91 protein-coding genes and 1 riboswitch (2 of these 92 only partly in view) are annotated in these 115,343 nt (G+C 74.1%); of the genes, 51 read left to right on the forward strand and 40 right to left on the reverse strand.

Annotated features, from left to right (window positions below):
• Window positions 1-389, reverse strand: the beginning of a protein-coding gene (locus tag NQU55_RS00520) for a serine hydrolase domain-containing protein (protein ID WP_256789378.1). 874 nt of this gene lie to the left of the window's left edge; 389 of the gene's 1,263 nt are visible here — the first part of the coding sequence; the start codon lies at window positions 387-389; the stop codon falls past the left edge of the window.
• Between the two features lie 495 nt (window positions 390-884).
• On the opposite strand from NQU55_RS00520, the gene NQU55_RS00525 reads away from it, so the two are divergent.
• From NQU55_RS00525 to NQU55_RS00550, 6 genes are all read left to right on the forward strand, one after another.
• Window positions 885-1,688: a phosphatase PAP2 family protein gene (locus NQU55_RS00525; protein ID WP_168091686.1), complete on the forward strand. Its 804-nt coding sequence runs from the start codon at window positions 885-887 to the stop codon at window positions 1,686-1,688.
• A gap of 148 nt (window positions 1,689-1,836) precedes the next feature.
• Window positions 1,837-3,024 carry an acyl-CoA dehydrogenase family protein gene (locus NQU55_RS00530; RefSeq protein WP_168091685.1) on the forward strand — a complete coding sequence of 396 codons (1,188 nt, stop codon included), beginning with the start codon at window positions 1,837-1,839 and terminating at the stop codon, window positions 3,022-3,024.
• Window positions 3,025-3,048: 24 nt separating this feature from the next.
• A complete protein-coding gene (locus tag NQU55_RS00535) occupies window positions 3,049-3,975 on the forward strand; it encodes an oxygenase MpaB family protein (protein ID WP_168091684.1) in 927 nt (308 codons plus the stop codon).
• Window positions 3,957-6,317 (forward strand): serine/threonine-protein kinase, encoded by a 2,361-nt coding sequence (locus tag NQU55_RS00540; RefSeq protein ID WP_168091683.1) that lies wholly within the window; start codon window positions 3,957-3,959, stop codon window positions 6,315-6,317. Before NQU55_RS00535 ends, NQU55_RS00540 begins: the two co-directional genes overlap by 19 nt.
• A gap of 93 nt (window positions 6,318-6,410) precedes the next feature.
• Window positions 6,411-7,577, forward strand: a complete 1,167-nt coding sequence (locus NQU55_RS00545; protein ID WP_168091682.1) for an NAD(P)H-dependent flavin oxidoreductase — start codon at window positions 6,411-6,413, stop codon at window positions 7,575-7,577.
• A gap of 125 nt (window positions 7,578-7,702) precedes the next feature.
• A complete protein-coding gene (locus tag NQU55_RS00550; RefSeq protein ID WP_168091681.1) occupies window positions 7,703-9,256 on the forward strand; it encodes an acyl-CoA synthetase in 1,554 nt (517 codons plus the stop codon).
• 34 nt (window positions 9,257-9,290) lie between these two features.
• On the opposite strand, the gene NQU55_RS00555 is transcribed toward NQU55_RS00550, so the two are convergent.
• The gene (locus tag NQU55_RS00555; protein WP_240976183.1) at window positions 9,291-11,708 is read right to left on the reverse strand and encodes a penicillin acylase family protein; all 2,418 of its coding nucleotides are present in this window, start codon (window positions 11,706-11,708) and stop codon (window positions 9,291-9,293) included.
• A 206-nt stretch (window positions 11,709-11,914) separates the two neighbouring features.
• Here NQU55_RS00555 and NQU55_RS00560 point away from each other — a divergent pair, with 206 nt between their 5' ends.
• Entirely contained in the window at window positions 11,915-13,438 is a 1,524-nt protein-coding gene (locus NQU55_RS00560; protein WP_168091679.1) for a fatty acyl-CoA synthetase, read from the forward strand.
• Window positions 13,439-13,560: 122 nt separating this feature from the next.
• Here the strand turns inward: NQU55_RS00560 and paaK are convergent, their stop codons facing one another.
• Together paaK and NQU55_RS00570 are read right to left on the reverse strand one after the other, a co-directional pair.
• Window positions 13,561-14,871, reverse strand: a complete 1,311-nt coding sequence (paaK, locus tag NQU55_RS00565; protein ID WP_168091678.1) for a phenylacetate--CoA ligase PaaK — start codon at window positions 14,869-14,871, stop codon at window positions 13,561-13,563.
• A 193-nt stretch (window positions 14,872-15,064) separates the two neighbouring features.
• Window positions 15,065-16,717: an acyl-CoA synthetase gene (locus tag NQU55_RS00570; RefSeq protein ID WP_168091677.1), complete on the reverse strand. Its 1,653-nt coding sequence runs from the start codon at window positions 16,715-16,717 to the stop codon at window positions 15,065-15,067.
• Window positions 16,718-16,883: 166 nt separating this feature from the next.
• Here NQU55_RS00570 and NQU55_RS00575 point away from each other — a divergent pair, with 166 nt between their 5' ends.
• From NQU55_RS00575 to NQU55_RS00595, 5 genes are all read left to right on the forward strand, one after another.
• Window positions 16,884-17,687, forward strand: coding sequence for a crotonase/enoyl-CoA hydratase family protein (locus NQU55_RS00575; RefSeq protein WP_168091676.1), 804 nt, complete (start codon window positions 16,884-16,886; stop codon window positions 17,685-17,687).
• A gap of 13 nt (window positions 17,688-17,700) precedes the next feature.
• Window positions 17,701-18,663 carry a Zn-ribbon domain-containing OB-fold protein gene (locus NQU55_RS00580; RefSeq protein WP_168091675.1) on the forward strand — a complete coding sequence of 321 codons (963 nt, stop codon included), beginning with the start codon at window positions 17,701-17,703 and terminating at the stop codon, window positions 18,661-18,663.
• Window positions 18,660-19,709, forward strand: a complete 1,050-nt coding sequence (locus NQU55_RS00585) for a thiolase family protein (RefSeq protein WP_168091674.1) — start codon at window positions 18,660-18,662, stop codon at window positions 19,707-19,709. Before NQU55_RS00580 ends, NQU55_RS00585 begins: the two co-directional genes overlap by 4 nt.
• On the forward strand, window positions 19,706-20,872 hold the full coding sequence (locus NQU55_RS00590) for a thiolase family protein (protein WP_256789383.1): 1,167 nt from the start codon (window positions 19,706-19,708) through the stop codon (window positions 20,870-20,872). Before NQU55_RS00585 ends, NQU55_RS00590 begins: the two co-directional genes overlap by 4 nt.
• A gap of 98 nt (window positions 20,873-20,970) precedes the next feature.
• Window positions 20,971-21,207, forward strand: a complete 237-nt coding sequence (locus NQU55_RS00595; protein ID WP_168091673.1) for a DUF397 domain-containing protein — start codon at window positions 20,971-20,973, stop codon at window positions 21,205-21,207.
• Between the two features lie 7 nt (window positions 21,208-21,214).
• Here NQU55_RS00595 and NQU55_RS00600 read toward each other — a convergent pair whose 3' ends face one another.
• The 3 genes from NQU55_RS00600 to NQU55_RS00610 form a co-directional block, all read right to left on the reverse strand.
• Window positions 21,215-22,231, reverse strand: a complete 1,017-nt coding sequence (locus NQU55_RS00600; RefSeq protein WP_168091672.1) for an isopenicillin N synthase family dioxygenase — start codon at window positions 22,229-22,231, stop codon at window positions 21,215-21,217.
• A 434-nt stretch (window positions 22,232-22,665) separates the two neighbouring features.
• Window positions 22,666-23,118 carry a rodlin gene (locus NQU55_RS00605; RefSeq protein WP_256789384.1) on the reverse strand — a complete coding sequence of 151 codons (453 nt, stop codon included), beginning with the start codon at window positions 23,116-23,118 and terminating at the stop codon, window positions 22,666-22,668.
• 263 nt (window positions 23,119-23,381) lie between these two features.
• Entirely contained in the window at window positions 23,382-23,861 is a 480-nt protein-coding gene (locus tag NQU55_RS00610) for a CcdC protein domain-containing protein (RefSeq protein ID WP_168091671.1), read from the reverse strand.
• 88 nt (window positions 23,862-23,949) lie between these two features.
• Between NQU55_RS00610 and NQU55_RS00615 the strand changes: the two genes are divergently transcribed.
• Window positions 23,950-24,567: a TetR/AcrR family transcriptional regulator gene (locus tag NQU55_RS00615; RefSeq protein ID WP_168091670.1), complete on the forward strand. Its 618-nt coding sequence runs from the start codon at window positions 23,950-23,952 to the stop codon at window positions 24,565-24,567.
• Window positions 24,568-24,708: 141 nt separating this feature from the next.
• The gene (locus NQU55_RS00620; RefSeq protein WP_058041529.1) at window positions 24,709-25,206 is read left to right on the forward strand and encodes a hypothetical protein; all 498 of its coding nucleotides are present in this window, start codon (window positions 24,709-24,711) and stop codon (window positions 25,204-25,206) included.
• Window positions 25,207-25,319: 113 nt separating this feature from the next.
• Here the strand turns inward: NQU55_RS00620 and NQU55_RS00625 are convergent, their stop codons facing one another.
• Both NQU55_RS00625 and NQU55_RS00630 read right to left on the reverse strand, forming a co-directional pair.
• The gene (locus tag NQU55_RS00625; protein ID WP_372504597.1) at window positions 25,320-27,326 is read right to left on the reverse strand and encodes an N-acetylmuramoyl-L-alanine amidase; all 2,007 of its coding nucleotides are present in this window, start codon (window positions 27,324-27,326) and stop codon (window positions 25,320-25,322) included.
• A 241-nt stretch (window positions 27,327-27,567) separates the two neighbouring features.
• Window positions 27,568-28,674: an aminoglycoside phosphotransferase family protein gene (locus tag NQU55_RS00630; RefSeq protein WP_168091668.1), complete on the reverse strand. Its 1,107-nt coding sequence runs from the start codon at window positions 28,672-28,674 to the stop codon at window positions 27,568-27,570.
• 294 nt (window positions 28,675-28,968) lie between these two features.
• Here NQU55_RS00630 and NQU55_RS00635 point away from each other — a divergent pair, with 294 nt between their 5' ends.
• Window positions 28,969-30,483: a DNA-binding protein NsdB gene (locus tag NQU55_RS00635; RefSeq protein WP_168091667.1), complete on the forward strand. Its 1,515-nt coding sequence runs from the start codon at window positions 28,969-28,971 to the stop codon at window positions 30,481-30,483.
• A 146-nt stretch (window positions 30,484-30,629) separates the two neighbouring features.
• Here the strand turns inward: NQU55_RS00635 and NQU55_RS00640 are convergent, their stop codons facing one another.
• Window positions 30,630-32,099: a PP2C family protein-serine/threonine phosphatase gene (locus NQU55_RS00640; protein WP_256789386.1), complete on the reverse strand. Its 1,470-nt coding sequence runs from the start codon at window positions 32,097-32,099 to the stop codon at window positions 30,630-30,632.
• Between the two features lie 410 nt (window positions 32,100-32,509).
• Here NQU55_RS00640 and NQU55_RS00645 point away from each other — a divergent pair, with 410 nt between their 5' ends.
• A complete protein-coding gene (locus NQU55_RS00645) occupies window positions 32,510-33,934 on the forward strand; it encodes a HEAT repeat domain-containing protein (RefSeq protein WP_168095023.1) in 1,425 nt (474 codons plus the stop codon).
• Window positions 33,935-33,958: 24 nt separating this feature from the next.
• Complete coding sequence (locus tag NQU55_RS00650) at window positions 33,959-34,609, forward strand: hypothetical protein (protein ID WP_256789390.1); 651 nt, start codon at window positions 33,959-33,961, stop codon at window positions 34,607-34,609.
• Between the two features lie 49 nt (window positions 34,610-34,658).
• Here NQU55_RS00650 and NQU55_RS00655 read toward each other — a convergent pair whose 3' ends face one another.
• Together NQU55_RS00655 and NQU55_RS00660 are read right to left on the reverse strand one after the other, a co-directional pair.
• Window positions 34,659-35,126, reverse strand: coding sequence for a hypothetical protein (locus tag NQU55_RS00655; RefSeq protein WP_168095024.1), 468 nt, complete (start codon window positions 35,124-35,126; stop codon window positions 34,659-34,661).
• Window positions 35,127-35,471: 345 nt separating this feature from the next.
• Complete coding sequence (locus NQU55_RS00660) at window positions 35,472-35,918, reverse strand: hypothetical protein (protein ID WP_168095025.1); 447 nt, start codon at window positions 35,916-35,918, stop codon at window positions 35,472-35,474.
• 309 nt (window positions 35,919-36,227) lie between these two features.
• Here NQU55_RS00660 and NQU55_RS00665 point away from each other — a divergent pair, with 309 nt between their 5' ends.
• Window positions 36,228-36,902: a DUF4956 domain-containing protein gene (locus tag NQU55_RS00665; protein WP_168095026.1), complete on the forward strand. Its 675-nt coding sequence runs from the start codon at window positions 36,228-36,230 to the stop codon at window positions 36,900-36,902.
• Window positions 36,899-37,810 carry a polyphosphate polymerase domain-containing protein gene (locus NQU55_RS00670; protein WP_256789391.1) on the forward strand — a complete coding sequence of 304 codons (912 nt, stop codon included), beginning with the start codon at window positions 36,899-36,901 and terminating at the stop codon, window positions 37,808-37,810. The genes NQU55_RS00665 and NQU55_RS00670 overlap by 4 nt, the downstream gene beginning before the upstream one ends.
• 20 nt (window positions 37,811-37,830) lie before the next feature.
• Here the strand turns inward: NQU55_RS00670 and NQU55_RS00675 are convergent, their stop codons facing one another.
• Window positions 37,831-38,967: an alpha/beta hydrolase gene (locus NQU55_RS00675; RefSeq protein WP_256789392.1), complete on the reverse strand. Its 1,137-nt coding sequence runs from the start codon at window positions 38,965-38,967 to the stop codon at window positions 37,831-37,833.
• A gap of 130 nt (window positions 38,968-39,097) precedes the next feature.
• Window positions 39,098-40,096, reverse strand: a complete 999-nt coding sequence (locus NQU55_RS00680) for an NAD-dependent epimerase/dehydratase family protein (protein ID WP_168091759.1) — start codon at window positions 40,094-40,096, stop codon at window positions 39,098-39,100.
• An 829-nt stretch (window positions 40,097-40,925) separates the two neighbouring features.
• Here NQU55_RS00680 and NQU55_RS00685 point away from each other — a divergent pair.
• The 8 genes from NQU55_RS00685 to NQU55_RS00720 all read left to right on the forward strand — a co-directional run bounded on the left by NQU55_RS00685 (window position 40,926) and on the right by NQU55_RS00720 (window position 50,637).
• Window positions 40,926-43,103: a hypothetical protein gene (locus NQU55_RS00685; RefSeq protein WP_168091760.1), complete on the forward strand. Its 2,178-nt coding sequence runs from the start codon at window positions 40,926-40,928 to the stop codon at window positions 43,101-43,103.
• A 67-nt stretch (window positions 43,104-43,170) separates the two neighbouring features.
• Window positions 43,171-44,724: a GT4 family glycosyltransferase PelF gene (pelF, locus tag NQU55_RS00690; protein ID WP_168091761.1), complete on the forward strand. Its 1,554-nt coding sequence runs from the start codon at window positions 43,171-43,173 to the stop codon at window positions 44,722-44,724.
• A complete protein-coding gene (locus NQU55_RS00695; protein ID WP_168091762.1) occupies window positions 44,721-46,178 on the forward strand; it encodes a hypothetical protein in 1,458 nt (485 codons plus the stop codon). The genes pelF and NQU55_RS00695 overlap by 4 nt, the downstream gene beginning before the upstream one ends.
• Before the next feature lie 73 nt (window positions 46,179-46,251).
• Window positions 46,252-47,259, forward strand: a complete 1,008-nt coding sequence (locus NQU55_RS00700; RefSeq protein ID WP_168091763.1) for a GDP-mannose 4,6-dehydratase — start codon at window positions 46,252-46,254, stop codon at window positions 47,257-47,259.
• 50 nt (window positions 47,260-47,309) lie between these two features.
• Window positions 47,310-48,023: a nucleotidyltransferase family protein gene (locus NQU55_RS00705; protein ID WP_168091764.1), complete on the forward strand. Its 714-nt coding sequence runs from the start codon at window positions 47,310-47,312 to the stop codon at window positions 48,021-48,023.
• Between the two features lie 9 nt (window positions 48,024-48,032).
• Window positions 48,033-48,932 (forward strand): NAD-dependent epimerase/dehydratase family protein, encoded by a 900-nt coding sequence (locus tag NQU55_RS00710; protein ID WP_168091765.1) that lies wholly within the window; start codon window positions 48,033-48,035, stop codon window positions 48,930-48,932.
• On the forward strand, window positions 48,929-49,768 hold the full coding sequence (locus NQU55_RS00715; protein ID WP_308402187.1) for a spherulation-specific family 4 protein: 840 nt from the start codon (window positions 48,929-48,931) through the stop codon (window positions 49,766-49,768). The genes NQU55_RS00710 and NQU55_RS00715 overlap by 4 nt, the downstream gene beginning before the upstream one ends.
• Entirely contained in the window at window positions 49,765-50,637 is an 873-nt protein-coding gene (locus tag NQU55_RS00720; RefSeq protein WP_168091766.1) for an endo alpha-1,4 polygalactosaminidase, read from the forward strand. The genes NQU55_RS00715 and NQU55_RS00720 overlap by 4 nt, the downstream gene beginning before the upstream one ends.
• A gap of 36 nt (window positions 50,638-50,673) precedes the next feature.
• Here the strand turns inward: NQU55_RS00720 and NQU55_RS00725 are convergent, their stop codons facing one another.
• Window positions 50,674-51,093: a YchJ family protein gene (locus NQU55_RS00725; RefSeq protein ID WP_168091767.1), complete on the reverse strand. Its 420-nt coding sequence runs from the start codon at window positions 51,091-51,093 to the stop codon at window positions 50,674-50,676.
• Between the two features lie 42 nt (window positions 51,094-51,135).
• Window positions 51,136-52,176, reverse strand: coding sequence for a YncE family protein (locus NQU55_RS00730; protein WP_168091768.1), 1,041 nt, complete (start codon window positions 52,174-52,176; stop codon window positions 51,136-51,138).
• Between the two features lie 263 nt (window positions 52,177-52,439).
• Between NQU55_RS00730 and NQU55_RS00735 the strand changes: the two genes are divergently transcribed.
• Together NQU55_RS00735 and NQU55_RS36325 are read left to right on the forward strand one after the other, a co-directional pair.
• Window positions 52,440-53,201, forward strand: a complete 762-nt coding sequence (locus NQU55_RS00735; RefSeq protein ID WP_168091769.1) for a polysaccharide deacetylase family protein — start codon at window positions 52,440-52,442, stop codon at window positions 53,199-53,201.
• 146 nt (window positions 53,202-53,347) lie between these two features.
• On the forward strand, window positions 53,348-55,594 hold the full coding sequence (locus NQU55_RS36325) for an FUSC family protein (RefSeq protein ID WP_168091770.1): 2,247 nt from the start codon (window positions 53,348-53,350) through the stop codon (window positions 55,592-55,594).
• Here the strand turns inward: NQU55_RS36325 and NQU55_RS00745 are convergent.
• Complete coding sequence (locus NQU55_RS00745) at window positions 55,584-57,128, reverse strand: FAD/NAD(P)-binding protein (protein ID WP_168091771.1); 1,545 nt, start codon at window positions 57,126-57,128, stop codon at window positions 55,584-55,586. The genes NQU55_RS36325 and NQU55_RS00745 overlap by 11 nt on opposite strands.
• Window positions 57,129-57,363: 235 nt before the next feature.
• On the opposite strand from NQU55_RS00745, the gene NQU55_RS00750 reads away from it, so the two are divergent.
• Window positions 57,364-58,632, forward strand: a complete 1,269-nt coding sequence (locus NQU55_RS00750; RefSeq protein ID WP_168091772.1) for a sodium/calcium exchanger protein — start codon at window positions 57,364-57,366, stop codon at window positions 58,630-58,632.
• A 20-nt stretch (window positions 58,633-58,652) separates the two neighbouring features.
• Here NQU55_RS00750 and NQU55_RS00755 read toward each other — a convergent pair whose 3' ends face one another.
• Complete coding sequence (locus NQU55_RS00755) at window positions 58,653-59,735, reverse strand: carboxylate-amine ligase (protein ID WP_168091773.1); 1,083 nt, start codon at window positions 59,733-59,735, stop codon at window positions 58,653-58,655.
• Window positions 59,736-60,090: 355 nt separating this feature from the next.
• A riboswitch (cyclic di-AMP (ydaO/yuaA leader) is annotated at window positions 60,091-60,253 on the forward strand.
• 4 nt (window positions 60,254-60,257) lie between these two features.
• Between NQU55_RS00755 and NQU55_RS00760 the strand changes: the two genes are divergently transcribed.
• Window positions 60,258-60,731 (forward strand): C40 family peptidase, encoded by a 474-nt coding sequence (locus NQU55_RS00760; protein WP_168091774.1) that lies wholly within the window; start codon window positions 60,258-60,260, stop codon window positions 60,729-60,731.
• A gap of 162 nt (window positions 60,732-60,893) precedes the next feature.
• On the opposite strand, the gene NQU55_RS00765 is transcribed toward NQU55_RS00760, so the two are convergent.
• Together NQU55_RS00765 and NQU55_RS00770 are read right to left on the reverse strand one after the other, a co-directional pair.
• Window positions 60,894-61,964 (reverse strand): S1 family peptidase, encoded by a 1,071-nt coding sequence (locus tag NQU55_RS00765; RefSeq protein ID WP_168091775.1) that lies wholly within the window; start codon window positions 61,962-61,964, stop codon window positions 60,894-60,896.
• A gap of 508 nt (window positions 61,965-62,472) precedes the next feature.
• Window positions 62,473-62,658: a hypothetical protein gene (locus NQU55_RS00770; RefSeq protein WP_168091776.1), complete on the reverse strand. Its 186-nt coding sequence runs from the start codon at window positions 62,656-62,658 to the stop codon at window positions 62,473-62,475.
• Between the two features lie 182 nt (window positions 62,659-62,840).
• Here NQU55_RS00770 and NQU55_RS00775 point away from each other — a divergent pair, with 182 nt between their 5' ends.
• A complete protein-coding gene (locus tag NQU55_RS00775) occupies window positions 62,841-65,810 on the forward strand; it encodes an AfsR/SARP family transcriptional regulator (RefSeq protein ID WP_168091777.1) in 2,970 nt (989 codons plus the stop codon).
• 22 nt (window positions 65,811-65,832) lie between these two features.
• Here the strand turns inward: NQU55_RS00775 and NQU55_RS00780 are convergent, their stop codons facing one another.
• From NQU55_RS00780 to NQU55_RS00830, 11 genes are all read right to left on the reverse strand, one after another.
• On the reverse strand, window positions 65,833-66,357 hold the full coding sequence (locus tag NQU55_RS00780; protein ID WP_256789394.1) for a DUF4231 domain-containing protein: 525 nt from the start codon (window positions 66,355-66,357) through the stop codon (window positions 65,833-65,835).
• Between the two features lie 18 nt (window positions 66,358-66,375).
• Entirely contained in the window at window positions 66,376-67,173 is a 798-nt protein-coding gene (locus tag NQU55_RS00785; protein WP_168095744.1) for a glycerophosphodiester phosphodiesterase family protein, read from the reverse strand.
• The gene (locus tag NQU55_RS00790) at window positions 67,140-68,312 is read right to left on the reverse strand and encodes a patatin-like phospholipase family protein (RefSeq protein WP_168095745.1); all 1,173 of its coding nucleotides are present in this window, start codon (window positions 68,310-68,312) and stop codon (window positions 67,140-67,142) included. Before NQU55_RS00790 ends, NQU55_RS00785 begins: the two co-directional genes overlap by 34 nt.
• Complete coding sequence (locus NQU55_RS00795; protein WP_168095746.1) at window positions 68,305-69,345, reverse strand: diguanylate cyclase regulator RdcB family protein; 1,041 nt, start codon at window positions 69,343-69,345, stop codon at window positions 68,305-68,307. Before NQU55_RS00795 ends, NQU55_RS00790 begins: the two co-directional genes overlap by 8 nt.
• Window positions 69,342-70,244 (reverse strand): hypothetical protein, encoded by a 903-nt coding sequence (locus NQU55_RS00800; protein WP_168095747.1) that lies wholly within the window; start codon window positions 70,242-70,244, stop codon window positions 69,342-69,344. The genes NQU55_RS00795 and NQU55_RS00800 overlap by 4 nt, the downstream gene beginning before the upstream one ends.
• Before the next feature lie 8 nt (window positions 70,245-70,252).
• Window positions 70,253-72,079, reverse strand: a complete 1,827-nt coding sequence (locus tag NQU55_RS00805) for an Hsp70 family protein (protein ID WP_256789396.1) — start codon at window positions 72,077-72,079, stop codon at window positions 70,253-70,255.
• A 271-nt stretch (window positions 72,080-72,350) separates the two neighbouring features.
• Window positions 72,351-73,136, reverse strand: a complete 786-nt coding sequence (gene fabG, locus NQU55_RS00810; protein ID WP_168094870.1) for a 3-oxoacyl-ACP reductase FabG — start codon at window positions 73,134-73,136, stop codon at window positions 72,351-72,353.
• A complete protein-coding gene (locus tag NQU55_RS00815; RefSeq protein ID WP_168094871.1) occupies window positions 73,133-73,405 on the reverse strand; it encodes an acyl carrier protein in 273 nt (90 codons plus the stop codon). The genes fabG and NQU55_RS00815 overlap by 4 nt, the downstream gene beginning before the upstream one ends.
• Before the next feature lie 109 nt (window positions 73,406-73,514).
• Window positions 73,515-74,501: a beta-ketoacyl synthase N-terminal-like domain-containing protein gene (locus NQU55_RS00820; RefSeq protein WP_168094872.1), complete on the reverse strand. Its 987-nt coding sequence runs from the start codon at window positions 74,499-74,501 to the stop codon at window positions 73,515-73,517.
• On the reverse strand, window positions 74,498-75,655 hold the full coding sequence (locus NQU55_RS00825; protein ID WP_168094873.1) for a beta-ketoacyl-[acyl-carrier-protein] synthase family protein: 1,158 nt from the start codon (window positions 75,653-75,655) through the stop codon (window positions 74,498-74,500). Before NQU55_RS00825 ends, NQU55_RS00820 begins: the two co-directional genes overlap by 4 nt.
• On the reverse strand, window positions 75,652-77,427 hold the full coding sequence (locus tag NQU55_RS00830) for an AMP-binding protein (RefSeq protein ID WP_256789398.1): 1,776 nt from the start codon (window positions 77,425-77,427) through the stop codon (window positions 75,652-75,654). The genes NQU55_RS00825 and NQU55_RS00830 overlap by 4 nt, the downstream gene beginning before the upstream one ends.
• A 334-nt stretch (window positions 77,428-77,761) precedes the next feature.
• Here NQU55_RS00830 and NQU55_RS00835 point away from each other — a divergent pair, with 334 nt between their 5' ends.
• From NQU55_RS00835 to NQU55_RS00860, 6 genes are all read left to right on the forward strand, one after another.
• Entirely contained in the window at window positions 77,762-79,468 is a 1,707-nt protein-coding gene (locus tag NQU55_RS00835) for a class I adenylate-forming enzyme family protein (RefSeq protein ID WP_168094876.1), read from the forward strand.
• Entirely contained in the window at window positions 79,465-79,923 is a 459-nt protein-coding gene (locus tag NQU55_RS00840) for a hotdog fold thioesterase (protein WP_168094875.1), read from the forward strand. The genes NQU55_RS00835 and NQU55_RS00840 overlap by 4 nt, the downstream gene beginning before the upstream one ends.
• Window positions 79,924-80,057: 134 nt before the next feature.
• Window positions 80,058-81,539: an MFS transporter gene (locus NQU55_RS00845; RefSeq protein ID WP_256789400.1), complete on the forward strand. Its 1,482-nt coding sequence runs from the start codon at window positions 80,058-80,060 to the stop codon at window positions 81,537-81,539.
• A 107-nt stretch (window positions 81,540-81,646) separates the two neighbouring features.
• On the forward strand, window positions 81,647-83,500 hold the full coding sequence (gene asnB, locus NQU55_RS00850; protein WP_256789402.1) for an asparagine synthase (glutamine-hydrolyzing): 1,854 nt from the start codon (window positions 81,647-81,649) through the stop codon (window positions 83,498-83,500).
• Window positions 83,501-83,630: 130 nt separating this feature from the next.
• Window positions 83,631-84,293 (forward strand): hypothetical protein, encoded by a 663-nt coding sequence (locus NQU55_RS00855; RefSeq protein ID WP_168096725.1) that lies wholly within the window; start codon window positions 83,631-83,633, stop codon window positions 84,291-84,293.
• Window positions 84,294-84,366: 73 nt separating this feature from the next.
• Window positions 84,367-84,948, forward strand: coding sequence for a DUF4291 domain-containing protein (locus NQU55_RS00860; RefSeq protein WP_168096726.1), 582 nt, complete (start codon window positions 84,367-84,369; stop codon window positions 84,946-84,948).
• A gap of 69 nt (window positions 84,949-85,017) precedes the next feature.
• On the opposite strand, the gene NQU55_RS00865 is transcribed toward NQU55_RS00860, so the two are convergent.
• From NQU55_RS00865 to NQU55_RS00885, 4 genes are all read right to left on the reverse strand, one after another.
• Window positions 85,018-85,860: a hypothetical protein gene (locus NQU55_RS00865; RefSeq protein ID WP_256789403.1), complete on the reverse strand. Its 843-nt coding sequence runs from the start codon at window positions 85,858-85,860 to the stop codon at window positions 85,018-85,020.
• Window positions 85,861-86,027: 167 nt separating this feature from the next.
• On the reverse strand, window positions 86,028-89,021 hold the full coding sequence (locus NQU55_RS00870; RefSeq protein WP_256789404.1) for an AfsR/SARP family transcriptional regulator: 2,994 nt from the start codon (window positions 89,019-89,021) through the stop codon (window positions 86,028-86,030).
• Between the two features lie 172 nt (window positions 89,022-89,193).
• Window positions 89,194-91,557: a protein translocase subunit SecD gene (gene secD / locus NQU55_RS00875; RefSeq protein WP_168095364.1), complete on the reverse strand. Its 2,364-nt coding sequence runs from the start codon at window positions 91,555-91,557 to the stop codon at window positions 89,194-89,196.
• Between the two features lie 152 nt (window positions 91,558-91,709).
• Entirely contained in the window at window positions 91,710-92,141 is a 432-nt protein-coding gene (locus tag NQU55_RS00885; protein ID WP_168095365.1) for a hypothetical protein, read from the reverse strand.
• 264 nt (window positions 92,142-92,405) lie between these two features.
• On the opposite strand from NQU55_RS00885, the gene NQU55_RS00890 reads away from it, so the two are divergent.
• On the forward strand, window positions 92,406-93,053 hold the full coding sequence (locus NQU55_RS00890) for a DUF4352 domain-containing protein (RefSeq protein ID WP_168095366.1): 648 nt from the start codon (window positions 92,406-92,408) through the stop codon (window positions 93,051-93,053).
• A gap of 27 nt (window positions 93,054-93,080) precedes the next feature.
• Here the strand turns inward: NQU55_RS00890 and NQU55_RS00895 are convergent, their stop codons facing one another.
• The 5 genes from NQU55_RS00895 to NQU55_RS00915 all read right to left on the reverse strand — a co-directional run bounded on the left by NQU55_RS00895 (window position 93,081) and on the right by NQU55_RS00915 (window position 100,046).
• Window positions 93,081-93,995: a LysR family transcriptional regulator gene (locus tag NQU55_RS00895; protein WP_168095367.1), complete on the reverse strand. Its 915-nt coding sequence runs from the start codon at window positions 93,993-93,995 to the stop codon at window positions 93,081-93,083.
• Between the two features lie 73 nt (window positions 93,996-94,068).
• Entirely contained in the window at window positions 94,069-95,268 is a 1,200-nt protein-coding gene (locus tag NQU55_RS00900) for a glycine C-acetyltransferase (RefSeq protein WP_256789407.1), read from the reverse strand.
• A gap of 77 nt (window positions 95,269-95,345) precedes the next feature.
• Window positions 95,346-96,374, reverse strand: coding sequence for an L-threonine 3-dehydrogenase (gene tdh, locus NQU55_RS00905; RefSeq protein ID WP_168096279.1), 1,029 nt, complete (start codon window positions 96,372-96,374; stop codon window positions 95,346-95,348).
• A 224-nt stretch (window positions 96,375-96,598) separates the two neighbouring features.
• Entirely contained in the window at window positions 96,599-98,311 is a 1,713-nt protein-coding gene (locus NQU55_RS36710) for a D-alanyl-D-alanine carboxypeptidase family protein (RefSeq protein WP_168096280.1), read from the reverse strand.
• Between the two features lie 121 nt (window positions 98,312-98,432).
• Window positions 98,433-100,046 carry a glycoside hydrolase family 47 protein gene (locus NQU55_RS00915; RefSeq protein ID WP_256789408.1) on the reverse strand — a complete coding sequence of 538 codons (1,614 nt, stop codon included), beginning with the start codon at window positions 100,044-100,046 and terminating at the stop codon, window positions 98,433-98,435.
• A 171-nt stretch (window positions 100,047-100,217) separates the two neighbouring features.
• Here NQU55_RS00915 and NQU55_RS00920 point away from each other — a divergent pair, with 171 nt between their 5' ends.
• The 12 genes from NQU55_RS00920 to NQU55_RS00975 all read left to right on the forward strand — a co-directional run.
• A complete protein-coding gene (locus NQU55_RS00920) occupies window positions 100,218-101,297 on the forward strand; it encodes a methyltransferase (protein ID WP_168094178.1) in 1,080 nt (359 codons plus the stop codon).
• 172 nt (window positions 101,298-101,469) lie between these two features.
• Window positions 101,470-103,056, forward strand: coding sequence for an amino acid adenylation domain-containing protein (locus tag NQU55_RS00925; protein WP_256789413.1), 1,587 nt, complete (start codon window positions 101,470-101,472; stop codon window positions 103,054-103,056).
• Between the two features lie 58 nt (window positions 103,057-103,114).
• Window positions 103,115-104,554: a citrate/2-methylcitrate synthase gene (locus NQU55_RS00930; protein WP_168094176.1), complete on the forward strand. Its 1,440-nt coding sequence runs from the start codon at window positions 103,115-103,117 to the stop codon at window positions 104,552-104,554.
• On the forward strand, window positions 104,551-105,741 hold the full coding sequence (locus tag NQU55_RS00935) for an ATP-grasp domain-containing protein (RefSeq protein WP_168094175.1): 1,191 nt from the start codon (window positions 104,551-104,553) through the stop codon (window positions 105,739-105,741). Before NQU55_RS00930 ends, NQU55_RS00935 begins: the two co-directional genes overlap by 4 nt.
• Entirely contained in the window at window positions 105,729-107,003 is a 1,275-nt protein-coding gene (locus NQU55_RS00940; protein WP_168094174.1) for an MFS transporter, read from the forward strand. The genes NQU55_RS00935 and NQU55_RS00940 overlap by 13 nt, the downstream gene beginning before the upstream one ends.
• A complete protein-coding gene (acnA, locus tag NQU55_RS00945; protein WP_168094173.1) occupies window positions 107,000-109,579 on the forward strand; it encodes an aconitate hydratase AcnA in 2,580 nt (859 codons plus the stop codon). Before NQU55_RS00940 ends, acnA begins: the two co-directional genes overlap by 4 nt.
• On the forward strand, window positions 109,576-110,976 hold the full coding sequence (locus tag NQU55_RS00950) for a DUF6025 family protein (protein ID WP_256789415.1): 1,401 nt from the start codon (window positions 109,576-109,578) through the stop codon (window positions 110,974-110,976). Before acnA ends, NQU55_RS00950 begins: the two co-directional genes overlap by 4 nt.
• Window positions 110,973-112,073 (forward strand): mandelate racemase/muconate lactonizing enzyme family protein, encoded by a 1,101-nt coding sequence (locus NQU55_RS00955; protein WP_256789416.1) that lies wholly within the window; start codon window positions 110,973-110,975, stop codon window positions 112,071-112,073. The genes NQU55_RS00950 and NQU55_RS00955 overlap by 4 nt, the downstream gene beginning before the upstream one ends.
• Before the next feature lies 1 nt (window position 112,074).
• Window positions 112,075-113,034: a D-2-hydroxyacid dehydrogenase family protein gene (locus tag NQU55_RS00960; RefSeq protein ID WP_168092202.1), complete on the forward strand. Its 960-nt coding sequence runs from the start codon at window positions 112,075-112,077 to the stop codon at window positions 113,032-113,034.
• Window positions 113,035-113,132: 98 nt separating this feature from the next.
• A complete protein-coding gene (locus tag NQU55_RS00965; RefSeq protein ID WP_308402188.1) occupies window positions 113,133-114,488 on the forward strand; it encodes an LLM class flavin-dependent oxidoreductase in 1,356 nt (451 codons plus the stop codon).
• The gene (locus NQU55_RS00970; RefSeq protein ID WP_256789419.1) at window positions 114,485-114,982 is read left to right on the forward strand and encodes a flavin reductase family protein; all 498 of its coding nucleotides are present in this window, start codon (window positions 114,485-114,487) and stop codon (window positions 114,980-114,982) included. The genes NQU55_RS00965 and NQU55_RS00970 overlap by 4 nt, the downstream gene beginning before the upstream one ends.
• Before the next feature lie 3 nt (window positions 114,983-114,985).
• Window positions 114,986-115,343 carry the start of an ATP-grasp domain-containing protein gene (locus NQU55_RS00975; RefSeq protein WP_168092201.1) on the forward strand. Its footprint extends 884 nt past the window's final position, so only the first 358 of its 1,242 coding nucleotides appear in the window; its start codon is at window positions 114,986-114,988; its stop codon lies off the right edge, out of view.

Below are 115,343 nucleotides of genomic sequence, written 5' to 3' on the forward strand. Positions count from 1 at the left end.
CGGTCGTCCAGGCCGATCCGGCCCTCCGCCTCCAGCTGGAGCAGGACGACGGAGGTGAAGACCTTGCTGACGCTGGCGATGCGGAAGCGGTCCTGGGAGAGCCGGGGCCGCTGGGTGGTGCGGTCGGCGATGCCGGCGGAGCCCCGCCAGGTGCCGTGGTCGTCCCGGGCCTGCCCCAGGACGCCGGGTATGCCGGCGGCGACCTGGGCCTCCATGGCGCTGCGGGTGGCGGCGTGCCGGTCGTGGCCGGCGGCGGCCTCCCGGCCGCCTGCGGCCGTCGTGCCGGCGGCCTCGGCCGCGGCGGGGGCGGTGAGGGCCGCCGCGGCCATCGCGGCGGCGGCCAGTGCCCCCGCCAGGGCTCTATGGACGGTGCGGGTGCGTACGTTCATGGCAGGTAGCCCCTCTGCTCCGGCGTGTGTGCTGACGCCCGGGAGGACACCGTCAAGTCGCGTGAGGTTGAAGGTCCTTGCGGGCCGGGAGCGGGATCCGGCCAGCGGAATGCGGCGTTCGCGGCGTGAGACACCGCACAAAACCCCTCGTCCGGGAACCGCCGGACGCCCCGGGGCGTCAAGGGGCGCCGTCCCGGCCCCGGCCGCTCCGTCCACGATCGGCTGAATCGCCGCCCGCACCCCCGCCCCCGGGCCCGGCCGGGTGGTCACCGTCGGATATAAATCCCTCACGCAGGGTGCGCCGCCGGTGGTGGGCGGCCCGGGGCGCGCGGTCGCGGGCGGCGTCGGGGGCGGGCGTCCCCGAAGGGTGCGCGTGCGGCGCGTGTAGCTTTGCCGTACAGCCGTGCCGTTGTCACCCCTGCGGCAGGCATTCGTCACCTTCGCGTGTACTGCCGTGCCGGTACCGCCCTACCGATTACAAAGGACGCCCCACCCATGCCGTACGTGCGCCACTGGTTGCGCAACTCGGTCCTGCTGTTCGCCGTCGCGATCGCGCTGGGCCTGGTAGCCGTGCACACCGATCTCATCCAGCCGCACGACCTGAAGCTGGACCGCACGGTCCAGACCACCTTCCGCACCGAGTGGCTGAACGTGGTCATGGAGGGGGTCAGCGCCCTCGCGTCCCCGGTCGCCGGCCTGCTGATCCTGGCGGTCTGGTGCGGCTGGCTGCTGTTCGTGCGGCGCCGGCCGGTGACGGCGGTCGCCACCTTCCTCGTCGTCGCGGTCGGCTGGAACAGCACCCAGATCGCGAAGGCCATCGTCGCCCGGCCCCGGCCGCCGCGGGAGTTCATGCTGGACCCCGAGATCGGCTCCAACAGCTTCCCCAGCGGCCACACCGCCTTCACGGTCGCCGCGTTCATCGGCGCGTACTTCCTCTTCCGGGAGTCCCGCCACCGGCGGACCGTGGTCGTCGTCGGCGTCTTCGCCGTCCTGCTCATCGCCTTCTCCCGCTGGTACGTCGGCGCCCACTACCCGACCGACACCCTGGGATCGGTCCTGATCGCCTCGTCCGCGATCATCTTCATCACCGGCGTCTGGCACGCCTGGCTGCTGCCGCGGCTCTACCGCATCCCGCTGCTGGAGCGCTTCGGCCTGGACGAGGAGCTCGCCGAGCTGGAGGCCGCGGAGCAGCACGGCGGCCACCACGGCCACACCCGTCCCGTGCCGTCCAGCCGCCGCCGCGGTGGCGGAGGGGGCGCGCAGGCCGGCGGCCGCCACCGCCGGCACGCCGGCCGCTGACGGCCGCGGCGCCGCCGCCGCATCCCGCAGGGACCTCGCAGGGCCGACGCCCGCGAGGTCCCTGTTTTCGTCCGCCTTCCGAATTTCTGGAACAGGTTCTACGGTGTGCGCCGTCAGCGCGGCATACGGCGAGCACCCCGGAGGGACCGTGGACCTCGAATACACCCCGGAACAGCGGCGCTTCCGCGCCGAGCTGCGGGACTACTTCGCCGGGCTGGTCGCAGGCGACGCCCACGCCCGCCACGACGACCCGGCCGAGCAGAAGCGCTTCTACCGCGCCACGATCCGCCGCCTCGGCGCGGACGGCCGCCTCGGGACGGGCTGGCCCGTCGAGCACGGCGGCAGCGGCCGGACCCCGATGGAACAGTTCATCTTCTTCGACGAGGCCGCGCAGGCGGGCGTGCCGCTGCCCCTGATGGCGCTCAACACCGTCGGCCCCACCCTCATGCAGTTCGGCACGGACGAGCAGAAGGCGTACTTCCTGCCCCGGATCCTCTCCGGCGAGCTCGACTTCGCCATCGGCTACAGCGAGCCCGGCGCCGGCACCGACCTCGCCTCCCTCACGACGCGGGCCGTGCGCGACGGCGACTCCTACGTCGTCAACGGCCAGAAGATCTGGACCACCAACGGCGACACCGCCGACTGGATCTGGCTGGCCGTCCGCACCACCCCCATCACGGACGGCACACCGCCGCACAAGGGCATCACCCTCCTCCTCGTGCCGACCAGCGCCCCCGGCTACTCCTGCACCACCATCAACACCCTCGCCTCCCACAGCACCACCGCCGGCTACTACGACGACGTCCGCGTCCCCGTCCGCAACCGCGTCGGCGAGGAGAACGGGGGCTGGCGGCTGATCACCACCCAGCTCAACCACGAGCGCGTCACCCTCGCCGCCCACGGCACCACGGCCGCCGGCGCCCTGCGCGACGTACGGCGCTGGGCCGCCGCCACCAAGCTCGCCGACGGCCGCCGCGTCATCGACCTCGGCTGGGTCCGCGCCCGGCTCGCCCGCACCCACCTGCGCCTGGAGGCGATGAAGCTGCTCAACTGGCAGATGGTCGACGCCCTGCAGCGCTCGGCGCTCACCCCGCAGGACGCCTCCGCCGTCAAGGTCTACGGCTCCGAGACCCGCCGCGACGCGTACGCCTGGCTCATGGAGGTCCTCGCCGCGGCGGGCCCCCTCAAGGAAGGATCCGCCGGCGCCGCCCTCCACGGCGAACTCGAACGCGGCTACCGCGCCGCCGTCGTCTTCACCTTCGGCGGCGGCAACAACGAGATCCAGCGGGAGATCATCTCCTGGATCGGCCTGGGGATGCCGCGCGTGCGCCGCTAACCTGACGACGACAGGAGGTGCCCCATGCCGCACGCCGACCCCGGGCTCTTCGGACCCGCATCGGTCACCTGGCAGCTGCACGGCGACCCCATGATGTGGATCGCCGGGGTGCGCGCCCTGTGGCTCCAGGCGCTGCACCCGCGCGCGGTCCGCGGCGTCACGCAGAACTCCGACTTCCGCAAGGACGCCTGGGGCCGCCTGCTGCGCACCGCGAACTTCGTGGGCACCACCACGTACGGCACCACCGAGGCCGCCGAGCGCGCGGGAGCGGCCGTCCGCGGCATCCACCGCCGCCTGTCCGCCACCGACCCGGACACCGGCGAGCGCTATCCCGTGGACGACCCCGGCCTGCTCCTGTGGGTGCACTGCGCCGAGGTCGACTCCTACCTCCACGTCGTCCGCCGCTCCGGCATCGCGCTCAGCGACGCCCAGGCCGACGCCTACTACGCCGAACACCGGCAGTCCGCCCGGCTCGTCGGCCTCGACCCCGCCGAGGTGCCCGGCACGGCCGGGCGGATGGCCGCCTACTTCGAGAAGGTGCGGCCCGAGCTCGCCCTGACCCCGGAGGCCCGCGGGGTCGACGCCTTCCTGCGCCGCCCGCCCGTCCCCCTTCCGGTGGTTCCGGTGCGCGAGCTCCTCTGGGGGCGGGCGGCCTCCCTCGCGTACGCCGCGCTGCCCCCCTACGCCCACGAGCTGTACGGGCGGCAGGCCCCGCCCCCGCACGTCGTCACCCGCCGCCTGCGCGCCGCCGGTGCCGCCCTGCGCACGATCCCCGCGGGCCTCCGCTGGCAGCTGCCGCCCAAGCACATCCTCCGCGCCGTCGCCAGACTCGGGCCCGGTAGCCGTCCCTCCTCCTACAACCTGCACAGACGGGCCGCCATACTGGACGGGCCGGGGGAAGCGCGGGGCATCGACGGGGGCGGCGGCGCGGGATGGCGGAATCCAGGCTGATCCAAGGGCGGTACCGCCTGCTCGAACGCATCGGGCGGGGCGGGATGGGCGAAGTGTGGCGGGCGCTCGACGAGTCGCTCGGCCGGCAGGTCGCCGTCAAGTGCCTCAAACCCATGGGGCCCCGGCACGAGCCGTCGTACCTGCGGGTGCTGCGCGAGCGCTTCCGCCGCGAGGCGCGCGTCGCGGCCGCGCTGCAGCACCGCGGCATCACCGTCATCCACGACTTCGGCGAGTGCGAGGGCGTGCTGTACCTGGTCATGGAGCTCCTCGACGGCCGCAACCTCAGCGAGCTCCTGGAGGACACCGGCGGCCTGCCGCTCGTCCTCCCCGACATCCTGGAGATCGCGGAGCAGGTCGCCGCCTCCCTCGCCTACACCCACCGCCAGGGCGTCGTGCACCGGGACCTCAAACCGGCCAACATCATGCGGCTGGCCGACGGGACGGTGAAGATCTGCGACTTCGGCATCGCCCGGCTGGGCGATTCCCTCTCTTACTCGTCCTCCTTCTCCTCCCGCCTGACCGGCACCGGCATCGCCATGGGCACCCCGCACTACATGTCGCCCGAGCAGATCGGCGGCGGCCCGGTCGACCACCGCAGCGACCTGTACTCCCTGGGGTGCGTGCTGTACGAGATCGCCACCGGCGCCCCGCCGTTCGGCATGGACGACGCCTGGGCCGTGCTCGTCGGCCACCGGGACACCGCGCCCGTGCCGCCGCGCACCCACCGCCCCGACCTGCCGGAGGCCTTCGAGCGGATCGTCCTCGACCTGCTCGCCAAGGACCCCGACGACCGCCCTCCCGACGCCGCCGAACTCCACGGGCGCCTGCTCGTCCTGGAGCCGCCGGACCGCCTCGCCCGCCTGGCGACCGCGCACCGGACGGCGCCCGGGCGCCGCCCGCGCCCCGTCGTGCGGTCGGCCGTGCGGCTGCCCGAGCCGCGGCTGCCCGGCTGGGCCAGGAACATGACCACGGGCTCCAAGGCGACCGGCCCCGGCCCGCGGACGGCGCCGCCGCCGGACCCGGCGGCGGCGCTCACGGGCGCGTGGACGGCGGGTCCGGCGGAGCCCGTGGGGCCGGTGAGGCCTGCGGCGGGGCTGCCGGAGCCCGCCCGGCGCGCCGTGCCAGGGCCGGCCGTGCCCGCCGGAGGCGCGCCCGCCGTCGCGGAGGCGTTCGCCCCGCCCGCGCCGGAGGCCCTCGCCGCGCTCGTGGCCCGTCATCAGGAGGGGCTGCGGCTGGGCCGGCTGGGCCGCTGGGAGGAGGCCGGCCGCGCGCACGCGGCCGTCGCCGCCGACCGCGAGCGCCTCCAGGGCCCCGACCACCCCGACACCCTCACCAGCCGCTACGAGGCCGCCTTCGCCCTGAGCATGCAGGGGCGGCCCGCCGAGGCGCTGCGCGAGTACGCCCGCGCCGCGTCCGGGCGCGAGCGCGTCCTGGGGGCCGACCACCCCGCGACGCTCGCCGCGCGCCAGGAGACGGCGTACGTCCTCGGGCAGCTCGGCCGGCACTTCGAGGCCCACGACGTGTACGCCGCCGTGCTGGCCGCGCGCGAGCGGACCGTGGGCAGCGACCACCCCGACACCCTGCGCTGCCGCCACAACCTGGCCTTCAACCTGGGCCGCCTGGGCCGGCCGGAGGAGTCGTACCGCATGGCGTGCGAGGTCGCGGTCACCCGCTCGCGGGTCCTCGGCCCCGCCCACCCGGACACGCTCGTCAGCCGCTACGAGGTCGGCTACGCCCTCGGCCAGCTGGGCCGCTGGACCGAGGCGCTGCAGACGTACCGCGAAGTGGCCGTCGCCCGGCAGCGGGTGCTGGGGCCCGGCCACCCCGACACGCTCGCCGCCCGCTACGAGACCGGCATCTGCCTGGGCCGCCTCCAGCGCAGCGCGGAGGCCCTGGGGCTGTTCCGCGATCTGGTCGACGAGCGCACCCGGGCCCAGGGGGCCGAGGACCCCGACACCCTGCGCGCCCGGCACTGCCTGGGCGTCAACCTCGGCCGCCTCGGCCGCTGGGAGGAGGCCCTGGCCGAGGCCCGCGACGTCGGCGCGGTCCGCGAGCGCGTGCTGGGCGCCGACCACCCCGAGACGCTGGTGAGCCGGCGCGAGATCGCGGTCGGGCTCGGCTGGCTGGGCCGCTGGACCGAGGCCCTCGCCGTCTACCGCGAGGTCGCGCAGGCCCGGCAGCGGGTGCTGGGCGCCGACCACCCGGACGCCCTCACCAGCCGCAACGACGAGGCGCACTGCCTCGAACAGCTGGGCCGCTCCACCGAGGCGGTGGAGCTCTACCGCCAGGTCGCGGCGGTCCGGCGGGTCGGGCAGACGCGGGGCCGGCCGCTGCACCGGTAGCCGGCTCCCGCCTCGTACCCGGTGGCCCAGTCTGCTGACGACGCGTCAGAAAACCTCTTCCCTCGCCCGGCCTCCTGCGGCATCCTGCCGCCCATGCAGACCGAGCTGAGCCAGCGGCTGGGCATCGAGCACGCCGTCTTCGGCTTCACGCCCTTCCCCGCGGTCGCCGCGGCGATCTCCCGGGCCGGAGGGCTCGGCGTCCTCGGCGCCGTCCGCTACACCGACCCCGGAGCGCTCGCCCGGGACCTCGACTGGATGGACGCGCACACCGGCGGCAGGCCGTACGGGCTCGACGTCGTCATGCCCGCCGGACGGGCCGAAGGGGTCACCGAGGCCGACGTCGAAGCGATGATCCCGGACGGGCACCGCAGCTTCGTCCGGGACCTCCTCGCCCGGCACGGCGTCCCCGAACTCGCCGCCGGGGACCGGCGGGGCTGGCGCATCACCGGCTGGCTGGAGGACGTCGCCCGCGCCCAGCTCGACGCCGCCTTCGACCACCCGCTCGCCCTGCTCGCCAACGCCCTCGGACCGCCTCCCGCCGACGTCGTGCAGCGCGCCCACGCCCACGGCACCCTCGTCGCCGCGCTCGCCGGCAGCGCCCGGCACGCCACCCGGCACGCCGACGCCGGCATCGACGTCGTCGTCGCCCAGGGCTACGAGGCCGGCGGCCACACCGGCGAGATCGCCACCATGGTCCTCACCCCCGAGATCGTCCGCGCCGTCGGCCCGCTGCCCGTCCTGGCCGCCGGGGGCATCGGCTCCGGCGAGCAGATCGCCGCCGGGCTCGCCCTCGGCGCGCAGGGCGTGTGGATCGGCTCCCTCTGGCTCACCACCGAGGAGGCCGACCTGGGCTCGCAGGCCCTGACCGCCAAGCTCCTCGCCGCGGGCTCCGGCGACACCGTGCGCTCCCGCGCCCTGTCCGGCAAGCCCGCCCGCCAGCTGCGCACGGCCTGGACCGAGGCATGGGACGACCCGTCCGGCCCCGGCCCCCTCCCCATGCCCCTGCAGGGCCTCCTCGTCGCCGAGGCCCTGACCCGCATCCAGAAGTACGAGGCCGCCCCGCTGCTGGGCACGCCGGTCGGCCAGATCGTGGGCAGCATGAACAGCCGCCGCGGCGTACAGGCCGTCTTCGACGACCTGACGAGGGGCTTCGACCGGGCCGTCGCGCGGCTCGACCGCATCGCGGCGAGGACGGGTGCCCCTGCGGCGGCGGGTGCCCCCGTGGGGCGGGCAGGACCGGCCGCTGACTCACCGGACTGACCGCCCGGGTCACGTAGGCCGTTCCGGCCGTTCCGGCCGTCCACGCCGCGCGTCCGGCCCGGCCGCGTACGCCCCCCGCCGTGCACCCCGTCCGTGCCGTCCACCTCCGACCCGAAGGAGGCCCCATGCCACCCCAACCGCCCAACGGGTTCTGGGCCCAGGCCGCCGCCGACCCCGACCGCGTCGTCCTGGTCGACCCGGCCGACGGCACGTGGACCGCCGGACGCCTGCACGGCGCCGCCAACCGCCTCGTCCACGGGCTGCGCGCCGCGGGACTCCGCAGCGGCGACGCCTTCGCCGTCGTCCTGCCCAACGGCGCCGAGCTCCTCACCGCCCACCTCGCCGCCACCCAGGCCGGTCTCTACCTGGTGCCGGTCAACCACCACCTCGTCGGGCCGGAAATCGCCTGGATCGTCGCCGACAGTGAGGCCAAGGTCCTCATCGCCCACGAGCGGTTCGCCGCCACGGCCACGGCGGCCGCCGACGAGGCCGCGCTGCCCGCCGCACGGCGCTACGCCGTCGGGGACATCGCCGGCTTCCGCCCGTACTCCGCCCTCCTCGACCGCCGCCCGGACACCCCGCCCGCCGACCGCACCCTCGGCTGGGTCATGAACTACACCTCCGGCACGACCGGGCGGCCGCGCGGCATCCGCCGCCCGCTCACCGGCAAGCCGCCCGAGGAGGGCCACCTCGGCGGGTTCCTGGGCATCTTCGGCATCCGGCCGTTCGACGGCAACACCCACCTGGTGTGCTCGCCGCTCTACCACACGGCCGTCCTGCAGTTCGCCGCCGCGTCCCTGCACATCGGCCACCGCCTGGTGGTGATGGACAAGTGGACGCCCGAGGAGATGCTGCGCCTGATCGAGGCGCACCGGTGCACGCACACGCACATGGTCCCCACCCAGTTCCAGCGGCTGCTCGCGCTGCCGGAGGACGTCCGGGCCCGCTACGACGTCTCGTCCATGCGCCACGCCGTGCACGGCGCCGCGCCCTGCCCCGAGCACGTCAAGCGGGCGATGATCGACTGGTGGGGCGGCTGCATCGAGGAGTACTACGCGGCCAGTGAGGGCGGCGGCGCCTTCGCCACCGCCGAGGACTGGCTGAAGAAGCCCGGCACCGTCGGCAGGGCGTGGCCCATCAGCGAGCTCGCCGTCTTCGACGACGACGGCAACCGCCTCCCGGCCGGCCGGCTCGGCACCGTCTACATGAAGATGACCACCGGCGGCTTCGCGTACCACAAGGACGCCGGCAAGACCCGCGACAGCCGCATCGGCGACTTCTTCACCGTCGGCGACCTCGGCAGCCTCGACGAGGACGGCTACCTCTTCCTGCGCGACCGCAAGATCGACCTCATCATCTCCGGGGGCGTCAACATCTACCCCGCGGAGATCGAGTCCGTGCTGCTCGCCCACCCGGGCGTGGCCGACGCCGCCGTCTTCGGCGTGCCGCACGACGACTGGGGCGAGGAGGTGCGCGCGGTCGTCGAACCGGCCGAGGGGCACGCACCGGGCGCCCCGCTGGCGGCGGACATCCTCGCGCACTGCGCCGGGGCGCTGGCGGGCTACAAGCGCCCCAGGTCCGTCGAGTTCATCGCCGCCATGCCCCGCGACCCCAACGGCAAGCTCTACAAACGCCGCCTGCGGGAGCCCCACTGGAAGGGCCGGGGCCGCTCGGTGTGAGCGGCACCCGGCCCCGGTCAGCGGATGCGGGCCGTCAGCGTTCGCCCACGCGCACCACTCGCAGCTGCGGCGAGGACAGGATGTCCTTCTCGCAGAAGCGGGCCGTGACCATGCGACCGGCCGAGAACAGCCGCGTCTGGTCCGCGTAGTGCGGCGAGGTGGGGTCGGAGGACTGCCCGTACGTCAGGAGGGTGCGGGCCGCCGGGCAGGGGCCGCCGTCGAAGCCGACGGCCTGGATGTAGCTGGAGCCGTGCCGCACCTCGGTGTAGCCGCCGCGGGCGGAGTCCCACGGCGCCGACTCGATCATGTTCCAGATGCCCAGGGCGTCGGCGCCGCCCGCGATGGGGATGCGCTTGCCGTTGCGCTCGACGAACTGGTGCTCGCCCAGGGGCGCGTCCAGGGCGATGCCCGCCCCGCGCAGCTCGGCGACCGCGTCGGCGAGGGCCCGGCCGACCGCCGGGGACGCCGTGTTGAGGGTGTTCGGCGTGGTCACGGGGGAGGCGGGGGAGAAGGGCACGCGCCACAGCTCGGCCTGCGGAGCGGAGCGCACGAGCCTGCGCCAGAAGCGGTCGAAGAGGACCGCGCCCTTGCTGTCCGTACGCACCGTCCGGTCCCAGCGGGCCAGCACTCCGCAGGCCGCGGAGACGTCGACGGGCTTGCCGTCGCTGCCCGTCGCCCTGCCGTCCGGCAGCGCGGCGCAGGCCTTCGCCGCATCGGCCGCGGCCAGGGCCCCCGCGGGGGCACGGTTCGCGAACTGATGCCGCTCCAGGTCCGCCACGGTCAGCCCGCCGCGCTTTGCCATGGCGGACACGTCCTCGATCGCGCCGCGCGTGCGCAGCGAGCGGGCGGTGGAGACGTCGCCGAAGATCCTCGGGTAGCCGGTGAGCGGGCGGTCCGCATTCGGCAGCCAGGGGCTGTCGTTGGAATTTTCGGCGTACGGGGCGTCGACCAGCGCCGGCATCGCGGAGGGGCCGAAGATGCCCGGCTGGACGGCGTCGGCGTCGCGCCCGAGCGCGCAGTCGCCGCGGGAGCCGTCCAGGACGGCCAGACCCGCGGCCGGGAACGTCTGCCGGCCGAGGGCGGTCGAGCAGCGCCCGGCGAGCTCGTCGGTGACCCGGGGCAGGACCTGCGCCTGGGTGTAGAGGCTGTGGCCCCCGGAGTCCGCGGCGATCGTGTTCACCCAGGGCAGGCCCTGCGTGCGGCGCAGGGCGTCCTGGACGCCGCGCACGCTGCGGGACTTGGCCAGGGCGAGCGAGGCGTCGGTGAAGCGCAGGCTCTCGGCGTTGGGGTCGGTCAGGGCGTAGGCCTTGCCGTCGGCCCAGGGCAGGGGGAGGTCGTCGATCGAGGTGACCACCGGCCCGTAGCGCGTCCACCACTGGCTGCGGGTGACCCGTGAGGTGCTGCCGTCCTTGCCGCGGACCGGCACGGTGACCGTGCGCTCGGTCATCCGCTCGGGCTTGCCGTCCACGAGGTAGGCGTGGGCGTCACCGGGGACGGTCCTCAGCTCGTACAGGTTGGTCGGCACGCCGGTGGCCACCGTGTGGCTCCAGGCGATGCGTTCGTTGAAGCCGATCTCCACGACGGGCATGCCGAGCAGCGAGCCGCCGGAGACGTTGAGCTCGCCGGGGATGGTCTGCTGCGACTGCCAGAAGCGGCGGCCGCCCTGCCAGGGGTAGTGGGGGTTGCCGAGCAGCAGGCCGCGCCCGTTCGCGGCGGTGGAGCCCCCGAAGGCGACCGCGTTCGAGCCCATGCCGGCGTTCCTGCGCTGCTCGCCGAAGACCTTGCGGGCCGCTTCGGCGGGGTCCGCCGGCGCCTTGGCCGAACGGGGCGCCGCGCCCGGCTGTGCGGCGCCGGCGATGCCGTCGGCCGCCAGGCCCTGGCCGCCGAGGACGGTGATGGCGTAGCCGCGGCGGGCCACGTCCAGGGTGGTCACCGGCCTGACCCAGTCGGCGCCGCGGCAGGCCGGGTCGGTGGTGCGGTTCTGCGCCAGCCAGGCGTTGTACCCCGCGGCCCAGCCGCGCATCAGCTCCTTGGCCTGCTGCGTGGGCCCGGCGGGGGCGGGCGAGTCGAGGATCCTGTCGACGGTCTTCGCTTCGTTCAGCCCGCGGAAGAACAGGTCGCTGGAGAGGTTGGAGGTGGCGGACGACAGCGATCCGTCGGGCTTCGCGTCGGGGCCGAAGCGGGCCGAGCGCTCGCCGCGCAGGGTGAGGAACCCGTCGGCGAGGATGCACACCTGGTCCGCGGCCTGGGCCCAGCCGGTGCCGAAGCCGAGGTTCGCGTAGTCCTTCGCGACGATGTGCGGGACGCCGTACTCGGTGTAGCGGACGACGGCCGACAGGCCGCCTCCCTCGGCGTGCTCGGCGCGGGCGGGCGCGCCGGCGGCCGCGGCCTCGCCCGGCAGCGCGGCGGCGCAGGTCAGCACCGCCAGGCCGAGGCCGGCCAGGGCTCTCATGCGATGACGTAAGGGCAACGTGGCTCCCATGGGTACGGAGGGACGAGAAGTCGCCTGCGGGGGATAGGACGCCTGCGCGGGGCGGGGAGTTGATCCCGGACGCGACCCGCCCGCCGCCCCTTCACGATCGAGCGCCCGTGCCCGTACCCGCCCGCTCGCCGTCGCGCCCCCTTGACCGCGGTGCGCGCGGGACCCAGGATCCGGGCATGACGGGAGTCCGGGACAGCACGGTGGACGGCATGCTGCGGCGCACGGCCCGGCGGGTGCCGGAGCGGACGGCGCTGCGGTACGGGGAGCGCGCCTGGACGTACCGCGAGCTGGACGAGGCCGTGACGGGCGCCGCCGCAGCCCTGCGCGACGGCGGGCTGCGCGACGGCGATCGCGTCGCCGCCTACGGCCACAACTCCGACGCCTATCTGATCGGCTTCCTGGCCTGCGCCCGCGCCGGTCTCGTGCACGTCCCCGTCAACCACCACCTCACCGGCGGCGAACTGGGCTACATCCTGGAGCAGTCGGGCAGCGCGCTGGTGCTCACCGACCCGCACCTGGCCCACCGGCTGCCCGCTTCCGTCCCCGCCCTGCCGCTGCGCGACGCCACGGGATCCCTGCTGGAACGCGCGGCGCAGCACCGGCGCCCGGGCGTCGCGACCCTGACCGCCGGCGGCCCGGAGCAGGGCGATCTCGTGCAGCTGCTCTACACCTCCGGCACCACCGCGCAGCCCAAGGGCGCGATGATGACGCACGGCGCGCTCGTGCACGCCTACCTGAGCGCGATCACCGCCCTGGACCTCAGGGAGACCGACCGGCCGCTGCACGCCCTCCCGCTCTACCACTCGGCGCAGATGCACGTGTTCCTGCTGCCCTTCCTGGCGGTGGGCGCGGAGAACACCCTCATCGACGCGCCGGACCCGAACCACGTCCTCGAAATGGTGGAGGCCGGGCGGGCCGACAGCTTCTTCGCCCCGCCGACGGTGTGGATCGCCCTCGCGGGCCACCCCGGTTTCGCCTCCCGGGACCTGTCGGCGCTGCGCAAGGCGTACTACGGCGCCTCCGTCATGCCCGTGCCGGTCCTGGAGCGCCTGCGCACGCGCCTGCCCCGCCTCGCGTTCTACAACTGCTTCGGGCAGAGCGAGATCGGGCCGCTGGCCACCGTGCTGCGCCCCGAGGAGCACGGGGGGCGGATGGACTCCTGCGGCCGCCCGGTCCTGTTCGTCGAAGCACGCGTCGTGGACGGGAGGGGTGCCGACGTGCCCGACGGCACGCCCGGCGAGGTCGTCTACCGCTCCCCGCAGCTGTGCCAGGGCTACTGGGGCAAGCCCGAGGAGACCGAGGAGGCCTTCCGGGACGGCTGGTTCCACTCCGGCGACATGGCCGTCCGGGACGCCGAGGGCTACCTCACCGTCGTGGACCGGCTGAAGGATGTCATCAACTCCGGTGGCGTGCTGGTCGCCTCCCGCCAGGTCGAGGACGTGCTCTACGGTCACCCGGCCGTCTCCGAGGCCGCCGTCATCGGCCTGCCCGACCCCCGCTGGATCGAGGCGGTCACCGCCGTGGTCGTCTCGCGCGGCGGCGTGACCGAGGAGGAGCTGACGGCGTACGCCCGGGAGCGGCTCGCCTCCTTCAAGGCGCCCAAGCGCGTCCTCTTCGTGGACGAGCTGCCGCGCAACGCCTCCGGCAAGGTGCTGAAACGGGAGCTCCGGGAGCGGTTCGCCACTGTGCCGCGCGGTTGACCAGGACGGCCTCGGCGGACCTCGCCGCGGCCGCGCCGGGCCGCCGGCACACGGCAGCCGGGGGAGCGCCGGGACGCCGCCGCCCGGATCAGCCCGGTCAGGGTCCGGCGTGCCCGGCCCCCTCACCGCCTTCCCCGCTCGTCCACGATGCGCTTCAGCTTGCCCACCGACCGCTCCAGCGTCCCGCCGTCGACCACCTCGACGGCCACCGTGACGCCGATGCCCTCCTTCACCTGCCGAGCCACCTCGCCGGACGCGGCCCCGCGCTGCTCCGGCGTCGCCTCCGGGCGGGCCTCGGCCCGCACGGTGAGGTGGTCCATCCGGCCCTCGCGGGTGAGGCGCAGCTGGAAGTGCGGGGCGAGGCCCGGCGTCCGCAGCACGATCTCCTCGATCTGCGCGGGGAAGAGGTTGACGCCCCGCAGGATGATCAAGTCGTCGCTGCGCCCGGTGATCCTCTCCATCCGGCGGAAGGCGGGGCGGGCGGTGCCGGGCAGGAGCCGGGTGAGGTCGCGGGTGCGGTAGCGGACGACCGGCATGGCCTCCTTGGTGAGGGAGGTGAGCACCAGCTCGCCGTGGCTCCCCTCCGGCAGCACCTCGCCCGTGACCGGGTCGACGACCTCGGGGTAGAAGTGGTCCTCCCAGATGTGCAGCCCGTCCTTGGTCTCGGCGCACTCCTGGGCCACGCCGGGGCCGATGATCTCCGAGAGGCCGTATATGTCGACGGCGTCGATGGCGAAGCGCTCCTCGATCTCCCGGCGCATCTCCTCCGTCCAGGGCTCGGCGCCGAAGATGCCGGTGGCCAGGGACGTGCTGCGCGGGTCGACGCCCTGGCGCTCGAATTCGTCGAGCAGGGTGAGCATGTAGGTGGGCGTGACCATGATGATCCGGGGCTGCAGGTCCTGGATGAGCCGGACCTGGCGCGCGGTCATGCCGCCGGAGGCGGGGATCACCGTGCAGCCGAGCCGCTCGGCGCCGTAGTGCGCGCCGAGGCCGCCGGTGAACAGCCCGTAGCCGTAGGCCACGTGGATCCTGTCGCCGGGCCGGCCGCCGGCTGCGCGGATGGAGCGGGCGACGACCTCGGCCCATGTGTCCAGGTCCCGGTCGGTGTAGCCCACGACGGTGGGCGTGCCCGTGGTGCCGCTGGAGGCGTGCAGGCGCCGGATCCGGGAGCCGGGCACGGCGAACATGCCGAAGGGGTAGTGCTCCCGGAGATCGGACTTGGTGGTGAACGGGAGGCGGGCGAGGTCGGCGAGGGTGCGGCAGTCCTCGGGCCGTATGCCGGCGGAGTCGAACGAGCGCCGGTAGAAGGGCACGTTCTCGTAGGCGTGGTGCAAGGTGGCCCGCAGCCGCTCCAGCTGCAGTGCCGTCAGCTCTTCGCGCGTCATCCGCTCGGCCGCGTCCCGTGGAACCAACCGATCGTTCGGTCGTTGCATGGACTCAAGTTTTCAGAGGCGGCGCCGGGCGTCAAGAGGGGTGCCGGGCCCTGTGGAGGAAGCGGCCGCGCGCCATCAGCCGTGCGCCGCCGGACCCTCGCCGCCGGCCGCGCGAACCGGCCGCGCGGACCGGCCACGTGAGTCGCCCACGTGAGTCGCCCACGCAAGCCGCCCGCGCGAGCCGGCGGACCGGTCAGGCGCCGGCCTCCGCGACCGCCCGCGCCCACCGGTAGTCGGCCTTCCCGCTCGGCGACCTGCGGATCCGCTCCGTGAAGACCACGCTGCGCGGCACCTTGTACCCGGCCAGCCGCGCCCGGCAGTGCGCCTGCAGCCCGTCCAGGGTCAGGGGGCCCGCCCCCTCGCGCGGCTGGACGACGGCGGCCACGCGCTGCCCCCACCGCGCGTCCGGAACGCCCGCGACCAGCACGTCGTACACGTCCGGATGGGCTTTGAGCGCCTGCTCGACCTCCTCCGGGTACACCTTCTCGCCGCCGGTGTTGATGCACTGAGAGCCCCGCCCCAGGACGGTGATCTCCCCGTCCGCACCGGCTCTCGCCATGTCGCCGAGCAGCACCCACCGTTCGCCGCCGGCCCGGAAGAACGTCGCCTCGGTCCGGGCGGGGTCGTTGTAGTAGCCGAGCGGCACGTGTCCGCGCTGGGCGACGCGGCCCTCCTCACCGGGTGCGACGGGTTCGTGCGTGACCGGGTCAACGACGGCTGTGCGGTCGTTGATGCGCAGCCGTAAGCCGCCGCCCGTGCCGCCCCGAGCCGCGCCCTCCCCGCCCGCGTCCGCCCCGTCCGTCGCGGTCCCGTTGAAGCCCGACTCCGAGGAGCCGAAGTTGTTCAGCAGCGCCACGTGCGGCAGCAGGGCCGTGAACTGCTCCCGCACGGTGGCCGAGAGCACCGCGCCGGAACTGCTGACGCTGAACAGCGACGAGCAGTCGGTGCCCCGCATGGGCCCGGCCAGCGCGTCCACCAGGGGCCGCAGCATCGCGTCACCGACCAGCGAGATGCAGGTGACCTTCTCCTGCTCCACGGTGCGCAGCACTTCCCCGGGGGCGAACTTCCGGTGCAGCACGACCTTCTGGCCGTAGTCGAAGGCGATGAGCGCGGTGAGCGTGGACGTGCCGTGCATCAGCGGCGCGGTGGGGAAGAAGACCAGGCCCTCGCCGCCTTCCGCGACGCGTGCGGCCAGCTCCCGGGGGTGCTTCACCGGCTCGCCCGTGGGCGCTCCGCCGCCGAGCCCGGAGAAGAACAGGTCCTCCTGCCGCCACATCACGCCCTTGGGCAGGCCCGTCGTGCCGCCCGTGTAGATGATGACCTGGTCGTCCCCCGATCGCGGCCCGAAGCCGCGCAGGGGCGTCCCCGACGCCTCGGCCTCCGTGAACGGGACGGGTGCGAGGGCCGGTTCGGGCGCCCCGGCCGGGGGCGTGCCGACGCGCACGAGGTGGCGCAGCAGCTCCGTACGGGGCAGCGCCGCGGCCACCCGGCCGGTGAAGGCCGCGTCGAAGACCAGCGCCACGAGGTCGGCGTCGCGGTAGAGGTAGGCCAGCTCGTCCTCGACGTAGCGGTAGTTGACGTTGACGGGCACCGCCCGGATCTTCAGACAGGCCCAGAACGCCTGCAGGTACTCGACGCCGTTGTACAGGTGCAGCCCGACGTGGTCGCCGGGCCGGATCCCGCTGTCGCGCAGGTGGTGCCCCAGCCGGTTGGCCGCCGCGTCGAGCTCCGCGTACGTCATCCGGCGCCCGGCGCCGCTCCCGGGGAGGTCCGCGTGGACCAGGGCCTCCCGGCCGGGCACCGCGTCCACGACCGACTCGAAGAGATCGGCGAGGTTGTAGTCCACGTCTCCTCCTGTCCGGGGGAACGGCGGCCGCGGGCCCATTAGAGCGCCGCACGCCGTGGGGAGGAAGGGACGGCGCCCAAGAAATCTGACGGGAAGTCAGAAAACTCTTGTACCGCGGACACGCCTCCTGCACCCTGTTCTGGTCACCGGGACGGGAGGGCCACCCATGAGCGGCACCGAACACCTCACGGTCGAACGCACCGGCGCCACGCTGGTGCTCACCCTCAACCGGCCGGAAGCGAGGAACGCCCTGTCGCTGCCGATGCTGGCCGGGCTCCACGACGGCTGGCTGGAGGCCGACCGGGACGACGCCGTCCGCTCCGTCGTCCTCACCGGCGCGGGCGGGGCCTTCTGCTCCGGCATGGACCTCAAGGCCCTGCACGGGCCCCCGGACCCGGCCGGCGACCCGTACCGCGCCCGGTTCAAGGCCGACCCCGACCTGCACTGGAAGGCGATGCTCAGGCACCACCGGCCGCGCAAGCCGGTCATCGCCGCGGTCGAGGGGCCCTGCGTCGCGGGCGGCACCGAGATCCTCCAGGGCACCGACATCCGCATCGCCGGGGAGAGCGCCGTCTTCGGCCTCTTCGAGGTGCGCCGCGGCCTCTTCCCCGTCGGCGGCTCCACCGTCCGCCTCCCGCGCCAGATCCCGCGCACCCACGCCCTGGAGATGCTGCTCACCGGCCGCCCCTACACCGCCGGCGAAGCCGCGCGCATCGGGCTGATCGGCCACGTCGTCCCCGACGGCACCGCCCTGGAGCGGGCCCTGGAGACCGCCGAGCTGATCAACGCCAACGGCCCGCTGGCCGTCGAGGCCGTCAAGGCCTGCGTCCACGACACCGCAGGCCTCGCCGAAGCCGACGGCCTCGCCCTCGAACTCGAACGCGGCCGGCCCGTCCTCGCCAGCGCCGACGCGAAGGAAGGCGCCCGGGCCTTCGCCGAGAAGCGCCCGGCCGTCTACCGGCGCGCCTGAAGGGAGCACCGCCGTGCCGGAGATCCTCACCGCACCCCTGACCGTCGCCTTCCCCTTCACCCGCTCCCTCGGCCCTGTGCAGAGCGCCTTCCTCACCGGCCTCCGCGAGCGCACCGTCCTCGGCGTGCGCACGAGCGACGGGCGCGTCCTCGTCCCGCCCGTCGAGTACGACCCCGTCACCGCCGAGGAGATCCGCGACCTCGCCGAGGTCGCCCCCACCGGCACCGTCACCACCTGGGCCTGGAACCCCGCCCCCCGGCCCCGCCAGCCCCTGCGCACCCCCTTCGCCTGGGTCCTGGTGCGCCTCGACGGCGCCGACACCGCCCTCCTGCACGTCCTCGACGCCCCCGGACCCCACGCCGTACGGACCGGCATGCGCGTCCGCATCCGCTGGGCGCCCGAGCGCACCGGCGCCGTCACCGACATCGGCTGCTTCGAGCCCTGCGACCCGCACGAGGACGACGCGGCGGCCCGCTCACGGGAACCCGCACCGCACGACGGCGACTTCGCCGACCCCGTCACGGGCATCGTCACCCCCGCCCGGCTCGACTACACCTACACGCCCGGCCGGGCCCAGAGCCGCCACCTCGCCGCCCTCGCCGAGAGGAGGATCACCGGCGAACGCTGCCCCTCCTGCCGCAAGGTCCACGTCCCGCCCCGCGGCGCCTGCCCCACCTGCGGCGTCGCCGCGACCGAGCAGGTCGGGGTCGGCCCGCGCGGGACCGTCACCACCTTCTGCGTCGTCAACATCAAGGCCAAGGACGCCCGCATCGAAGTCCCCTACGTCTACGCCCACATCGCCCTGGACGGGGCCGACCTCGCCCTCCACGGGCGCATCGGCGGCATCCCGTACGACCAGGTGCGCATGGGCCTGCGCGTCGAGCCCGTGTGGGGCGCGGACGGCCGCCACCCCGACCACTACCGGCCCACCGGCGAACCCGACGCCGCCTACGACGCGTACAAGGAGCTGCTGTGAAGCCGGCCGACGCGGGCGGCGACCGCGGCACGGCCCCCCGCGACGTCGCGATCGTCGCCTTCGCGCGCAGCGACCCTCGCGCCTGCGCCGAGGGGCTGTCCGAGACGGAGATGCTGCTGCCCGTCCTGCGCGAGGCGCTGGCGCAGGCCGGACTCGCCCCCGGCGAGGCGGACTTCACCTGCTCGGGATCGAGCGACTACCTCGCCGGCCGCCCCTTCTCCTTCACCCTGACCCTCGACGGCGTCGGCGCCTGGCCGCCCGTCGCCGAGTCCCACGTGGAGACGGACGGTGCCTGGGCGCTCCACGAGGCCTGGGTGAAGATCCTCACCGGCCGGGCCGACACCGCCCTCGTCTACGCCCACGGAAAGCCCTCCGCAGGCCCCCTGCGGGACGTCCTCACCCGCCAGCTCGACCCCTACTACGTCGCACCCCTGTGGCCCGACTCCGTCTCCCTGGCCGCCCTCCAGGCCCAGGCCCTCATCGACGCCGGCCACACCGACGAGGAGGCCCTGGCGGCCCTCGCCCACCAGGGCGGCGGCGAGGCCCCCGCGGGCGAATACGTCGTGCGGCCCCTGCGCGCGGGCGACTGCTCGGCCGTCGCCGACGGAGCGGCCGCCGTCGTCCTCGCCGCCGGCGACACCGCGCGCCGCATGTGCGCCCGCCCCGCCTGGATCCGCGGCATCGACCACCGCATCGAGGCCCAGGCCCTGGGCCTGCGGGACCTCACCGACTCCCCGTCCACCCGCCTCGCCGCCGAACGCGCCGGAGCCTTCCGCGCCCCCGTCGACACGGCCGAGCTCCACGCCCCCTTCACCTCGCAGGAGGTCGTCCTGCGGCGGGCGCTGCGCCTGGACGACACCGTCGTGGTCAACCCCTCCGGCGGCGCGCTCGCCGCCGACCCCGTCATGGCCACCGGCCTGATCCGCCTCGGCGAGGCCGCCGCCCGCATCCACCGCGGCGCCTCGGACCGGGCCCTGGCCCACGCCACGTCCGGGCCCTGCCTGCAGCACAACCTCGTCGCCGTGCTGGAGGGGGAGAGCACGTGAGCAGGGAACCCGTGGCCGTCGTCGGCATCGGCCAGACCAAGCACGCGGCGGCCCGCCGGGACGTCTCCCTGGCCGGACTCGTCCGCGAGGCCGCCGTACGGGCCCTGGAGGACGCGGGGCTGTCGTGGGCGGACACCGACGCCGTCGTCCTCGGCAAGGCGCCCGACTTCTTCGAGGGCGTGATGATGCCCGAGCTCCACCTCGCCGACGCCCTCGGCGCCGTCGGCAAGCCTGTCCTGCGCGTGCACACCGCCGGGTCGGTCGGCGGCTCCACGGCCCTCGTCGCCGCCGACCTCGTCGCGGCCCGCGTCCACCGGACCGTGCTCGCCGTGGCCTTCGAGAAGCAGTCCGAGTCCAACGCCATGTGGGGCCTGTCCCTGCCCGTCCCCTTCCAGCAGCCCCTGCTGGCCGGCGCCGGAGGATTCTTCGCCCCGCACGTACGGGCCTATATGCGCCGCAGCGGGGCACCCGCCTCCGTGGGCTCCCTCGTCGCCTACAAGGACCGCCGCAACGCCCTGAAGAACCCGTGGGCCCACCTGCACGAGGACGGCCTCACCCTGGAGCGGGTGCAGTCCTCGCCCATGCTGTGGGACCCGGTCCGCTACTCCGAGACGTGCCCCTCCTCCGACGGCGCCTGCGCGATGGTCCTCACCGACCGCCGGGGCGCCGCCCGCGCCCCGCACCCGCCCGGCTGGGTGCACGGCGGCGCCATGCGCAGCGAACCCACGCTCTTCGCCGGCAAGGACTTCGTCTCGCCGCGCGCGGGACGCGACTGCGCCGCCGAGGTCTACCGGCAGGCGGGCGTCACCGACCCGCGGCGCGAGATCGACGCCGCCGAACTGTACGTGCCCTTCAGCTGGTACGAGCCGATGTGGCTGGAGAACCTCGGCTTCGCCGCCGAGGGCGAGGGCTGGAAGCTCACCGTCTCCGGGGCAACGGAGCTGGACGGCGAACTGCCCGTCAACCCTTCGGGCGGCGTCCTGTCCACCAACCCCATCGGCGCCTCCGGGCTCATCCGCTTCGCCGAGGCCGCCCTCCAGGTGCGGGGGAGGGCGGGGGAGCACCAGGTCGACGGCGCCCGCAAGGCGCTCGGCCACGCCTACGGAGGGGGCGCGCAGTTCTTCTCCATGTGGGTGGTGGGCGACGAACTCCCCACCACCTGAAGGGGCGCACGGCGGAGCGTTCGCCGCCGTGCGGCCTGTCCGGCGCACGCCGCGCTCGCTAGGGTGGGCGCGGACGACGACCGGGAGGAGCTTCAGCAGTGGCGGAGAGCACGACTGAACGACCGGCGGGCGACACCGCGCCCGAGCTCGACCTCGGCAACGCCGCCTGGCTGTCGAGCAGCCAGGGGGCCGGGGAGGTCCAGATCGCCTTCGTCGAAGGCTTCATCGCCATGCGCAACGGACGCAATCCGGACGGGCCCGCGCTGGTCTTCACCCCCGGGGACTGGCGGGCGTTCGTACGCGGCGCGCGCGAGGGCGAGTTCGACCTCACCTGACGGGCGGTCAGCCCACGAGGGTGCCCTCGGTCAGCAGGCCGGCGTGGTGGCGGGCGGCCACCTGCGGGTGGGCGCGCAGCCAGCCCTTGATCTCGTTGCGGCCGTACTCCGCGAACAGCGGGTTGCGGTCGTCCTGGGTGACACCCGGGGCCCGGTCGGCGTGCGCGAAGGGCACCGGCGCGATGCGGGCGTCCAGGCGCGGGTTGTAGAAGAACGGGACCGAGAAGCGCTCGCGGGTGCCGGACGGGCTGACCACACGGTGGTTGGTCGCCTTCAGGTAGCCGTTCGTGGCCACCTCCAGCAGCTCGCCGAGGTTGATGACGAACGCGCCCGGAACCGGCGGCACGTCGATGAACGACCCGTCGGCCCCCTCCACTTGGAGACCGCCGACCTCGTCCTGCAGCAGCAGGGTCAGGAAGCCGTAGTCCTTGTGGGCGCCCACGCCCTGGCCGGCGCCGTCCGGAGCGCTGCCGGGGTAGCGGACCAGCTTCAGGTGCAGGTGGGGGCGGTCGGCGAAGGCCTTGTCGTAGAAGTCCTCGGGGGCGCCGATCGCGGCCAGCAGCTCGTGCAGCAGCCGCTCGGCCACCCCGCTCAGCCGGTCGATCCAGCTCAGGGCGGCGGTGCGCAGCTCGGGGAGGGCCGCGGGCCACTGGTTCGGGCCCTCCAGCCACCAGTAGCCCGGCTCGTCCGCGCCCGGCACGCGGGCCTCCCGCTCGGCGCCTATGTCGAGCTGGTCGCGCCAGTCCTGGCTCCCGCCCGTCCGCTCGTCGCCTATGCGGGTGTAGCCGCGGAAGTGCGGGGAGTTGAGGTTGCTGATGGACAGCCGGTCGGCCTCGGGGAGCGCGAAGAACGCCCGCATGGTGCGCCACAGGTCGGCGGTCTCGGCCTCGGTGACGCCGTGGCCGGTCAGGTGGAAGAAGCCCACGTCGCGCGCGGCCGCGTGCAGCTCCTCGCGGAAGCGGGCACGGGCCTCGGGGCCGGCGGAGGCGGCGGAGAGGTCGAGGACGGGAAGCTTGTTGCTCATGAGCGTTGTCCACAGCGTGAGGGCCCGGAATGTCCGTACGGCGGTGCGCCGGACGGCCGCTCCGCCGCCGCGGGTACGCGGGCAGGGCGGAGCGGGACCGGGAAACGGCAGGAAAAGTAAGAAGGAAAAGCAGGCCACGGCCCGAAGAGAGGGCTGGGCGGAAAGTGAAGATCAGCCGTAGCGGCGACAGGACATGCTCGTGACGCGGAGGAGGTCCACGTGGCGGCGTTTGACGAGCATAGTCACGCGGTCATCGTATACGACGCGGCCGGGAACCGGCGCCCGCCGCTGTGACCTGCGGGTTTCCGGCAGGTGGCGGGCGGGTTCCGGGTGGGTGAGGGGCGCGTCCGGCACCGGGTCCGGACAGGGGAATCCCCCCGCCCCGGGGCCCGTGCACCCGAGACAGGGGGAGATCCGTCCGACGACGCCGTGGCTCAGTGGCCGCCGAAGCCGGGGTGGCCGCCGTGCAGGCCGTGCAGGCCGGGGTGGCCGCCGCCCTTGTTGCCGGAGCCGTTGCCCGAGATGATCGGAATCTCGTCGAGGATGTGCGACAGCGGGTCGTCCCCGTCGCTGATCGTCGAGTTGTCGGTGCACTGCTGCTGCTGCTGGGACGTGAGGATCGGCACGTCCTGGACACCGATGTTGATCAGTGCGAGGAGCGACTGGACGCCGATCTTCCCGATGCCGAGGCACGGCTTGTTGAGCGTGCCCTGGATCAGGCTCATCTGCGGGCTCTGCTTGCCGCCGGTCTTCGTGTTGCCGTAACCGGTGTGCGAAGCGTTGCCGTTGGCCACGTCCTGGTCGTTGCCGATCGCCATGGCCGGGCCGGCGATGGTGCCGACTGTGGTAACCGTCACGGCGGCCGTCGTGAGTACCTTCTTGAGCACGTCTGTGCCTTTCGATCGATTAGCTGCCTCTCACAGACAGGGAAGCGACCTGAGTAACTCGGGCTCATAACGGAAGTTTCGGGAATTCACTCATTTGCTCCAGGTCGGCGATTCCGGGAAAGGGAGACCTCGTCACTGCCTGGTAGCGTGCGCCCGCGGCGGCGTCTTCGGCCGTCGGTCCGCCCGGACAGCGCCCCCACAAGCTGCGTCCGGGCGGGCTTTTGACCGCGTTCCGCAGCGGCGTCCGGCCTGGAACGCCTACGTCAGCGGCGCGAACGTTCCGGTGCGAACGGCACCCCGCTCGCCAGGGCTCGCGCACCGATGACCAGCGCCTCGCCCAGGAAGCTGACCCCGATGTTCAGCTGGACCGGCCGGGCGCCCTCGGACACTCCCGCGTGCGTGGCGAGCAGGCCGAAACCACCCATGATCACCAGGGATCCCGCGAGGACCAGGAAGGTCCGGCCCGTGTAGCGCTGCCAGAGCGCTCCGGCCCTCTCGAAGAGCTGGACGGTGGCCCCGCGCGCCGCGCCGAGTCCGCAGCCCAGGAGGGCGCCGGGGATCACCCAGGCCAGGTCCGCCCCCGTCACCTGCTCCGCCTTCGCCAGGGACACGATGCCGATGGCGGTCAGGGCGACCGGCGGAATCAGCAGGTCGCGCGCATTGAGCGGCTCCCCCTTCAGCCGCCTGATCACCACGACGATCACCACCACGGCGATGATCGCCCCCAGCAGCCAGCCGTTCACCCGCCACTCCCTCCGAGCCTGCGTTCCCTGCTTTTTTGGCACGGTCGCGCCAAAAAAGATGGTAGCTCGACCGTGCTATAAAGCCAACATGCCGAAGATCGTCGACCCCGGGGCGCGCCGCAAGACTGTCGCCGAAGCCGTCCTCCGCGTCGTGGGCCGGAGCGGCCTGGAGGCCGCCTCCCTGCGCAACGTCGCCGAAGAAGCGGGCCTCGCCATCGGATCCGTGCGCCACTACTTCAGCGACCACGACGAACTGGTGATCTTCGCGATGGGGGAGCTGACCGGCCGTATCGAGGCCCGCGTCCTCGCCCACGTCGACCGGCTCCTCGACCCCGCCGACGCCGCGGAGCGCCGCACCCGCGCCGAGGACCTCCTCGCCGAATTCCTCCCCCTCGACCGGGAGCGCCACGAAGAGGCCGTCCTCTGGATCGCCTTCGCCACCGCTGCCCGCACCCGGCCGGGACTGCTGCCCCACGCCCGGCAGTTGCAGGACGGCATGCTCGGCGTCGTGACCCGCGTCCTGCGCGGCGGCCAGGAAGCGGGCGGCCTGCCCGCCGACCTGGACATCGGCACGGAGAGCCTGCGGTTGTCCGCCCTGCTCGACGGCCTCACCCTGCAGGCCGTGCTCCAGCCCGGCACCCTCACCCCCGACGTCCTCCGGCAGGTGCTGCGCCGTCACCTGGACAGCCTGCGCACCTCCGCCTGACGGCCCTGCCCGGCCCGTCCGGCCGCCCCGTCCGCCCCTCCGTGCGCACGCTCCGCCACCCCGTCCCGCAGGGCGCGCGGACGGCCGTGCCGTTGCTCTCCCCGGCGCCACGCCGGGGCCCCGGGCACGTACGATGTGGGCATGTCCTTCCTCCGCCGCCGCAGCGCCACGCCCACCGGGCCGGACTTCGACGTCCTGGCCATGGACCCGGGGGACTGGCCGGGCGATCTCGGGGCCGGGCTGCTGCCCGCGCCCGACGGCAGCTGCCAGGGTGTCTTCCTCCGCTACGACCTCTTCGGCGGGCGCGGCCCGGCGATGATCATCGGCAATATGCCCGAGGGCTCCCCGGTGCGCGAGCTCGAGGAGGGCCAGGTGCCCTTCGAGGTCACGCAGCTCCTCCAGGCCCTCGGCAACGACGAGCCGGTGGAGGTGCTGGAGACCGAGGACATCCCGGTCATGCACGAGGACAACCTGCTGATCGTCCGGCGCATCAAGTGCTCCGAAGGCCGCATCTCCTGCACCCAGTTCGACCGCAGCGACGGCGTCCTCGTCACCATCGCCAGCTGGGACCGGCCCATCACCGACGAGCTCTACCAGCTCCTCAAGCCGCTGCCCGCCGAGATGTTCCAGACGGCCTGACGCCCCGCTCCTCCCGGAGCCCCCGCACCACCCCTCGCGCGCACGCGCACGCACGCACACCGGAGCCCGGCACGGCAGACGCCGTACCGGGCTCCGTCGTCCTGTGCGCCGGGCTACCGGTTCGAGGGCTGCACCGTCACGTCGGCGGCCTTCACGAAGGCCACCCGGTGCCCGAACTGGATCTCGTAGTACGCATCCCTGCCCTTGATCACCTTGTGGCCCGCCGGATCGAAGGTCTTCGCCCACAGGTACTCGCCCGGCACCCGCGGCCCCACGACGTACGACTGGCCGGCGAGCAGCTTGTACGGCAGCGGCGCCAGGGCCTGCACCGGGACGCCCGGGGGATACGCCTCCTGCTCCGGATAGGCGCGCCCGTACACCGCGACCTCGTCCAGCCCCGCCTTCGGGGTGGCCACCCGGCCGAAGGCGTTGACGGCGGTCGGCTGCGACCACGGGTTACGGAACCACGCCTCCTGGCCCAGGTACCAGATCGCCGTCCAGGAGCCCTTGCGCCCCGCCACCGCGAACTGCTGGCCCGTCGAGGCGCGGGCCCCCGTGTCGTTGACGTCGATCGTGGTCGCACTGCCGTCCGGACGCAGCCCCGCGTCCTTCACCAGCGGCGCCTTCTCGCTCGGCGCCGTGTGCAGGCGCACCGCGCCCGAGCCGTGCGGTGCGCAGGGCTTGGCCGGGCCCGTGCAGCCGGTGTACGCGGGCTGGTGCTCCTCGTAGTCGGGAAGGATCGTGACCATGCCGCCGGACGTGCCCCCCGAGGGGTGGAACGGCCTGCCCATCAGGTCGAAGTAGTGCGCCCAGTCCCAGTACGGGCCGGGGTCGGTGTGCATGCCCCTGATCGTCGACGGCGTCGTGCCGGGGACGTTGTCGTGGCCGAGGATGTGCCGGCGGTCCAGGGGGATCTTCAGCCGGCTCGCCAGATGCCGCACCAGGCGGGCCGAGGTGCGGTACATCTCCTCCGTGTACCAGGCGTCGGGCTGGGCGAGGAAACCCTCGTGCTCGATGCCGACCGACTTGGCGTTCACGTACCAGTTGCCCGCGTGCCAGGCGACGTCCTTGGTGGGCACGTGCTGGGCGATGTGCCCGTCCGCGGAGCGCACCGTGTAGTTCCACGAGACGTAGGCCGGGTCCTTGACCAGCTTGATCGTCGTCTCCCAGGACCCCTCGGTGTCGTGGATGACGATGAACTCGGTCTTCTGCGAGGCCGGGCGGTCCGCCAGATCGTGATTGCCGTAATTGTCGCCCTGCAGCTTCTCGTACGGCGCGGGGATCGCCTCACAGGCCACCGTCCTCGGGCACTCGGTCCCCTCGTCCGGCGCGGCCGGCAGGCCCAGCCGCCGCACCTGATCGGCACGCCCGGCGAGGCGCGGGGCACCCGGCAGGGCCACCCGCTGGCCCGCATCGGTGGTGCGCCGCTCGCCCGAGCGCATCACGTCGAAGACGTCACGGGCGAAGGTGGCGGCCGTCGCCGTGTCCGACGCGCCCGGATAGCCCGCCACCGCGCCGTACCAGTCGGCGGGATCCTTGCTCAGGGGCAGCCCCAGCCGCTTCTGCGCCGCCGCGAGCAGCGCGGCGCCCCCCTTGACGTTCGCCGCGGGATCCCGGCGCAGCGCCTCGCGCGACAGACCGGACGCCTGAGCGGCCCGCTCCAGCGTGCGCAGCCGCGCGGGGACCTCACCCGCCGGCAGGGCGGGCGGCCGGACGGCCCGGGGGACCGGGCGGGCGTCGTCGCCCCGGGGGTCCTCACGGCCGTCGCTGTGGTGCGGGGCCTCGGCCAGGGCATGGACGGCATCGGTGAGGTGCATGGGGCCGTAGCCGCCGGTGACGCTCGGAGCACCGCCGTGGGCGTCCCAGCGCGACTGCAGATAGGAGACCCCCAGCAGCACGCTCTGCGGGACCCGGTACTCACGGGAGGCCTCGGCGAAGGCCCGTTGCAGGGCGCCGGAGCCCGGCCGGCGGTCCGGCGCCGTGGGGGTGGCCGTCGCGTGAGACGCCAGGGGCAGCAACAGGGCGGCCGAAGCCATGACTCCGGCCGCCCTGAACGCGGCCTGTCTTCTTCGCCGTGGTCTGAGAAGGGCGGTCCACGGTCGGGGAGCGGATCCTCGCAATGCAGCCTCCTCGGGGCGGCCCGTGCCACGCGCGGGAACGGTCTGGGGCGCGATCGGGCGTGCGGGACCGGACGTAACCAGAGGTAGCCCCTGGCGGACGTTCCGTCAATCATGCTGCTGCGATGCATGTTGCCCACGGCTGCTGCTGCGCCTCTTGCTTCCCGGCACCTTCCCTCCGGATACGACGGCGACACGCCGCGCAGCGTGCGCGGCGTGTCGCGGAGGGGGCGGAGGCGGTGGGTCAGCGGGTGCCGACCGCGGTCCGGACGGCGCGCCTGGCGAGTGCGCAGTCGTCGTGCAGGCGGCGCAGCAACAGCCGCTGCTCCTCACCCGACTCCGCCGCGCCGGGTGCCGCCGGGGCCGGCTCGTCCACGGCTCGCTGCATGGCCGTCTCGCAGGTACGGATCTCCCGGGTCAGCACGAGCATGAGATTCACCAGGAAGGCGTCACGCTGTACCGTGCCGGCCTGCCGGGCGACCTGGCTGATGTGACGGCGCGCCGCGGGGGCGTCGCCGAGGACCGTCCACAGCGTGGCGAGGTCGTAACCCGGGAGATACCAGCCCGCCTGGTCCCAGTCCACCAGCACGGGGCCGGTGGGGGCCAGGAGGATGTTGGACAGCTGGGCGTCGCCGTGGCAGAACTGTCCCTGGACGTGGGCCAGCCCGTGCAGCAGCTTCTGCAGATCGCCCATGTCGCGGTCGGTCAGCAGGCCCAGCTCGTGGTAGCGGGCGATGCGCTTGCCGTAGTCCAGCGGCATGTCGAACATGCCGGCCGGCGGGCGCCAGAGGTTGACCCTGCAGAGCGCCCCGAGTGCGGCCCGCACATCGGCACGGGGCGGCGCCTCCGAGGGGTGCCGCTGCAGGGCGGCGGGACGCCCGGGCATGCGCTCGATCACCAGCGTGCAGTTGTCGGGGTCCGCGGCGATGAGCCGTGGCACCCGCACCGGCGGACGGTGGCGGACGAACGCACGGTATGTAGCTATTTCGTGCCGGAACCGCTCGGTCCAGGACGGTGAGTGGTCCAGTAAACACTTGGCCACTGCCGTGGTGCGGCCCGTGGAGCCGACCAGCAGGACCGAGTGCCCGCTGCGGCGCAGGACCTGGACGGGGTTGAACTCCGGGCAGATGCGGTGCACCGCGGCGATCACGGTGCGCAATTGCGTGCCCTGAGGGCCGGACAAGTCGATTCTCCCGCTGAGCGGTTGCCCCCCCAGCCCCGGGGACCGCCGGGCCCGTCCGCCCCCGAAGGCAGCCCCCGCGGCGTGGGAGGGGTCGAGGTACGGCCCGCCGCCGGCGTGGGGAGGGCGGAGCCGGGGCGGGGCGGACACGGAGGACGAGGCTGCATACATGAGCGGAACGGATCCCTTCGTGTGCCGACGAGTTGCCGCGCTCCCCCGGTCCCCGGGCCGGCGTGCACCCTGGGGAATGCACGTGGTCCGCGGCCGGGCCCCGGACGGTCCCTCTCGGGCGTCCGGCTACCGGCCGGTTCGGCCGACTGGCGGCGGCCGGGGTGGCGCTTTCCTACATCACACCCGCCCGCGGGTGGCACACCATGTGGCGGACCCTGGCGAACCCTGGCGAATACTCGCCTGGCCCATGACGGCCCGCTACCTTCAAGTCAGCCGAGAACCTGGGGGCTTGACGTGACGAGGGAACCCAACACCCGCCTCGCGGATCTGTTCGGCCTGGCCGGATGGTCCAAGGGCGAACTGGCGAGGCTCGTGAACCGGCAGGCGGCCGTCATGGGCCACCCGCAGCTGGCGACCGACACCTCGCGGGTGCGGCGCTGGATCGACATGGGGGAGTCCCCGCGCGATCCCGTGCCCAAGGTGCTGGCAGCCCTCTTCACCGAGCGACTCGGCCGTGTCGTGACCATCGAGGACCTCGGGTTCGGTCGGCGAGGGCGCGCGGGTAGGGGGCAGTCCTCGGACGGCCTTCCCTGGCCGCCCGAGCGGACCGCCGCGGTCCTCACCGAATTCACGGGAATGGACCTCATGCTCAACCGACGCGGCTTGGTGGGTGCGGGCGCCGCGCTCGCCGCAGGCTCAGCACTCAGCAGCGCCATGCACGACTGGCTGCACTCCGATCCGGTCCTCGCCTCCGACTCCCCCCGCTTCGACGATCCCCTGCGCAGCAACTCCGTCCACGCCGAAACCGCCGGGCTCGACCGCTACGAGGCCGCGCCGGTGGGCTCCACGGAGATCGACGCCCTGGAGCGCTCCGTCGAGGTGTTCCGCGCGTGGGACGCGGCCCGCGGCGGCGGGCTGCAGCGCAAGGCGGTGGTCGGCCAGCTCAACGAGGTGGGGGGCATGCTCTCCTACCACCACCCCGAGCACCTGCAGCGCAGGCTCTGGGGCGTCGCCGCGAACCTCGCGGTGCTCGCCGGCTGGATGTCCCACGACGTGGGCCTCGAGCCCACCGCCCAGAAGTATTTCGTCATCGCCGCCCACGCGGCCCGCGAGGGGGGCGACCGGCCCCGCGCGGGGGAGGCCCTCTCCCGGGCGGCCCGCCAGATGGTGCACCTCGGCCGGCCCGACGACGCCCTCGACCTGATGACGCTCGCCAAGTCCGGCTCCGGCGACGAGACCCTGCCGCGCACCCGCGCCATGCTCTACACCATCGAGGCCTGGGCGCAGGCGTCGATGGGCCGGGGCCAGGCCATGCGGCGCACTCTCGGCGAGGCGGAGGAGCTGTTCGTCTCCGACAAGCGGGACGTGCCGCCCCCCAGCTGGATGCAGCACTTCGACGAAGCCGACCTCCACGGCATGCAGGCCCTGGCGTATCGCACGCTCGCCGAGCACGACCCGGGGGCCGCGGCCATCGCCCAGCAGCACGCCAGGGAGGCGCTGGCCCTGCGCAGAAGCGGCCACCAACGGTCGATGATCTTCGACTACATCTCCATGGCCTCGGCCTGCTTCATCAGCAACGACCCCGAGCAGGCGGACACCTACGCCCGGCTGGCCCTGGTGTCGATCGGGGAGACCTCCTCGCACCGCACCTGGGACCGGCTCCGCGAGATGTACCGCCTGACGGGGAAGTACGCGGGATACGCCCGGATCGAGGATCTCCGGCAGGAGATCAAGCAGGCGCTGCCCAAGGCTCCCAAGGCGCAGCCGAAGAAGGGCGGCGGCGCCGGCGGAAAGGGGATGGCGGTGTAAGCCGCCGGGGCACGCGCCGGGCGGTCCCGGCAGCGCAAGCGGGCAGAAGCGGGCAGCGGCCCGGGCTGGTGACGGCCTCAGCCACTCACCACACGGTCTCGGTCCAGCCGTTGGCCTCCGTCATGGACGGTCTCACATGGACGGTCTCAGTCGTTGACGCGCCCGATCAGCAGGCAGGCGTCGTCCTCGCGCTCCTTGCCGCCGAACTCCTCCAGCACGGCCCGTACGCACTCCTGTGCGCACTTCGCCGTGGCGAACCGGGAGGCCAAGCCCAGCAGTCTGTCGGTGACGGTCTCGGTGATCGGACCGGCGCTGTGGGGCGAGAGCCCGTCGGTGTGCAGGAGGAGGACGTCACCGGGCTCCAGGAGCTCCTCCGCCTGTCCGTACGCGGCGTCGGAGACGGCACCGAGCAGCATGCCCTCCGGCGGCTGCAGCGCACGGCCCTTCCCCCGGCGGAAGAGCAGGGGCGCGGGGTGGCCCGCCTGGGACCAGGTCAGAGTGCGGGTCGCGGGGTCGTAACGGCAGCAGACCGCGCTGCCCAGGGCGGGCTGCGCGGAGGCGTCGAGGAGGTGGTTGAGCCAGCCCATCAGCGGGCCGGGGTCGGCACCGGTCACGGCCATGCCGCGCAGTGCGCCCAGCAGCATGGCCATGCCGGAGGTGGCGGTGGCGCCGTGCCCGGTGAGGCCGCCGACGCTGAGCAGGGTCTGCCCCCCGGGCAGCCGGAGGGCATCGAACCAGTCGCCGCCGATGAGGGCGCTGCTGGCGGAAGGGAGGTAGTGAGCGGCGAGGTCGAGGGTGCCGGGGGAGCCGTCGGACCGCGCGGTGCCGCCCTCGGGGAAGCGCAGGGAGCCGCGCCACGGTGGCAGCACGGCTTCCTGCAGCTCGACCGCGAGCCGGCGCTCGGCCTGGGCGAGGTGCTGCCGGCGCTGCAGCGAGTGGCATGTCTCGTCCACCGCCTCGCGGCTGCGGCGGAGCTCGCTGACATCCCGTAAGACGGCCCACATGGAGGCCGTGGAGCCGTCGGCGCCGAGGACGGGCTCGCCCATCATGTGCACCGTGCGGACCGAGCCGTCGCCGCGCACGATGCGGAACTCGCCGTCGATGGGCTTGCCGTCGATCAGGCAGCCGGTGACCATCGCGGTCAGCTGCCCGCGGTCCTCCTCGGGCAGCCAGGAGGGCAGCTCGTCCAGCGTGAGCGGGCCGTCCTCGGGGCGGCGCCCGAAGAGCGCGAACAGCTCGTCGGACCAGGTGGCCTCGTCGGTGAGGAGATTCCACTCGGCACTGCCGACCCGGGCCGCGGCCGTGGCGGGCGGGGCCGCGGGCGCCGGGACGGCGGTCCGCACCGCGCCCGGGGCGTCGGCCGGGCCGGGCGCCGGGGGGCCCTCGCGCAGCTGGCCGAGGTGCTCACCGAGATCGTCGAGGTGGTGGGCGGCCAGATCGCACAGGGCGCGGTGCCAGCGCCGCCGGGCGTCGTCCGGCTCCTCCGGGCCCGTCGCCTCGCGCCGCACGGCGTCGAGCCCGCCGCGCAGCTGACGCGTCTGCGAGATGAGGGCGTCGACCGTGCCGTGCTCGGGCGGCTGAGCTGCGGAGGAGTCCGCGTGGAGGGGGGACGGCATCTCGTACTCCGATTGGGGGGCGCGGCGCGGCCGGCTCCATAGGGTCCGTGGGATGGGCCGTAACGACTGTTGCACAGCGAGCGAGGGCCTGTAAGTGCTTTGGCAACACCCGATCCGGTGGTGTCTTAGGCATATGCCTAGGGCAGGGCGAAGTGGTGGTGAAGGTTCACCTTGGGGGTGACCAAGTGATTACGGGGAGTGGGATCGCGTCAATGCGGGGGCGGAGTGGCCGAGGTGCGGGCAAACCGGACAGGACTCGGCGGAATCCCTCACTCCAGGTAGGCTGCGGGGCGCTCGACCGACCTCGAGTTCCCCCTGTTCACCACGCATAGCACCGGTGGACACCGGCAAGAATGCCGGACGACGGAAATCCCGTTGCCAGCCGACTCCCCGCACCGGATGCTGACCCCATGTTCGATCCAGACATAGCGCCCAGCGGCACCCTGCTCGGCCTCCTTCAGCGAGGCCGCGGCGACGGGACCCTGCATGCCCTCGCGGCGCCGCGGGCGGAGGCGCTCGCGGCGCTCCACCACTGCCTCCTCAGCGACCCCAGGCGCGACTGGCAGGTGGAGAACCGCTCCCTCTACTACGCGCGCCTGTGTCTGGACCTCGACGCCGGGCTCGACGGGATCGACGCCCACCTCTTCGACGCCGACGACCTCCTCGACACCGCCGAGGAGCGCACCGGGCTCGCCCTCGCCGTCCTCGGCCACCTCGCCTCGTACGGCCGGGAGGACGCCCTCCTGCTGCTGCGGCGGTACGCGATCTCCGGAGCCAACTGGGCCTGGGCCCTCGACGAGCTCGCCCTGCGCGACGACGACGCGGGCCTGCTCGCCCTCGGCGAGAGCATCCTCGCCCGCTTCCCGCGCACCCCGGAGGGCGAGAAGGCGCTGGCCGCGGCCGTGCGCGACGCCTTCGAGCCCCGCCCCTGGCGGCTGTGGGCCGACGCGGCCCAGTCGCCCGCCACGGCGGACCGGGTGCGCGCCGCGCAGGAGCAGGGCTCCTTCGACCGCTGGCAGCGCCAGCTGCGCCCCACCGGCCCGCGGCCCGGCTGGAGCGTGCGCGAGGTCCTCGACTGGGCCCAGGAGGGCCTCGGCCTGCACCCCGTCCAGCTGCGCCACGTCCCGGCGACCCGCTGCCTGAACGCCGTCGCGGGCCCCGAGGACCGGCTGGAGATCATCGAGGCCGCCGCCTTCGGCCCCGAGGGCGCCCGGGCCACCGCCCTGCGCTACCTCGCCGAACACGACGACCCCCAGGCGCTCGACCTCATCGAGACCGCCGCGGCCGAGCCCGGCGAGCTCGTGGCCGAGGCCGCCGTCACCGCCTTCGAGCGGATGCGCGGCACGGCCGCCCTGGAGCGCGCCCGCGCCTGGATCCACCGGAGCGACGCCCTCGGCGGCGCGGCGGCCGGCATGCTCGCCTCCCGCGGCGCCCCCTACGACGCGGCGCTCGTCCTCGGAGCCCTGCGCCGGACCGTCCGGGCCGAGGGGCCCGACGCGCCCGTGCTGTGGGACCTGGTCCCGGGTGCCGGGCGGCTGGGGATCACCTGCGCCGCGCCCGTCCTGCGGCACATCTACCGCGAGACGTCGTCCTCGCACCTGCGCGGGCGCACGGCGCGGGCGCTGGCCGCGACGGACCCGTCGTTCGCCAAGGGCTTCGCGGTCGAGTGCCTGTGGGACTGCGAGGAGAGCACCCGCGAGCTCGCCGCGCACCACGCCGCCACGGGCGACGTCCGCGTCGTCGAGCAGCTGCGCCGGCTCGCGGCGGATCCGGCCGAGGAGGACGAGGTCCAGATCGCGGTCCGCAGCCGGTTCGGCCCGGATTCGGCGGTCTGAGCCGCCTGCGAGCAGAATGATCACGTGAATGAGACAAATGAGATAACGGGCGATTCGACGACCGGCGGCGTTCCGGCGACCCGCACTCCGGCGACCGGTGTGAAGGCGAGGCGGGCGGCCGGGCGGACAGCCGCAGCGGTGGCCGTCCTCGTGGCGGCGCAGATGGCGGCCGGGACGGTCGCGGAGGCGGCCGCCGCCCCGGCGTCCGCGCAGGCCGTGGCCGCGGCGGGCAAGGCCTCAACGGGTGCGACGGCCCCCGTCAGGATCACGGAGGGGCAGGTCGCCGAGGCCGCTCCGGGCGGTGCGATCCTCTACCCGAGCGTCACCAGCTGCCTGACGGTCACCGTCCGGCTGCGCGACGGGGGTCTCGTGGGTGCCCACGCCAGCCTCTTCCAGGTGCCCGGCGAATACCGCTCCGACCGCATCCTGTCCGAGCTGAAGCGCGCGGTCGGCGGCCGGCCGGTGCGGGCGGTCGAGGTCAGGGGCGCCGTCGGCGCCTGGGACCCGGGCTATTTCGTCAAGGCCATCGAGAGCTACGGGGACGGGGAGGCCGTGCCCTTCCCGGAGTCGCCCGACCCCGGCGGCATCGCCGAGGCGGTGGGCAAGGGCCTCGGGCAGCCCCGGGCCTTGGTGACCGTCGAGGACGTGCCCGACGGAGATCAGACCGTCCGCTGACGCATGAGGGTGCGGGGCGGCCGCGCCGCCCCGCACCCTCATTATCCGCTCAGGTGCGACGGCGCTTGAGGGCCTTGCGGATCAGGACGATCGCCAGAATGATCATGGCGATCACGAAGACGAAGACCAGGATCATTACGATGATCATGAAGATGCCGAGCTTCTTGAAGAAGCCCTTCTTTTTCTTTTTATCCTTCTTCGGCTTCTTCGCCGCAGAGGTCACGTGGCCCTTGGGGGACCGGTGACCGTGCGCGGCCTGCAGCGCGGGCGCGGCGCCCGTGCTCCCGGCTCCCGCGGCGGCCCCGGTCCCGGTCCCGGCCTCACGCTCCACCGTGGCGACGGCCGCGGCCGGGCGGGCCTGCTCCGTCGCCTGGGCGGACGCGGGGGAGACCAGCAGGGAGGCGCCCAGCGCGAGCGCCGCGACGACGGCCGCCCGGCGGGCCCGCTGCCACCGCCGCCGTACGGCGGGCGCGGCCGCGCCCGCCCGCTGCTCGTCGTCCATCAGCTCAGCGTTCATTGACGCCCCCATCGGTGTTTCCGGGTGTTCTTGTGCGTACGGGTGCATTCCGGCAGCGGCGGGCCGCAGGGCCCTGCAGCCGGAATGCGGCCCCTATTATCTGCACACCGACAAGCGGTCCATCAGGGCGCACAGAAGCTCTGGAACAAAACCGGAACGATCGACTCCTGAGGCGGGGTCACTATTCCGCACTATGGGCGGATTGGAGTTTCCCGTGCCCACCACTCGTCCCCTTATTCGTCCTGCCGCCCGGCTGATGCTCGCGCCGCAGCACTCCTCCACGGCCGAGCTCCTGGCGGCCGCGGCCCGGCGGCGGGGGATCCGAAGGCGGGTCGGGCGCCGACGTCACGCGTCCGGAGCCGGCCGGGAGCTCTGCAACGCCGGGCTGACGGGCCTTGGCGTCAGCAGGCTTCGCAGCGCCCTGCCCGCGGCGTAGGCGGCGAGCGCCGCGACGGGGACCGCCGTGAGGGCGACCCCGGTCCACTTCTCCGCGTAGTGCGCGGCCATCGTGGGGGTCGAGGCGAAGGTGACCATCGGGCCCCAGGTGTAGTAGCCCCACACCATGATCAGCTGGGAGGCCGCCGCCCGTACGACCGCGTGGAGCGCGGTCGGGGCGGTGGCGGCCACCAGGGTGACGATCACGGCGTACGGCACGTAGCCGGAGGCGAAGCGGCTCGCGGCCGTGACGGTCAGGCCGTCCCCGTCGCCGGCGACCGCGATGTAGAGCGAGAGGGCGCCGGCGCCGAGGGCCACCAGGGCCGTCACCGCGCTCCGGCGGATTTCCTGCTTCACGGGCGCTCACTCCTCACTTGCGTTGATTCATCCCGAAAGAGACCGGAGAGAAAAGCGTGGCGCGTGATTGTGCGCGGCCCGTGTGCCGGGTATGACAGCGGCGTCACAGTCCCGTGCGCGGCCGGTCCCGGGACGACCGTCACATCCGTGGCCTCCGGGGCAAGAGCGTCGAACGCGACAGGCGTGGCGGTAATCCGGACACTTGCCGTCCGGTTCCGTCAAAGACGCGCATTGTTCACTCAGAAGTAGCGAATGTTCACCCAGCGTTTCTTTAGGTTTTGGGTACTTCCTACGTACAGAGAGTGAGCGATGGACTCCCTACGACACCTCGCCGCCCACCTGGGGCTCGACCTCGTGGCCGTGTGCCTGCTGACGTTCGCGATCTACTACCCCCGGCACCGGCGGCGCGACCTCGTGCCGGCCTATCTGGCCCTGAACGTCGCCCTGTTCACCGTCGTCGCGGCCCTCGCCGAGCTGGGCGGCAGCGGCGGCATGGCCCTGGGGTTCGGGATGTTCGGCGTGCTGTCGATCATCCGGCTGCGGTCGGACTCCGTGCAGCACGAGGAGGTGGCGTACTACTTCACCACCCTGGTCCTGGGGCTCATCACGGGGCTGCCGCACCTCGCGTTCGGGCTCGCGGCCGCGCTCAGCGCGGTCCTGCTCCTCGTCGTCTACGCGGCGGACCACCCCCGTCTCCTCGCGCGCTCCCGCCGCACCGTCGTCACCCTCGACACCGTGCACGCCGACCCCTCCGCCCTCCGCGCCGATCTCGCCCGGCGCCTCGGCGACCCGATGCACTGGACGGTCATGGAGGTCGACTACGTGCGCGACCTGACGGTCGTGGACGTCCGCTACCGCGAGCCCGAGCCGGGAAGCCGCCGCGGGAGCGCCGTCCCGGCCGCAGCCGGCTTCGGTACGGAGACCCGTACCGAAGCCCGGGCCGAGGCCGGAGCCGAGGCCGCACCCGCGTGGGGGTCCGTGTGACCGCCACCGTCCGGCAGCCCGCCTCCGCGGGCGCCCCCGCGGTGACGCCCGCGGAAGTCCCTTCCGTGCCGCCCGCCTCCGCCGCGGCGGTCCGGGCCGTCCGGGACGCGGCGCATGCCACCGAGCCCATCCCCCTCGCCGAGGTCAACGCGCGCGCCGAGCTGATGGCGCGCTTCGACCGGAGCTACCTCGTACCGGCGGAGACCTTCCTCTCCATAGCGGCCCGGCTGACCGACCCCCGCAGACCCGGCGGCCCCTTCCGCGCCCTCACCATCGACGGCCGCCGCGCCTTCCGCTACCACTCCGTCTACTACGACACCCCGGGCCTGCGCTCCTTCCACGACCACCGGCAGGGCCGCAGGCTCCGGTTCAAGGTGCGGGAGCGGGTCTACCAGGACACGGGGGAGCGCCAGTTCGAGGTCAAGCTGAAGGGGCGCCGGGGCGACACCGTCAAGCACCGGCGGCCGCTGGCCGGCACGGACACCCCGCTCGACGCCGACTACCGCGCCTTCCTCGCCGACACCCTGCAGCGCGCCTACGGCATCGACTCGCCCGCGATCCTGCAGCCCTCGCTCAGCACGGACTACCTGCGCGCGACCTTCGTCGCCGACGGGGAACGCATCACGTGCGACGCGGGCCTCGTCTGCGACGACCTGCGCGCCGGGGCCGGGGCCGGGGCCGGGTACCGGGTGCGGTGCGACGCGGGCCTCGTCCTCGTCGAGACCAAGACCGCGGGGCACCTCACGGACGCCGACCGGCTCCTGCACGCGTGCGGGGTGCGGCCTGCGGTCTTCACGAAGTACTGCGGGGCTCTGGCCGCCCTCCGCCCGGCCCTGCCCGCCAACCGCTGGCGCCGGGCGGCGCGTTGCGCGTTCGGGGGAGGGGGAGACGGGCCGGAGCGCCCGTGAGGAGACGCCGCGCGGCGGTGCTACTGACCGCTCTTGCGGGGCGCCGTCAGCTCCTTGAGCTCCTTGTCCAGCCACCTGAGCACCACCGGGTACTCCTCGCGCCACGTCTGGAAGTTGTGGCCGCCCTCGTCCCGTACGAGCTTGTCGACCTTGAGCGGCGGCTTCGCCTTCTGCGCGAACTTCAGGCTCGGCTCGTAGTTGCTCTCGTTCCTGCTGGTGCTCACGAGCAGGGACACCGGGGGCGGGGGCATGTGCTCCAGGCGCCACGTCAGGTCGTTCTCGTTCCGGTACGCCTTGCTGCCGGCGTAGAGGTCGCCCGTCCTGCCGTCCTGGCGCGCGAAGTAGTCGGCGGACAGGCCCGCTGCGGCGCCGTAGCGCGCCGGGTTGGTCATCGCGAGCTTCAGCGCGCAGTAGCCGCCGGTGGAGTTGCCGACGGCGCCCCAGCTGCCGGGGGCGTCGGAGGCGCGGTACACGTCGGTGACGGCCAGCGGCACGTCCTCGTTGAAGAAGGTGAGCGCCTGCGGACCGCCCGGCACGTCCGTGCAGTTGGTGTCGCGGTCGGCGACCACCGAGGGCCGGACCAGCAGGTAGATCGTCGGCCTGACCTCCTTCTTCATGATGGCGGAGGAGGCGGCCTGCGGGACCTTCAGCTGGGTGATGAGGTTCTTGGAGACCCCCGGCTGCCCGGTGATCACCACCACCACGGGGAACTTCTCCTTCTCGTGCTCCTTCTGGAAGTACTCGGGCGGCAGGTAGGCGTAGCCGTCCATGCTCAGCCCGCTGACCGGGCCGCGGATCTCGACGCGGTCCACCTGCCCGGCCTTCTCGCGGGTGCCCTTGAGCCCGATGGACTCCTGCCCCCGCACGGTGAGGGCGGGCGGCCGCCTGCCGTCCTTCGTGCCCGGCTGCAGGACCTGCTTGCTCGACGCGCGGCCCAGCAGCTCGTTCCAGGTCGAGTAGAAGCCGTACTCGTTGTTCGCGGCGACGAGCAGCACGGCCAGGACGCTGACCTGCGTCACGACGAGCAGGCCGAGGCGGCCCGCCACCGCCAGGGGCCCCTTCCGCGCGGCACGCGGCCACAGCCACAGCGCGAGCGCGCTCACCGCGAGGGCGATGAGCACGAGGACGAGCAGGAACGTCCGAGACGTCAGACCCACGGCAGTCACTCCTCTTGGAGGGCGCGTTACGCCGGGAGAGACGGGCAATCAGTGGAAGGGGTTTAGTCTTTTGAGACGGAATTTCAGCTTATGTGGACGATGGCGGCCGCACTCCCCGTCCGGCCGTTTCTCAGCCGGCGGCCGTCAGCCGCTCCAGCAGGGCCGCCTCCCGCTCCGGGGCGAGTCCGAGCGGCGGCCGGTCCGGGCGCTGCGGGGCCCGGCCGCCGAGCTCCTGCAGCCAGGCCCAAGTGGCCGCCACGGTCTCGGCCGCGGGCCTGCATCGCAGCCCCGCCGCAAGGGCCTTGGAGGCGTCGCCCCGGTGGAGCACGTCGTACAGCTCGCCCGGCGGCACCCACACCGGCAGATCGGTCCAGGGCTCGATGCCGGCGGCCAGGATCTCCTCGGGCCCGGTCCAGCGCAGGACCGCCCCGGAGCCCGTCGCGCGGACGCAGGCCTCCAGCAGTTCGCCCATGGTGGCGTGCCCGGGCGGGTTCACCAGGTTGTACGGGCCGCCGAGCCCGGCCGCGAGGGCGTCGAGGATCCAGGCGGCGAGGTCCTGCACGTCGACGTACTGCACTCCCAGGTCGCGCGGGCCGGGGGCCAGCACCGTCCCGCCGCGGGCGATCCGCCCCAGCCACCACGGCAGCCGGCCCACGTTCTCGCCGGGGCCGAGGATCAGCCCGGCCCGTACCAGCAGCGCCCGGTCGCCGAAGGAGCCGAGGGCCGCCAGCTCCCCGCCGCGCTTGGCCTCCGCGTAGCCCACCTCGCCTGCGTCCGGTGAGCCGTCCACCACGGGCCAGTTCTCGTCGCGTCCGGCCGGCGAGGGATAGGCGTACACCGAGCCGCTGGAGACGTAGGCGTACCGCCCGGCGCGCCCGGCCAGCAGCCGGGCCGCGTCCCGCACGGCCGACGGCGCCCACGACCAGGTGTCGACGACGGCGTCCCACTCGCCGCGCCCTAGCGCCCGCAGCCCGTCCGCCTCCCGGCGGTCGCCGTGCAGGGCGGCGGCGCCCTCCGGCGGCGCGTGCCGGCCCCGGTGGAAGACCGTCACCCGCCAGCCGCGGGCCAGGGCCGCCTCGGTGACGGCGCGGCCCACGAACTCCGTGCCGCCCAGTATCAGTAGCCTCATGCCCCCACCCTGCCTCCTGGACCCCACCTCGGGGAAGGAGGGGAGGGCGGGAAGGGGCCGGGAGAACAGGAGGACAGGGGGCGGGAGGGGTGGAGGCGGGCGCCGCCGTGAAGGAGGGCAACCTTACTTAGAGGGCGAGGAGTTGCTTCCGGTTGCGTCCCGGCCCGGAGGGCGGTCTCGCCCGGTGAGATCGCCTACGGCGGTGACCGGGGGGATGTATGCGGCGATCAGGGGATACGGAAGAAAAGTCGGACGGCCGTCATCCGGCCGATCTCGGGATGGCCCGGCGCTTACGGTACCCCTGGGGCGCCCGGGGGCACACGCCGGGGCATCCGTGCCGGACGGTGATGTCGCCACAGGTCACCCGCGGGCCCGTCGCCCGGCGCGGCGCCGTCGCCCGCGCCGCGGTGAGTGATCGCGCGGCGCTCAATTCCGGCCAGGGACGCGCGAGTTCCGCCCCGCTCATGGCCGGTGAGCCAGCGAGACCTCCGGGCATGGCGCACTATATGCCTGGGCGGTCGAGAGACTGTTGAGGGACGCAAGTGCCTCTCGGTGCCGTGGCACGGGCACGTGTGTGCCCGCCGCCCGCGCTGTGCCGTGCGGTCCGGCTCCGGCCGTGCGGTCCGGTCACGGGCATCGGTGTCCGTGCCGTGGGGGGATCGGGCAGGCGGTCGGGTGGGGAGGCGCGACCGCCGTGGGGCCGTGCCGCTGGGGACCAAATGGGGATCATCAATTCGATGTGCGGGCCGGGCCGTCGGCCGCCGCCCGCACGTGTCTTTGGAACCGGAGGGCCGCGCCGTGCGCGCCGCCGTCCTGGGGGGAGAATCCTATGGGTCGTTCGACCCGCCTTGCCGCAGCATGGACTGCGGCCGCCCTGCTCGCCGTCACCGTTCCGGCCGGGGCCGCCCATGCCGCCGACCCGGCGCCGAGGATCGACCTGCGGGTCCTCGTCGTGGACGACGGCGGGCCCGCCACGGAGGCGATCCGGGCGGAGCTCGACGGCGCCGGCACGCCGTACACCGCGGTGGACCTGACGGACGGCGGGCGGCCCCGCATCGACGAGGCGTTCCTCAGCGACACCGTGGACGGCAGACCGCGGGCCAGATTCCAGGGCGTGGTGCTGCCGAACGAGAACCCCTTCGGGACGGACTCGCCGGAGATGGCCGCCCTGGCCTCCTTCGAGAAGCGCTTCGGCATCCGCCAGGTCGACGCCTACACGTACGCGAGCCCCAAGGTCGGGCTCAACAGCCCCCAGGGCACCGGCTACAGCGGCCCCCTGGACGGCGGGACCGCCCAGGTGACGGCCGACGGCGCCACAGGCCCCTTCGGCTACCTCAAGAAAAACGTTCCTTTCGAGGACAACGACCCCTCGGTCAACGAGAGCTACGGCTATCTCGCCGCGCCCCTGGCGCAACAGGAGCAGGGCGCGACCTACACCAGCTACCTCGACGCACCGATCCCCGGCAGCACCGCGCGCGGCTCCCTGATCGGCCAGTACACCCACGACGGCCGCAGCGAGCTGGTCGTCACCTTCATCGCCAACCAGTACCAGAGCCAGTTCCGCCTGGTCTCGCGCGGCATCGTGGAGTGGCTGACGCAGGGCATCCACCTGGGCGCCTCCCGCAACTACCTCGGCGTGCACGTCGACGACGTCTTCGCCTCCGACGACCGCTGGGACGTCAAGCGCAAGTGCACCCCCGGCGACGTCGACTGCCCCGGCAACCCCGCCCCCGACAGCCCGCCGATACGCATGACGGCCGCCGACGCGCAGTACGCCAAGCAGTGGTCGCAGAGCCACAACCTCCCGCTGGACCTGGCCTACAACGGCGTCGGCAGCGAGGAGTTCAAGGCCGAGCACGGCGGCACGTACGACCCGCTGCTCGACCAGCTCCGCGCCGACCAGAAGTCCTTCCGCTGGATCAACCACACCTACACCCACGCCTTCCTCGGCTGCGTGCAGAACACCACGGTCGTGCCGTGGAAGTGCGCCACCGACCTGTTCGGCAACGTGCGCTGGGTCAGCCGCACCGCCATCAACGGCGAGATCGGCAACAACCTCAACTGGGCGGCGCGCCAGGGCCTCACCCTCGACAAGGACGAACTGGTCACCGGCGAGCACTCCGGCCTGAAGACCCTGCCCCAGCAGAACAAGGACAACCCCGAGCTCGCGCCGTCCCTCACGCAGAACGGCGTCGGCTGGATCGCCAGCGACAACTCCCGCGAACGCCAGCAGCGCCAGGTCGGCCCCGCGCTCACCGTGCCGCGCTACCCGATGAACGTCTACTACAACGTCGGCAAGGCCACCGAGCAGACCGACGAGTACAACTGGCTGTACACGAAGAAGGCCGACGGCGGCAGCGGCACCTGCGAGAACTCCACCACGACCACCTGCCTGAAGGCCCCGCTGGACGTGAAGACCGGCTTCTCGTCCTACATCGTGCCCCTGGAGGCCCGCATCGCCATGGGCCACGTCCTCGCCAACGACCCGCGCCCGCACTTCATGCACCAGTCCAACCTCGCCGAGGAGCGCATCGGCTACACCGTCCTGGAGAAGGTCCTCTCCGACTACTCCGGCCTGTACGCCGACAACACCCCGCTGGTCAACCTCCGCATGCGCGACATCGGCACGGAGATGAGCAAGCGGGCCGCCTGGGCCGCCGCCGTCTCCGCCGGCAAGGTCACCGCCTACCGCATCGGCAGCACCGTCACCGTCTCCGCACCCGCCGGGACGCAGCTCTCCGCCACCCTGCCCGCCGGCACCGTCCGCAACGACACCCGGGCCGCCTTCGGCGACGCCTACGCGGGCCTGCGCTCCGGCTGGGCCGCCCCCGCCGCCGGCCAGGACCGCCTCGACCTCACCCTGCCCGCCGGCGCCACCCCGTCGGCCCGCGCGCTGACCTCCGCCACCGCCGCCGCACAGCCCCCGGCCGCGAAGTCCCTCCCGGTTCCCGAGGGCGTCACCGCCCGCGTGCCCTACGGCCCCGGGGATGCCGCCGCCCGGCGCTGACCCGGCCCGCCATCACTCCGTGCCGCACCACCCCTTGCACAGCCGACACTGGAGAGAACCGAGTTCTATGCACGGACCGCCTGCCGAAACGGCATCCGACACCCCCACGGTGACCCTGCTCACCGAGGGAACGTACCCGCACAGCCATGGCGGAGTGAGCGTGTGGTGCGACCAGCTCGTCCAGGGCATGCCCGACGTCGACTTCCGGGTCATCGCGGTCACCGGCACCGGCCGCGAACCGCTCGCCTGGGAACTGCCCGGCCACGTCCGGGAGGTGGAGAGCCACGCCCTGTGGGGACCTCCGCCCCCCGGCCGCGCCCCGCGCGGCCGGGACCTGCGGGCCTTCCTCACCGCCTACGAACAGTTCCTGCTGTCCCTCCTGGACCCGGACCAGGAGCCGCACTTCGCCCGCACCTTCTACCGCCTCGCCGACCACGCCGCCTCCGGCTCCCTGTCGGCCGCCCTGCGCGGCGAGGCCGCCGCCCGCACCCTCGTCCGCGTCTGGAACCGGCCGCACCTGCACACCGCGGCCGCCCGCCCCACCCTGCACGACGCCCTGCTGGCCACCGACCTGCTGGAGCACGCCCTGCGCCCGCTCGCGGCCACCCCGCCCGCCGGAGGCGTCACCCACGCCGTCAGCGGAGGGCTCGCGACGCTGCCCGGCCTGGTCGCCCACCACCGGCACGGCACGCCCTTCCTCCTCACCGAACACGGCATCTACCTGCGCGAGCGCTACCTGAGCTTCCGCGCCGAGTCCTACCGCTGGCCGGTCAAGGCCCTGATGCTGGGCCTGTTCCGGATGCTCGCCGCGGAGAGCTACCGGTGCGCCTCCCTGGTCACCCCCGGCAACCGCTACAACCGGCGCTGGGAGGAGCACGGCGGCACCCCGCCCGACCGCATCCGCACCGTCTACAACGGCGTCGACCCCACGGCCTTCCCGCCCGCCGGGCCCGAGCCGGACGCCCCGACCCTCAGCTGGGCCGGCCGCGTCGACCCCATCAAGGGCCTGGAGACGCTCATCCGCGCCTTCGCGCTCGTCCGCGAGGAAATACCCGAGGCCCGCCTGCGGCTCTTCGGCGGCACCCCGCGCGGCGGCGAGGGCTACCGCACCGCCTGCGAGAAGCTCGCCGCGGAACTCGGCGCCGGCGAAGCCGTCGTCTTCGAAGGACGCGTCGACGACATCCGCGACGCCTATGCCGCCGGCAACGTCGTGATGCTCTCCAGCATCAGCGAAGGATTCCCCTTCACCCTCATCGAAGCCATGTCGTGCGGGCGGGCCACCGTCTCCACGGACGTCGGCGGCGTCCGCGAGGCCGTCGGCGACACCGGGCTCGTCGTACCGCCCCGCGACCCCGAGGCCATGGCCCGCGCCGCCCTCAAGCTCCTGCGCGACCCCGCGCGGCGCGCGGACATGGGGGAACGGGCCCGGCTCAGGGTCATCGAACAGTTCACCCTCCGGCAGACCATCGACGCCTTCCGCGGCATCTACCACGACCTCGCCGGCACCCGCCGGCCCGAGTCCGCCCTCGAACGGCCCCGGCGCAGGCAGGAGGCCCCGGCCCGGGACCTCGCGGACGCCGAGAGACCGGTCATGGCCCTGGCCGCGGGCGGTGCGCGATGAGCGGCTTACTCCGCCTCGTGCCCGACGAGCCCGAGCCCGCCCACGAACTGGCGGCCGCACCCGCGACGGTGCGGCCCCGGCCGCGGCCGAGCTGGGCCGCCGACCCCGTCGACGAACTCGCCCAGCAGCTGGCCGAGGTGTGCGCCGCGGCCGTCCACCCCGACGAGATCGCGGCCGTCCTGGAGGCCGACGGCCTCACCGGCGAACAGATCACCGAACGCTACGGACGCGCCGACGCCTTCGAACTCGCGGCGGAGCTGTACGCGCGCGTGCCCCGCAGCCACCCCGAACCCGGACCCCGTCCGGACCCCTGGAAGGTGACCCCGGGCCGCTTCGTCCTGCGGGCCCTGGTGTTCACCCTCCCCGGCTTCGGCTACTCCCTCGCCGCGCCCCTGATGGCCGGCGCCAGGGACGGCTACGGCCTGCCCCTGGGCACGGCGGGCCTCGTCGCCTCCGCACTCGTGGCCTGGGCGTGGAACCAGGCCCTCGCCCACCGCGCCTACCTGCGCCTGGCGACGGGCGGGCGCAGCGCCGCGGCCCGCTGCCTGCAAGGGGGCGCACCGCTCGGCGCCCTCCTGGCCACGGCCGCGGCGGTGATCCCGCCCGGCCTGCCGGGAGTGGCCGCCTTCGCGGCCGGCCAGGCGCTCTACCTCGCCGCGGCGACGGTCCTGCTGGTACTCGGCCGGGAACGGCTGCTGCTCCTCACGCTCGCGCCCACCGCGGCCGGCGGGGCGGCACTCCTGGCCGTCCGGCCGCCCGACGCCCTTCGCGTCGCCCTGCTCCTGGCCACCGCCGGGGGCGTGCTCGCCGCGGCGGCCCACGAGGCCGTACGGGCCCGTCGCGAAGGCAGACCACCCGCACAGCCCGCCCTGTCGCCGCTCGCCTCCGTCCCGTACGGCCTGTTCGGCCTGGGCTGCGGCGTGCTGACGACCCTCGCCGCACTCGGCGACGTCCTGCGCCGCACCCCGGGCGCGACCACCGCCGGGGCCGCCGTCATCGCGCTCACCCTCAGCATGGGAGCCGCGGAATGGCTGCTCTACCGCTGCCGCGGCACGGCACTCGCGGCACTCGCCCGCTCCACCACGACCGCCGGCCTCAAGTTCGGCGCGGCCCGCGTCCTGGGCCTGTGCGTCGCCGCCTACCTCGCGGCGCTCGCCCTGCTCGGCCTGGCCACGGGCGCGCTGTGGCCGGACGGCCCGCCGGTCACCGCCGGACGGACCGCCTCCCTGCTCGCCCTGGGCGCCGTCCTGTGGACCGGGCTGCTCCTGCAGGCCTTCGGCGTCGCCTGGCTCCCGGCCCTGGTGTGCCTGGCCGCGGCCGGCGCCGAATCGGCCGCCGCCGTCCTGCGGATCTCCGCGCCCGTCACGGCCCAGCTCCTCGTCTGTACGGCGGCGGCAGCCTGCCTGCTCGCCGCCGCCACCGCCCTGCTCAGCCGGATCACCACGCACCGCTGACGCACCGTTCGCTCCGTCCCCGCTCCACCGCGGCCGGAGCCGGCCGCCACCGCTCACCCAAAGGGAGACCGTCATGCCCGCATCCGCACCCGCCCCCGTAGCCGTCACCGGCGCGGAAGGATTCATCGGCTCGCACCTGGTGGAAGCGCTCGTCGCCGCCGGCCACCGCGTCCGCGCGATGGTGCAGTACAACTCCTTCTCCTCCTACGGGTGGCTGGAGACCCTGCCCGGCGAGGTGATGGACAACGTCGAGGTCGTCCTCGGCGACGTGCGCGACCCCGGCTCGGTCCACGGCCTGGTGACCGGCACCGAGGCCGTCTACCACCTGGCCGCCCTCATCGCGATCCCCTACTCCTACCGCGCCCCGCACAGCTACGTGGAGACCAACGTCACCGGCACCCTCAACGTGCTGGAGGCCGTGCGCCACCTCGGCATCCCGCGCCTGGTCCACACCTCCACCAGCGAGACCTACGGCACCGCGCAGACCGTGCCCATCAGCGAGGACCACCCCATCAACACCCAGTCCCCGTACGCCGCCTCGAAGGCCGGCGGCGACCGCCTCGCGGACAGCTACCACGCCAGCTTCGAGGTCCCCGTCGTCACGCTGCGCCCCTTCAACACCTTCGGCCCGCGCCAGTCCATGCGGGCCGTGATCCCCACCGTCATCGGGCAGGTCGCCGCGGGGGAGCGCACCATCACCCTCGGCGACCTGCGTCCCACCCGGGACTTCAGCTACGTCAAGGACACCGTCGCCGCCTTCCTCGCCGTCGGCACCGCCCCCGCCGCCGACGTCGTCGGACGCACCTTCAACTCAGGTACGGGCGAGGAGATCTCGGTCGGCGACCTCGTCTCCCTCATCGGCAAGATCATGGACACCGAGCTGGAGGTCCGCGCCGACCAGGAGCGCATCCGGCCGGCCGCGTCGGAGGTCATGCGCCTGGTGTGCGACGCGAGCCGGCTGCGTGCCGCCACCGGCTGGGCCCCCGCCCACACCCTCGAGCAGGGACTCGCCCAGACCGTCGCGTTCTTCCGCGACCCGCTGAACCTCGGCCGGTACAAGGCCGGCATCTACAACGTCTGACGCGCGACGGCACCGCCCCGACGTCACCCCCGCAGAGAGGAACAGCACCCATGCACGTCGTCATTCTTGCCGGAGGCAAAGGCGTCCGGCTCCGCCCGTACACCACCGCCCTGCCCAAGCCCCTGGTGCCCATCGGCGAGGAGCACGCGATCCTGGAGATCGTGATGCGCCAGCTCGTCAGCGCGGGGTTCACCAGCTGCACGCTGGCCATCGGCCACCTCGGGCACATCATCCGCGCCTACGTAGGCGACGGATCCCAGTGGGGCATACGCGTCGACTACACCACCGAGGAGAGCCCCCTGGGCACCATGGGCCCCCTCCTCACCATGCTCGACCGGCTGCCCGAGAACTTCCTCGCCATGAACGGCGACATCCTCACCGACCTCGACTTCGGCGATGTGTACCGTACCCACGTGGCCTCCGCGGCGCCGCTGACCATCGCGACCTACGCCCGCCAGGTGAGCATCGACTTCGGGGTGCTGACCACCGACTCCGGCAGAGTCGTCGGCTTCGCCGAGAAGCCCAGAATGGACTACCGGGTCTCCATGGGCGTCTACGGCGTCTCCCGCGCCGCCCTCGCCCGCTACACCCCGGGGCTGCCGCTGGGGTTCGACGAGCTGGTGCTGGACATGCTGGAGGCGGGCACTCCGCCGAGCGCCTACGAGTTCGACGGCTACTGGCTCGACATCGGCCGGCCCGACGACTACGACCGCGCCAACCGGGAGTTCTCCCTGCACCGCGACATGCTGATCAAGGGAGCGTGAACGGCCGGCATGCGCATCATCGTCCTGGGCGGCACCGGCTTCCTGGGCCGGCACGCCGCCGAGCACCTGCGCGCCCTCCCGGGCGCGCAGGTGCTCGCCGCCGGCCGCTCGGCCGCCGCCGACGTTCCCGTCGACCTCCTCTCGGCGCAGGTGGACGCCCTGGCCGCCGACCTGCGGCGCGCCGCGCCCGACGCCGTCGTCAACTGCGCGGGTGCGGTCGGCGGCGGCCCGGTGGGCCTCACCGGCGTCAACGCCCTGGGCCCCGCCGTCCTGTGCGAGGCCCTGCGCGCGGCGGCGCCCCGGGCCCGCCTCGTCCACCTGGGCTCCGCCGCCGAGTACGGGCCCGCCGAACGGCCCGTCGCCGAGACCGACGCCGCGCGCCCGCTCGGCCTCTACGGCGCGACGAAGCTGGCCGGCACCCTCGCCGTCACCGGCTCCGGCCTGGACGCCGCCGTCCTGCGGGTGTTCAACCCCGTGGGCCCCGGCGCGCCCGCCGCCTCCCTGCCCGGCCGCCTCGCCGGGCTTCTCCGGGACGCCGGGCGGGACGGCCGCATCAAGGTCGGCGACCTGTCCGCCCACCGCGACTTCGTCGACGCGCGCGACGTCGCCGACGCCGTCGCGCTCGCCGTCACCGCGCCCGGCCCGCTGCCGCCCGTCCTCAACATCGGCAGCGGCACCGCCCGCCCCGTCCGGGCGGTCGCCGACGGGCTCATCGCCTCCGCGGGCTTCCGCGGCCGGCTCGACGAGGACGGCGACGGCTCGCCCCGCTCCGCCGCCGTGCCCTGGCAGCAGGCCGACACCGCCCTGGCGGCGAAGGCCCTGGGCTGGACGCCACGGCGCCCCCTCGCCACCTCGCTGACCGACCTGTGGGCCGAGACCCGCGACCGGGCCGGGGAGCCCCCGCGGTGAGCCCACCCGACCACCGGCCGGACGGGCAGCGGCTGCTCGTCCCGCTGTACGTCCACCCGGACGCCGACCCCGAGGCGTGGGCCGCCCTGGAGGCGGCCGCGCCCCGGCTGCACGGCGTCGTCCTCAACGTCGCGGACGGGCCCGGCTCCCGCCCCGACCCCGCCTTCGGGGCCGTGGCCGAACGCCTGCGCGGCGCCGGCGTACGGCTGCTCGGCTACGTCGACACCGGCTACGGCCACCGGCCGCCGCGCGCGGTCGTCGGCGACATCCGCCGCCACCGCCGCTGGTACGGCGTCGACGGCGTCTTCCTCGACCAGACGGCCGCGCAGGCCGCGCACCTGCCCCACTACCGCCGGCTCGTCATGCTCGCCAGGGCGCTGGGTGCGCGGACGGCCGTCCTCAACCCCGGCACCCACCCCGACCCCGGCTATGCTCGCGTCGCCGACCTCCTCGTCACCTTCGAGGGCACCTGGGACACCTACCGGAGCGCGACCGTGCCGCCTTGGACCGCCGACCACCCGCCGGCCCGCTTCTGCCACCTCGTTTACGGCGTGCCGACCGGGCACGCCGCCCACGTGGCGCGCACCGCCGGGGACCGGGGCGCCGGGGTGCACTGCGCGGTACCGGGAGAGGGGGCCAACCCTTGGCGCTCCGCGCCGTGGGTTCACGGCGAACCGCTCCCCACCGGGCCGGCCGGCCCGCGGCCGGCACCGGCTGACTCCCGGCCCGGGACGGACGGTTCCGGGGCCCGGCCGGGGGCGGGCGATGTCCTGTCCGGGGCGGACGGATCCGGGCTCGCGCCGGGCAGGCCCCCGCACCCGCGGAGCGCGCGGTGAACCGGCAGCGGCGGCAGCGGCCGTACAGCGTCCTCGCCGCGCTGCTCCTGCTGGCCGCCCTGGCCGGCTGCTCGGCCACGGAGGTCGGCGACGGCCCGGATGACGAGGCCGGCGGCGGCACGCCCGTGCCCTCCGCCTCCGGCGAGGCCCGCCGCCACGGCGGGCCGCACTGGCAGCCCCGCCCCGGCACCCGCTGGCAGTGGCAGCTCGACGGCAAGGCCGACACCTCCGCCGACGTGCCCGTCTACGACATCGACGGCTTCGAGAACACGGCCCGTACGGTCAAGGAGCTGCACGACCGCGGGGCCAAGGTGATCTGCTACATCAACGCCGGCGCCTGGGAGGACTTCCGCCCGGACCACAAGGCGTTCCCGCAGCGAGTGCTCGGCGAGCCGAACAAGGGCTGGAAGGGCGAGAAGTGGCTGGACATCCGCCGCCTCGACGTCCTGCGGCCGATCATGGCGGCCCGCTTCGACATGTGCCGGCAGAAGGGCTTCGACGCCGTCGAGCCGGACCTGACGGAGGGCTACCGCAACCGCACGGGCTTCCCGCTGTCCGCGGCCGACCAGCTCGCCTTCAACCGGATGCTCGCCTCGCTCGCCCACGAACGCGGCATGGCCATCGGCCTGAAGAACGACCTGGACCAGATCCCCGCCCTCGTGGGCGACTTCGACTTCGCGGTGAACGAGCAGTGCGCCGAGTTCGAGGAGTGCGAGAAGCTGACGCCGTTCGTGAAGGGCGGCAAGGCCGTCTTCCACGTCGAGTACGCCCTGGAGCGGAAGGACTTCTGCCCCACGGCGCAGCGGCTCGGCCTCAGCTCGATGCGCAAGAAGCTCGAACTGGACGCCTGGCGCGAGCCGTGCGGGTGACCGGCACCGTGGTGACCGGCACCGCCGCCGCGCCGGTCACACCTCGCCGACGTACACCCACTGCCCGTCCTCACGGGCGAAGCGGCTGTTCTCGTGCTGGAAGTCCGCGCGGCCGCGGGCGGTGTAGTGGGCGCGGAACTCCACCGTGCCCTCCTGGTGGAAGGCCGTGCCGTCCGTCGTCCCCAGGATCTCCAGCCGGGTCCACTCCATGACGGGGTCGAAGTCCAGCCCGTCCGGCCGGGTCGTGGAGTGCCAGGTGCGCAGCAGGTAGGCGGCGTCGCGGACGGCGAAGGCGCTGTAGCGCGAGCGCATCAGCCGTTCGGCCGTCGATGCCGCCCGCTCGCCCGCGTGCAGGCAGCCGCAGCAGTCGCCGTAGGACGCGTCGAGGCCGCAGGGGCAGGGGGAGGCGGCGGTGACGGCCGGCCGGGGCGCGTGGGGTCTGGTTCTTCTGGACACCCCACGATTGTGCCCGTTCCCCGGCCCGGCCCCGGCACCGGCTCAGCCGGCGGCGGGGATGTACGCCAGCCCGTGCGCGCCCGCCTCGCCCTTCCGGCCGACCTCCAGCGTGGTGATCACGTCCATCCGCTCCAGGTCCACCACGGTCACCGTGCTGGACATGACGTTGGCCACGTAGCCCACCTTCCCGTCCGGCGAGGACGTGATGGTCAGCGGGAACCGGCCGACCGGCACCCGGCCGGCGACCTCGAAGCCGTCGGGTTCGAAGACGGTCAGCACCCCGTCCTGCTGGGCGCCGAGCGCTCCGCCCTCGCCCCCGCCCATGCGCAGCTCGCCCGCGAGGACCGCGCCCGTGACCGTGGTGTGCACCGGGAAGACCAGGCCCTCGGTCGGCAGGACGCGCCGCACCTCTCCGGTGACGGCGTCGATCACCCGGATGCCGGGCTGTGCGGCCGGGGTGGGCAGGAAGTCGCCCTTGGGGGCGGCGACGTAGACGTGCCTGCCGTCGGGAGAGACGTCGAGCCCCTCGCTGCCCGGCACGGCGACGCGCCCGGCGAACTCGTCCTTCTCCAGGTCCACGACGGAGACGAACGACGCCTCCTTGTTGGTGGACCAGCCGCGACGGCCGTCCGGGGAGATGGCGAACCAGTGCGGCCCGTCGGCCATGACGGGTATCCGGCCGATGCGGCGGCGGGTGTCCGCGTCGAGGATGACGACGCCGCCCGGCTTGGTGTCCGTGGCCTCGACGCTGACGTACAGCCGGGAGCGCTCCCGGTCCAGGGCGAAGCCGTGCGGGGCGTGGTCCGGGCCGATGTCGACGGTGTCGACGACCTTCCGGGCGTCGGCGTCGATGACGGCGATCTGCCGGGCCCGGCCCCGGTGGGCGTGGTAGTAGCCGTCGACGTACGTGGTCGCGCAGTACAGCAGGCGCCGGTCGGGGTCGAAGCACAACTCGTGCGGCTGGGAGGGCACTTCGACCACGTCGAGCTGCTCGTGGGTGCCGGCGTCGAAGAAGGTGACGGTGGGTCCGGTCTGGCTCACGACGGCCAGCACGTCGGTACGGGAATCCGTGTTCGTGTTCATGCCTCGTATCCTCGGCCGCCCCTGCGGGGGCGTTCCAATGCCGGGCGGGCAAGGATGTCTTGCGGCGGGCGCATTCGTCCAGCTGAACGCGGCGCGGGCCGCGGAGGGCGTGGCGCGCGTCACGCCCGCGTCCCCCGGAAGCGGCCCCGTACGCGCCCCGCCCGAGGCTCGCCGGGTCCCTCCCGGGCGTCGTCCTGCTGGCGGCCGGACCCCGGCGCCGGGATCATCTGAACCCCGAACGGTGCCGAGGGAGGAGTTCCCGCATGTCCGGTTCGTCGCGCCGCGTGCTCCACCTGCCCCGCCCGCCCCGCGTCCGCCCGCCCCTGGGCGCGGCCCTGGCCGCGCTGACCCTGGTGCTGTGCGGGCTGCCCGCCTCCGCCGAGCCCGCCTCCGCCGAGCCCGCGGCCGCCTACGACCACCGGAGATGCGGGAACACCTCCGGCCGGGTGCTGCTCACCCTCGACGACTGGCCCTACGACCACGTCGAACGGGCCGTGGAGACGGGCGCCTACCTCAAGGAGAGGGGGATCCGTGCGGCGTTCTTCCTCATCAACGAGTACGCCTCGCAGCAGCCCCAGGTCGCCCGGACCCTGCGGCGCCAGGGGCACTGGGTGGGCAACCACACCTATTCGCACCCGCACTTGACGACGCTTCCGGAGGCCGAGGCGCGCAGGGAGATCCGCGATGGCGTCAGGAGCACGCTGCTCCGTCCGCCGTTCGGGGACTACGGCCCGCGGGAGACGCGGATCGCCGCGAGCCTGGGCTACCGCGTGTGCACCTGGACCGTCGACACCCTCGACTGGGAGAACTCCGGCGGCCGCTTCCCCGACGTCGCCACGCTGCGGGCGAGGATCCGCGACGCCCCCGCGGAGGACAAGCGCGGGGGAGTGGTGCTCGGGCATCTTTTCAGCAACTTCCCCGACGCCCTGCCGGGCATCGTCGACGACCTGCGGGACCAGGGTTACGCCCTGTGCCGCAACACCGGCCCCACCGGTCCGGTGATCAGGGACCCGCTGCGGTGCTGACCGACGGGGTGTCGCCTTGAAGCCGACGTTTCCTCACCTAATGTGAGGATCATTATGATCCGCACAATCAGCTGGAATGCCGCACCCGGCCCCCGGGCCGCTCCGCCGCACTCCTGCGGGCGGAAGGCGCCCCGGTGGACGCGGGCATGATCGTGTCCGCCCGCCGGCTCCTGCGTCACGAGGGCGTGCCGCAGGCGGCCCGCCGCGCCCTGTGGGCGGTGGCGGCCGCCTGCCCCGGCTTCTCCTTCTTCCGGTACGTCACCGGCGACTCCGTCATGGCCCTGTACGCCATGTTCGGGGCACTGCCCCTCGTCATGTTCTGCCGCGTCCCCGGCCCGCCGCGGCAGCGGACCCGCACCCTGCTCACCGCCCTGCCCGCCGGCTGGGTCCTCGTCACCGCCGGAACGCTCCTCGCCGTCCATCCCTGGGCGGCCGCCGGCGGCATGCTGGCCGTCGGCTTCGTCCTCGCCTACTGCGGCGTCGGCGGCCCGCGCCTGACCGGCCTCGCCACGGCCTTCCAGCTCTTCTACGTACTGCCCTGCTTCCCGCCCTACGATCCCGGCTCCCTGGACTCCCGGCTCACCGGCCTGACCACCGGCATCCTGCTCGCCGTCCTGGCCGAGCGGTTCCTGTGGCCCGAACCCGCCCCCGTCCCCTACCGCGCCGTCCTCGCCGAGGCGGTGGCGGCCGTGGCCGACTACGCCAGCGCCACCGCCTACCACCTCGAAGCCGGCGGCGGCGCGCCCGCCGAACGGGAGGCCGCCGACCGCGCGATGGCCGCCGCCCGCCTCTCCCGCGTGCCCGTCACCGAGCGCCCCGCCTCGCCCTCCGTCCGCGACCGGGCCCTCAACCACACCCGCGCGGCCGTCCACCACGTGCGTGACCAGCTCGACCGCCTCGCCGACTGCCCCGGCCACCCCGCGGCCGGTCCCGCCGCCGTGAACCTGCTCCGGCACACCGAACTCTCCCTGCGGTCCGTCGCCGGCGAGCTGCGCACCGGCACCCCGGACACCCGGCCCGACCCGCTGCCCGCCGCCCTCGCCGCCTTCGACGCGGTCCGCGTCGCCGAGCTGCGGGAGGCCTCCACCGCCCGGCTGCGCCAGGACGCCGTCGCCCGGGGCGCCGCCGAAGCCACCCGGCTGGCCGCCGGGGCCGCCCGCCTCGCGCTCGGCCCGGCGCAGCCGCCCGCCGCAGCGCCGCCGCACCCGGGCGCGGACGTCCTCGCGTACGCGGACACGCCCGCGCACCTGCTGTGGTGGCGGCGCCTGCGGATGCACCTGACCCCCCGCTCGGTCCACCTGCAGAACGCCCTGCGCCTGGCCGTGGCGCTGGCGGGCGCCCGGCTGCTCGCCGGCACGCTCGACCTGGCCCACGGCGTCTGGGTACTGCTGGCCACCCTCAGCCTCATGCGCACCTCGGCGGCCGACACCCGGGCGGCCCCGGCCCCGGCCCTCGCCGGCACCGTCGCGGGCGCCGCCGTCGCCGCCCTCACGCTCTACGCCGCCGGGGACCGGCCCCTCTTCTACGCCCTCGCCCTGCCCGTCGTCATCCTCGTCGGCTTCACCCTGGGGCCCCTGCTCGGGCCCGCCTGGACGCAGACCGCCTTCACCCTCGCCTCCGTCCTGGTATTCGCCCAGGTCTCCGGCCCCGGCTGGCGGCTGTCCGAGGTGCGGCTCCTCGACGTCGCCGTAGGCGGTGCCGCCGGGGCCCTGGCCGCTCTCCTCGCCTGGCCGCGCGGCGGCCGCGGCGAACTCGCCCGTGACATGGCGGACCTCCTCGCCGAGGGCGCCGTCGCCTGCCGCACCGTCACCGCCCTGCTGGGCGACGACCGGCTCCAGCGCGACCGCTCCCAGGGCGACCCGCTGCAGGCCGCGCGGCGCGCCATGCACCTCGCCGAGGCCTCCTTCGCCCAGTACCTGACGGAGCGCACGCGCCGCAACCGGCCCGAGCCGCACTGGGAGGCCGCCCTGGCCACCGGGCGCACCATCGTGCACGGCGCCGAACTGCTGCTGATGACCCATCAGGAAGGGCTGCGCGAGCCCCTCCCGCCGGGACCCGCCGCCGCCCTGACCGGGCTCGCCGGGCAGGTGGCGCAGGAGGTGCTGCGCGCCGCGGACACGCTGCGCGGCTCCGGGCAGCGCGAGCCCCGCACGACCGTCTCCCGCTACCCGGCGGAGGACTCCGGACCCCTGAGGCGGGCGGCCGACCGGCACGGCATCGGCGACGCCCACGTCCTGCTCGTCGTCGACGCCGAGGCCTGGCTCACCGGAGTGGCCCACGACGCGGTCCGCACCCGTTCGGCCCCGCCCCGGACGGAGGTGCCGGCCACGCGCCGGGCGGAACCGCCGAGGGTGCGGGTGCGGGGCGCCGGGTCCGGCGGCCTCAGGCCCTGATCCGCGCCTGCGCCCCCGGGCCCGGCGCCGGCCCCTCGCCCCGGTCCGCCGGCACGGGCTCGCCCTGCGCGAGCCGGTCCGCGACCTGGCGGGCCTGGCGGACCACGTTGCGCAGGTGGTTCGAGAACGGGATGCGTACGTGCGTACCGACCCCGACCACCCACACGTGCTCCGGCGCCGCCTCCGGCCCCCTGCGTACCCGCAGGTCCGCCTCCAGACGGCTGACGGCCGTGCCCCCGTCGGGCGCGCCGTCCACGTGGAGGGCGGTCCTCTCCCGGTCCCAGTGCAGCAGGGGCGGGCCGAAGCCGGTCGCGTTGACGACGTAGTCGAAGCGCTCCGGCGCCGCGCCCGAGCGCTCCACCCGCCACGCGCCGCCCTCGAAGGAGACGGACCGCGGGTAGGGGCGGACCATGCGCAGCGCCCCGGAGTCGAAGTGCGCGAGCAGCCGCCGGGCGTTGACGTGGGACAGCGCGGTCGCGTACCGCCCGGTCATCCAGGCGAACTCCGCCGCCAGTTCGCGGAGGCGGCCCGGGGACAGGGCGGGAGCCAGCGCGATGAGCTGCTCGATCACGGGCACCATGACGTCCGGCCACGCGCACGCGCCCTCCTCGACGAGGGCGGTCTCCTCGCGCAGCCGCTGCACCGGATCGCAGGCGCGGGAGACCTGCCGGCGCAAGGGGCGGCGGTCGTGCAGCCGGATCGCCTCCACCACGCACCGCACCAGCCGGTCCTCCAGGTACGGGTCCGCGGGGTCGAGGCGGGAGATGCGCTCCAGCGGCGGGTACGGGTGCAGCGGCGCGGCCAGTGACTCGCGGACGGCGGGCAGCCGGCCCGAAGGCGAGGTCAGGGTGGTGCGGTGGCCGTCGCGGCACAGCAGCAGCGCCGCGTCCGCCGCCGACTGGTGGCTGCCGAGGACGAGCACCCGCGAGCCCGGGCGCAGGCCCTCCCGGATCCGGGACGCCGGGTAGGGGCTGTCGAGGTAGCGCGGGTGGCCGACGAAGGCGGCGAAGCCGTCGGGGACGCGGGGGCGGTGGACGCCGGTGCAGACGACGACGTCGTCGGCGCACAGCTCCTCGCCGGTCGAGAGCCGCACCCGGTGGCCGTCCGGCCCGCCGGCGCCGATGCTCAGCGCGCTCGCCCGTACGTGCTCGACGGCGACGCCGGTCCGCGCGGCCTGCTCGCGGGCCCCTGCGGAGCGGTCGGCGCAGTACTCGGCCATCCGGGCGCGGGGGACGCAGTCCTTCGCGGTGCCCGTCCAGCCGTGCTCGCGCAGGTGATCGACGAAGTCGCCGGGCCGGTCCGCGAGGAGCGAGTTCAGCTCGGCCGCGGTGTTGCACAGCAGCAGCGGGTCGTCGTCCCCGAAGGCCAGGCCCCAGCCGGCCGGGTGGGGGTCCACGACGCGGACGGAGGCGACGGGCAGGGGCGGCCGGCGACCGGCGAGCGCGCGGACCAGCTGCAGCAGCACGCTGGTCCCGGCGACCCCGCCGCCGACGATGACGACGTCCCGGCCGGTGATACGAGCGATGCGTCCCACGGGCACCTCTCTCCCCTCGGTCATCCCCCCGGGCCCGTAGAGCACCCTGCCCATCCGGCCGTCCTACGGAACCCGCGGGGCCCGTGCGCACGAGAAGCCGCAGTTCGCGGCCCCGGGCTCCCGGGTTCCTGGGCCGAACGGGCGTCACCGTCCGTCACCTCCGCGCTGTCCGCTCCGGACTGCTTGTTCCTGCTGGTAGATCGGCAGGAACGGGTGCGACGCGGAAGGAGCGGCCATGGGTGAGCCTGCGGCAACGGTCTCGGCACCGGCCGAGGCGCCGGCCCCGGCGCCGCCCTCCGGCGCTGCGAGTGCCGCGCGGGTCGCCGCGGCCTGTGCCGGGGCCGGTCCCGCGGTCGTGGTGCGGCTGAGCGGTGCCGAGCTGCCGCCCGGTCCGGCCGTGGCCGTCTTCGGGCTGGGGGTGCTCTGCTCGGCGTTGCTGCTGATGTGGGCCGCCGAGACGGCCCGCGTGGACATGGCCGGGGCGCTCGCCCTGGCCCTGCTGGCCTTCATCGCCGTGCTGCCCGAGTACGCCGTCGACCTCTACTTCGCCTACGCGGCCGGGTCCGACCCCTCCTACGCCGCCTACGCGGCGGCCAACATGACCGGCGCGAACCGGCTGCTGGTGGGCGTCGGCTGGCCGCTCGTCGCGCTCGCCGCCGCCCTGGCGCTGCGCCGCCGCGGCGCGGCCCCGGGCGCGATCGTGCTGGAGCCGCACCGCCGCATCGACGTCGCCTTCCTCGCGGTGGCCGCCGTCTTCGCGTTCGTGATGCCGCTCAGCCGTGAGATCGGCTGGTACGTACCGGTGGTGCTCGTCCCCTGGTACGGCTACTACCTCTACCGGATCGCCAAGTGCGGCGCGGGCGGGATGGAGGAGCTCGTCGGCGTCCCGGCGCGGCTGGCCCTGCTGCCGCGGGCCGGGCGGCGCACCGTGACGGCCGTGCTCTTCGCGGGCGCGGCGGCCGTGGTGTTCGCCTGCGCCGAGCCGTTCGCGCTCGCACTGGTGGAGGCGGGCGCCTCGCTCGGCATCGACCGCTTCGTCCTGGTCCAGTGGCTCGCCCCGCTCGCGTCCGAGGCCCCGGAGCTGATCGTCGCCGTGGTCTTCGCCTGGCGCATGCGGGCCGGCGACGGGCTCGGCGCGCTGCTGTCGAGCAAGGTCAACCAGTGGACGCTGCTGGTGGGCTGCCTGCCCCTCGCCCACGCGCTCGGCGGGGGAGGGGAGGCCCTGCCGCTGGTGACCCGTCAGGTCGACGAGGTCGCCCTGACGGCCGCGCAGACCGTGCTGGCCGTCGTCGTCCTGCTGGACCTGCGCTTCGTGCGGTGGGAGGCCGTAGCCCTTTTCGTCCTCTTCGCGGTGCAGTTCGCGCTCCCGGGCGAGTACGCCCGGGAGGTGCTGACCTACGTCTACCTGGGCCTGGCGGCCCTGCTGCTGACGAGGCGGTGGCGAGACCTCCCGGACACGGGCCGGGCCCTGGGCGGGCGGGTCGCGGGGGACCCGCACTTCTGACCTGCCGCTCCGGCCTGCCGCTACGGCTCCGAGATCAGTTCCGTCACCGCCTTCAGCCCGTCGGTGGCCAGCGCCCGGCGCTGCCGGTCCGCTCCGGTGCCCCGCCGCAGCAGGCGGTTGACCAGCGAGCTCACCTGCCGGGTGTCGCCCGACTCCTCCAGCGACCGCCCTATGTGGGCGAGGAGGCTGCGGACGACCTCGTCCGCGCCGTGGCGCCGGCCCGCGGGGTCCACGAGGACCCCGTCGAGCCCGTGCCGGGCGGCGTGCCAGTTCGCCGCGGCCAGCAGCTCCGGCAGGCAGGGCGTCGGGGGCCGCCCGGCCTTCTCGTCGCGGATGGCGGTGGCGACCAGCCCGCGGACGATGCCCGCGAACATGACGGCGTCGTCGGCGCGCAGCTGGACGTCCAGGCAGCGCACCTCGATGGTGGGATAGCGGTCCGACAGCCGTGCCTGCCAGTACAGCTGGCCCCGGTCCTCGATCGCCCCGGCCGTCAACAGCGCCTGGATGCGGGCCTCGTAGTCCGCGAGGCCGTCGAAGTACGGGGGCGGGCCGCTGACCGGCCAGCGGCTGTAGACCACGGTCCGCCAGCTGGAGAAGCCGGTGTCGATGCCGTTCCACAGCGGGGAGTTGCCCGCCATGGCGACCAGCACGGGCAGCCAGGGACGGACCCGGTTGAGGACCGCGACGCCCATCTCGCGGTCGGGGATGGCGACGTGGACGTGCATCCCGTGGACGAACTGCTCGTCCACGAGCTGGGCGGCACGGATCCGCATCGCCAGGTAGCGCGGGTTTCCGGTGACCGGGATGGGCTCGGGGCCCGAGCACGGCGCCGTACCGCAGGCGGCGATCCGGCAGCCGGACCGCTTGGCGGCGGAGCTCACCGCATGGCGCAGCCGCAGCAGGTGCCGGCTGGCCTCGGCGAGATCGGAGCAGACCGGAGTGGCAACTTCCACCTGGGCCTGCAACAGCTCCGCCTGAATCTCCCGCTCGTTCACGACCGGTTCCAGGTCGACCGCCGCCCGGACCTCGTCGGCCAGGGGTACCGGCAGTGCGGTGGCCGGGTCGAGCAGAAGATACTCCTCCTCGATCCCTAGGGTGAGCATGCCGTAGGGCTACCCTCGCGCTCTCGAAGCGAACCGTACGGAGCCCGCCGCCGCGGCCTTCTGACGCAAAGACGCCCTGTCGCCGCCCTGCCACGGCCCCCGTCACCTGGTCTTTCGCGCACCGCCGGGGTGACTCGAATCAGTTCTTCAACTCCCTTTTGATAAAGGGGATTACCGGTTACGCGTGATGCCGGGTAACACCCCGGTTCCAGGGATCGCCGTGAAGTGAAGAAGTTCACAGAAGCGCCTTTCGGCTCCGAATTCCGGCGGCCCGTGATGCAGGATCGTGCACCGAACAACAAGATCCCGTCACCGAGGCGGGCGACCCGGGCGGACGCCGAGTCCTGCCGCCGTACCGGGTGCGGAGCAGAAACGAATGGATCGGCAGGAGCGGGAGACCCGAGCACGGCGGACCACGATGGCGGTGGTCCTTGGGGTGAAGCCATTTCATGTGGCCGGGCAACTTCGACAGCCCGAACCCGACAGGTCATCTTTCGCAGGCGGATGACGAAGGGTTTTGGCATGTCTGCGTTCCCTGGCATATCCACGCTCATGTCCCGCGCCGGTGCCGCTTCCGTGGTCACCGCGGCCACCGTGACCGCGTCGATGCTCCTCCCCGGAATGTCGGCCGAGGCGAGTGCGGCCACTCCGGGCGCCACCGCCCTGAAGGTCGCGGCCTCCAAGCAGGGCTCCCCCTACCAGTACGGCGCCGCGGGCCCCAACCGGTTCGACTGCTCGGGCCTCACGCTCTACTCGTTCAAGAAGGCCGGCAAGACCCTGCCGCGCACCGCGGCCGCGCAGTACAACAAGACCCGGCACATCTCCGCCGGCTCCCGCCAGGCGGGCGACCTGGTCTTCTTCCACTCGGGAAGCAACGTCTACCACGTCGGTATCTACGCGGGTAGCAACAAGATCTGGCACTCGCCCAAGCCCGGCGCGAAGGTCCGGCTGGAGAAGATCTGGTCCGGCAGCGTCTGGTACGGCCGGGTCAACTGACCGTCCGGGGCTGCCCGGGCCGCCCTGTCCGGCCCGGACGGCGACGACCGACCGGGCCGGGGCGACCCAACCCCGGCCCGGAGACCTCCGGGGAACCCGTGAAGGTTTCCCCGGAGGAGTGCGTCACGGCAGCGCCTCACAGCAGCGCCCCGGAGCGGTGCCTCAGGGCAGCTGCGCCCCGTACGCCTGCAGCGCCGCCGGTACGGGCTGGAAGAATGTCTCCCCGCCGCCGGAGCAGTCGCCGCTGCCGCCCGAGGTGAGGCCGAGGGCGGTGGCACCGTCGAAGAGGGCGCCGCCGCTGTCGCCCGGTTCGGCGCAGACCGAGGTGCCGATCATGCCCTCGACCGCCCCTTCCTCGTAGTTGACGGTCACGTCGAGGGCCGTGACCTCGCCGCCGTGCACGCGGGTGGTGCTGCCGCTGCGCTGCACCTGCTCGCCGACGACGGCTTCCCCGGCCTTGCTGATGTTCTGCGTGCCGCCGTTGTAGAGGTCCACCGCGCTCGGGTGGGCGATGGTGGAGGTGTAGCGGACGAGCGCGTAGTCGTGGCCGGGGAAGGACGAGCTCTCGACCACGCCGATCTGGGCGCCGCCCCGGGTCGCGGACCAGGTCCGCGAGGCGTTGCCGCAGTGCCCGGCCGTGAGGAAGTACGGCTTGCCGCCCTTGGTGACGTTGAAGCCCAGCGAGCAGCGCACGCCGCTGCCCCAGATCGCGTCGCCGCCCGCGATGAGCGGACGGAACGTCCCTGCCGTTCTCTTGACCGCGACCTTGTCGCCGAGCTGTGCGACGGCCTTGTCCAGCCGGTCCTGCCGGGCGCCCGTGACCGTGCTGTCGGCGGTGACGACGACCTTGTTGGAGCGGGGGTCCACCGACCAGGCCGTGCCCGGAATCGTCGCCTCCGCCTTCAGGGTCCGCAGGGCCGAGGCGAGCTCGGCGGCCGAGTGGCGCACGGTCCTCGGTTCGGCGCCGGCGGCCTTCACCCTGGCCGCCGCCTCCTGGTCGAGGACGCCGACGACGAGCCTGCCGGTCCCGGCGTCGTAGTACGAGCCGGCCGAGTCCGCGCCCAGGTCGGCGGATATCCGCTGAGCCAGCTCGGCGGCCTGCGGCGAGGAGAGCTGACGGGGCGCCGGCGAGGCCGCGTGCGCGCCGGGGAGCGTCAGGGCCGCGGCCGTCAGGGCGACCATCGCCGCGCCGGCGGTGGCCGTACGGCGCGTGGAGATGCGGGAACGTTTCACTCGTGACCTCCTGTGGGGGAGTGCCCGGCGGCACGGTGGTGCCCGGGCGTGGAGGACGTGCGGGTGCGATGCGCGTGCGTGACGCACGTGCGCGACCCGTGTGCGTGACGCGTAGGGGATGCGCATCGGTGGGGAGACACGGTGCGCGACAGGCCGATGAGATCGTCGCGTCCATGTCAAGTACGGGATATGGGCGAGTATCCCGAGAGGACGAGCGGAAGTTCAAGAGCGACATTCGGTCGTGCGAAGGGCGGCGGCCGCGGTCCCCCGGCGGCACAGCGGCACCGCAAGCCGTCCCCCTGAACGGGAGTGACGGGCCTGGACGGCCGCCGGGCGGTGACCGGACACCGCGGGGCACGCCTGTCCGGTAGTCGCTCCCCGCGGGCCGCCCGCGGAGCGGAGCCGGTGCGTTCTTTGCTCGGTCCTAACGACCGGGGCGCCGCAAAGGGGAGGCCGGGTCCCGCCGTACGCACGGCGGAACCCGGCCCGGCCTTGCCCGGCCTTGCGGTTACTGCGCCCCGGTCGTGTGGGTCGGACGGATCGGGCCGCTGCCGCCCGGGTTCTGCGGCGCGGTGCCCTCCACGTGCTCGACCGGCTTGTCCAGCTCGGACGCGAGCGCCTCCTCGGACGGCGTGACGGGCTGCGCGGCGGGGGCCCCGGCCTGCTCGGTGCTCTTGGGGTCCTCAGCGGTCATATCGAAAACTCCTGTGTCAGGCGCGCTGTGATGCGCAGGGAACAACTGTGCCTGCAGTATGTAACGGCGCCATCAACGGACGATCAACGGCCCCTCACCCGTCCTCTGCTCCCCTGCCGGGCGCTGAGGTACTGTCACCATCTGTCGCCGGACAGAGCCGGCAGGGCACGGTCGGGGGAAAGATGCGGGACACAACGGAGCCGTCCGCAGACCGGCTCCATTTCCAGCTGCTCGGCCCGGTGCGCGCGCTGGCGGACGGTCACCACGTGGACCTGGGCGCGCGCCAGCAGCGCGCCATGCTCGCCGTCCTCCTGCTGCGCGGCGGCGCCACCGTCTCCAGCGACGAGCTCATCGACGCCCTCTGGGGCGAGGCCGCACCGCCCCAGGCCCTGGGCACCGTCCGCACGTACGCCTCCCGCCTGCGCACCCTCCTCGAACCCGGGCGCGCCGCCCGCACCCCCGCCACCATCCTCGTCTCCGTCGCCGGCGGCTACGCCCTGCGCGTGGCACCCGAGCGCGTCGACGCGCTCGTCTTCGAGCGCCTCCTCGCCGAGGCCTCCGCCGCCCACGCCGCCGGCGACACCGCGACCGCCCACGCCTCGTACGCCGCCGCACTGGACCTCTGGCACGGCGCCGCGCTCGCCGGTCTCTCCGGCCCCTACTGCGAGCGCCAGCAGGACAGGCTCTCCGAAGCGCGCCTGGCCGCGCAGGAGGGGCTCTTCGACTGCGCCCTCGCCCTCGGCCGCCACGCCGAGCTGGTCCCCGAGCTCACCTCGCTCACCGCCGAGCACCCGCTGCGCGAGCGGCTGCGCGCCCAGCTGGTCCTCGCCCTCTACCGCTGCGGCCGCCAGGTCGACGCGCTCGCCGCCTACGCCGAGGCGCGGCGCCTGCTCGTCGAGGAGCTCGGCGTCGAACCCGGCCCGGAGCTGACCCGGCTGCACGCCCGGGTGCTCGCCGGCGACCCGGAGCTCGCGCTGCCCGCCTCCGGAGCCGCGGCCGCACCCGGCACCGGCGAGGCGCGCCGCCCGGCCGGAGCCCCCTTCCAGCTGCCCGCCGGCATTCCCGACTTCACCGGCCGCGAGGATCTCGTGCGCGAGGTGCACGGCGCGCTCACCGGCGCCGCCGGACCCGCCGTGATGATCGCCATGCTCACCGGCATCGGCGGCGTCGGCAAGACCACCCTCGCCGTCCACACCGCCCACCTGGCCCGCCCCGACTTCCCCGACGGCCAGCTCTACGTGGACCTGCGCGGCGCCGGCTCCGACCCCGCCGACAGCGGCAGCGTCCTGGCCCACTTCCTCCAGGCTTTAGACGTCCCCGAGACCGACATCCCCGACGACCTGGAACAGCGGGCGGCCCTCTACCGGTCCGTGCTCGCCGACCGGCGCGTGCTGCTCCTCCTCGACAACGCCCGCGACGCCGCCCAGGTCCGCCCGCTGCTGCCCGGCACCGCCGGCTGCGCCGTGCTGGTCACGACCCGCTCCCGGGCCATCACCCTCGGCGGCGCACGCCACTTCCACATCGGCGTGTCCAGCGAGCCGGAAGCCCTCTCGCTGCTGGCCGCCATCGCCGGCGAGGAGCGGGTCGCCGGCGAGCCGCGCGCCGCACGGGCCCTGGTCGCCTCGTGCGGCCACCTGCCGCTGGCCGTGCGCATCGTGGCCTCCCGCCTGGCCTCCCGGCCGGGCTGGACGCTCGCCTCGCTCGTCGCCCGCCTCGACGACGAGCGCCGCCGCCTCGACGAGCTGCAGGCCGGCGACCTGACGGTGGAGACCACCTTCCGGCTCGGCTACACCCACCTGCCGTCCGACCAGGCCCGGGCCTTCCGTCTGCTGGCCCTCGCCGACGCCCCCGACCTCCCGCTGGACGCCACGGCCGCCCTCCTCGACCGCGACGACTTCACCGCCGAAGACCTCGCCGAGGGCCTCGCCGACGCCGGCATGCTGGAGTCGTACGCCCCCGGCCGCTACCGCTTCCACGACCTCCTGCGGCTCTACGCGCGTCGGCAGGCGGAACGCACGGAGACGCCGCAGGAGCGGAGCGGGGCCGTCTCGCGCCTCCTCGACCACCTGCTCGCCACCGTCGGCAACGCCTCCCGCGTCCTCGAACCCGACCACGCCCTGCACCGCCACCTGCACCCCGTCGCCGCCCCCGGCCTCGCCTTCGCCGACGCCGACGAGGCCCGCCAGTGGCTGCGCCGCGAGCACATCACCCTCGCCGCCACCCTCGCCCAGGCCGTGCGCGAACTCCCCGGCGCGCTGCGCGCCGCGGGCGACCTGCTGCTCACCTGGTCCGGCCTCATCGAGGGCCCCGCCCACCGCGACGAACTGCGCCGCCTGTCCGAGCTGACGGCCGCCGCCGCGCGCGGGGCGGGCGACGCGTGCGTCGAGGCCCGCGCCCGGTACACCCTCGGCAACCTGCACTACCTCACCGACGTGTACGAGGCCGCCGAACGCGAGCTGTCCGAGGCGCTGCGCCTGGCGGAAGGCGCCGGCGATCCCATGTGCCGTCACCTCGCCGCCAACGCCCTCGGCATCCTCTGCTTCGCCACCGACCGCCCCGCGCGCGCCCTGCCCCTGCTCGAACAGGCCCGCGTGCTGTGCGACGTCCTCGGCGACAAGGGCAGCGAGGCGCGGGTGCTCGCCAACACCGCCCGCGTCCGCCTCGCCCTGGACCAGCCCCGCGAGGCCGAGCGCGACGCCGCCGAGGCCGTCCGCCTCGCCGAGGCCACAGGCAACGGCCCGACCGTCGCCCTGACGCTCTACCAGCACGGCTGCGTCCTCCAGAAGACGGGCCACCCCGACCTGGCGGCCCGTCAACTACGCGACGCTCTGGGCTACTTCATCGAGCAGCAGCAGCGCGGCTGGGAAGGGCTGGCCTGGGCGCGCCTGGCGGAGTGCCGGCTGGCCGAATGGCGCGACACCGACGCCGTCTCCTGCGCCGAACAGTCCCTGCAGATCGCCCGCGAACTGGGCAAGACCTACTGCCAGGGCCTGGCCCACGCCGTCCTGGGCCGGGCCCTGCCCCGCCTGGGCGACCCCTCCCGCGGACGGGACCACCTGCGCGAGGCCCTGGCCCTCTTCGAACGGCTCGGCGTCCCGGAGGCGGCGTGGGTCCGCACCCTCCTCGCGCAGACGCCGGCACCGACGCGGTGACCCGCGGGCACGGGTCTTCCCGTCAGCGGACCGCGCGGTTCGGGGCGCCGCCGTTGACCGGCTGAGGGGCCGGGCCGGGATCGGGGAGGTTCTTGAAGAACTCCGAGGACTCGCGGCGGCGGATGCGGAACACCGCGTCGAGCAGGGCGTTCGCCGACCGGGACGAACCGTCGGACGTGTCCGTCCCGAGTCCCCCCGCCCGCCACGCGAGGTACACGCGGGTGAGCTCGATCTCGGTCTCCCGCAGCAGGATCCAGGAGACGTCCCAGCGGTAGAGGGTCTTGAGCGCCGTCGTGATCGCCACCAGGAACCCCGCCCCGGAGATGGCCACGGACTTGCCCGGGAATTCGAGGGCGGTCAGCACGGGCAGGGCCGCGCCGACGAGGATCACCACGGCACCGCTCAGCCGGTAGAGCCGCCGGTGCCACCCGGCGCGGACGTCGTAGAAGTCGATGACGTCCAGGACGTACCGCTCGGCGGCGGCCGTGAAGCCCTCCTCGGAGTTGCGCCAGCGCGGCGCGGTCGCTCTCAGGCCCAGTTTCCTCAACACGCTTTTCCCCCACGTTCACAGGGCTGACACGGGCAGGTACCCGGAGAAGAAGACGTTGCTGACCGACTCCCGCGCGGCGCGCTCCTCCTCCGGCGAGTGGACGGTCCAACCGATGACGGGAAGGCCCCGCCGCTGCCAGAAGCGCAGGGCCCGCGACGGCAGGGCGTCCAGTTCGAAGCTGATGAAGCCGGGGCGGGAGACGGCGTTGGTGACCATGGACCGGCCGGCGGCGCGCAGGACCGGCGGCGCGGACCGGAGGGCGCCCGCGATCTGCCCGACCGGCACCCCGGGGAGCATGCGCCCCAGCCGGTGGACCGTACGGGGGTCGAAGGACTGCACGGCCACGCAGCCGCCGTAGCCGCGGAGCGCCGCGGCCACGGCCCGCTCCAGGCCGGACGCCCCCGCCACGCCCCACCGGCGCACGTCGACCATGACGGGCACGCGGCCGGCCACCACGGCCAGCACCTCCGGCAGCGTGGCGGGCAGGTGGGCCCCGAGGGCCGAGGAGGCCACCGCCCGCAGCTCCCCCAGCCGCAGGGAGGTGACGGGCAGTTCGCGGCCCGACGGCAGGCGGACCGCCGCGTCGTGCACGACGGCGAGGGCGCCGTCCCTGGTCAGCTGCACGTCGAGCTCGAAGGGGACGCCGTGCTCGACGGCGCGCCGGAACGCGGCCATCGAGTTCTCCGCCACGGCGTCCGGGCCCCCGTGCAGGCCCCGGTGCGCGATCGGCCGGCTCAGGTGCCAGGGGAGATCTCGCACGGTGCCCTCCGGAACGGTCGTCACGACGGTGTCGCGGGCCGGGGGGTGTCGCACAGCCGCTGGAATGCCGCGAGCATGCGGGTCTCGGCCCGGGAGAGGGAGTTGTGCACGCCGAGCAGGTGGTGGAGCTCCTCGAAGCGTACCCACGCGTCGCGGTAGCCGAGGCGGCGCAGCGCCTGGACCCGGTCCGGGGAGAAGGACAGCAGACCCGTCAGCGGCCCCAGCGGGCCGGGCGGGACGATGGGCACGCTGGGCCGGATGTCGATGCGGGTGACGCGGCTCGCGGCGTGCGAGCTCACGACGGCGTCCGGGTGCAGGTGGACCACCACCACGACCTCGCAGTGCTCCTGCTCCGCGAAGGCGCGCACCGGCGTCCGGTCGCCGGGGCCGCCGAGCCCGCCGTCGAGGTAGGCGCAGCCGTCGACCACGCGCGAGGGGAAGATGAACGGCAGCGCGGCGCTGGCGAGGACGGCTTCCCGGATCTGGTGCTCCGGATAGCCGTTGATCGGCAGGACGTCGCCCCGCGCGCCGCCCAGCCACCGCAGCACCTCCATGAGGTGGCGCAGCCGCACGGGCAGCGACTCCGTGCGGGCCAGCGGGTAGGCGACCACCCACAGGGGACGGCCGGCCCGGATCGCGGCCGCGTCCACCGCCTCGTTCACCAGCTCCTCCAGCAGGCCGACCCGGCGGCGCAGGCCCAGCAGCCGCGAGGCGAGCAGCCGGGCCTGCCGGGCCGTGCCCTCGGCCGCCGCCCCGGCCGCGTCCAGCGGCAGGCCCCGGTCGGCGAAGGGCGCCACGCCCGACTGCGTGGAGAAGCGCTCCCAGAACTCGGCCAGGCGCAGGGTGCCGGTCTTCAGGTCCGGGGCGCTGGCGAGCACGGCGCCGTTGAGGGCGCCGATGCTGGTGCCGGCGACGGCCGCGATGTCCAGGCCCATCTCCGCGAGGTAGTCGCAGACGCCCAGCTCGTAGGCGCCCTTGGCGCCTCCGCCGGCCAGCACCAGGCCGATGCGCAGGGAGCCGGCCGGCCGGAACGGGGGCCGGGTCCCGGGCGCGGCGGCGGGGCCGTCCGGGCCCGGTGCCGCCGTGGGCACGGGGGCGGTGCGCCCCGGCGCCACGCTGCTCGCGCGCTCCGCCCACGCGCCGAAGGTGCGCTCGACGTCCCGTGCACCACTCACATCCTGTGCGTCACTCACGTCCCGCACCGCCCTGTCCGCCGTCGTCGGACTCCGCGAGCTTGCGGAGCCGGATCCGCCGCTGGCGCGCCTCCGCGAACTGCTCGGCCACGATGCGCCGCACGAGCTGCTCGACGCTCAGGCTGGACGGCAGGAAGAGGTCGCCGCTGCCGCTGCTGTCGCGCAGGGCCTGCCGCGCGGCCTCGTCGGCCCCGGATCCGGCCACGGCCAGCTCCGCCGCCCGGGCCAGGGCGGCGGTCAGCGGGCCGGCCGCGTCCGACAGCTCCTCCGCCACGCCCAGGCCGAGCAGTTCGGCCACCATCAGCCGGTGGTTCTCGCCGGGCAGGTCGCGGACGGCGGTGGTGAGCATGGCCGGCAGCGACTTGACCCCCTCGAACCACGGCACGGGCGGGTCCTGCAGCATGCGCTCGGTCAACTGCCGCTGCATGAGGGCCTCCCCGCCGCTGAAGGCGTACGTGCCGGCCGGGCCGGAGGCCACCTCGCGGGCGAGCAGGACCGCGCCCACGAGCCAGGGCAGGCCCGGGTCGGGCCGCGGGTGGCGCCAGCGGCGGGCCGCGGCGTCCATGGCGGTACGGGCCTCCAGCGCCGCCAGCCGGCGCTCGTGGTCGGACAGGAAGCGGCCCGTGTCACCGGCCAGCCGCGCCAGGACCGCCCCCAGCTCGCCGATCGCGTCCGCCGACCACTGGGTCGACGCCTCCACGCGCTCGATCCGCTTCTTCGCGTCGTGCACCTCTTCCGAGACCTCGGCCACCACGAGGTCGGTCACGGTCATCCGCTCGCTGAGGTGCGTCAGCCAGCGCAGCGTGAGCTTCTGGGTGCTCAGCATCCGGTCGCGGACGGTCCGTTCGCGGATGCGGTCGCGGCCGGTGGCGCGGCCGAGCAGCCGGGCGAAGAAGCCCTCGCGGGCCCCGGCGCGCGCCAGGTCGTTCGCGGTGTGCAGGTCGTTGGTCAGTTCGAGGAGCAGCCGGTCGTCGACGAGCGGCACGCCGCGGGCGACGATCTCCAGGGAGAGCGTGTCCTCGGGGGCCGTCACGGCGCCTCGTCGGGGACGAGGAAGACGAACGCCTTCAGGTGGTGCTCGGGCGCCTCGCCCTGGACGGCGTAGGCCGGTGCGACGATGAAGCCCGGGGACCCGGTGTCCTGTCTGTTGTACGGCTGGTAGTCGCCCTCGGCGAGGGCCTCGACGTCGGCGTCGAACTGCAGGGTGGCGGGCAGTTCGACGGCGGCCATGTCCCGGATGACGCCGTTGGCCGCGTCCACGGCCTTGCGCAGCCGCGGCTCGACGCCTTCGGTCGCGTAGCCGCGCTCCGCCAGCGCGGACAGCACGCCCTCCGTCGTCGCGGCCGCGCCCTGCTGGGCCGGGGCGAAGAGCAGGTGCACGGTCTCGGTGACGGCGCGCGCCCGTGCGGCCGGCATGCCGCCGGCGATCCGGTCCCACTGCCGGGCGTCGGCGGGGCACAGCTCGCGGGCGAGGTTGCGCAGGTCCTGGTCGACCAGCCGCTGGTAGCGCTCCTTGATCTGGGAGTGGCGCCGGTGCATGTCGCTCGGGGCCTCGCCGGTGGCGATGGCGTCGCGGACGCCCGCGGAGCGCAGCCGGTCCAGCAGGGTCTCCACCTGCCGGAGCCGCGCCTCCAGGTGTTCCACGTGGGAGGCCATGACCGTCACCCCGTCCGACAGCCGGCCCACCGTCTCCCGCAGGCGCGTGATGTCGTGCTGCGCGGAGCCCCTCCGGGGCTTGGCGTTCTGCTGCTCGGCGCGCGCGTCCACGCCGTGCTGCGACGACTCCACCGCCACCAGCCGCTCGTGCAGGTCCCGCAGCTGGCCGAGCCACCACTCCTGCGAGTACTGCCCGCTGGTCGCCGCTCGCATGGAGGGGGCTGCGGGCTGCTCCTGAGGGGCCTCGTGCTCGTTCCACCCGTAGTGGTCGTACATGGCTCGGCTCACCTTCCTGGGGAGGGGTCGGGGCGGTCGGTGCTGCCGCGGCCGTAGAGGTCGTCGAAGGCGACGTCGGCGCTGCGGGCGGCTCCGGACCGGCGGTCGCGGACCTCCACTTCGATCTCCGTCGTCCCGAAGGAGAACGCGACGTCCAGGGAACGCCGGCTCGTGGGCAGGCCGACCGAGCCCGAGATATCGGGAATGACTTTCCCGATGGCTTCGCAGCCCTCCTCGTCCGTGTATTGCGGGTCGTGTGCGTACGTGGCGTGGATCGTCACCTGGACCGAGGTCCACTTGGGGAATACCGCCACGGTGCTCAGCGCCTGGTGATCGGTCGGAACGAGATCGCCGCGCCGGGCCATCACGACGAAACGGTCATTGCACTTCTCGTTTCCGTCGTCGTCGATGAAGAATTTCTCCAGGGGGTCGGTGCCGTGCCGGAACGGCATGCTGCAGCCGAATCCGTAGGTGTATTTGGAGCGCCGGCCCCAGATGATGGACGGGTCGTAGGCGAAGTGCACGGCGCCGCCGAGCACGGCGACGGCCGGGTCCATCGGCGTGATCACCCGGACTTCGTGACCGAAGCGCTGGGCGATGCGGTCGCGGAGGTAGGTCGAGCGGGCGAATCCGCCGACGAGCAGCATTTGCTCGCGCCCCACCGGCGGCCCGTCGCCGGACGCGGCGGCCCGCTGCCGCTCGATGGTGCCGAGGATGGGGCGCACCACGGATTCGAAGAGCTTCGTGACCTCGTGGGCGGTGATCTCGATGTAGTGCGTCTCGCCCGAGGCGAGCACCGTCAGCCGGGACTTGGTGCTCTCGTCCAGGGCGTCCCAGATCTTGCCGGGGATGCTGACGAGCACCGTGTCGCTGATCACGGGGGTGCCGTCGGCGGCGGTCTCGGAGACGAGCCGCACCTTCTCGGTCTCCCAGTCCGACTCCAGCTGCCCGACCTCCTTGGGGAAGGCGGCCACCAACTGCTTGAGCTGCTGCTCCCCGAAGCGGTCGGTGAGGATGTCGGTGACGAAGGCGTGGTTGACGTAGGCGGAGCCGAGGCGGTCGCCGTCGGCGACGCGGGTCTCCTTGAGCTGCCCGGGGCCCACGCCCTCGGCGCGGATCTGGTAGCTGGTGATGTCGACGGTGCCGCCGCCGCAGTCGACGACCATGAACCGGCTTCCCGGGGTGTCGACCTCCAGCTGCCCCTCGGGGCGGTCCGGGCCGAGCACGGTGCCCGCGTTGAGCGCGCAGTAGACCGCGGCGGCCTCGGGCTCCTGCACCAGCAGCAGCCGCTCGGCGTCCCCCGGGAGCCCGGCCGAGACGGCGGCCGTCCGCATGAACTGCCGGTCGGCCTCGGTCCACATGGCGGGGATGGTCAGGCACCAGCGGATCTCGTCGGCGGTGTAGGCCGCGCCGCCGACGGCGTAGCGGCCTATCTGGTCCAGCGCGGCCCCGCGGACGTGCATGAGCATGGCGGTGACGAGGTCCTTGACGGTGTCACGGCGTGCCCCCGCCAGGCGGCCCTGGAACTCCGGGATGTCCGACTTTCCCTCGCGGCCGTGAATGGCCATCTTGAACTTGCTGGCGTAGCCGAAATTCTGGGGGTTCCCACGGGCCAGTTCGCGGTCCCAGGCATTGCGTGCCTTTTCGCCGAACTTCACCGGTTCGCCCGCCCGGTCGACCAGAACGGCGCTCAGGTCCTTCGGGTAGGTGTGACCCCCGGATTGCGTGAACGGCTGGTAGACCACGACCCGGTGTCCCGCCGCGTCCTGGAGCGCGGAGACGGTGGCCCAGGCGAATCCGGTGCCGTGCGTTCCGAAATCGATCGCGACGATCACCTTGGGTTTGAAAATCGCACCACGTGTTGACGGCGTCATGGCTCCCCCGAGCTCCGCACAGTTGCCGACAGGTGCTTGAGGGTACACGTCACTCCGGGTGCCCGGGAGTCCATTCGCGGAATGGCTTCCACCTGTACGCGGCGGGGCTCCGCAGAATGGATTCCCTTGCAATCGGCACCGATTGGGGGACGCCGGGAACGCGGGCGGGGAGAGCTGCTGCGCTATTTCGTAGATATATCCGTTCGATCTTTCTCCGGTGTCGTGCGGCGCGTTATCCCGGCAAACCCCCGTTGATCTCGACGACCTGACCGGTGATGTACGAGGCCCGGTCCGACACCAGGTACGCGACCAGGTCGGCCACCTCCTCCGGGGCGCCCGCCCGGCCGAGCGGGATCTGCTCCAGATGACGCTTCGTCACCGCCTCCGGCAGGGAAGCCGTCATGTCGGTGGTGATCAGCCCCGGGGCGACGACGTTGGCGCGGATGCCGTACCGGCCGGCCTCCTTGGCGAGCGAGCGGGTGAAGCCGATGATGCCCGCCTTCGAGGCGGAGTAGTTGGTCTGCGTCGCACTGCCGCTCACGCCGGCGATGGAGGAGAGGGTGACGATCGCCCCCTTGCGCCGCTTCATCAGCAGGAAGACGGCCGCGCGGCAGACGTTGTACGTGCCGTGCAGGTTGGTCTCGATGACCTCCCGCCACTCCTCGTCGGCCATCAGCGCGAGGGGCCGGTCGCGGGTGATGCCCGCGCAGGTGACGACCGCGCCCGGAGGGCCGAGCTCGCGCACGGCCGCGGTGACGAACTCCCGGGCCGCGTCGGCGTCCGCGACGTCCGCCTGCTGCGCGTACACCCGGGCGCCCGCCGCCAGGGCCGCCTTCGCGGCGGCCTCGGCGGCGTCGGAGTGGGAGCGGTAGCAGAAGGCGACGTCGTGACCGTCCTCGGCGAGCCGTGTCACCACCGCCCGCCCGATGCCGCGCGAGCCGCCGGTGACCAGGGCCACCGGCCGCGGTGCGGCACCGGGCGCAGGGCCGCCCGGCGCGGCGCCGGCCGCCGCGCTCATGCCGCGGACCGGCTCGCGACCCGGTCCCGCACCAGCTCGGCGATCCGCCGGAAGGAACCCAGGTCCGCGAGGTCGGAGTCGTCGATGCGGATGCCGTACTGCTCCTCGATGCGCACGGCGATCTCCAGGGAGATCAGCGAGTCCACGTCGAGGTCCTCCTTGAAGCGGGCGTCGTCGGTGACCTCCTCGACGGGGAGTTCGAGGGCGTCGGCGACCACGGCGCGGAGCTCTTCGACGTCGAGGGGGGAGGTCGTGGGCTGAAGGGTCATGGCGGGTCTCCGGATCCGGGGGTCGGGTCTTCGGTACGGGAAATCTGTTCGGGGCAATGCGAGTTGAGCGGTCACGGGGTGGTCGGGGGTGGTCGGGGGCGAGGGGTGCTCAAGGGGCGGTCAGCAGCAGCGCCGCCGCGGCATCGTCCCCGGCGCTTCCGGCCGAGGCCAGGACCGGGCCGTCCGTCGCGCCGTCCTCCGCGCGGCGGTCGAAGTGGGCGACGGCCGCGGCGCACTGCAGCACGCCCAGGGCGCCGGAGCAGCGGCCGAGCCGGCCCGTCAGGTCGACGGCAGGCGCGCCCGCAGGAGCACCGGCGGCGTCCTCGCCCGTCAGCCACAGGCCGACGGAGGCGGGGGAGGCGCCCCGCAGGACGGCGGTCACCGCCGCGCCCGGGTCCGCGCCGCGCGCGTACGCGCCTCCGCCGAGGACGGCCCGCGGCCGAGCACCGCGTGCCTGCGCCCGTGTCCGCGACTCCAGGACGAGGGCGACCGCGCCGTCGAGGACCGGGCCGCCCAGCAGCTTGGTGACGGCGTCGCCCGACGGCTCGACGCCGATGACGACGGCCGTCTCCGCGCGCCCGGCGCCGAGGGTCCCGCACGCCCAGTACACGGCGTCCAGCCCGCTGGTGGGGCCGTTGCACAAGGTGATACTGGGGCCGCGCAGCCCGTGGCGCATGGCGACGGAGCCGGCGATGACGTTGCTGGAGGTCTGCGGCAGGCCGAGGGGGCTCAGGCCGGTCACCGTGTCCCTGGCGATGACGTCCGCGAACGCGCAGACGCTGTCCAGGATGCCGAAGTTGGAGCTGACGAGCACGGCCGTGGCGTCGCCGTCGCCGGTGAAGGCCTTGCCGTCGTGCAGGCCGGCGTCGCGCAGGGCCGGTTCGGCGGCCCGCAGGGCGAGGCGCGAGGCCCGGTCCTTGTGCCGCATCTCGCGGCCGGTGAGCCCGGTGTGCGGATCGAAGCCGCCCTCGCGCACGGCGCCGAGGAGTTCGTCGGGGAAGGTGAGGCCGGGGACGGCGAGTCCGACGCCGGTGACGACGACCTGCGCGGCCGTGGAGCCGCCCGCCGTCCGTGGGGTGCTTGCGCTGTCGCTCATCGGGCCGCCTCCACTATCGCCGCGGCGTTGATCCCGCCGAAGCCGAACGCGTCGATCTGGGCGAGGCCGATGTCGGCCGCGGCCGCCGTCTCCCGGACCAGCCGCAGTCCCGCGGCCTCCTCGACCGGGTCGGCGAGCCCGAGCACCGGCGGCACCGCGCCCTGCCGGAAGGCCAGCGCCGCGACGACCAGGCTCAGCAGCCCCGAGCCGCCCAGCGTGTGGCCGGTCATGGACTTGACGGCCGTCATCAGCGGCCCGCCGCCCCGGTGCCCGGTGCCGGGCCCGAAGATCTGCGAGAGCACCCCGGCCTCGGTGGAGTCGTTCTTGGGGGTGCCGCTGCCGTGCAGCATGACCAGGTCGATGTCCTCGGGGGAGACCCCGGCGCGCCGGTGGGCGTCGCGCACCACCCGGGTGATGCCCTCGGGGTCGGGAGCCGTGGGGTGGTGGGCGTCGCAGTTGATGCCGACGGCCCGCACGCGCGCGTGCACGCGCCGGCCGGGTGACTCGGCGGCGGGAACGCGCTGGACGACGACGGCCACCGCGCCTTCGCCCATCAGCATGCCTTTGTGGGAGCGGTCGAACGGGCGCAGGGCGTCGGGGACGTCGTTCTGCACCCGGTCCAGGGTGCCGAAGGCGCTCTCGCCGATCGCGTCCGTGCCGGCCACCACGACGGTGTCCGCGGCTCCCGCCTCGATGAGGTCGGTGGCCATGGCCAGCGCGTACAGCGAGGCGGCGCATGCGTTGGCGAAGGTGTACGTGCGCGTGGCGCCGAAGGCCTCCCGCAGCGCCGTGCCGAAGTGCAGCGATGAGGGGGCCAGGGGGGCGCCGGCCCGCCACCACAGCTCGGCGCTGCGCTGCTCCTGGAGGGTCGTGCCGACCAGGACGGGGACGTCGCCGAGGTCGTGGGGGAGGCCCGCGTCGGTGAGGGACTGGGCGACGGCCCGCTGCAGCCAGCGGGTGGCCCGGCCGGGTTCGTCCGTGCCCGGGCGGGCGCGGTCGTCGACCTCGTAGGCCTGCTTGGCCCGGTACTTGGTGGTGTCGAAGGCGCGCAGACCGGCGAGCCCGCTGCGGCCCGCGCAGAGCGAGTCGAAGATCTCCTGCGGGGTGGTGCCGATGCTCGCGACCGCCCCCATGCCGGTGATGTCCCAGGTCATGACTGTCCCATCCGCTCGCGCAGCCGGTAGGCGGCGAGCTTTCCGGTGGCCGTCGCCGGCAGGACGTCGACGAACTCGAAGCGGCTGGGCCGTTTGTACGGGGCGAGGCGGGTGCGGACGCAGGCCCGGATGGCGCGGCGGACGGTGTCCCGGTCGGTGCCCTTCGCGGTGACCGTGAAGGCCACGGAGCGCTGCAGCCCGTCGGGGTCGGGGGCGCCGACCACCACGCAGTCCGTGACCCCGTCGATCGACCGGACCACGTCCTCGATCTCGCGGGGGACGACCTTGTAGCCGCCGAGGTTGAGGATGTCGTCGGCGCGGCACAGGTAGGCGAGGGTGCCGTCGGCGTTCCGGCGGACGATGTCGCCGGTGTACGCGCCGCCCGCGTCGAACGTCACCGCGTCGTCGCCGGCCCGGTCGACGTAGCCGAGGGAGACCGTGGGCCCGGCGATGTGCAGCCGGCCGTCGGTGCCGTCGGGCACCGGTTCGCCGCGGTCGTCGCGGACGGTCACGGTCACCCCGGGCACGGGCAGGCCCGCCAGCCCGTGCAGGGAGCGGTCCGGGGGCGTCGCGACGGCGACGTGCATGACCTCGGTCGCGCCCAGGCAGTTCATGACGTGCGCGCCGAAGGCGGCCTCGATGCGCCGGCTCAGTTCGGCCGGGCAGTGCTCGCCGGCGGTCAGGCACAGGCGTACGGACGACAGCGCGTCCGCGTCCAGGCGGTCGGCGGATTCGAGGAGACCGGCGTACAGGCGCGGCACCGAGCACAGCACCGTCGGCCGGTGCCGGCGCAGGGCGGCGCCCACCGACCGCGGGTCGACGGCGCCGCGGAGGACGACGGCGCTCGCCCCGGCGGCCAGCGTGCACAGCACCGAGCTGCCGAAGCCGTAGCCGAACGACATCCGGGCGGTGGACAGCACCACGTCGTCGGGGCGCAGGCCCAGGACCGCGCCGTAGCCGTCGAGCATGGCGCCGATCCCGGTGGCGGAGTGCCGTACGCCCTTGGGCCGGCCGGTGGAGCCGGAGGTGTACTGGATCAGCCACTCGGCGCCGGCGGGGCGGGACGCCGGGGGGACGGGCGCTCCGGTGCGGTGGGCGCCCGTGGACCGGCCGGTGGCCAGGCCCTCCCGGACCTGATCCCCCGTCAGGACGGGCAGGTGGGCGAACGCCTCCTGCAACGAGACCTGCTGGGCCGGAGCCGTGTCGAGGTGGACGACGCCCGCGCCGCAGTCGGACGCGACGAACCGGATGTCCTCGTCGCCGAGCATCGGGCTCACCGGAACCGGCACGCACCCGTGCCACCACAGCCCCAGCACGGCCGCCACCGTGGCCACGGAGTCCTCGGCGACGATCAGCGCGCGGACGCCGGCCGGCACGCCGCGTGCGTCCAGGGCCCGCGCGTAGCCCTGCGCGGCCTCGTACAGGCAGGCGTACGAGACGGTGCCGGCGTCCGGGTCGGTGTACGCGGTCCGCTCCCCGTGGCCCGCCGTGACGTGGCCGCCGACCAGGCGGTCCACCAGGCCGCCCGCGCGCGGGCCCTTCGCGGCCAGCAGCTCCACCGCGTCCAGGACGCTGTCCATCCCCGCCGTCTCGTCGTCGCCGAGCGCGACCCCGAAGGTCTGCTCGATGCGCGCCGCGATCTCCACCTTCTCCAGGGAGTCGACCTTCAGGTCCTGGTGGAAGGAGGCGTCGGCCCGTACGTCCGCCACGTCGAGGTCGAGGACGAACGCCACTATGTCGCGCAGCCGGTCGCCGGTATCGGATTTCCGCACAGGTGGCACTGTGTACTCCTTCTCGGGAACGTACGGCTACCGGTCACTACGGATTCCGGAGCACGCCGGAGGACTTTCCCGAACATAGCCACGGGCCTGTGACGGCCGAACCCGCGGCAGGGGAGTCCGTCAAGTGGAATCCGCCCCGGCCTGCCCCGTCCCTCCGCTACTCGCCGCGGTGCGGGGTGACTTGACGGTCTATCGCGCCGCGGTTGGCGGGCGTCCGGAGGGCGCGCCTAGCGTCGCCACCGGTGGGCCCGCACGGCGGACTGCCATGTTCCGGCACCCCCCGCACCGCACGCCGATCCGTCCCGAATCCGAGGCCAGGTGAATGATGCCCCTCACATCGCACACGCTCCTCACACCGGAGGCCCGCCTGCGCCTCGTGGACCACCCCGGACTCGGCGGCGGCAACGCCTGGCGCGTGGCCGCCGAGACCAACCCCGCCGCCGGCCTGCCGCTGCTCGCCGCCGACATCCCGCTGCTCAACACGGACGGCTGGCAGCAGACCGAGTTCAGCCTCCATCAGCTCGACGGCCTCGCCGAGGCATGGGCCGCCTGGTACCACGACCGCGGCGTCCGGCCGCGCGACCGCGTCGCCGTCTACATCGAGGACTCCTTCGAGGACCACCTCCACCTCGCCGCCCTCGCCCGCATCGGGGCGATCGCCGTCCTCATCAACGGCCGGATGAAACCGGAACTCGCCCTCGGCCTGATCCGCCGCACCGCCCCCGTCGGCATCTACACCGACGCCCCCCGGCTGGCCCTCTTCGCCGGGCGCGAGCGCGAACTGCCCGTCGTCCGCTGGACCTGCACCCGCCAGGACGTGGGCATCCTCGGCAAGCGCACCCTGCCCGCCGGGGCCGAGTACCGCCACGGCGCGGACGACCCCGTCGTCATCTGCCACTCCTCGGGCACCACGGGCAACCCCAAGCCCGTCGTGTGGACCCACGCGCAGAGCGTCGCCGGAGCCCGCTACCGGCTGGCCAACCCGCCCGGTCCCGAGACCTCCGTCGTCCTCGCCGCCTACCCCCAGTCCCACTCCAGCGCCATCGCCTTCACCTTCTACTCCCTCCTCGCCGGCGTCCCCACCGTCGGCTGGTCCGACCCCACCGGGCCCGGGCTCGCGCGCGGCTGCGCCACCTACCGGCCCGGCGTCGTCCTCGCCTTCAACGAGGCCCTCGCCCACCTCGCCACCTACGGGCCCGACCCGGCGGACTTCACCTCCGTCGAGGTGTGGGTCAACCTCGGCGACTGCGGCCACGACGCCCACATGCGCCGCCTGATGGAGCTCGGCCGCACCACCGTCGGCGACCGCACCGTCCCCGGTTCGGTCATCGACGACGGGCTCGGCTCCTCCGAGCTCGGCTGGGCCGCCCTGCGCCGCGAGATCACCCCCGACAGCCCGCCCCGCGCCCGCCACCTCGGCCGCCGCGTCCCCCTCTCCGAGGTCGCCGTCCTGCGCGAGGACGGCAGCCACGCGGACCCCGGCGAGGTCGGCCTGCTCGGCGTCCGCGGCGACTCCATCGCCCGCGGCTACTGGAACGACTCCGACACCACCTACCGCTCCACCCTCGCCGGCTACTGGCTCTCCGGCGACCTCGTCCACCGCACCGAGGACGGCGAGTACTTCCACGTCGACCGCGCCGTCGACCGCATCCGCACCGACGCCGGCGACGGCTACTCGGCCCTGATGGAGGAGGAGATCCTCCTGGGCCTGAAGGAGGTGGCCGACTGCGCGGTCGTCGCGGGGCACGACCAGGACCGGACGGTCCCCGTCGCCCTCGTCCGGCTGTTCGACGGCGGCGGGGACGCCGCGGACCTGCTGCGCCGGGCCAACGACGTCCTCGACCGGATCGGCCAGCCCCGGCTCGCCCTGCTGGAGATCGCCGCCTCCCCGGGCGACATCCCCCTCGGTCCCACGGGCAAGGTGCTCAAGCGGCAGCTGCGCGAGAAGTACGTGTCCCTGCACACCTACCGGCCCGCGGACCCCGCGGCCGTGGCCACGGCCGGTGACGGGACGGCGGTGACGTCCCGATGACGACCGCCGCCCCCCGCCCCGTGAGCCTCCTCGACGCGCCGCCCGAGGACGCCGTCGCCTGGATCAACGCGGCGGGCGAAGGCACCCTGGCCGGCCGCATGGGCATCACCTTCCACGAGGCGACGCCGCAACGCCTGGTCGCCACCATGCCCGTGGCCGGCAACACCCAGCTCTACCGCATGCTCCACGGCGGGGCCTCCGCCGTGCTCGCCGAATCGCTCGGCTCGATCGGCGCCGTCCTGCACGCCGGCGACGGCCACATCGCCGTCGGCGTCGACATCAACGCCACCCACCACCTGGCGGTCCGCGACGGGACCGTCACCGGAGTCGCCACCGCGCTCCACCTCGGCCGGACGACGGCGACCTACGAGGTCGTCATCTCCGACGAGAACGGGCGGCGCCTGTGCACCTCCCGCATCACCTGCGCCATCCACGGCCGGCGGAAGAGCCGCTGAGCCGTAGCCCCTGCGTCGGCCCTTTCCGCTGATCCACCTGATCCGCACACCCGTGGCCGACCCCTTTCACCCGTACCGACCACAGGTCCGCGAACCGCGCCGTCCGCCGCGCGCGACCGGCGCCGAGGAGCCCCATGACCGACCAACTCGCCCCGCCCGCCGTGGCGGAGGCCTCGACCAAACCGACCGTACGCACCGGACCTACCCTCCTCGTCCTGCTGTCCGCCATGTTCTTCGCCCAGTTCGACTTCTTCGTGGTGAACGTCGCCGCGCCGTCGCTGGAGGAGAGCATCCACGCGGGGCCCGCCGCCCTCGAACTCGTCGTCGGCGGCTACGCCTTCGCCTACGCGGCCGGCATGATCACCGGAGGCCGGCTGGGTGACAAGTACGGCTACCGGCGGCTGTTCGTCATCGGCACGATCGCCTTCGGCATCACGTCGCTGCTGTGCGGCATCGCCGTCAACCCCGAGCAGCTCATCGCCGCCCGGCTGGCCCAGGGCCTCGCCGGCGCGGTGATGGTCCCGCAGGTCCTCGCCGTGATCACGGCGGACTTCCCCGACGAGCGCAAGCCCAAGGCCATGGCCTGGTACGGCGCCGCCGCCGGCCTCGGCTCCATCGCCGGCCAGGTCCTCGGCGGCGCGCTGATCGCCGCCGACTTCGCCGGGCTCGGCTGGCGGAGCATCTTCCTCATCAACGTGCCCTTCTGCGCCGTGATCGCGGCCGCCGCCATGCGCGTCCTGCCCGCCCAGACCCACCGGCGGCGCATCGGCCTCGACCCCGTCGGGGCGTCCGGCGTCACCCTCGCCCTCGCCCTGCTGCTCGTGCCCCTGACCATGGGCCACACCTCGGACTGGCCGGTGTGGACCTGGGTCAGCATGGCCCTCGCGATCCCCGTCGCCGCGCTGACCCTGCGCTGGGAGCGCACCCTCGCGCGCCGCGGCGGCGACCCCGTGCTCGTCTTCCCGCTGTTCCGCAGCCCCTCCTTCCGGGGCGGCGTGATCGCGAGCGTCGCGTTCATGGTCTACTTCGGCAGCTTCATGTTCACGCTCACCCTGCTGCTGCAGTCCGGCATGGACCTCGGCCCGTTCCAGGCGGGTCTGGTGTTCTCCCCGATGGGCATCCTCTTCACCGCCACCTCGATGATCGGCGGCAGGCTCACCAACCGCTGGGGCATGAGCGCCCTCGTCGTCAGCAGCGCCGTGATCGTCCTGGGCCTGGTCGCCCTGGCCGTACGGCTGTACGCGGCCGGACCCGACACCGGCCTGCCGTGGATCGTGCTGTGCCTGTGCCTGATCGGTGCCGGCAACGGCGTCGTCCTGCCCGCCCTCTTCGGTGCCGCGCTCATGCGGGTCCAGGCCCGGGACGCGGGCATCGCCTCCGGCATCCTCACCACCACCCAGCAGTTCGCGAGCGCCGCCGGCGTCGCCGTCATCGGCGCGGTGTTCTTCGCCGTCGCCGGCAAGCACGCCACCTCCGCGAGCTGGGCCGACGCCATGGCCTGGGCCACCGCGATCAGCGTGCTGATGGTCCTCGTCGTGATGTGGATGACGTGGACCTTCCGGCGCTTCACCGGCAGCGGGGAACGGCCCGCCGAGGTCCCCGCCGCGCACGTCTGACCACCACCACGGCACCGCAGGGGTGCGGCCCTCCTCGGAACCCTTCCGCAAGGAGGCCCGCACCCCCCTCTCACCCCAAGAGGCACACCGACAGGAGACAGCACGCCATGTGCGGAATAGCAGGATGGGTCTCGTACGACCCGGCACACCCCGTCACCGCCGACACGGCGAACGCTATGACGCACACCATGGCGTGCCGCGGCCCGGACGCCCACGGCCTCTGGCTGGACGAGCGGGCCGCCCTCGGCCACCGCCGCCTCGCCGTCATCGACCCCGACGGCGGCAAGCAGCCCATGACCTTCGAACACGGCGGCCGCACGGTCGTCGCCCTCACCTACAGCGGCGAGGTGTTCAACTTCCGCGAGCTGCGGTCCGAGCTGGAGAGCCGCGGGCACGCCTTCCGCACCAGCAGTGACACCGAGGTCGTCCTGCACGCCTACCTCGAATGGGGCGAGGACTTCACCGAGCGCCTCAACGGCATGTACGCCTTCGCCCTGTGGGACGCCCGGACCCGGGAGCTGCTGCTGGTCCGCGACCGCATGGGCATCAAGCCGCTGTACTACCACCCCACGCCCGGCGGCGTCCTCTTCGGCTCCGAGCCGAAGGCCATCCTCGCCCACCCCGGCGTACGTCCCGCCATCGATGCCGAAGGACTCGCCGAGCTCGTCGCCTTCACGAAGACGCCCGGCCACGCCGTCTACAAGGGCATGTACGAACTGCCTCCGGGGCACACCCTGCGCGTGCGGCACAACGGCACCCGCCTGCGCCGCTACTGGGCCCTGGAGTCCCGCGAGCACACCGACGACCTCGACACGACGATCGCCCGCATCCGCGAGCTGCTGGAAGACATCATCGCCCGGCAGATGGTCGCCGACGTCCCCCTCGGCACCCTCCTTTCCGGCGGCCTCGACTCCAGCGTCATCACCGCCCTCGGCGCCCGGCAGCGCACGGCCGAAGGCGGCGCCCCCGTGCAGTCCTTCGCCCTCGACTTCGCCCGCCACGCCGAGAACTTCACGGCCGACGACTGGCGGGGCACGCGCGACACCCCGTACGCCGAGGCCCTCGCCCGGCACGTCGGCTCCGACCACCGCGTCATCACCCTGCCGTCGTCCGCGCTGCTCGGCACCGCGGCCCGCGAGGCCGTCATGCGCGCCCGCGACCTGCCCTTCGACCTCGGCGACGGCGACACCTCCCTCTACCTGCTGTTCAAGGCCGTCCGCGAGCAGTGCACGGTCGCGCTCTCCGGCGAATCCGCCGACGAGGTCTTCGGCGGCTACCGCTGGTTCCACCACCCCGACTCCGTGGCCGCCGACACCTTCCCCTGGCTCGCACCCCCCTTCGGCACCGGCATCTCCGGCCCCGGCAGCGGCCCCGGCGAGGCCCTGCTGGACCGCGGCCTGCTCGAGAAGATCGACCTGCAGGGGTACCGGGCGGAGCGCTACCGCGAAGCGCTCGCCGAAGTGCCCCGCCTGCCCGGCGAGAGCGGCCCGGAACGGCGCATGCGCGAGATCGGCCACCTTCACCTGACCCGGTTCGTGCAGTGGATGCTCGACCGCAAGGACCGCGCCAGCATGGCCGTCGGCCTGGAGGTCCGCGTCCCCTTCTGCGACCACCGCCTCGTGGAATACGTCTTCAACACCCCTTGGTCCATGAAGACCTTCGACGGCCGGGAGAAGTCCCTCCTGCGCGCCGCCACCCGCGACCTCCTGCCGGACGTCGTCGCCGACCGCGTCAAGGCCCCGTACCCCACCACGCGCGACCCGTACTACCTCGACGGCCTGCGCGGGGCGCTGAAGCGGGCCACCGAGGGCCCGGACTCGCTCGTCCGCCCGCTCCTCGACGGCCCCTCGCTGGCCGCGGCCACCGCCGACGACCCCCGGCCGGGCTACCGCACCGGCAGCGAACTGGTCCTGGCCCTGGACTTCTGGCTGCGGACGCACGACGTGTCGCTGGAATTCTGAGCACGGGTTGCCGGGAGGTGCCGCCCCCAAGTCGGCCAGTTGTCGACTGCCGGGCGGCACGCACAGCCACGACACTGCCAGGTGATTCCCGCGGCCGAGTACGGAGTACGCCGAGACAGGGAGGCACCTGATGATCCATCTGACCGAGACCCTGGCCCTGCAGAGCGTCGAGGAGTTCCTGACGCCGGCGGAGCTCGGACAACTGGTCAAGATCATGGACAGCGAGCTCGCGGCGACCGGATGGAAGCCGAGGCGCCAGGCCGAACTCCTGCGGGCCCCCGTGCTCGCCCAGGAGATCCTGCGCTCCGCCACGGCCCGCGCCCTGCACGTCCTGCAGCGGGCCCTGCCCTCGGTGGCCGCCGACGCCCGCTGGGACTACACCGAACTGACGGCGGGCCAGCACATCCCGACCCACGTCGACGGCATCCCCGACCCGGCCGTCGCCCCCCGGCGCATCGGACGCATCGGCGTGGTCCTCGAAGACGCCGGCGAGGGCGGCGAGTTCTACATCGAGACCACGTCCGGCCCGGCCGTCTGGAGCGGCACCGTCGTGGGCGAGGCCGAGGGCTACGCCCCTGGCACCCCTCTGACGCACCGCATGCCGCACCTGGGCGGCCACGAAGCCGCCCCCGCCTGGCTCCGCGACATCGACTCCACCCGCTGGGTCACCCCCACCCGCCCCGGCACCGCACTCGCCTACGGCGCACAGGTCCTCCACGGCGTACAACCGGTCCGCGCCGGAAGATTGCGCAAGTTCGTCACCGACCTGCTGGACACCCCGGCGCGAAGGTGACCGCGCGGGTCGCAGCGGCCCCCCGCGCGTAAATCGTTTGGCCAGGTCACCGGCCTGTGCACAGACTTGCCCCATGCAGGAGCCCTACCGCCGCATCCGGGCGGCGCACACCGACAGCACCATCACCGTCTACCAGGCCTACGCACCCCGCCTCGGCCTGCCCGCCGCCCGGGACGGCCGCTTCCCGGCGGCGTGGAAGCGGGACCGCATGACATGGATCAAGCCGTCCTTTTTGTGGATGATGTACCGCTGCGGCTGGGCCACCAAGGCCGATCAGGAGTGCGTCCTCGCCATCGAGATCGACCGGGCCGGCTTCGACTGGGCCTTGGCCAACGCCTGTCTGTCCCACTACGACCGGGACGTCCACGCCGACCGTGACGCCTGGCAGCGCGAGCTGAAGGCGGCACCGGCCAGGGTGCAGTGGGACCCCGAGCGCGATCTGCACCTGAAGGCCCTGCCCCACCGGTCCCTGCAGCTGGGGCTCGCGGGCGAGGCGTCGCGTCGCTACGCCGACGAGTGGACCGTGTCGATCACCGACGTCACGCCCCTGGTCCGTGAGGTCCACCGGCTGGTCGCCGCCGGGGACCTGGACGAGGCGCGGCGCAGGCTGCCGGAGGAGCGGCCGTACGAGCCGGCCGGCGGGTCGTGCCCGTAGCGGGTTCATGGCCGGAATTCGCCGGTCGCTTCGCCATGAACCCGCCGATGCGCGCACCGGTGCCCCGGGTCAGTCCGGCGGCAGCAGCTCCGTGAGGGGCAGGGCCGCCACGTCCTGCGGGGGCCGCGAGAGGTACAGCGTCGTGTGGAAGTACCCCTCGGTCTCCTTGCCCCGGGGGTCCTCGCCCACGGCCTCGACGGCCTCGACGGCGTACCGCTGTTCCTCCGGCCCGCTGAAGTGGCGCTGCGGGAACGTGCGGGCGGTGTACTTCTCCGTGGTCAGGCCGTGGGCGGCCAGGGCGTCGGCGATCGGTTCGTACGAGGCGGTCCGGAGCACGAACGAGGCCACCCAGGGCGGCGTGTCCGTGCCCGCGGTGAGGGCCTTGAGCGTCCTGGCGGACAGGAACGTGGTCCCGCCCGTGATGGTGATGAGCCGGGCCCGCCGCGTCTTCCGCAGCAGCTCGGCGCTGGGCTCGGCGGTCTCCAGGTTCTCGGCGGACCCCTCGTCCAGCAGCCCGGCGGCCTGCGCGTAGGACACGGCCTGTGCGGCCACGTCGATGCCGACCACGCGGGCCGCCCGGGGCCGCCTGCGCGCCGCGAAGTACGCCCGGTCGTCCTCGATGAGCTCGGCCGTGGTGAGCGGCGCGACCTGCGGCGAGGTGTAGCGGGTGTAGAGCTCGTCCAAGGTGACGTCGTGGTTGAGGAGTGCCGCGTTGATGCCGTAGGAACAGCAGATGTCCACGACGGTCGGCGGCTCGTCGCCGGGCGGGCCCCCGAGGGTCTCGGCCATACGCCGGAAGACGCTCTGGGCATGGTGCGGTGTCTGGTACTCCAGAGGTCCCAGCACCGTGAAGTACGCCCGGGGGTCGGGCTGGTCGTAGATCTTGTCGAACGAGGTCATCCCGGAGGTCATCGCACAATTCCTCTCGCCCCTGGGGGCCGGCCGGACCGGCCCCGCTACAGGTAGAGCCTCCGGGGCCGAAAAGGGAACAGGGCAGGGTCTGAATCCGGCCATTTTGGGCGAATGTTCAGTTCTGTACTCCTGGCGCACCGGCCCCTACGACCGCAGCCGTGAACCCTTCACGCGGACCTGACCCCCGGCGGCCCGTCGGAGTCCGGTGCCGTGCGGAGGCGCTCGGCGGCGGGGCCCCGGCGGTCCCGGAGCGCCCGGGCCTCCTGCCGGCAGGCCCGGGCCCGTTCGGCCTGGCCGATGAGGTCGAGCGCGCGGGCGAGCACGGTCAGGACCCCGGCGAGCTGCCACCACGATCTGAGCCCGCGGAGGATGGACAGGGCCAGTTCGGCGGGTTGTACGGCTTCCTCGGCCCGCCCGGCGATCAGATGGACCTCGGCCGTCCGGTAGAGGGTGATCCCCTCCCACCACCGCTGCCGGCTCTCCCGGAAGATGCCGAGCGCCTCCGTCAGCCGGTCCAGGCCCTCGTCCGCGCGGCCGTCCTCCGCCAGGGCAAGCCCCAGCGAGTACAGGGCGTTGGCCAGCCGCCAGGAGCCGCCGACGCTCCGGTAGACGGCGAGGGCCTCCTCGGCCAGTTCCACCGCCCGGGCGGCGTCGTCCAGTCCCACGTGGGCGCGCGAGAGGTTGGAGAGGGCGCTGGCCTCGCCGACCCGGTTGCCGTCGGCCCGGAAGTGGTCGAGGGCCCGGCGGAGATGGGCCTCGGCGTCGCGGTAGCGCCGCTGGTGGATGGCGATGATGCCGAGCTGGTTCGCGGCGTAGCAGCGGATCAGCATCGGGTTGTCGATGGCGTCGACGAGGAGCAGGGAGCGGTGGGCGTACTCGTCGGCCTCCTCCAGCTGCCCGGTGAACCTGTGCGCGTGGGCGAGGGCGATGCAGGCCCGCCCCTCCGCCTGCGCGTCACCGGCGGCGCGCGCCGCGGCCAGCACGGCCTCGGCGGCGTGGACGTAGGCGCTCCCGCTGATGCCCGCCTCCACCAGGTCCTTGGCGACGAGCAGCAGGTCGGCCGCCCCCGCCAGGGAGGCCGGGGAGCCTCCTCCCGTCGCCTGCAGGCGCACGCAGGACAGGATGCAGGCGGCTTCGGTGGTCAGCCAGTCGACGGCTTCGCCGCCGTCCTTGAGGGCGAGCCCGGGCACCGCGGTGGGCGCCAGGTGGGCCACCAGCCGGTCCCCGGGCCGTGCGAGCGCGTAGGCCCGGGCGGCGGTGGCGAGGTGGAAGTCGAGCAGCCGCGAGAGGACGGCTTCGCGGCCGGCGGGGGGTTGTTCGTCGCGTTCGGCGCATGCACGGGCGTAGAGGCGTACGAGGTCGTGGTAGCGGTACCGGCCGGGTGCGGCGGACTCCAGGAGAGAGGTGTCGACGAGCGATTCCAGCAGTTCTTCGGTGGCGTCGGGGCCGAGGTCGAGGACGGCGGCTGCGGCGGCCAGGGAGATGTCGGGGCCGTCGGCGAGCCCGAGCAGCCGGAAGGCGCGGGCCTGTCCGGGCTCCAGCTGGCCGTAGCCGAGTTCGAAGGTGGCGGTGACGGCGAGGTCGCCGGTGCGCAGTTCGTCCAGGCGGCGGCGTTCGTCGCGGAGTTTGCGCGCGAGGAGGGGGACGGTCCAGGTGCGGCGGGCGGCGAGGCGGGAGGCGGCGATGCGGATGGCCAGCGGGAGGAAGCCACATGCTTCCACGACGTCCATCGCGGCGTCCCGCTCGGCCTCCACGCGCTCGGCGCCCACGATCCGCGTGAAGAGCGCGAGCCCTTCGCCGGGGCCCATCACGTCGAGGTCGACGATGCGCGCACCGGCGAGGCCGGTCATGCGGTGGCGGCTGGTGACCAGCACCGCGCAGCCGCCGGTCCCGGGCAGCAGCGGGCGGACCTGGGCGGCGTCGCGGGCGTTGTCCAGCAGGACCAGGACGCGGCGGCCGTCGAGGGTGGAGCGGAAGAGCGCCGACCGCTCGTCGACGCCTTCGGGGACGGCGGCCCCCGAGACGCCCAGGGCGCGCAGGAACCACCCCAGCACCGTCTCGGGTTCGGCGGGTTCCGGGCCCGTGCCCTGCAGGTCGGCGTAGAGCTGCCCGTCGGGGAAGTGGTGGCGTACGGAATGGGCGGCGTGGACGGCGAGCGTGGTCTTGCCCACGCCGCCCGTGCCGGTGACGGCGGGAACCGCCGGGCTGCTGCCGGGGCCTGCGGCCAGCAGGTCGCGGATCTCCGTCACGTGCGCGGTGCGGCCGGTGAAGTGCGCGGTGTCCGCGGGCAGCTGGGCGGGCCGTATGAAGCCCTCGGGGAACGCCGTCGCCTTCCGGGCGGGTCCGGCGGCGGCCGTGAGGGCGGGATCGGAGTTGAGGATGCGGTGGTGGAGCTCGGACAGCTCGGGGCGCGGGCCGACGCCGAGTTCGTCGGCGAGGAGGCGGCGGGTGTCGGCGTAGACGGCGAGGGCCTCGGCCTGGCGGCCGCTGCGGTAGAGCGCGAGCATCAGCAGTTCGCGCAGGCGCTCGCGCAGCGGGTGGGCGGCGGTCAGGGCGGTCAGCTCGGAGACGGCCTCCGCGTGGCTGCCGACCTCCAGATCCAGCTCCAGGCGCGTCTCGGTGAGCGACAGCCGCCACTCCTCCAGGCGCGTGCGCTGCGTCTCCGCGTACGGGCCCGGCAGACCGGCGAGCGTTTCGCCCCGCCACACGGCGAGGGCTTCGGCGACGAGTTCCCGGGCGCGCGCCGGGTTCCCGGAGCGACGGGCCCGCTGCCCCTCCTCGGCCAGCGCCCTGGCCCGGTCGAGGTCCAGTTCCACGGCCGGTCCGGAGCCGGCCGGCCCCGGACCGGCGGGCCCGGTGCGGATCGCGTAGCCGCCGGAGTCGCTGACGAGGACGCCCGCCCCCTCCGCGCCGAACGAGCGGCGGAGCCGGAAGGCGTAGGTACGGAGGGCGTTGAGCGCCGTGGCCGGCGGAGCGGAGCCCCAGAGGCCGTCGACGAGCTCCCCGACCGTGGCCGTGTGCCCGCCCCGCAACAGGAGGGCCGCCAGCAGGGCGCGCTGCTGCGGCGAGCCGGTGTCGAGCGCTTCCCGCCCCCGCCAGGCCAGGACGGGCCCGAGCACGGCGAAGCGCAAGGGCTCTTGCGGCGTCCGTGTGCCTTCCAATCAGTGTCCCCTCGCAGTGGCCGACGCGGCTTCGATCCGGTCGTCGTGGCGCGTTCACCATGCCGATTGCGTGATCATATGACTCCGGAAGGTGCAGGCAAGCGCCGAGCGGCGGGAAGCGGCCACGCCCCGCGCAGGGCGCCGGTGCCGGCCGCTTCCCCCCGCCCGCAGGTCAGACCACCGCCCCCGAGTCCCTCGGGTCCTTGCGCGGGGCGGGGGACGCGGGCGGTGCGGCGGCGGGGTGGCGGCCTTCGAGGATCACGGCGAGCGGTGCGGCCGTCAGGACGGTCGAGGCGATGCCGAACAGCACCCCGGCGAGCAGCGCCACGGAGAAGTCGGCCAGGGAGTCGCCGCCCAGCACCGCGAGCGCGGCGAGGACGAACAGGACGCCCATGCCCGTGTTCACCGTGCGCGGCACGGTGTGCAGGATCGCGCTGTCGACGGCGGACGCCAGCGGCATCCGCCCCTCGCCCGCCCCCGCGCCACCGGCCCGCCCCGGGCGCCGCGTCTCGCGGATGCGGTCGAAGACGACCACCGTGTCGTTGACGGAGTAACCGACCACCGTGAGCAGCGCCGCGAGGAAGACGCTGTCGGCAGGCCGGCCCAGCCAGGCGAACAGCCCGACCACCAGCAGCACGTCCTGGACCATCGCCGCCACCGCCGCCGTCGCGAAGGTCCAGCGGAAGCGCACGCTCAGGTAGACGAGCTGGGCCGCCACCGCGACGCCCAGCGCTATCAGCGCCTTGTCGCGCAGCTCGCTGCCCAGGCTGGGCCCGATCCGCTCGTCGCGCTCGACGGTGACGGTCCCGCCGTGGGTTTCCAGGGCCGACTTGATGCGCTGCCGGTCACCGTCGTCCATGGCGCCGGTGCGCACGACGACGTCGCCGTTGCCCGACTTCTGCACGACTGCGCGCGGGAACCCGGCGTCACCGACCGCGGCGCGCGCCTTGTCCACGTCCACGGGGCGGCTCGTGCCGTACTCGACGAGCCGGCCGCCGGTGAACTCGACTCCGAGCTGCAGCCCGCGCACGCCGATGCCCGCGACGGCGAGGGCCAGCAGCACGGCGCTGACGCCCAGCCAGGTGCGGCGGTGGCGCATCAGCCGGGGTCCGCGGCGGGCGAGGAAGGCCCGCATCCGGCCCGCCGAGGCGACTCCGGCCAGGCGCGGACGGCGCCGGACGCAGTCGCGCCGCAGTGCCCAGTCCGCGAGGACCCGGGTGATGACGAGGGCGGAGACCATGGAGGCCGCGACGCCCACGGACAGGGTGACGCCGAAGCCCTTGACCGGGCCCGTGGCGAAGAAGAAGAGCAGGCCGGCGGCGAGCAGGGTCGTCACGTTCGAATCGACGACGGCGCTCCACGCCTTGCCGAAGCCTTTGCGCAGCGGGTCGCGGAGGTCCTGCGGGCCGGTGCGGCGAGCGGGGGCGAGCCGGCTCCGTTCGTACTCCTCCCGGGTCCGTTCGAAGACCAGGACGTTCGCGTCGACGGCCATGCCGACGGCCAGCACGAACCCGGCCAGTCCGGGGAGGGTGAGCGTGGCCTCGAGCGCGACCAGCGCGGCGTACGAGATCAGCCCGTACAGCGCGAGCGCCACCGTGGCCAGGACGCCGAGCAGCCGGTAGACGGCGATGACGAACAGCGCCGTGCAGACGAGGCCGATGACCGCCGCGCCCGCGCTCGCCCGGATCGCCTCGGCGCCCAGCGTCGGGCCGACGGTGCGCTGCTCGACGACCTCGACCGGGACGGGCAGGGCACCGCCCTTGACGAGCGCGGCCAGATCGCGAGCCTCGGCGTCGTCGAACCCGCCGGTGATCTGGGCGCTGCCGCCCTGGATCCCGGTCCGGCACGGCACGCTGCGCTGCATGGCCGGCGCCGAGACGACGCGGTCGTCGAGAACGATCGCGACGCGGCGGGACGCGTCGCCCGGCGCGGCGCACGCGGCCTCGCCCGTGACGCGCGCCCAGCTCTTGTCGCCGCCGCCACGGAAGGAGAGGGCAACGGTCCAGCCGCTGCCGGTCTGCGCGTCGAGGACGGCCCGGGCGTCCTTGACGTCCTTGCCGGTCAGGGCCGCCGGGCCCAGGCGCAGGGCGTGGCCGGGGGCGTCGGGGTCGGGCAGGGTGCGTGCGCCGGCGCCGTCCGCGGCCGCCCGGGGGCGGTCGCCGTCAGGCGCGGTGCCGAGCACGGGGTGGAAGGTGAGCTGGGCGGTGCGGCCGATGACGTCGACGGCCTTCCGGGGGTCCTGGACGCCGGGCAGTTCTACGACGATGCGGCGCTCGCCGGAGCGCGCGAGCGACGGCTCGGCCACGCCGAGCGCGTCGACCCGCTGCCGCAGCACCTCCAGCGCCCGGTCGGTGGCGGCGGCGTCCGCCCGGGACGTGGGGGAGTCCCGCGTCTCGAGCACGATCTGGGTGCCGCCGCGCAGGTCGAGGCCGAGCCGGGCGGGGGTGGTCAGGGCGAAGAACAGGGAGGCCGCGACGACGGCGAGGGCGACGAGCGCGCGCCACAGCGGGGCGCGGCGCGAGGGCCGGGGTGACATGGTTTCTCCACTTCACGGCAGACGGAGGTGGAGCGTCGGCAGCCGGAGGCCCGGCCTCGCAGGAGGAACTGACGGGACGCCGGAAACCGACGGGACGTCACGTAACGCTGCGGGCACGCGAGAAGGGCGGGGCGGGGCCGACGCTCAGGGCGTCAGATGCTCCGTGGGGAGGGAGGGCCGCGGGTGCGGCGCGAGGAGGGGGCCGCCGCGGGCGGCGCACGCTCCTGCCGGGGCCCGGCGGCCTCGCCGGCCGGCAGCGGGACGGCGAGCGGCCCGGCCACGGGGCCGGGCACCGCCCCGGGCAGCCCGGGCAGCCGGGTGTGCGGCACGGCCGCGGAGACGTGGAGGCCCTGGGCGCGGGTGCCGTCCGCCGCGGGCGGGGAGTCCGGCGCCCTGAACGCGGGACGGGCCTGGTCGGCGGCGCCGGCACCGGAGGTGGCGACGGCGACCGGGGCGACCGGCGGGAAGGCCGAGAGCGTGCTGCCCGCACCCGTTGGCACCGAACCGCAGACCACGCCGAGCAGGAGGACGAGCAGGGACCACAGGGCGACCGGCACCGGAGTGCGCCGTGCGTGCTGCTCCACGCCGCCTCCGTCAGTCGGTTCCCGCGCCCGGTGTCTCCGGCCGGCGCGCGCCGGGGCGCGCGAGCTCCACCCTAGCCCGCCCGGCCGCGGGCGGGGCCGTCGCGGTGCCGGGGGCCGGGACGGGAACGGGACGGGAGCGGGACGATGCGACGGTTTGATCACACGACTGTCACAGGAGCCTCATCCGCCCCTTCCGAGGGCGGATTCCGCCGTGCGGCGACGTAAGAATGTGCACGTCAAACCAACCATCACGGGGGATTCATCATGCGTCGTCAGCTGCTCACCGCCGCGGCCGTCATCGTGCTCGCCGCCACCGCCACCGCCTGCAACGGCGACGGCACCGACCCGGCGGCCGACGCCAGCGCGTCGGCCGACAAGAGCCCCGCGCCCCAGCAGTCGAACCCGGCACCGGACCAGGGCGGCGCGGGCCAGGGCGGCGGCCAGGACAAGGACAAGGGTCAGGGCCAGGGCCAGGGCCAGGGCCAGGGCGGCGCGCAGGCCGTCGGAGGCAAGCTCACGCTCAAGGGCAAGAAGCCGGGCGAGCAGCTCGACGTCACCCTGAAGGGCTTCGCCGACCCGGCCCACAGCGACAACAAGTACATGAAGCCGGCCGCCGGCAAGCGCTGGGTCGCCGCCCAGTTCGAGCTCGTCAACACCGGCACGGCCGCCTACTCGGACAGCCCCTCCAGCGGGGCCAAGGTGGTCGACGGGCAGGGCCAGTCCTTCACCCAGACCATGGGCAGCGTCACCGAGGGCCCGAAGTTCCCCGTCACCGTGAACATCGCCCAGGGTGCCAAGTCCCTCGGCTGGGTCGTCTTCTCCGTCCCGGAGAACTCCAAGCCCGAGAAGGTGCAGTTCACGCTGAACGGCGGATTCGCCAACGAGACGGGTGAGTGGACCCTCAAGAAGTGACGCCCGGCACCGGCCGGACGCCCGGCGTCAGTTCGTGGACAGCGAGCCCGCGACGTCCGTGAGCGCATCGAGGACCGGCCGGATGAGCGGGTGGTCCTCGGCGCCGCGGCGGACCGCCGCGAACACGCGCCGGGTCGCGGCCGGGCCCTCTACGGGGCGGACGACGGTGTCCTTCAGCTCCATGCCGCGCAGCGCCGAGCGCGGCACGAGGGCCACCCCGGCGCCGGCCCCGGCCAGGGCCACCACGGCGCGGAAGTCGTCCGAGGAGTGCACCAGGCGGGGCTGGAAGCCGGCCAGTTCGCAGGCCAGCACCACCACGTCGTGGCAGGGGTTGCCCGGGTAGGGGCCGGCCCAGTCGCTGTCGGCCAGCTCGTCCAGGCTCACGCGGGGGCTGCCGGCCAGCGGGTGGGCGGCGTGCAGGACGGCGTCGAAGGGCTCGGCGTAGAGCGGTACGCGCACGAGCCGCAGGTCGTCCTCCCGCGGGGCGCCCCGGTACTCGACGGCGAGGGCCACGTCGGCCTCCCCGTCCAGCACCATCGGCAGGCTCGCGTCGCCCTCGGCGTCGCGCACCCGGAGCCGGATGCCGGGGTGACGGCCGGCGAGGAGCCCGATGACCGGGGCCAGCACCTCGGCGATGCCCGTCGCGAACGCCGCGACGGTCAGCTCCCCGGCCGTGCCGCCCGCGTAGGCGGCGAGCTCCGCCTCGGCCCGCTCCAGCTGGGCGACGACCTCGTGGGCGTGGGTCAGCAGGATCTCGCCGGCCGCGGTGAGGCGCACGCCGCGGCCGCTGCGGGTCAGCAGGACGTGGCCGGTCTCCTGTTCCAGCGCGGCGAGCTGCTGGGAGACGGCCGAGGGGGTCAGGTACAGCGCGGCGGCCGCGGCGGTCACCGTACGGTGGTCCGCCACGGCCCGCAGGACGCGCAGCCGCCGGGGGTCGATCACCCCGTCATTTTGCCAGGAACGGGCGGTAACCCCGGCGAGGACCCCGGACCGGGGCCCCGCCGGGTGGCGGGGCTCAGCCCCGCAGTGCGTCGCGGGCGTCGACGAAGGCGGCGACGGCCCGCTCGACGTCCTCGGTCGAGTGCGCCGCGGACAGCTGGACGCGGATGCGGGCCGCGCCCATCGGCACCACCGGGTACGAGAAGCCGATGACGTACACGCCGCGCTCCAGCAGCAGCTCGGCCATCCGGCCGGCCTCCGCCGCGTCACCGATCATGACGGGGGCGATGGCGTGGTCGCCGGGCAGGATCTCGAAGCCCGCCCCGGTCATCTTCGTCCGGAACAGCTCGGTGTTGGCCTTCAGCTTCTCCCGCAGGTCGCCCGCGGACTCCAGCAGGTCCAGGACCTTCAGGGAGGCGGCGGCGATGACCGGCGCGAGGGAGTTGGAGAAGAGGTACGGGCGCGAGCGCTGGCGCAGCAGGGCGACGATCTCGGCACGGGCCGCGACGTAGCCGCCGGAGGCGCCGCCGAGGGCCTTGCCGAGGGTGCCGGTGATGATGTCGATCCGGTCCATGACGCCGTGCAGCTCGGGGGTGCCGCGGCCCTCGGGGCCGACGAAGCCGACCGCGTGGGAGTCGTCGACCATGACCATCGCGTCGTAGCGGTCGGCCAGGTCGCAGATCTCGCGCAGCGGCGCGACGTAGCCGTCCATGGAGAAGACGCCGTCGGTGACGATCAGCTTGCGGCGCGCGCCGCCCTCGTTCGCCGCCTGGAGCTGCTTCTCCAGGTCGGCCAGGTCGCGGTTGGCGTAGCGGAAGCGGCGGGCCTTCGACAGGCGGATGCCGTCGATGATGCTCGCGTGGTTGAGGGCGTCGGAGATGACCGCGTCCTCGGCGCCGAGGATGGTCTCGAAGACGCCGCCGTTGGCGTCGAAGCAGGACGAGTAGAGGATCGTGTCCTCCTGGCCGAGGAACGCCGACAGGCGCCCCTCCAGCTCCTTGTGGACGTCCTGGGTGCCGCAGATGAAGCGCACCGAGGCCATGCCGTAGCCCCAGCGGTCGAGGGCGTCCTTGGCGGCGGCGACGACCTCGGGGTGGTCGGCGAGGCCGAGGTAGTTGTTGGCGCAGAAGTTGAGGACGTCGCCGGGGGCGCCGCCCGCCGTGACGTGGACGGAGGCGCTCTGCGGGGTGCCGATCACGCGCTCGGGCTTGAAGAGACCGGCCTCGCGGATCTCGTCGAGGGTGGCCTGGAGGTCGTCGCGGACGGACGCGTACATGCGGGGGACTCCTTACGGAAGAAAAAGAGGGGCTGCCGGGCCGGGGCGGCCGCCCGGCGGAGGGGCGGCCGGGCGGGTCAGGCGGTCCAGTCGAGGATGATCTTGCCGCTGCGGGCGGTGGCGGCCTCGTCGAAGGCCGCGTCGAAGTCCTTGTGCGAGTACCGTCCGGTGATCACCGGGCTGAGGTCGAGGCCGCCTTCGAGCAGCACCGTCATCGCGTACCAGGTCTCGTACATCTCCCGGCCGTAGATGCCCTTGACGGTGATCATCGAGGTGACGACCTTCGCCCAGTCGACGGGGAACTCCTGGGCGGGCAGGCCCAGCATGGCGATCTTGCCGCCGTGCGTCATGTTGGCGATCATGTCGCGCATGGCCTCGGGCCGGCCGGACATCTCCAGGCCGACGTCGAAGCCCTCGCGCAGGCCGAGCAGGCGCTGCGCGTCCGCGATGCCGGCGTCGGAGACGTTGAGGGCCAGGGTCGCGCCCGCCTTGCGGGCGATCTCCAGGCGCGGCTCGCTGACGTCGGTGATGACGACGTTGCGGGCGCCGGCGTGCTTGGCGACGGCCACGGCCATGATGCCGATCGGGCCCGCGCCCGTGATCAGCACGTCCTCGCCGACCAGCGGGAAGGAGAGCGCGGTGTGCACGGCGTTGCCGAACGGGTCGAAGATCGCGGCGACGTCGAGGTCGACCTTCGTGCGGTGCACCCAGACGTTGGAGGCGGGCAGCACGACGTACTCGGCGAACGCGCCGTCGCGGCCGACGCCGAGGCCGACCGTGCTGCGGCACAGGTGGCGGCGGCCGGCCAGGCAGTTGCGGCACTTGCCGCAGACGAGGTGGCCCTCGCCGCTGACCAGGTCGCCGGCCGTGATGTCCTGCACGTCCGCGCCCACGGCGGCGACCTCGCCGACGAACTCGTGACCGAGCACGAGCGGGGTCTTCACCGCGCCCTGGGCCCAGCCGTCCCAGGAGCGGATGTGCAGGTCGGTGCCGCAGATGCCGGTGCGCAGCACCTTGATCATGACGTCGTCGGGGCCGTACTCCGGCTCCGGGACGTCCATGAGCCACAGCCCGGGCTCGGCCTTGTGCTTGACGAGTGCCTTCATGGCTGCGGCTCCAGGCGTGGTGAGGTGACGCGTGATTCTTTTGCGCGCACCAATGTGCCCAGTGGTGACCGTGAAGTCCATCGAGGTTTTCTTAAGCCGGGCAACAGCAGAACTTCACGCCCTGCGCGCGGCCGTCGCGGCGGGACCCGCGCCGGGGATGACGAGAGGCCCGTGGGAGGCCCTCGCGAGGGTGCGCGAGGGCCTCCCACGGGCCTCATGGGGCCTCAGCCGAGGCGGGTCAGCTTGGCCCCCGCTCCCGGCGCCGCCATGTCCTTCTGGAGCGCGACGGGCACCTGCGCCCGGCCCGGCCCGGTTCCGACGGCCAGCGCCCCGATCTCCGTGCCGGCCGCGGCCGCGTGCGGGACGCCCTTGTCGCCGGCGGTGAGTTCGAGCTTCGCCTTCAGCCCGCCCCAGCCCACGGCGCGCAGGTCCGCGGTGGCGACGACCGGCGTCCGGCCGCCGAGGCCGTCATCCACGTACCCCACGACATCACCCTTCCGGACCACCGTGGCGGGGACGAGGGCGTCCTGGACCGCCTTGATCATCTTGTAGCTGCGCTCCTTGACGACCTTCAGGTGGGCGTTGGCGTCGTTGCTGCCGGCCTGCCGCTGGGCCATGGTCGCGCCGACGATCAGGCGCTCCTTGCCCTCGATCGTCCGCTTCGCCGCCCACATCAGCGTCCCGCCCGCCGGGCTGCTCGACCCGGTCTTGATGCCCAGCCCGCCGGGGTTGGAGACCAGCAGGTCGTCGTTGTTGTTGTAGATCCGCCCGGGCAGGCCGGGGACGTCGGCGTTCGGCATCCTGACGATCTTCCGCAGGACGTCGTCCTTCATGACCTCCTCGGCCAGCTCGACCTGGTCCGCGGCGGTGCTCACGGTCGACGCGTCCAGCCCGCTGGGGTCGGTGTACGTCGTGTCGTCCATGCCGAGGTCCCGGGCCGCCTCGTTCATCTTCTTCACGAAGGCGTCCTCGGATCCCGCGTCCCAGCGGGCCAGCTGCCGGGCGATGTTGTTGCCCGAGGGGATCAGCAGCATCTGCAGCATCTGGAACTGGGTGTAGGTCTGCCCCTCCGAGACCTCCACGCGCGACTCCTCCTGGGCGCCCGCCTCCTTGGCCGCCGTGGCGTCGATCGTGATCCGCTCGCCCTCCTCCCCGCCCTTGAGCGGGTGCTCCTTGAGGATCACGTACGCGGTCATGACCTTGGCGACGCTCGCCGTCGGCACGGGCTTCTGCTCGCCGTGCGTGCCGAGGCTGCCGACGCCCACGACCCTGGCCGCGGCCTGGCCCTCCTCCGGCCACGGCATGGAGAACGCCTCGCCGGTGAAGGCGTACGGGTCCCCGGCGACCGTGAACCGCGGATCCGGCAGCGGCCGGAGCAGCTGGACGACGCCGAGGACGACGGCCAGCAGCAGGACGAGCGGGGTCCAGATCTTCAGCCGCCGCGTCACGGTGCGGGCCGCCGACGGCGGGGGTGCGGGGCGGTTGGTGAGCTGCGCGAGCAGGTCGAGCGGGGCGGGCTGCTCGGCGGCCGTTCGCTGTTCCGCGGGCGCGGGCGCGGGCGCGGGCGCGGGTGCGGGTGTGGGTGCGGGTGCAGGCGCAGGTACGGGTGTGGGTGTGAGTACGGGGGCAGGAGCGGGCCGTTCCGCGGGCGCCTCCCGGCCCGCGGGTGCCTGCTGCTCTGCGGCTGCCTCGGGCTTTTCGGGCGCTTTCCGCTCCGCGGGCGCCGCGGCCTCGGCCGGTTCCTTCTGTTCTGCGGCCGCCTCCGGCCCTGCCGGTGCCTTCTGCCGCGCGGCCGCCTCGGGCTCCGCCTCCACCTGCTGCTTCGCGGGCGCCTCGGGTTCCGCCGCTGCCTTCTGCCCCGCGGGCTCCGGACGCTCCGTCGCCGCCTCCTCCGGCTCCTTCTTCCGCTCCGCCACGCCGGGGGACTCGCCTGCCACCTATGTCTCCTCAGATCGTCACACTCGCCATCGAACTGATGTGCTAGACGAGTGCGACATACCCGGGGGTTCCGCCCTCAATATGTCGATCTGATGACCATGCGGGCCACCCCTCCGCTGCTCAGACGTCCTTTCCGGCTTCCGTCTTTCCGGCTTCCGCCTTGCCGGCTTCCGCGTCCGTGGTCCTCTTCGCCTTCCGGAAGCCGTCGAGGACCTTGCCCTCCGTGCTGAGCCAGCCGTGCTCGTAGTCGAACCGCGGGGCGCCGGCGAAGGTGAGGTAGAGCCACTTGAAGTTCTCGGCGAAGACGTACGCGGGGCAGTGGTCGCCCTTGGTCTTGGGCTGCCGGGTGACGTCGGTGACCACCGTGTAGCCGCCCGGGACGCGGTGGTGCTTCCTGAGGTTGCGGAAGTACTGCCAGGCCGTCGTGCGGTAGTACGGGTCCCCGGTCTGCCACCACAGCTGGAAGGCGCAGTTGGCGTATTCGGGGCGCAGGTCGTTGCGGCGGCTGAGGGCCTGCAGGCGGGCGTAGTCGATCTCCTCGGGGATGACCTCGTACTTGTCCAGGACGGCCGTCCAGGAGCGGTAGTAGTCCGCCGCGAGGTCGTTGTCCCCGCCGACCGGCAGGACGGCGACGGCCAGCGCGGACTGGCGTCGGCTGATCAGCTTCCCGGTGCGGAAGTCGACGTGCTTGAACCAGAGCCTGCCGTCCATGCGCTCCGCCTGGTGCTTGCGCATCGCGGCGGTGAACATCCTGAACCAGTCCCGGCAGTCCTGGTCGTGGAACATCATCCAGGCGCCCCACAGGTACTCGTAGAACGAGTCGGCCGGGGGGTTCACGGCGACGCTGTCGCGGTCCGCCCACCGGCCGGTACCGACGTCCAGCCGGGTGGCCAGCAGGTCGAGCGAGGAGCGTCGCTCGACGACCGCGCGCAGGGCGCGCTCGGCCGCCTGCCGGTACCGGCGGTCGCCGGTGACCCGGGAGAGGACGCCGAACTCCAGGATGTTGGTGCCGATCTCGGCCAGGGGCAGCGTCGCACCCGAAGCGTGTCCCGTCCGCAGGTTCACGTACCGGTACGGCATGCCGGTGGGCGACGAGGTGAAGGCGGGCAGCAGCCGGTCGGCGAGGTCGGTGCAGCGGTCGAGCAGGACCTTCTCCCCGGTGGCGAGGTAGCCCGAAAGCAGGCCGCCCACCAGCCGGATGGTGCACTCGAAGACCTGGAAGTCGGCGTCGACGTCGAAGTCCAGGTGGTTCCTGATCCAGTCGGTGCAGCGGTCGACCTCGGTGTCGAGCTCCATCAGGTAGTGGGTGTCGAGCGCCTCGATGATCGACAGGCCCACCGGGTGGTTCCTGGCGAAGAAGTCGTGGTAGCGGCCCGACACCGGCAGGACCTCGTCGTGCCCCCAGGCGAACCGCTTGTAGCCCTCCCACGCGTGGACGAACTCCGCCCGGATCTCGTCGGCCTTCTCCCGGTCCGCACGGAGTCTCCTGCGCCGCCCGGGCACGGCCGCCGCGGGGTGCGCGGCCCCGCCCGCGGCCGGTGCCCCGGACGGTGCGGCGGGCCCGGACCGCGCCTGCGCCGCGGCGGGCCCGGCCTCGCCGAGCGCGCCGCTCACGGCGAGACCGCCCGTGGCCGCGAGCCCGGAGAGCAGGCGCCGCCGGGTCGCGGGCGCGGGGAGCGAGTCGTACGTCATGACGGGCAGGACCTCCTGGCCACCGGTTCCGCCCCCCGACACTGATCGCAGTATGCGTCGGGCGGGCCGCTCCGGGCGGCAGGCGCGGCGGGCGGATGGTCATACCACCGTTCGGCCGGATGGCGAGAACCGTACGGCCCCGGAACCGGCCGCTGTCATGCTGATCGCGCGGCGCGGCCGCCGGTGGCCCCGCCGGGAGGACGGAGGTGCTCTGTGCGCGAAGGTGCTCGTGAGACGACGGCCGAGGAGGCGGGGCGGCGCAGCGCGGCCCTGGTCATCGAGGAGGCCCTGGGGTTCCTCTACCCGGCGGCTCTGCGCGCCGCGGCGGCCGTGGGCGTGGCGGACCACCTGGCGGACGGCGCCCGCACCCCGGAGGAGCTGGTGGCGGCCACCGGGACCGACGCGCCGAGCCTCCGGCGGGTCCTGCGGCTGCTGGCCACGCGCGGGCTGTTCGAGGAGGACGACCGCGGCCGCTTCCGGCTCACCGAGGCCGGTGACGCGCTGCGCTCGGACGCGCCCGTGCCGGTCGGGGCGGCGGTCCTGATGCTCACGGACCGGACGATGTGGCGGCCGGCTGGGGAGCTGACCAGGTGCCTGGAGGACGGGGGCTCGGCATTCGGCCACATCTTCGGCGTGCCCTTCTTCGAGCACTTCGCCCGGGACGAGGAGACCGCCGCGGTCTTCCACGAGGGCATGGCCGCGATGTCGGAGGCGGAGAACCGGCCGATCGCCGACCACTGCCCCTTCCCCGGGTCCGCCACGGTCGTGGACGTCGGCGGCGGCCACGGCGGCCTGCTGCTGGCGGCGCTCCGCGGCCGGCCCGGCCTCCACGGCGTCCTGCACGACCGGGCGCACGTGCTGGCGGGCCACCGGCTCGACACCGAGGAGACGAAGGGCCGCTGGTCGCTGCACGAAGGCGACTTCTTCACCTCCGTCCCGGCCGGCGACGTCCACCTCCTCAAGCGCATCCTGCACGACTGGGACGACGAGCAGTGCGTGGGCATCCTGCGCAACTGCCGCCGCGCGCTGGCGCCGGGCGGCCGGGTGCTCGTCGTCGACGCGGTCCTGCCGCCGGGCAACGCCCCGCACCAGGGGAAGACGCTGGACGTGATGATGATGGCCTCCCTGGTCGGCCGCGAGCGCACGGAGAGCGACTTCGCCCGGCTGTTCGACGCGGCGGGGCTGCGGCTGTCGCGCGTCATCCCGACGCCGACCGTGCTGTCGATCGTGGAGGGCGTGGCCGGAACCGAGCCCTCCGAGAAGGCCGGCGGCGAGGCGGGCGGCACCGGCTGAACCACCCGCGCCGGCCCGTGGGTTCACCTGTGGTCCACCGTGCCGTCAACCGGATCGAATTCCTCCATATCCCTTGTGTTCCGGATCACTTGAGCCCGCCGCCCACGGTCCATTGACCTCGATCACCCGCTATGACGAGGATGATCGAAAACCAGGCCTTTGGGGGAAGGGCATGAGTGTTGACATGGCGTATCACCATTTGGGCGCGGGGGTTCTCGATCACGCCCGGAGCCGGCCCGACGGGATCGCGCTGGCGCTCGGCAAGCGCGACGTCACCTACGCGGAGGCCGCCGGAACGGCACTGACCTGGGCGGCCCGCATCCTCGACGTCACCGGTGGAAGCCCCCGCCGGGTGGGCGTCTTCGCGCACCGCAGCGAGACCTCCTACCTCGGCACGCTGGCGGCGCTCTTCTCCGGCGCCGCCTTCGTGCCGCTCAACCGGCGCTTTCCCGTCAAGCGCACCCGCTCCATGGTGGAGCGCGCCGGCCTCGACGCACTGATCGTGGACCAGGGCTCGCTGCCCCAACTCGCCGAGGTGTTAAAGGGGATCGGCCGGCCGCCGGCCGTGCTGCTGCCGCACGGCGACGCGGGCGACCGCGAGCAGCTCGCCGCCGCCGGCGTCCCTGCCGTGCTCACCGCGGCGGACCTCGCCGGAGCCCGGCCGCTCGCGACCGCCGTGCAGGCCGGGGAGCATGACCCCGCCTACCTGCTCTTCACCTCCGGCAGCACCGGCGCCCCCAAGGGCGTGCCGGTCACCCACGGAAACGCACGGTCGTTCCTCGCCGCGGCCCAGGCCCGCTACGGCATCACTCCCGAGGACCGGTTCAGCCAGACCTTCGACCAGACCTTCGACCTGTCGGTCTTCGACCTCTTCATGGCCTGGGAGCACGGCGCCCGGGTCTGCGCCATGGACTCCATCGAGATCCTCGCCCCCTTCCGCTACCTGGAGCGCAACGAGGTCACCGTCTGGTTCTCGGTGCCGTCCGTGGCCGCCGTCCTGCGCAAGCGCGGGTCGCTGACCCCGGGCCGGATGCCGGGGCTGCGCTGGAGCCTGTTCTGCGGCGAGGCGCTGCCGCGCGCCACCGCGGAGGCCTGGCAGGCCGCGGCCCCCGCCTCGGCCGTGGAGAACCTCTACGGCCCCACCGAACTGACCATCGCCTGCACGGCCTACCGCTGGGACCCGCAGACGAGCCCGGCCGCGTGCGTCCACGACAACGTCCCGATCGGGCGCCCCTTCCCCGGGCTCGCGCCGCTCGTCGTGGACGGGTCGCTGGAGCCGGTCGCCGAGGGCGGCACCGGCGAGCTGTGCGTGGCCGGCCCGCAGACGGCGCCCGGCTACTGGCAGGACCCCGGCCTCACGGCGGAACGGTTCTTCGAGCGCGACGGCAGGACGTACTACCGCACCGGCGACCTCGTGCGCGCTCAGGACGGCGGCGACTACGTCTACCTCGGCCGCAACGACCAGCAGGTCAAGGTCGGCGGCTACCGCATCGAACTGGGCGAGATCGAGGCGGCGTTGCGCCGCGCCGGCTGCGCCGAGGCCGTCTGCGTCCACCGGCCCGCCGAGGACGCCATCGCCGCCGTCGTCTCCGGCGCGGACGACCCGGAGGCGCTCGCCGACGCCGTGGCCGCGCTGCTGCCCGCCTACATGGTGCCGAAGTCCGTGCACGTGGTCGACGAGATGCCGGTCAACGGCAACGGCAAGGTCGACCGCAACGCCCTGCGCTCCTGGCTGGACACCCTCGCCGCAGCCGTATAGCGGCAGCCGCACGCCCGGCCGCACGACACGCCTCGAAGACCGCTCCGTGGAGAAGAACATGAACAGCGTCGACCAGCTGATCGCGCACACCCTCAGGATCGACGAAGGCAGGATCACCGCCGACCTGGAGTACCAGTCCGTCCGGGAGTGGGACTCCCTGGGGCACGTGACGCTGATGATGGCCCTGGAGAACGCGTACGGCACCCCCGTGGACGACGAACTCACCCTGGAACTGCGGACGGTGGCCGCGATCCGCGCCTTCGCCGCCGGGCACGCGGGCCCCTCCGACGCCGGGGACGCGGGCCCGGCGCCCGCGGCGCAGGAGAAGCCCGCCGCACCGGCGGCCACGGCACCGGCACCGCAGCCCGGCCAGGCCGTCCGCCGCGGGCTCGAAGGCGTCAGCTTCGACCACACCACCATCACCCGCATCGACGGCGCCGAAGGCGTCCTGGAGTACCGCGGCTACAGCATCCACGACCTGGCCGAGCACGCCTCGTACACCGAGGTCGCCCACCTCCTCGTCCACGGCGGACTGCCCGACGCGCACGCCCGCGCCGCGTTCGAGAAGGAACTGCAGGCCCGCCGCGCCCTGCCGCCCGAGGTGCTCTCCCTCCTCCGCTCGCTCGCCCACGCCCACCCCATGGACGCGCTGCTCACCTGCCTGCCCGCCCTCGCCGCCTACGGGCCCCGGCGCGACGCCGCCGCGGACGAGACCTACGGGGAGGCGCTCGACGCGGGGATCACGCTGCTCGCCCGGATCCCCATGCTGGTCGCGGCCCACCACGCCGTCCGGGAGGGGCGCGAGCCGGTCCTGCCGGCCGAGGACGTGCCCGCCGTCGAGGCGTTCCTGACGGTGCTCCTGGGCGCGGCGCCCACCCCCGCGGCCGTCCGCTTCATGAACAAGGGCCTGATCGTCCACGCCGACCACAGCTCCAACGCCTCCGCGTTCGCCGCGCGCGTGGCCACCGGCTCCCGCGCGGGGATGACCGCCGCCCTCACCGCCGCCGTGGCGACGTTCGGGGGCTCGGTGCACGGCGGTGCGGCCGAGCGGGTCGTCCGCCTCATCGACGACGTCGGCGACCCCGCGAACGCCGGGGCCTACGTACAGGAGTTGCACGGCCGCGGCGAGCCCGTCATGGGCTTCGGCCACCGCGTCTACCGCACCGAGGACCCGCGGGTGCGCCACCTGCGCGCCACCGTCGCCGAGCTGAGCGCGGAGCGCGGGGACACCCGGGGCCTGGACATCCTCGACGCGGTCGCCGCCGCGATGGGCCCCTACGCCCGGCGTGGCGTCGCCCCCAACGTGGACCTGTACGCGGGACTCGCCTACCGGCTGCTCGGCCTGCCCGACGACCTGGCCGTGCCCCTGTTCGTCGTCGGCCGCACCGCCGGCTGGGTCGCCCAGGTGCTCGAACAGCACGCCAACAACGTGCTCATCCGCCCCCTGCTGAGCTACAACGGCCCCCGCTCGCGCCGCTACGAGGGAGGCGCCGCATGAGCCGCCACCTGCTGTGCATCGGCCGCTCCCGGCAGATGCACGCCAAGGCCCACCGCCTGGGCCTGCGCCTGAGCGTCGTCGCCGAGCTGTCCCGGGTGCGCACCCAGCGGGACCTGTCGATGTACGAGCGGATCGTCGCGCTGCCCGACACGGCCGGGGTGGCCGAGTGGGTCGCCGCCGCCCGCATGGTGCACGAGCACGACCCCGTGGACGCGATCGGCGGGTTCAACGAGGAGACGCAGGAGTTCGCCGCCGTCATCGCCGGCGCCCTCGGCCTGCCGTACCACGCGCTGGAGACCGTCCGCGCCACCCGCCACAAGCACCTGATGCGCGATGCGCTCCGGCGGGCCGGGGTCGACCCCACGCCGGCGCGCGAGATCGGCGGGCGCGACGACGTCACGGCCTTCGCGGCGGAACACGGCTATCCGCTGGTGGTCAAGCCGGTCGACGGCAGCGGCAGCGCGGCCGTCACCGTCGTCCGCTCGGCCGCGGACGTCCCCGCCCGGCTGCCCGAGGGGTACCGGATGCTCGCCGAGGGCTTCCTCGACGGCGCGGAGTACAGCGTCGAGGCGCTCTCCGAGAAGGGGGAGCACCGCGTCGTCTGCGTGACCCAGAAGTTCACCGACGACGCCACCCGGGTGGAGACCGGCCACTGCGTGCCCGCGCCCGTGGACGAGGGGCTGCGGGCGGCCGTCGACGCGTTCGTGCCGCGGGTGCTCGACGCCCTCGGCGTGACGGACGGGCCCACGCACACCGAGGTCATCGCCACGGCCGGCGGGCTGCGCGTCGTCGAGACCCACCTGCGGCTCGGCGGCGACCACATCGTCGAACTGGCCGAACTCGCCCTGGGCATCGACCTCGACACCGCCTGGATCCGGCAGGTCGCGGGGGAGACGGTCGTGCCCGACCTGTTCACCGAGGCGTTCCGCGCCGCCGCGATCACCTTCGTCACGCCCGCCGCCGCCGGCGTCCTGGAGCGCACGGAGGGCACGCAGGAGGCCGCCGCGCAGCCCGGCGTCGTCACCGTCGAACAGCTCCAGGAGCCGGGCGCGGTGCTCGGCGCGACGCTCACCAGCCAGGGCAGGGCCGCCTGCGTCATCGCCACCGGCGCGACCAGCGAGGAGGCCGTCGAGCGCAGCCGGGCGGCGGCCGGGAAGCTGAGGTTCGTGGTGGCATGCGCGGGGTGAACCTGGGCCGGCCCGGCACCTGGCTGCTCGGCGGCACCCTGGCCACCAGCCTCGGCGGCGGCATGCAGACCCTGGCCGCCGGAAAGCTGCTCTACGACGAGACCGGCTCGATCGCCGCCTTCGGCATCGTCCTGATCGTCGAACAGCTCCTCACCTTCACGGTCCCCCTGGTGGCGGGGCCGTGGGTGGACCGCGGCGACCCGCGGCGCATCTGCACCGCGATCGAGCTCGCCCGGGGGACGGCGCTCATCGCCATCGGGTGCGTCATGCTCTCCGGGCCGAGCCCCCTGGGCTGGATCATGGCGATGTCGCTGTGCATCAAGGCGGGGCAGCCCTTCTACCGGGGCGCCATGTTCTCCATGGCGCCGGCCGCCGTGCCCGGCGCGGCGCTGGGCACCTTCAACGCCTACTCGAACATCGCCCAGCAGGGCGGGGCGCTGCTCGGGGCCGCCGTGGCCGGAGTGATCATCCAGGGCTGGGGCGCCTCGGCGTGCTTCCTGGTGACCGGGGCCGGCTTCCTCCTGTCGGGCCTGGCCATCGCCGCCGCGCGGATGCCGCGGCCGGAGGCGGAACCCGCGGCGGGAAAGGGGGCCTCGGCGGGCTGGGGCCCGGTCGTCGCCCTGCTGCGCACGGAGCGGGGCTTCGCCCGCCACCTCCTCCTGGGCACCGCGGACAACATCGCCGTGGTGCTGTTCAACCTGCTGCTGTTCGCCCTGGTCGCGCGGCACTTCGGCGGCAGCGCCTACTGGCTGTCGGCCATGGACTGCGCCTTCGCCGTCGGCGCGATCTGCGCCGCGCCCGCCCTCGGCCCCCTCGAAACGAGGCTGGGGCCCAAGGGCGCGGTGCGGGCCGGTCTCGCGGGGCAGGCCCTGTGCTTCGCGGCCCTCGCGGCCGGGCCTGGCGGCCCCGTCGTGATCGGCCTGGCGCTCGTCCTGGGCGCCTGCAACACCGTCTCCTGGACGACGGTGACCACCGCCCTGCAGCTCAGGGCGGGCAAGGCGGTGCGCGGCCGGATCGGCACCGCCCGCAACCTCGTCACGGCGGGAGTATCGGCGGCCCTGGTGCCGGTCGTCTCCCGCCTGGAGCAGCGGTCGCTGGGCTTCGCCCTGCTGGCCGGTGCGGTCGTCGTCGCGGCGTACGTGCTGCTGGCGGGGGCCGTCGCGGGGGACCGGGGGACGCCCGGCGAGGACGGCGCGGCAGGGCAGGACGGCACGACACGTAACGAGACGTCGGGGGACGAGAAGGAAGTGACTGCCACGTGATCACCCGGGAGCAGCTCGCGGGACGCGACGCGCAGCTGTACAGCCTGCCGCGGTTCGCCGCCGGACACGGCGTGGACCTCGCGGCCGTGCCGTACACCGGACGCGTCCTGCTGGAGGCGCTGCTGCGCGCGGGCGAGCCCGAGATGGCGGCCCTCCTCGCGGGACGGCTGGCCGCGGGCGAGGAGGCCGGCCTGGAGATGGCCTTCCCGCCCGCCCGCATCCTCGTGCAGGACTACACCGGCATCCCGCTGCTGGTCGACCTGGCGGCGCTGCGCAGCCGCGTGGACCGGCCCGAGCGGGTCAACCCGGTGCTGCCGGTCGACGTGGTCGTCGACCACTCGGTCCAGGCCGACTGGGCGGGCCGCCCGGACGCGCAGGCCCGCAACGAAGCGCTCGAACACGCCCGCAACGCCGAGCGCTACGCCTTCCTGAAGTGGGCCCGCGGCGCCTTCGACGGTGTGCGGGTGATCCCGCCGGGCCGCGGCATCGTGCACCAGGTGAACCTGGAACAGCTCGCCACCGTCGTCGCCACCGGTGCCGACGGCCTGCTCTTCCCGGACACCGTCATCGGCACCGACAGCCACACCACCATGGTCAACGGGCTGGGCGTGCTGGGCTGGGGCGTGGGCGGCCTGGAGGCCGAGGCCCTGATGCTGGGCCTCGCCCAGCCGATCCGCATCCCCGCGATCGTGGGCGTCCGCCTCACCGGCACGGTCCGGCCCGGCGTCTCGCCCACCGACGTGGTGCTGACCCTCACGCGGCGGCTGCGCGAGGAGAACGTGCGCGGCCTGCTGGTGGAGTTCACCGGCCCCGGCATTGATGCGCTGTCCGCCGCCGACCGGTGCACCGTCGCCAACATGGCCCCGGAGTACGGCGCGATGGCGGCGTACTTCCCCGTCGACGCCGAGACGCTGCGCTACCTGCGGCAGACGGGGCGCCGTGACGAGGACGTCCGCCTGGCCGAGGCGTACTGCCGCCACCAGCACCTGCTGCGGGAGGAGGGCGGCCGCGGCCCCGAGCCGCGCTTCGGCCGCGTCGTCGACTTCGACCTCGGTGCCGTGCGGCCGAGCCTCGCCGGACCGAGCCAGCCCGACCAGCGCATCTCCATCCCTGAACTGCCGGACTCCTTCGCCCGGTTCCACGGCGGGCCGGTGCGCACCGCGAACGGCCTGAGCGACGGCGACGTCGTCATCGCCTCCATCACCTCCTGCACCAGCACGTCCAACCCGAAGGCCATGCTGGCCGCCGGCCTCCTGGCCCGGCGCGCCGTGGAGCGCGGCCTGACCGTCCCCGACCGGGTGAAGACGAGCCTGTCGCCCGGCTCCCGCGCCGTCACCCGCTACCTGGAGGACGCCGGGCTGCTTCCCCATCTGGAGAAGCTGGGCTTCCACGTCGCCGGTTACGGGTGCATGACCTGCAACGGCGGCAGCGGCCCCCTCAACGACGGCGTCGGGGAGACCGTCGACGCGCACGGCCTGAACGTCGCCGCGGTCCTCAGCGGCAACCGCAACTTCGAGGCACGCGTCCACAGCCAGGTCCGGGCGGGCTACCTCGCCTCGCCCGCGCTGGTCGTCGCCCTCGCCCTCGCCGGCACCGTCCGCACGGACCTGGAGAGCGAACCGCTGGGCACCGGCAGCGACGGCGAGCCCGTCCTGCTGGCCGACATCTGGCCGACCGGCGCCGAACTGGCCGCGCTGGAGGAGGAGTTCCTCACCCCCGAGCTGTTCGCCGCCGCCGAGGGGGACGACCCCGGCTGGGACGCCATCACCGCGCCCGCCGGCCCGGTCTTCCCCTGGGACGAGGACTCCACCTACATCCGGCTCCCCGCCTTCGTGGGCGCCGCCCGGCCCGCCCACGCCCCCGTGCGCGCCGCCCGCGCCCTGCTCGCCCTCGGCGACGACGTCAGCACCGACCACATCTCCCCGGTCGGCTCCATCCCGCAGGACTCGCCCGCCGGCGTCCACCTGCGCGAGCGGGGCGTGGCGGACTTCAACTCCTACGGCTCCCGCCGCGGCAACCACGAGGTCATGGCCCGGGGCACCTTCTCCAACCCGCGGCTGCACAACGCCCTGACCGGGCCCGGCGGCAGCGGCGGCACCACGCTCCACATCCCGAGCGGCGAACGGCTGCCCGTCCACGAGGCGGCCCGCCGCTACGAGGCCGCCGGCACCCCGCTGATCGTGCTCGCCGGGAAGAACTACGGCAAGGGCTCCTCCCGCGACTGGGCGGCCAAGGGCCCCTGGCTGCTGGGCGTACGGGCCGTCCTCGCCGAGAGCTTCGAGCGCATCCACCGGGCCAACCTGTGCGCCATGGGCATCCTGCCCCTGCTCCTCCCGGACGGTAGGAGCTGGGCCGTGCTCGGCCTCACCGGCCACGAGGAGTTCGCGCTGGAGGGCCTGGAGACCATGCGCGAGACCGGCACGGTGCGCGTCGTGGCCGGCGGCGTCGCGTTCACCGCCCGCGCCGAGGTGCACTCGACGGGGGAGTGGGACGTCCTCCTCGCGGGCGGCACCCTCCCCCACCTGCTCGGCCGGCTGGAGGCCGCCGGGCAGGAGGACGGCGGGGGAGCGGCATGAGCCGGGACATCCTCGCCGGGCTGGACCTGCTCGACGCCGCCGGCGCCGAGGCGCTCGCCGCCCGGACGCAGTCCTTCGCCCCCGTCCACCTCGGCACGCGCGACGTGCCCGTGGGCACCCTCCTGGACCTGATCCGCAAGGACGACGCCCTGCTGCCCCCGCGCACCGGGCACCTCGGCAACTGGGAGGACATCGCCCTCGGGCGCTCCGGGCCGATGGACTTCAACACCGCCATCTGCGGGCAGGGACACGGCTATCCGCTGATCTACGGCTTCACGCAGACCGAGACCGAGCCGGACGGCGACACCCCGGCCGGCGGCGACGCCGTCTACCTGCCCGGGTCCGTCGTCGACCGGGGCGGGCGGCGCGTCCTGCCGCTCCACACCTGGGACGGCCGGGCGCTCGTGCGCCGCGACCGCAGCCGCCCGCTGTTCTGCCCGCTCGTCAGCACCGAGCACGAGGGAAGCCTCGTCCCGCTGGCGGACCTGCACTGGCGCCGCATGCACACCATCGCCGGGTACCGCTTCGAGCTGGAGGCCTCCTCGATCGTCACGAACGCCGAGGCATTCACCGGCATGCTGACCCTCCTGCTGGAGGAGGCGGCCGCCGGCCCCGGCCCGCGGCGCGCCTTCGGCGAGCTGATCAGCCACGCCGTCCGGCTCGACGGCGAGGTCTCCCGCTGCGAGATCCGCCCCGACGGCCGCGGCTTCCTCCTCGCGGGCCACCGCTACGGCTCGGCCCGCGCCCTTGCGGAAGCGGCCCTGGAGCCCTTCCGCGCCCTGACCGGCCCGCAGGAGTTCCAGGACCGGCTGGGCACGCTGCCGCCCGTCCTGCCCGTGGTGTCCCACCTGCTGACCAGCGTTCTGACCGGGCTCTTCGGCACCCACCTGCCCGACGGGCCCGCCGGCCGCGACGAGGACCCGTTCGTCACCCACCTGCACTGGGGCGCGCGGGCGATGGCCGGCTGCCCGCCCCGCCGCGGCGGCTACTTCACCCGCAAGGCCACGGTCCGCGGGATGCGCGCCATCGCCTCCACCCTGCTGCGCTCCTTCCCCGGGGCCCGGCCCCTGTGCGTGGTGCTGCTGCCGGCGCCCGTCTTCATGCTCTGCCCGGCCGGCACGGACCCGCGCGACGCGGACCTGATGGCCGCGCTCCTGCGCACGGTCCGCGCGGCCCGGCCCGACGCCGCCTACGCCACCGCGACCGGCTGGCTGCAGGAGCACGGCGAGGGCTTCTCCGCGTACCTGCGCGGCCGGTTCCGCGACGGCAGCGGCGTCCCGCACGACGGGGTCCTGCGCGAGCCGTCCGTCCCCGTCGAGCCCGAAGGCTTCCGCGACCTCACCTTCCGCCAGGCCTCGGCGGTCGTGGGGGCCTTCGAGGAGGTGATCAACGCATGAGCACCAGCACCGCCACCAGCACCGCCCGCAGCACCGTCCGCAGCGCGAGCCGCAGCACGAGCGGGCCCGTGAACGGTCCCGCCGGCGGACCCGTGAAGGCCGAGCACCACACCCTCCGCGCCGCGCTCGCCGAGCCGTTCTCCAGCAACACCGGCCTGACCACCCACGTGCACCAGCAGGTGCTCGTGCTGCACTGGGAGGGCCTGACCGGATACGGCACCGCCCTCGCCGCCCGCCCCGGCGAGCTCGACGCCTGCCTGCCACTGCTCACGGACGCCTCCCCGCTCGCCCTCGCCCGCACCCTCGGCCGGCTGCACGCGGCAGGGATCCGCCCGGCCGTGGTCTCCGCCGTCGACATGGCCCTCCACGACCTCCTCGGCAAGCGCGCCGGGCTCCCGCTGCACGCCCTGCTCGGACTCGCCGGGCAGCCCCTCGCCCCGACGGCCCTGTCCATCGGCGCCGGCTCGGACGAGGAACTGATTCGCCGCGGCCGGGCCCTGGCCCACTGGCCCGTCCTCAAACTCAAGCTCACCCCCGAGGACGACGGCAGCCGCGCCGGGGTCCTGCGCGAGGTCTACGACGGGCGCATCTGGGTCGACGGCAACGGCTCCTGGACGCCCGAGCGCGCCGTCGAGGTCGCCCGCGAACTCGACCGGCACGGCGTGGAACTCCTCGAACAGCCCGTCCCGCCGGGCCCGGCCGACCGCCTGCGCCACGTCCACGAGAACGCCCCCTTACCCGTCGTCGCCGACGAGGACTGCACGGGCCCCGAGGACGTCCTGCGGCTGCGCGGCTGCGCCTCCGCCGTCAACATCAAGCTGACCAAGTGCGGCGGCCTGCGGCGCGCCCACGAAACCGCCACCCTCGCCCGGCGGGCCGGGCTGAAGGTGATGCTCGGCTGCAAGACCGAGAGCGCACTCGGTGTCACCGCCATGGCCCAGCTCGCCCCCCTGGCCGACCACCTCGACCTGGACGGCCACGTCGACCTGACCGACGACCCCTTCCGCGGCCTGCGGATCGACCAGGGGACGCTCCTGATGCCCGACGGCCCCGGCCTCGGCGTGACCGCAACAGACACCACCGATGGAGAGAGCTGACATGAAACTCCGCTGCGCCGTACTCGACGACTTCCAGTCCGTCGCGACCACCGTCGCCGACTGGTCGCCCGTCGCCGGCGACGTCGACGTCGTCTCCTTCCCCGAGCACTTCGCCACCGAGGACCAACTCGCCGCCGCACTCGCGGACTTCGACATCGCCGTCACCCTCCGCGAGCGCGTCCCCTTCCCGGCGTCCCTGTTCGCCCGGCTGCCCCGGCTGAAGCTTCTGATCGCCTCCGGCATGCGCAACTCCGTCATCGACTACGCCGCCGCCGAGCGGCACGGCGTGACCGTCTGCGGCACCGCCAGCTCCTCCACCCCGCCCGTCGAGCTGACCTGGGCCCTGCTCCTCGGCCTGGCCCGCGGCATCGTCCCCGAGGCCACCGCGCTGCGCCTCGGCGGCCCCTGGCAGTCCACCGTCGGCGCCGACCTGCACGGCCGCCGCCTCGGCCTGCTGGGGCTCGGGAAGATCGGCAGCCGGGTCGCCCAGGTGGGCCTGGCCTTCGGCATGGACGTCGTGGCCTGGAGTCAGAACCTCACCAAGGAGCGCGCCGACGAGGTGGGCACCGGCCTCGCGGCCTCCAAGGAGGATCTGCTGGAGTCCAGCGACTTCGTCTCCGTCCACCTGGCCCTGAGCGACCGCACCCGGGGCCTGCTGGGCGCCGCGGAGCTCGGCCTGATGCGGCCCACCAGCTACCTGATCAACACCTCGCGGGCCGCCATCGTCGACCAGGACGCGCTCGTCGCGGCGCTGCACGCCGGGAGCATCGCGGGCGCCGGCGTCGACGTCTTCGACGTCGAGCCGCTGCCGGAGGACCACCCGATGCGCAGCACGCCGCGCCTGCTCGCGACCCCGCACCTCGGCTACGTCTCCCGCAGCAACTACGCGACCTACTACGGCCACGCCGTCGAGGACATCCAGGCGTTCCTGGCGGGCTCGCCCGTCCGCCGCCTCGGCTGAGACGTCACCCGCCCGGCCCGGCCGGCCGCACGCGCGCCGGCCGGCCGCACCGCCCCACCTCTTTCCCTTCGCCCCACCCGTCCCACCGGAGCACTTCTGTGAGCATCAGCACGACTCGTCGCACGATGAACCTCGGTGCCTTCCTCCCGGCGCCCGGACACCACGTCGCCGCCTGGCGGCACCCCAACGCCCGCCCGGACGGGGGCCTCGACTTCGCCTACTACCGCTCCCTGGTGCGGACCGCCGAACGCGGCAAGTTCGACATGGTCTTCCTCTCCGACGGCGCCGGCGTCCGCACGCACTACAAGGACGCCGACGAGCTCAGCCGCCAGGGCCGCATGGTCCACTTCGAGCCGCTCACGCTGCTGTCGGCCCTGGCCGTGCACACCACACACATCGGGCTCACGGCCACCGCCTCGACCACGTACAACGAGCCCTTCAACGTCGCGCGGAAGTTCTCCTCCCTCGACCACCTCAGCGCCGGGCGCGCGGGCTGGAACGTCGTCACCTCGGTGACGGACGCCGAGGCGCAGAACTTCAACCTGGACCGGCAGCCCGCGCACGCCGCGCGCTACCACCGGGCGCGGGAGTTCATGGAGGTCGTCACCGGCCTGTGGGACTCCTGGGAGGACGACGCGTTCCTCTACGACAAGGAGTCCGGCCGCTACTTCGACCCCGCGAAGCTGCACGTCCTCGGCCACAAGGGCGAGCACTTCCAGGTGCGCGGCCCCCTCAACCTCGCCCGCTCCCCGCAGGGCCGGCCCGTCATCGTGCAGGCCGGCTCCTCGGGCGACGGCATGGACTTCGCGGCCCGGTGGGCCGAGGTCGTCTTCACCGCGCAGCAGACCCTCGGCCAGGCCCAGGTCTTCTACAAGGACGTCAAGGACCGGGTGGCCGGCCACGGCCGCAACCCCGACGACGTCAAGGTCCTCCCCGGCGTCTTCGTCGTGGCCGGCCGTACGCAGGCCGAGGCCGAGGACAAGTACGCCGTCCTGCAGGACCTCGTCGACCCCGTCGTCGGGCTCGGCCTGCTCACCGGCCTCCTCGGCGACGTCGACATCTCCCACCTCCCGCTGGACGGCCCGCTGCCCGAACTCCCGGCCACCGAGGGCTCCACGAGCCGGCAGCAGCTCGTCTACGAGCAGGCCCGCAGCCAGGGCCTGACCATCCGGGAGCTGTTCCTCTCCGTCGCCGGCGGCCGTGGCCACCGCTTCCTGCTCGGCACGCCGCAGACCATCGCCGACGAGCTCGAATCGTGGTTCACCGAAGGCGGCGCCGACGGCTTCAACGTCATGCCCGGCTACCTCCCGGACGGCCTCGACGACATCGTGGACCTCGTCGTCCCCGAGCTGCAGCGCCGCGGGCTGTTCCGCACCGAGTACGAGGGCACCACGCTGCGCGACCACCTCGGGCTGCAGCGCCCCGACTTCGCGCCCACCGGGAGCGGATCGTGACCGTCGACGCCACCACGCTGCGCTCGGTGCTCCGGGCCCACGCCTCGGGCGTCGCCGTCCTCACGGCGGCCACGCCGGCCGGGCCCGTGGGGGTGACCATCACCTCCTTCACCTCGCTGAGCGCCGAACCCGCCCTGGTCTCCTTCGCCCTGGCCGACTCCTCGTCGACGTGGGCGCGCATGAAGGACGCGCAGTGGTTCGGCATCCAGACGCTGGGGGCCGGCCAGGCCGGGCTGGCGGAACGGTTCGCCGCCAAGGGGGCCGACCGGTTCGCGCCGCCCACGCGCTGGAGCACCGGCCCCCACGGCGTACCGCTCCTGGAGGGCTGCCCGGCGCGGCTCGTCTGCTCGCGCCGCGAGGTGGTCCGGGCCGGCGACCACCACCTGGTCGTGGCCGCCGTCGAGCACGCCGAGCGCGGCGAGCCCGCCGACGGCCTGGTCCACCTGCACGGCGCCCTGCGCGCCGTCGGCTCCACCACACCCGCAAGGATCTGACCCGTGCACAAAGTCCTCCTCTTCTCCCGCCGCTCGCTCGGCAAGCGCCCCCTGCAGGAGTGGCTCGGCGCCACGGCGGGCGACGTCGTCCTGGTCACGCCCCGCAGCGCGGTCGAGGGCGCCGAAGACGTCGTCGAACAGCACTTCCTCGGCCACGCCGCGGTCGACTCCTACGACTCCTGGGCGGCCGACCGGGCGGCGGAGGCGGCCGCCCGCTCCTTCGGGGTCGGCCTCGTCGCCAGCACCAGCGAGGACGACGTCATCCGGGCCGCCCGGCTGCGCGAGCGGCTGGGCCTGCCCGGCCAGCACACGGCCTCCGCGCTCGCCTACCGGGACAAGGCCGTCATGAAGCGGTTCGCCC

Source organism: Streptomyces telluris (assembly GCF_024519335.1).
GTDB lineage: Bacteria > Actinomycetota > Actinomycetes > Streptomycetales > Streptomycetaceae > Streptomyces > Streptomyces telluris.

What these genes read in the sequence shown, in the direction of transcription:
- NQU55_RS00525 (WP_168091686.1), top strand. Translation starts at nt 885, where the DNA reads ATGCCGTACGTGCGCCACTGGTTGCGCAACTCGGTCCTGCTGTTCGCC.
- NQU55_RS00535 (WP_168091684.1), top strand. Translation starts at nt 3,049, where the DNA reads ATGCCGCACGCCGACCCCGGGCTCTTCGGACCCGCATCGGTCACCTGG.
- NQU55_RS00540 (WP_168091683.1), top strand. Translation starts at nt 3,957, where the DNA reads ATGGCGGAATCCAGGCTGATCCAAGGGCGGTACCGCCTGCTCGAACGC.
- NQU55_RS00545 (WP_168091682.1), top strand. Translation starts at nt 6,411, where the DNA reads ATGCAGACCGAGCTGAGCCAGCGGCTGGGCATCGAGCACGCCGTCTTC.
- NQU55_RS00550 (WP_168091681.1), top strand. Translation starts at nt 7,703, where the DNA reads ATGCCACCCCAACCGCCCAACGGGTTCTGGGCCCAGGCCGCCGCCGAC.
- NQU55_RS00555 (WP_240976183.1), bottom strand. Translation starts at nt 11,708, where the DNA reads ATGAGAGCCCTGGCCGGCCTCGGCCTGGCGGTGCTGACCTGCGCCGCC.
- NQU55_RS00560 (WP_168091679.1), top strand. Translation starts at nt 11,915, where the DNA reads ATGACGGGAGTCCGGGACAGCACGGTGGACGGCATGCTGCGGCGCACG.
- paaK (WP_168091678.1), bottom strand. Translation starts at nt 14,871, where the DNA reads ATGCAACGACCGAACGATCGGTTGGTTCCACGGGACGCGGCCGAGCGG.
- NQU55_RS00575 (WP_168091676.1), top strand. Translation starts at nt 16,884, where the DNA reads ATGAGCGGCACCGAACACCTCACGGTCGAACGCACCGGCGCCACGCTG.
- NQU55_RS00600 (WP_168091672.1), bottom strand. Translation starts at nt 22,231, where the DNA reads ATGAGCAACAAGCTTCCCGTCCTCGACCTCTCCGCCGCCTCCGCCGGC.
- NQU55_RS00615 (WP_168091670.1), top strand. Translation starts at nt 23,950, where the DNA reads ATGCCGAAGATCGTCGACCCCGGGGCGCGCCGCAAGACTGTCGCCGAA.
- NQU55_RS00620 (WP_058041529.1), top strand. Translation starts at nt 24,709, where the DNA reads ATGTCCTTCCTCCGCCGCCGCAGCGCCACGCCCACCGGGCCGGACTTC.
- NQU55_RS00630 (WP_168091668.1), bottom strand. Translation starts at nt 28,674, where the DNA reads ATGTATGCAGCCTCGTCCTCCGTGTCCGCCCCGCCCCGGCTCCGCCCT.
- NQU55_RS00640 (WP_256789386.1), bottom strand. Translation starts at nt 32,099, where the DNA reads ATGCCGTCCCCCCTCCACGCGGACTCCTCCGCAGCTCAGCCGCCCGAG.
- NQU55_RS00645 (WP_168095023.1), top strand. Translation starts at nt 32,510, where the DNA reads ATGTTCGATCCAGACATAGCGCCCAGCGGCACCCTGCTCGGCCTCCTT.
- NQU55_RS00655 (WP_168095024.1), bottom strand. Translation starts at nt 35,126, where the DNA reads ATGAACGCTGAGCTGATGGACGACGAGCAGCGGGCGGGCGCGGCCGCG.
- NQU55_RS00665 (WP_168095026.1), top strand. Translation starts at nt 36,228, where the DNA reads ATGGACTCCCTACGACACCTCGCCGCCCACCTGGGGCTCGACCTCGTG.
- NQU55_RS00680 (WP_168091759.1), bottom strand. Translation starts at nt 40,096, where the DNA reads ATGAGGCTACTGATACTGGGCGGCACGGAGTTCGTGGGCCGCGCCGTC.
- NQU55_RS00685 (WP_168091760.1), top strand. Translation starts at nt 40,926, where the DNA reads ATGGGTCGTTCGACCCGCCTTGCCGCAGCATGGACTGCGGCCGCCCTG.
- pelF (WP_168091761.1), top strand. Translation starts at nt 43,171, where the DNA reads ATGCACGGACCGCCTGCCGAAACGGCATCCGACACCCCCACGGTGACC.
- NQU55_RS00695 (WP_168091762.1), top strand. Translation starts at nt 44,721, where the DNA reads ATGAGCGGCTTACTCCGCCTCGTGCCCGACGAGCCCGAGCCCGCCCAC.
- NQU55_RS00700 (WP_168091763.1), top strand. Translation starts at nt 46,252, where the DNA reads ATGCCCGCATCCGCACCCGCCCCCGTAGCCGTCACCGGCGCGGAAGGA.
- NQU55_RS00705 (WP_168091764.1), top strand. Translation starts at nt 47,310, where the DNA reads ATGCACGTCGTCATTCTTGCCGGAGGCAAAGGCGTCCGGCTCCGCCCG.
- NQU55_RS00710 (WP_168091765.1), top strand. Translation starts at nt 48,033, where the DNA reads ATGCGCATCATCGTCCTGGGCGGCACCGGCTTCCTGGGCCGGCACGCC.
- NQU55_RS00730 (WP_168091768.1), bottom strand. Translation starts at nt 52,176, where the DNA reads ATGAACACGAACACGGATTCCCGTACCGACGTGCTGGCCGTCGTGAGC.
- NQU55_RS00735 (WP_168091769.1), top strand. Translation starts at nt 52,440, where the DNA reads ATGTCCGGTTCGTCGCGCCGCGTGCTCCACCTGCCCCGCCCGCCCCGC.
- NQU55_RS36325 (WP_168091770.1), top strand. Translation starts at nt 53,348, where the DNA reads ATGATCGTGTCCGCCCGCCGGCTCCTGCGTCACGAGGGCGTGCCGCAG.
- NQU55_RS00750 (WP_168091772.1), top strand. Translation starts at nt 57,364, where the DNA reads ATGGGTGAGCCTGCGGCAACGGTCTCGGCACCGGCCGAGGCGCCGGCC.
- NQU55_RS00755 (WP_168091773.1), bottom strand. Translation starts at nt 59,735, where the DNA reads ATGCTCACCCTAGGGATCGAGGAGGAGTATCTTCTGCTCGACCCGGCC.
- NQU55_RS00760 (WP_168091774.1), top strand. Translation starts at nt 60,258, where the DNA reads ATGTCTGCGTTCCCTGGCATATCCACGCTCATGTCCCGCGCCGGTGCC.
- NQU55_RS00770 (WP_168091776.1), bottom strand. Translation starts at nt 62,658, where the DNA reads ATGACCGCTGAGGACCCCAAGAGCACCGAGCAGGCCGGGGCCCCCGCC.
- NQU55_RS00775 (WP_168091777.1), top strand. Translation starts at nt 62,841, where the DNA reads ATGCGGGACACAACGGAGCCGTCCGCAGACCGGCTCCATTTCCAGCTG.
- NQU55_RS00800 (WP_168095747.1), bottom strand. Translation starts at nt 70,244, where the DNA reads ATGTACGACCACTACGGGTGGAACGAGCACGAGGCCCCTCAGGAGCAG.
- fabG (WP_168094870.1), bottom strand. Translation starts at nt 73,136, where the DNA reads ATGAGCGCGGCGGCCGGCGCCGCGCCGGGCGGCCCTGCGCCCGGTGCC.
- NQU55_RS00815 (WP_168094871.1), bottom strand. Translation starts at nt 73,405, where the DNA reads ATGACCCTTCAGCCCACGACCTCCCCCCTCGACGTCGAAGAGCTCCGC.
- NQU55_RS00820 (WP_168094872.1), bottom strand. Translation starts at nt 74,501, where the DNA reads ATGAGCGACAGCGCAAGCACCCCACGGACGGCGGGCGGCTCCACGGCC.
- NQU55_RS00825 (WP_168094873.1), bottom strand. Translation starts at nt 75,655, where the DNA reads ATGACCTGGGACATCACCGGCATGGGGGCGGTCGCGAGCATCGGCACC.
- NQU55_RS00835 (WP_168094876.1), top strand. Translation starts at nt 77,762, where the DNA reads ATGCCCCTCACATCGCACACGCTCCTCACACCGGAGGCCCGCCTGCGC.
- NQU55_RS00840 (WP_168094875.1), top strand. Translation starts at nt 79,465, where the DNA reads ATGACGACCGCCGCCCCCCGCCCCGTGAGCCTCCTCGACGCGCCGCCC.
- NQU55_RS00845 (WP_256789400.1), top strand. Translation starts at nt 80,058, where the DNA reads ATGACCGACCAACTCGCCCCGCCCGCCGTGGCGGAGGCCTCGACCAAA.
- asnB (WP_256789402.1), top strand. Translation starts at nt 81,647, where the DNA reads ATGTGCGGAATAGCAGGATGGGTCTCGTACGACCCGGCACACCCCGTC.
- NQU55_RS00855 (WP_168096725.1), top strand. Translation starts at nt 83,631, where the DNA reads ATGATCCATCTGACCGAGACCCTGGCCCTGCAGAGCGTCGAGGAGTTC.
- NQU55_RS00860 (WP_168096726.1), top strand. Translation starts at nt 84,367, where the DNA reads ATGCAGGAGCCCTACCGCCGCATCCGGGCGGCGCACACCGACAGCACC.
- NQU55_RS00865 (WP_256789403.1), bottom strand. Translation starts at nt 85,860, where the DNA reads ATGACCTCCGGGATGACCTCGTTCGACAAGATCTACGACCAGCCCGAC.
- secD (WP_168095364.1), bottom strand. Translation starts at nt 91,557, where the DNA reads ATGTCACCCCGGCCCTCGCGCCGCGCCCCGCTGTGGCGCGCGCTCGTC.
- NQU55_RS00890 (WP_168095366.1), top strand. Translation starts at nt 92,406, where the DNA reads ATGCGTCGTCAGCTGCTCACCGCCGCGGCCGTCATCGTGCTCGCCGCC.
- NQU55_RS00900 (WP_256789407.1), bottom strand. Translation starts at nt 95,268, where the DNA reads ATGTACGCGTCCGTCCGCGACGACCTCCAGGCCACCCTCGACGAGATC.
- tdh (WP_168096279.1), bottom strand. Translation starts at nt 96,374, where the DNA reads ATGAAGGCACTCGTCAAGCACAAGGCCGAGCCCGGGCTGTGGCTCATG.
- NQU55_RS00925 (WP_256789413.1), top strand. Translation starts at nt 101,470, where the DNA reads ATGAGTGTTGACATGGCGTATCACCATTTGGGCGCGGGGGTTCTCGAT.
- NQU55_RS00930 (WP_168094176.1), top strand. Translation starts at nt 103,115, where the DNA reads ATGAACAGCGTCGACCAGCTGATCGCGCACACCCTCAGGATCGACGAA.
- NQU55_RS00935 (WP_168094175.1), top strand. Translation starts at nt 104,551, where the DNA reads ATGAGCCGCCACCTGCTGTGCATCGGCCGCTCCCGGCAGATGCACGCC.
- NQU55_RS00940 (WP_168094174.1), top strand. Translation starts at nt 105,729, where the DNA reads ATGCGCGGGGTGAACCTGGGCCGGCCCGGCACCTGGCTGCTCGGCGGC.
- NQU55_RS00950 (WP_256789415.1), top strand. Translation starts at nt 109,576, where the DNA reads ATGAGCCGGGACATCCTCGCCGGGCTGGACCTGCTCGACGCCGCCGGC.
- NQU55_RS00955 (WP_256789416.1), top strand. Translation starts at nt 110,973, where the DNA reads ATGAGCACCAGCACCGCCACCAGCACCGCCCGCAGCACCGTCCGCAGC.
- NQU55_RS00960 (WP_168092202.1), top strand. Translation starts at nt 112,075, where the DNA reads ATGAAACTCCGCTGCGCCGTACTCGACGACTTCCAGTCCGTCGCGACC.